Source organism: Streptomyces sp. NPDC030165 (assembly GCF_055573595.1).
This window is the reverse complement of record NZ_JBVIBD010000006.1, coordinates 309,556-424,496: the sequence shown is the minus strand read 5'-3', so window position 1 is coordinate 424,496 and position 114,941 is coordinate 309,556. Positions and strand designations below refer to the sequence as shown.

Annotated in this window: 94 protein-coding genes, 1 tRNA gene, 1 other RNA gene and 1 riboswitch (1 of these 97 running past the window's edge); of the genes, 61 read left to right on the top strand and 35 right to left on the bottom strand. The window is 72.8% G+C overall.

Annotated features, from left to right (window positions below; all coding sequences use genetic code 11):
- A protein-coding gene (locus tag ACZ4Z1_RS14985) for an NAD-glutamate dehydrogenase (protein ID WP_468486992.1) crosses the window boundary here: on the top strand, positions 1-1,390 show its 3' portion. 3,584 nt of this gene lie to the left of the window's left edge; 1,390 of the gene's 4,974 nt are visible here — the last part of the coding sequence; its start codon lies beyond the left edge, outside the window; the stop codon is at positions 1,388-1,390.
- A 102-nt stretch (positions 1,391-1,492) separates the two neighbouring features.
- Here ACZ4Z1_RS14985 and ACZ4Z1_RS14980 read toward each other — a convergent pair whose 3' ends face one another.
- Both ACZ4Z1_RS14980 and ACZ4Z1_RS14975 read right to left on the bottom strand, forming a co-directional pair.
- Positions 1,493-2,311, bottom strand: a complete 819-nt coding sequence (locus ACZ4Z1_RS14980; RefSeq protein ID WP_468486991.1) for an ABC transporter ATP-binding protein — start codon at positions 2,309-2,311, stop codon at positions 1,493-1,495.
- Complete coding sequence (locus ACZ4Z1_RS14975; RefSeq protein WP_468486990.1) at positions 2,304-3,239, bottom strand: ABC transporter permease; 936 nt, start codon at positions 3,237-3,239, stop codon at positions 2,304-2,306. The genes ACZ4Z1_RS14980 and ACZ4Z1_RS14975 overlap by 8 nt, the downstream gene beginning before the upstream one ends.
- A gap of 284 nt (positions 3,240-3,523) precedes the next feature.
- Between ACZ4Z1_RS14975 and ACZ4Z1_RS14970 the strand changes: the two genes are divergently transcribed.
- Together ACZ4Z1_RS14970 and ACZ4Z1_RS14965 are read left to right on the top strand one after the other, a co-directional pair.
- Positions 3,524-4,156, top strand: a complete 633-nt coding sequence (locus ACZ4Z1_RS14970; RefSeq protein WP_468486989.1) for a TetR/AcrR family transcriptional regulator — start codon at positions 3,524-3,526, stop codon at positions 4,154-4,156.
- A 289-nt stretch (positions 4,157-4,445) separates the two neighbouring features.
- Positions 4,446-6,680 carry a PIG-L family deacetylase gene (locus ACZ4Z1_RS14965; protein ID WP_468486988.1) on the top strand — a complete coding sequence of 745 codons (2,235 nt, stop codon included), beginning with the start codon at positions 4,446-4,448 and terminating at the stop codon, positions 6,678-6,680.
- Here ACZ4Z1_RS14965 and ACZ4Z1_RS14960 read toward each other — a convergent pair.
- The 3 genes from ACZ4Z1_RS14960 to ACZ4Z1_RS14950 form a co-directional block, all read right to left on the bottom strand.
- Positions 6,650-7,207, bottom strand: coding sequence for a GtrA family protein (locus ACZ4Z1_RS14960; RefSeq protein ID WP_468486987.1), 558 nt, complete (start codon positions 7,205-7,207; stop codon positions 6,650-6,652). The genes ACZ4Z1_RS14965 and ACZ4Z1_RS14960 overlap by 31 nt on opposite strands.
- A complete protein-coding gene (locus tag ACZ4Z1_RS14955; protein WP_468486986.1) occupies positions 7,204-8,175 on the bottom strand; it encodes a glycosyltransferase family 2 protein in 972 nt (323 codons plus the stop codon). Before ACZ4Z1_RS14955 ends, ACZ4Z1_RS14960 begins: the two co-directional genes overlap by 4 nt.
- A gap of 78 nt (positions 8,176-8,253) precedes the next feature.
- The gene (locus ACZ4Z1_RS14950) at positions 8,254-11,052 is read right to left on the bottom strand and encodes a YfhO family protein (RefSeq protein ID WP_468486985.1); all 2,799 of its coding nucleotides are present in this window, start codon (positions 11,050-11,052) and stop codon (positions 8,254-8,256) included.
- 208 nt (positions 11,053-11,260) lie between these two features.
- Here ACZ4Z1_RS14950 and ACZ4Z1_RS14945 point away from each other — a divergent pair, with 208 nt between their 5' ends.
- The 3 genes from ACZ4Z1_RS14945 to ACZ4Z1_RS14935 all read left to right on the top strand — a co-directional run bounded on the left by ACZ4Z1_RS14945 (position 11,261) and on the right by ACZ4Z1_RS14935 (position 16,662).
- Positions 11,261-14,236: a bifunctional glycosyltransferase/CDP-glycerol:glycerophosphate glycerophosphotransferase gene (locus ACZ4Z1_RS14945; protein ID WP_468486984.1), complete on the top strand. Its 2,976-nt coding sequence runs from the start codon at positions 11,261-11,263 to the stop codon at positions 14,234-14,236.
- Complete coding sequence (locus tag ACZ4Z1_RS14940; protein WP_468486983.1) at positions 14,223-15,377, top strand: glycosyltransferase; 1,155 nt, start codon at positions 14,223-14,225, stop codon at positions 15,375-15,377. The genes ACZ4Z1_RS14945 and ACZ4Z1_RS14940 overlap by 14 nt, the downstream gene beginning before the upstream one ends.
- Positions 15,378-15,441: 64 nt before the next feature.
- A complete protein-coding gene (locus tag ACZ4Z1_RS14935) occupies positions 15,442-16,662 on the top strand; it encodes a glycosyltransferase family 2 protein (RefSeq protein ID WP_468486982.1) in 1,221 nt (406 codons plus the stop codon).
- A gap of 50 nt (positions 16,663-16,712) precedes the next feature.
- Here the strand turns inward: ACZ4Z1_RS14935 and galE are convergent, their stop codons facing one another.
- A complete protein-coding gene (gene galE / locus ACZ4Z1_RS14930) occupies positions 16,713-17,690 on the bottom strand; it encodes a UDP-glucose 4-epimerase GalE (RefSeq protein WP_468486981.1) in 978 nt (325 codons plus the stop codon).
- Positions 17,691-17,855: 165 nt separating this feature from the next.
- Entirely contained in the window at positions 17,856-19,505 is a 1,650-nt protein-coding gene (locus ACZ4Z1_RS14925; protein ID WP_468486980.1) for a glycosyltransferase family 2 protein, read from the bottom strand.
- 325 nt (positions 19,506-19,830) lie between these two features.
- On the opposite strand from ACZ4Z1_RS14925, the gene ACZ4Z1_RS14920 reads away from it, so the two are divergent.
- Positions 19,831-22,179, top strand: coding sequence for a bifunctional glycosyltransferase/CDP-glycerol:glycerophosphate glycerophosphotransferase (locus ACZ4Z1_RS14920; RefSeq protein WP_468486979.1), 2,349 nt, complete (start codon positions 19,831-19,833; stop codon positions 22,177-22,179).
- 18 nt (positions 22,180-22,197) lie between these two features.
- On the opposite strand, the gene ACZ4Z1_RS14915 is transcribed toward ACZ4Z1_RS14920, so the two are convergent.
- From ACZ4Z1_RS14915 to ACZ4Z1_RS14895, 5 genes are all read right to left on the bottom strand, one after another.
- Positions 22,198-23,181 (bottom strand): class I SAM-dependent methyltransferase, encoded by a 984-nt coding sequence (locus tag ACZ4Z1_RS14915; RefSeq protein WP_468486978.1) that lies wholly within the window; start codon positions 23,179-23,181, stop codon positions 22,198-22,200.
- A 192-nt stretch (positions 23,182-23,373) separates the two neighbouring features.
- Positions 23,374-24,255, bottom strand: coding sequence for a carbohydrate ABC transporter permease (locus ACZ4Z1_RS14910; RefSeq protein ID WP_468486977.1), 882 nt, complete (start codon positions 24,253-24,255; stop codon positions 23,374-23,376).
- Positions 24,252-25,604 carry a carbohydrate ABC transporter permease gene (locus ACZ4Z1_RS14905; RefSeq protein ID WP_468486976.1) on the bottom strand — a complete coding sequence of 451 codons (1,353 nt, stop codon included), beginning with the start codon at positions 25,602-25,604 and terminating at the stop codon, positions 24,252-24,254. The genes ACZ4Z1_RS14910 and ACZ4Z1_RS14905 overlap by 4 nt, the downstream gene beginning before the upstream one ends.
- A gap of 103 nt (positions 25,605-25,707) precedes the next feature.
- Positions 25,708-27,147, bottom strand: coding sequence for an ABC transporter substrate-binding protein (locus ACZ4Z1_RS14900; RefSeq protein WP_468486975.1), 1,440 nt, complete (start codon positions 27,145-27,147; stop codon positions 25,708-25,710).
- A 210-nt stretch (positions 27,148-27,357) separates the two neighbouring features.
- Positions 27,358-30,753 (bottom strand): FtsK/SpoIIIE domain-containing protein, encoded by a 3,396-nt coding sequence (locus tag ACZ4Z1_RS14895; RefSeq protein WP_468486974.1) that lies wholly within the window; start codon positions 30,751-30,753, stop codon positions 27,358-27,360.
- A gap of 477 nt (positions 30,754-31,230) precedes the next feature.
- Here ACZ4Z1_RS14895 and ACZ4Z1_RS14890 point away from each other — a divergent pair, with 477 nt between their 5' ends.
- The 4 genes from ACZ4Z1_RS14890 (at position 31,231) to ACZ4Z1_RS14875 (ending at position 37,018) form a co-directional block, all read left to right on the top strand.
- Complete coding sequence (locus tag ACZ4Z1_RS14890; protein ID WP_468486973.1) at positions 31,231-32,955, top strand: serine/threonine-protein kinase; 1,725 nt, start codon at positions 31,231-31,233, stop codon at positions 32,953-32,955.
- A 209-nt stretch (positions 32,956-33,164) separates the two neighbouring features.
- Entirely contained in the window at positions 33,165-34,478 is a 1,314-nt protein-coding gene (locus ACZ4Z1_RS14885) for a serine/threonine-protein kinase (protein WP_468486972.1), read from the top strand.
- 161 nt (positions 34,479-34,639) lie between these two features.
- Complete coding sequence (prfB, locus tag ACZ4Z1_RS14880) at positions 34,640-35,752, top strand: peptide chain release factor 2 (protein ID WP_468486971.1); 1,113 nt, start codon at positions 34,640-34,642, stop codon at positions 35,750-35,752.
- 354 nt (positions 35,753-36,106) lie between these two features.
- A complete protein-coding gene (locus ACZ4Z1_RS14875) occupies positions 36,107-37,018 on the top strand; it encodes a hypothetical protein (protein ID WP_468486970.1) in 912 nt (303 codons plus the stop codon).
- A 202-nt stretch (positions 37,019-37,220) separates the two neighbouring features.
- On the opposite strand, the gene ACZ4Z1_RS14870 is transcribed toward ACZ4Z1_RS14875, so the two are convergent.
- Positions 37,221-37,409, bottom strand: coding sequence for a hypothetical protein (locus tag ACZ4Z1_RS14870; RefSeq protein WP_468486969.1), 189 nt, complete (start codon positions 37,407-37,409; stop codon positions 37,221-37,223).
- 295 nt (positions 37,410-37,704) lie between these two features.
- Between ACZ4Z1_RS14870 and ftsE the strand changes: the two genes are divergently transcribed.
- The 5 genes from ftsE (at position 37,705) to ssrA (ending at position 41,611) form a co-directional block, all read left to right on the top strand.
- Positions 37,705-38,394 (top strand): cell division ATP-binding protein FtsE, encoded by a 690-nt coding sequence (gene ftsE / locus ACZ4Z1_RS14865; RefSeq protein WP_030025118.1) that lies wholly within the window; start codon positions 37,705-37,707, stop codon positions 38,392-38,394.
- 32 nt (positions 38,395-38,426) lie between these two features.
- Positions 38,427-39,338: a permease-like cell division protein FtsX gene (gene ftsX / locus ACZ4Z1_RS14860; protein ID WP_468486968.1), complete on the top strand. Its 912-nt coding sequence runs from the start codon at positions 38,427-38,429 to the stop codon at positions 39,336-39,338.
- 67 nt (positions 39,339-39,405) lie between these two features.
- The gene (locus ACZ4Z1_RS14855; RefSeq protein ID WP_468486967.1) at positions 39,406-40,590 is read left to right on the top strand and encodes a S41 family peptidase; all 1,185 of its coding nucleotides are present in this window, start codon (positions 39,406-39,408) and stop codon (positions 40,588-40,590) included.
- Between the two features lie 18 nt (positions 40,591-40,608).
- Complete coding sequence (gene smpB, locus ACZ4Z1_RS14850; RefSeq protein ID WP_468486966.1) at positions 40,609-41,127, top strand: SsrA-binding protein SmpB; 519 nt, start codon at positions 40,609-40,611, stop codon at positions 41,125-41,127.
- Positions 41,128-41,241: 114 nt separating this feature from the next.
- Positions 41,242-41,611: a transfer-messenger RNA gene (gene ssrA / locus ACZ4Z1_RS14845) on the top strand.
- Between the two features lie 104 nt (positions 41,612-41,715).
- Here ssrA and ACZ4Z1_RS14840 read toward each other — a convergent pair.
- Positions 41,716-43,011 (bottom strand): MFS transporter, encoded by a 1,296-nt coding sequence (locus ACZ4Z1_RS14840; protein WP_468486965.1) that lies wholly within the window; start codon positions 43,009-43,011, stop codon positions 41,716-41,718.
- Positions 43,012-43,192: 181 nt separating this feature from the next.
- Here ACZ4Z1_RS14840 and ACZ4Z1_RS14835 point away from each other — a divergent pair, with 181 nt between their 5' ends.
- Positions 43,193-44,158, top strand: coding sequence for a LysR family transcriptional regulator (locus tag ACZ4Z1_RS14835; RefSeq protein ID WP_468486964.1), 966 nt, complete (start codon positions 43,193-43,195; stop codon positions 44,156-44,158).
- A gap of 127 nt (positions 44,159-44,285) precedes the next feature.
- The gene (locus tag ACZ4Z1_RS14830; RefSeq protein WP_468486963.1) at positions 44,286-44,807 is read left to right on the top strand and encodes a DUF4232 domain-containing protein; all 522 of its coding nucleotides are present in this window, start codon (positions 44,286-44,288) and stop codon (positions 44,805-44,807) included.
- Positions 44,808-44,889: 82 nt separating this feature from the next.
- Here ACZ4Z1_RS14830 and ACZ4Z1_RS14825 read toward each other — a convergent pair whose 3' ends face one another.
- From ACZ4Z1_RS14825 to ACZ4Z1_RS14810, 4 genes are all read right to left on the bottom strand, one after another.
- A complete protein-coding gene (locus ACZ4Z1_RS14825) occupies positions 44,890-45,300 on the bottom strand; it encodes a lasso peptide biosynthesis B2 protein (RefSeq protein WP_468486962.1) in 411 nt (136 codons plus the stop codon).
- The gene (locus tag ACZ4Z1_RS14820; protein ID WP_468486961.1) at positions 45,297-45,554 is read right to left on the bottom strand and encodes a lasso peptide biosynthesis PqqD family chaperone; all 258 of its coding nucleotides are present in this window, start codon (positions 45,552-45,554) and stop codon (positions 45,297-45,299) included. Before ACZ4Z1_RS14820 ends, ACZ4Z1_RS14825 begins: the two co-directional genes overlap by 4 nt.
- Before the next feature lie 5 nt (positions 45,555-45,559).
- Positions 45,560-47,437: an asparagine synthase-related protein gene (locus tag ACZ4Z1_RS14815; protein WP_468486960.1), complete on the bottom strand. Its 1,878-nt coding sequence runs from the start codon at positions 47,435-47,437 to the stop codon at positions 45,560-45,562.
- 211 nt (positions 47,438-47,648) lie between these two features.
- Positions 47,649-47,792: a lasso RiPP family leader peptide-containing protein gene (locus ACZ4Z1_RS14810; protein ID WP_468486959.1), complete on the bottom strand. Its 144-nt coding sequence runs from the start codon at positions 47,790-47,792 to the stop codon at positions 47,649-47,651.
- Positions 47,793-48,104: 312 nt separating this feature from the next.
- Between ACZ4Z1_RS14810 and ACZ4Z1_RS14805 the strand changes: the two genes are divergently transcribed.
- Together ACZ4Z1_RS14805 and ACZ4Z1_RS14800 are read left to right on the top strand one after the other, a co-directional pair.
- Positions 48,105-49,505: a nitrate/nitrite transporter gene (locus ACZ4Z1_RS14805; RefSeq protein WP_468486958.1), complete on the top strand. Its 1,401-nt coding sequence runs from the start codon at positions 48,105-48,107 to the stop codon at positions 49,503-49,505.
- Positions 49,506-49,644: 139 nt separating this feature from the next.
- Positions 49,645-50,898, top strand: a complete 1,254-nt coding sequence (locus ACZ4Z1_RS14800) for a uroporphyrinogen-III synthase (RefSeq protein ID WP_468486957.1) — start codon at positions 49,645-49,647, stop codon at positions 50,896-50,898.
- Between the two features lie 45 nt (positions 50,899-50,943).
- Here ACZ4Z1_RS14800 and ACZ4Z1_RS14795 read toward each other — a convergent pair whose 3' ends face one another.
- Positions 50,944-51,720: a class I SAM-dependent methyltransferase gene (locus ACZ4Z1_RS14795; RefSeq protein WP_468486956.1), complete on the bottom strand. Its 777-nt coding sequence runs from the start codon at positions 51,718-51,720 to the stop codon at positions 50,944-50,946.
- Between the two features lie 141 nt (positions 51,721-51,861).
- Between ACZ4Z1_RS14795 and ACZ4Z1_RS14790 the strand changes: the two genes are divergently transcribed.
- A complete protein-coding gene (locus ACZ4Z1_RS14790; protein ID WP_468486955.1) occupies positions 51,862-52,500 on the top strand; it encodes a CGNR zinc finger domain-containing protein in 639 nt (212 codons plus the stop codon).
- Here the strand turns inward: ACZ4Z1_RS14790 and ACZ4Z1_RS14785 are convergent.
- Positions 52,461-53,465: a CHRD domain-containing protein gene (locus ACZ4Z1_RS14785; RefSeq protein WP_468486954.1), complete on the bottom strand. Its 1,005-nt coding sequence runs from the start codon at positions 53,463-53,465 to the stop codon at positions 52,461-52,463. The two genes, ACZ4Z1_RS14790 and ACZ4Z1_RS14785, sit on opposite strands and share 40 nt — an antisense overlap.
- 416 nt (positions 53,466-53,881) lie before the next feature.
- Between ACZ4Z1_RS14785 and ACZ4Z1_RS14780 the strand changes: the two genes are divergently transcribed.
- The 5 genes from ACZ4Z1_RS14780 (at position 53,882) to ACZ4Z1_RS14760 (ending at position 60,359) form a co-directional block, all read left to right on the top strand.
- Positions 53,882-54,472, top strand: a complete 591-nt coding sequence (locus tag ACZ4Z1_RS14780; RefSeq protein WP_468486953.1) for a sigma-70 family RNA polymerase sigma factor — start codon at positions 53,882-53,884, stop codon at positions 54,470-54,472.
- Positions 54,469-55,209 carry an anti-sigma factor family protein gene (locus tag ACZ4Z1_RS14775; RefSeq protein ID WP_468486952.1) on the top strand — a complete coding sequence of 247 codons (741 nt, stop codon included), beginning with the start codon at positions 54,469-54,471 and terminating at the stop codon, positions 55,207-55,209. Before ACZ4Z1_RS14780 ends, ACZ4Z1_RS14775 begins: the two co-directional genes overlap by 4 nt.
- Positions 55,210-55,458: 249 nt before the next feature.
- Positions 55,459-57,882, top strand: a complete 2,424-nt coding sequence (locus ACZ4Z1_RS14770; protein ID WP_468486951.1) for a HelD family protein — start codon at positions 55,459-55,461, stop codon at positions 57,880-57,882.
- A 456-nt stretch (positions 57,883-58,338) separates the two neighbouring features.
- Positions 58,339-59,772, top strand: a complete 1,434-nt coding sequence (locus ACZ4Z1_RS14765) for an NAD-dependent malic enzyme (protein ID WP_468486950.1) — start codon at positions 58,339-58,341, stop codon at positions 59,770-59,772.
- Between the two features lie 305 nt (positions 59,773-60,077).
- Positions 60,078-60,359, top strand: coding sequence for an HU family DNA-binding protein (locus ACZ4Z1_RS14760; protein WP_004571953.1), 282 nt, complete (start codon positions 60,078-60,080; stop codon positions 60,357-60,359).
- 515 nt (positions 60,360-60,874) lie between these two features.
- Here ACZ4Z1_RS14760 and murA read toward each other — a convergent pair.
- Positions 60,875-62,221 (bottom strand): UDP-N-acetylglucosamine 1-carboxyvinyltransferase, encoded by a 1,347-nt coding sequence (gene murA / locus ACZ4Z1_RS14755; RefSeq protein ID WP_360136259.1) that lies wholly within the window; start codon positions 62,219-62,221, stop codon positions 60,875-60,877.
- 298 nt (positions 62,222-62,519) lie between these two features.
- On the opposite strand from murA, the gene ACZ4Z1_RS14750 reads away from it, so the two are divergent.
- Entirely contained in the window at positions 62,520-63,110 is a 591-nt protein-coding gene (locus ACZ4Z1_RS14750; protein ID WP_206507758.1) for a YqgE/AlgH family protein, read from the top strand.
- Positions 63,111-63,311: 201 nt separating this feature from the next.
- On the opposite strand, the gene ACZ4Z1_RS14745 is transcribed toward ACZ4Z1_RS14750, so the two are convergent.
- Complete coding sequence (locus tag ACZ4Z1_RS14745) at positions 63,312-64,265, bottom strand: LysR family transcriptional regulator (RefSeq protein ID WP_468486949.1); 954 nt, start codon at positions 64,263-64,265, stop codon at positions 63,312-63,314.
- 365 nt (positions 64,266-64,630) lie between these two features.
- Between ACZ4Z1_RS14745 and ACZ4Z1_RS14740 the strand changes: the two genes are divergently transcribed.
- The gene (locus tag ACZ4Z1_RS14740; RefSeq protein WP_468486948.1) at positions 64,631-65,812 is read left to right on the top strand and encodes an MFS transporter; all 1,182 of its coding nucleotides are present in this window, start codon (positions 64,631-64,633) and stop codon (positions 65,810-65,812) included.
- Positions 65,799-66,092, top strand: coding sequence for a DUF3039 domain-containing protein (locus ACZ4Z1_RS14735; RefSeq protein ID WP_031007434.1), 294 nt, complete (start codon positions 65,799-65,801; stop codon positions 66,090-66,092). Before ACZ4Z1_RS14740 ends, ACZ4Z1_RS14735 begins: the two co-directional genes overlap by 14 nt.
- A 198-nt stretch (positions 66,093-66,290) precedes the next feature.
- Here the strand turns inward: ACZ4Z1_RS14735 and ACZ4Z1_RS14730 are convergent, their stop codons facing one another.
- Positions 66,291-66,716 (bottom strand): SSI family serine proteinase inhibitor, encoded by a 426-nt coding sequence (locus tag ACZ4Z1_RS14730; RefSeq protein WP_468486947.1) that lies wholly within the window; start codon positions 66,714-66,716, stop codon positions 66,291-66,293.
- A 300-nt stretch (positions 66,717-67,016) separates the two neighbouring features.
- On the opposite strand from ACZ4Z1_RS14730, the gene ACZ4Z1_RS14725 reads away from it, so the two are divergent.
- The 7 genes from ACZ4Z1_RS14725 (at position 67,017) to ACZ4Z1_RS14695 (ending at position 77,931) form a co-directional block, all read left to right on the top strand.
- Positions 67,017-68,315, top strand: coding sequence for an extracellular solute-binding protein (locus ACZ4Z1_RS14725; RefSeq protein ID WP_468486946.1), 1,299 nt, complete (start codon positions 67,017-67,019; stop codon positions 68,313-68,315).
- A complete protein-coding gene (locus tag ACZ4Z1_RS14720) occupies positions 68,312-69,271 on the top strand; it encodes a carbohydrate ABC transporter permease (RefSeq protein ID WP_468486945.1) in 960 nt (319 codons plus the stop codon). Before ACZ4Z1_RS14725 ends, ACZ4Z1_RS14720 begins: the two co-directional genes overlap by 4 nt.
- A gap of 11 nt (positions 69,272-69,282) precedes the next feature.
- Positions 69,283-70,158, top strand: coding sequence for a carbohydrate ABC transporter permease (locus ACZ4Z1_RS14715; protein WP_468487026.1), 876 nt, complete (start codon positions 69,283-69,285; stop codon positions 70,156-70,158).
- A gap of 74 nt (positions 70,159-70,232) precedes the next feature.
- Entirely contained in the window at positions 70,233-71,963 is a 1,731-nt protein-coding gene (locus ACZ4Z1_RS14710; RefSeq protein ID WP_468486944.1) for a beta-N-acetylhexosaminidase, read from the top strand.
- A gap of 402 nt (positions 71,964-72,365) precedes the next feature.
- The gene (locus tag ACZ4Z1_RS14705) at positions 72,366-73,262 is read left to right on the top strand and encodes an FAD binding domain-containing protein (RefSeq protein WP_468486943.1); all 897 of its coding nucleotides are present in this window, start codon (positions 72,366-72,368) and stop codon (positions 73,260-73,262) included.
- On the top strand, positions 73,259-75,604 hold the full coding sequence (locus tag ACZ4Z1_RS14700; protein ID WP_468486942.1) for a 2Fe-2S iron-sulfur cluster-binding protein: 2,346 nt from the start codon (positions 73,259-73,261) through the stop codon (positions 75,602-75,604). The genes ACZ4Z1_RS14705 and ACZ4Z1_RS14700 overlap by 4 nt, the downstream gene beginning before the upstream one ends.
- Positions 75,601-77,931, top strand: coding sequence for a xanthine dehydrogenase family protein molybdopterin-binding subunit (locus ACZ4Z1_RS14695; RefSeq protein ID WP_468486941.1), 2,331 nt, complete (start codon positions 75,601-75,603; stop codon positions 77,929-77,931). The genes ACZ4Z1_RS14700 and ACZ4Z1_RS14695 overlap by 4 nt, the downstream gene beginning before the upstream one ends.
- Before the next feature lie 208 nt (positions 77,932-78,139).
- Here the strand turns inward: ACZ4Z1_RS14695 and ACZ4Z1_RS14690 are convergent.
- Positions 78,140-78,211: transfer RNA gene (locus tag ACZ4Z1_RS14690), tRNA-Cys, on the bottom strand.
- A gap of 134 nt (positions 78,212-78,345) precedes the next feature.
- Complete coding sequence (locus ACZ4Z1_RS14685) at positions 78,346-79,209, bottom strand: alpha/beta fold hydrolase (RefSeq protein WP_468486940.1); 864 nt, start codon at positions 79,207-79,209, stop codon at positions 78,346-78,348.
- 132 nt (positions 79,210-79,341) lie between these two features.
- On the opposite strand from ACZ4Z1_RS14685, the gene ACZ4Z1_RS14680 reads away from it, so the two are divergent.
- The 4 genes from ACZ4Z1_RS14680 (at position 79,342) to ACZ4Z1_RS14665 (ending at position 84,587) form a co-directional block, all read left to right on the top strand.
- Positions 79,342-80,874: an MFS transporter gene (locus tag ACZ4Z1_RS14680; RefSeq protein ID WP_468486939.1), complete on the top strand. Its 1,533-nt coding sequence runs from the start codon at positions 79,342-79,344 to the stop codon at positions 80,872-80,874.
- 42 nt (positions 80,875-80,916) lie between these two features.
- On the top strand, positions 80,917-82,713 hold the full coding sequence (locus ACZ4Z1_RS14675; RefSeq protein WP_468486938.1) for a DEAD/DEAH box helicase: 1,797 nt from the start codon (positions 80,917-80,919) through the stop codon (positions 82,711-82,713).
- A 387-nt stretch (positions 82,714-83,100) separates the two neighbouring features.
- On the top strand, positions 83,101-83,742 hold the full coding sequence (locus ACZ4Z1_RS14670) for an IclR family transcriptional regulator (RefSeq protein WP_468486937.1): 642 nt from the start codon (positions 83,101-83,103) through the stop codon (positions 83,740-83,742).
- A gap of 65 nt (positions 83,743-83,807) precedes the next feature.
- Positions 83,808-84,587, top strand: a complete 780-nt coding sequence (locus ACZ4Z1_RS14665) for a S16 family serine protease (RefSeq protein ID WP_468486936.1) — start codon at positions 83,808-83,810, stop codon at positions 84,585-84,587.
- Between the two features lie 88 nt (positions 84,588-84,675).
- Here the strand turns inward: ACZ4Z1_RS14665 and ACZ4Z1_RS14660 are convergent, their stop codons facing one another.
- The 5 genes from ACZ4Z1_RS14660 to ACZ4Z1_RS14640 are packed head-to-tail and all read right to left on the bottom strand — an operon-like array spanning position 84,676 to position 88,946.
- Complete coding sequence (locus ACZ4Z1_RS14660) at positions 84,676-85,677, bottom strand: glycine betaine ABC transporter substrate-binding protein (RefSeq protein ID WP_468486935.1); 1,002 nt, start codon at positions 85,675-85,677, stop codon at positions 84,676-84,678.
- Positions 85,677-86,573 carry an ABC transporter permease gene (locus ACZ4Z1_RS14655; protein ID WP_468486934.1) on the bottom strand — a complete coding sequence of 299 codons (897 nt, stop codon included), beginning with the start codon at positions 86,571-86,573 and terminating at the stop codon, positions 85,677-85,679. Before ACZ4Z1_RS14655 ends, ACZ4Z1_RS14660 begins: the two co-directional genes overlap by 1 nt.
- Positions 86,570-87,823, bottom strand: coding sequence for a betaine/proline/choline family ABC transporter ATP-binding protein (locus ACZ4Z1_RS14650; RefSeq protein ID WP_468486933.1), 1,254 nt, complete (start codon positions 87,821-87,823; stop codon positions 86,570-86,572). Before ACZ4Z1_RS14650 ends, ACZ4Z1_RS14655 begins: the two co-directional genes overlap by 4 nt.
- Positions 87,816-88,463 (bottom strand): ABC transporter permease, encoded by a 648-nt coding sequence (locus ACZ4Z1_RS14645; RefSeq protein WP_468486932.1) that lies wholly within the window; start codon positions 88,461-88,463, stop codon positions 87,816-87,818. The genes ACZ4Z1_RS14650 and ACZ4Z1_RS14645 overlap by 8 nt, the downstream gene beginning before the upstream one ends.
- A gap of 15 nt (positions 88,464-88,478) precedes the next feature.
- Complete coding sequence (locus ACZ4Z1_RS14640; RefSeq protein ID WP_073761201.1) at positions 88,479-88,946, bottom strand: Lrp/AsnC family transcriptional regulator; 468 nt, start codon at positions 88,944-88,946, stop codon at positions 88,479-88,481.
- Between the two features lie 129 nt (positions 88,947-89,075).
- Between ACZ4Z1_RS14640 and hppD the strand changes: the two genes are divergently transcribed.
- The 5 genes from hppD (at position 89,076) to ACZ4Z1_RS14615 (ending at position 94,329) form a co-directional block, all read left to right on the top strand.
- Complete coding sequence (gene hppD / locus ACZ4Z1_RS14635; protein WP_468486931.1) at positions 89,076-90,221, top strand: 4-hydroxyphenylpyruvate dioxygenase; 1,146 nt, start codon at positions 89,076-89,078, stop codon at positions 90,219-90,221.
- A 179-nt stretch (positions 90,222-90,400) separates the two neighbouring features.
- On the top strand, positions 90,401-91,765 hold the full coding sequence (locus ACZ4Z1_RS14630) for an FAD-binding oxidoreductase (RefSeq protein ID WP_468486930.1): 1,365 nt from the start codon (positions 90,401-90,403) through the stop codon (positions 91,763-91,765).
- Positions 91,766-91,824: 59 nt separating this feature from the next.
- Positions 91,825-92,118: a ribosomal protein L7/L12 gene (locus ACZ4Z1_RS14625; RefSeq protein ID WP_468486929.1), complete on the top strand. Its 294-nt coding sequence runs from the start codon at positions 91,825-91,827 to the stop codon at positions 92,116-92,118.
- A 161-nt stretch (positions 92,119-92,279) separates the two neighbouring features.
- The gene (locus ACZ4Z1_RS14620; RefSeq protein ID WP_468486928.1) at positions 92,280-93,749 is read left to right on the top strand and encodes a dihydrolipoyl dehydrogenase family protein; all 1,470 of its coding nucleotides are present in this window, start codon (positions 92,280-92,282) and stop codon (positions 93,747-93,749) included.
- A 169-nt stretch (positions 93,750-93,918) separates the two neighbouring features.
- A complete protein-coding gene (locus ACZ4Z1_RS14615; protein ID WP_468486927.1) occupies positions 93,919-94,329 on the top strand; it encodes a VOC family protein in 411 nt (136 codons plus the stop codon).
- Between the two features lie 81 nt (positions 94,330-94,410).
- Here ACZ4Z1_RS14615 and ACZ4Z1_RS14610 read toward each other — a convergent pair whose 3' ends face one another.
- Positions 94,411-94,887, bottom strand: a complete 477-nt coding sequence (locus ACZ4Z1_RS14610; protein ID WP_468486926.1) for an SsgA family sporulation/cell division regulator — start codon at positions 94,885-94,887, stop codon at positions 94,411-94,413.
- A 248-nt stretch (positions 94,888-95,135) separates the two neighbouring features.
- On the opposite strand from ACZ4Z1_RS14610, the gene ACZ4Z1_RS14605 reads away from it, so the two are divergent.
- Positions 95,136-96,758, top strand: coding sequence for an RDD family protein (locus ACZ4Z1_RS14605; protein ID WP_468486925.1), 1,623 nt, complete (start codon positions 95,136-95,138; stop codon positions 96,756-96,758).
- A gap of 123 nt (positions 96,759-96,881) precedes the next feature.
- Positions 96,882-97,679, top strand: coding sequence for an RDD family protein (locus ACZ4Z1_RS14600; protein ID WP_468486924.1), 798 nt, complete (start codon positions 96,882-96,884; stop codon positions 97,677-97,679).
- A gap of 169 nt (positions 97,680-97,848) precedes the next feature.
- Here ACZ4Z1_RS14600 and ACZ4Z1_RS14595 read toward each other — a convergent pair whose 3' ends face one another.
- Positions 97,849-98,166: a hypothetical protein gene (locus ACZ4Z1_RS14595; RefSeq protein WP_468486923.1), complete on the bottom strand. Its 318-nt coding sequence runs from the start codon at positions 98,164-98,166 to the stop codon at positions 97,849-97,851.
- Between the two features lie 399 nt (positions 98,167-98,565).
- Between ACZ4Z1_RS14595 and ACZ4Z1_RS14590 the strand changes: the two genes are divergently transcribed.
- Together ACZ4Z1_RS14590 and ACZ4Z1_RS14585 are read left to right on the top strand one after the other, a co-directional pair.
- On the top strand, positions 98,566-100,965 hold the full coding sequence (locus ACZ4Z1_RS14590; RefSeq protein WP_468486922.1) for an immune inhibitor A domain-containing protein: 2,400 nt from the start codon (positions 98,566-98,568) through the stop codon (positions 100,963-100,965).
- A gap of 116 nt (positions 100,966-101,081) precedes the next feature.
- Positions 101,082-101,393 (top strand): hypothetical protein, encoded by a 312-nt coding sequence (locus tag ACZ4Z1_RS14585; protein WP_468486921.1) that lies wholly within the window; start codon positions 101,082-101,084, stop codon positions 101,391-101,393.
- Positions 101,394-102,140: 747 nt separating this feature from the next.
- On the opposite strand, the gene ACZ4Z1_RS14580 is transcribed toward ACZ4Z1_RS14585, so the two are convergent.
- A complete protein-coding gene (locus ACZ4Z1_RS14580; protein ID WP_468486920.1) occupies positions 102,141-102,737 on the bottom strand; it encodes an isochorismatase family protein in 597 nt (198 codons plus the stop codon).
- A 112-nt stretch (positions 102,738-102,849) separates the two neighbouring features.
- Positions 102,850-104,178: a nicotinate phosphoribosyltransferase gene (locus tag ACZ4Z1_RS14575; RefSeq protein WP_468486919.1), complete on the bottom strand. Its 1,329-nt coding sequence runs from the start codon at positions 104,176-104,178 to the stop codon at positions 102,850-102,852.
- An 81-nt stretch (positions 104,179-104,259) separates the two neighbouring features.
- Here ACZ4Z1_RS14575 and clpS point away from each other — a divergent pair, with 81 nt between their 5' ends.
- The 11 genes from clpS to ACZ4Z1_RS14520 all read left to right on the top strand — a co-directional run bounded on the left by clpS (position 104,260) and on the right by ACZ4Z1_RS14520 (position 113,100).
- Complete coding sequence (gene clpS / locus ACZ4Z1_RS14570) at positions 104,260-104,619, top strand: ATP-dependent Clp protease adapter ClpS (RefSeq protein WP_361144836.1); 360 nt, start codon at positions 104,260-104,262, stop codon at positions 104,617-104,619.
- Positions 104,619-105,239 (top strand): DUF2017 domain-containing protein, encoded by a 621-nt coding sequence (locus ACZ4Z1_RS14565; RefSeq protein WP_468486918.1) that lies wholly within the window; start codon positions 104,619-104,621, stop codon positions 105,237-105,239. Before clpS ends, ACZ4Z1_RS14565 begins: the two co-directional genes overlap by 1 nt.
- A 332-nt stretch (positions 105,240-105,571) precedes the next feature.
- Positions 105,572-107,044, top strand: a complete 1,473-nt coding sequence (locus tag ACZ4Z1_RS14560) for an amino acid permease (protein WP_468486917.1) — start codon at positions 105,572-105,574, stop codon at positions 107,042-107,044.
- 91 nt (positions 107,045-107,135) lie between these two features.
- On the top strand, positions 107,136-107,558 hold the full coding sequence (locus tag ACZ4Z1_RS14555) for a M67 family metallopeptidase (protein ID WP_468486916.1): 423 nt from the start codon (positions 107,136-107,138) through the stop codon (positions 107,556-107,558).
- A gap of 71 nt (positions 107,559-107,629) precedes the next feature.
- Positions 107,630-107,743: riboswitch (cobalamin riboswitch) on the top strand.
- 35 nt (positions 107,744-107,778) lie between these two features.
- Positions 107,779-108,783, top strand: a complete 1,005-nt coding sequence (locus ACZ4Z1_RS14550) for an ABC transporter substrate-binding protein (RefSeq protein WP_468486915.1) — start codon at positions 107,779-107,781, stop codon at positions 108,781-108,783.
- 6 nt (positions 108,784-108,789) lie between these two features.
- A complete protein-coding gene (locus ACZ4Z1_RS14545) occupies positions 108,790-109,836 on the top strand; it encodes a FecCD family ABC transporter permease (RefSeq protein WP_468486914.1) in 1,047 nt (348 codons plus the stop codon).
- Positions 109,833-110,687: an ABC transporter ATP-binding protein gene (locus ACZ4Z1_RS14540; protein ID WP_468486913.1), complete on the top strand. Its 855-nt coding sequence runs from the start codon at positions 109,833-109,835 to the stop codon at positions 110,685-110,687. Before ACZ4Z1_RS14545 ends, ACZ4Z1_RS14540 begins: the two co-directional genes overlap by 4 nt.
- Positions 110,684-111,472, top strand: a complete 789-nt coding sequence (locus tag ACZ4Z1_RS14535) for a (2Fe-2S)-binding protein (protein ID WP_468486912.1) — start codon at positions 110,684-110,686, stop codon at positions 111,470-111,472. The genes ACZ4Z1_RS14540 and ACZ4Z1_RS14535 overlap by 4 nt, the downstream gene beginning before the upstream one ends.
- Before the next feature lie 100 nt (positions 111,473-111,572).
- Positions 111,573-111,686: a putative leader peptide gene (locus ACZ4Z1_RS14530; protein ID WP_468486911.1), complete on the top strand. Its 114-nt coding sequence runs from the start codon at positions 111,573-111,575 to the stop codon at positions 111,684-111,686.
- A 158-nt stretch (positions 111,687-111,844) separates the two neighbouring features.
- The gene (locus tag ACZ4Z1_RS14525) at positions 111,845-112,150 is read left to right on the top strand and encodes a MoaD/ThiS family protein (RefSeq protein ID WP_468486910.1); all 306 of its coding nucleotides are present in this window, start codon (positions 111,845-111,847) and stop codon (positions 112,148-112,150) included.
- Positions 112,150-113,100 carry a PLP-dependent cysteine synthase family protein gene (locus ACZ4Z1_RS14520; protein ID WP_468486909.1) on the top strand — a complete coding sequence of 317 codons (951 nt, stop codon included), beginning with the start codon at positions 112,150-112,152 and terminating at the stop codon, positions 113,098-113,100. The genes ACZ4Z1_RS14525 and ACZ4Z1_RS14520 overlap by 1 nt, the downstream gene beginning before the upstream one ends.
- Before the next feature lie 75 nt (positions 113,101-113,175).
- On the opposite strand, the gene ACZ4Z1_RS14515 is transcribed toward ACZ4Z1_RS14520, so the two are convergent.
- Entirely contained in the window at positions 113,176-113,697 is a 522-nt protein-coding gene (locus tag ACZ4Z1_RS14515; protein WP_468486908.1) for a type II toxin-antitoxin system PemK/MazF family toxin, read from the bottom strand.
- A 350-nt stretch (positions 113,698-114,047) separates the two neighbouring features.
- Between ACZ4Z1_RS14515 and ACZ4Z1_RS14510 the strand changes: the two genes are divergently transcribed.
- On the top strand, positions 114,048-114,800 hold the full coding sequence (locus ACZ4Z1_RS14510) for an MBL fold metallo-hydrolase (RefSeq protein WP_468486907.1): 753 nt from the start codon (positions 114,048-114,050) through the stop codon (positions 114,798-114,800).
- Positions 114,801-114,941: the final 141 nt, after the last annotated feature.

Genomic DNA, 114,941 nt, shown 5'->3' with positions numbered 1-114,941 from the left:
CGCCCAGAACGGCGGCAAGATCAATACCGATGCGATCGACAACAGCGCCGGTGTGGACACCTCCGACCACGAGGTGAATATCAAGATCCTGCTCAACTCCGTCGTCGGCGACGGTGACATGACGGTCAAGCAGCGCAACAAGCTGCTGGCCGAGATGACCGACGAGGTCGGCGCGCTGGTGCTGCGCAACAACTACGCGCAGAACACCGCGCTCGCGCTGGCCCAGGCCCAGTCCGCGAGCATGCTCCCCGCCCAGCAGCGCTTCATCCGCCGTCTGGAGCGCGACGGGCACCTGGACCGGGCGCTGGAGTTCATGCCCAGCGACCGCCAGATCAAGGAACGGCTGAACGCCGGCCGCGGCCTGACCCAGCCCGAGACCGCCGTGCTCCTCGCCTACACGAAGATCACGGTCGCCGACGCGCTGATCCAGACCGGGCTGCCGGACGACCCGTACTTCCAGCGCCTGCTGCACGCGTACTTCCCCAGCGCGCTGCGGGAGAAGTTCGCCGACCAGGTCGACGCGCACGCGCTGCGCCGCGAGATCGTCACGACGGTCCTGGTCAACGACACCGTCAACTCCGGCGGTACGAGCTTCCTGCACCGTATGCGGGAGGAGACCGGCGCCTCGCTCGAAGAGGTCGTACGGGCGCACACCGCGGCCCGCGCGATCTTCGGGCTCGGGACGGTCTGGGACGACGTCGAGGCCCTGGACAACACCGTCGCCGCCGACGTGCAGACCCGCATCCGGCTGCACACCCGGCGCCTGGTGGAGCGCGGCACCCGCTGGCTCCTCAACAACCGCCCGCAGCCGCTGGAACTCTCCGAGACCATCGGCTTCTTCACGGAGCGGGTCGCCGGGGTCTGGGCCGAACTGCCCAAGCTGCTGTGCGGCAGCGACCTGGAGTGGCACCAGCGCATCCTGGACGAGCTGACCGGGGCCGGGGTGCCGGCGCAGCTGGCCACCCGGGTGGCCGGGTTCTCCTCGGTCTTCCCCGCGCTGGACATCGTGGCCATCGCGGACCGCACCGGCAAGGAGCCGCTGGACGTCGCCGAGGTCTACTACGACCTGGGCGACCGGCTGCGGATCAACCAGCTCCTGGACCGCATCCTGGAACTGCCGCGCAACGACCGGTGGCAGTCGATGGCCCGCGCCTCCATCCGCGAGGACCTGTTCGCCGCGCACGCCGCGCTGACCAGCGACGTCCTGTCGGTGGGCAGCGACTCCGCGACGCCGGAGGAGCGGTTCAAGGCGTGGGAGGAGAAGAACGCGGCGATCCTCGGCCGCGCGCGCACCACGCTGGAGGAGATCCACGGGTCGGAGGGCTTCGACCTGGCGAACCTGTCGGTCGCCATGCGGACGATGCGGACGCTGCTGCGTACGCACAGCTGACGCTCACCACGTCGTGAAGCGGCGCGGTCCGGCACTGCCGGGCCGCGCCGCGGTCGTCACGGCGGCGCCCGCCGGGGCGGGGCGGCCGCCGCTGACGCGAGGTCAGGGGCGGGCGCCCTTCTCGTACGCCGTGACGACCTCCTCCGTGGGGCCGTCCATGACCAGTTCGCCCTTCTCCAGCCACAGGACGCGGTCGCAGGTGTCGCGGATGGCCTTGTTGTTGTGGCTGACGAGGAAGACCGTGCCCGCCTCCTCGCGGAGTTCGCGGATGCGGGCCTCGGAGCGCTTCTGGAAGGCGCGGTCGCCGGTGGCCAGTGCCTCGTCGATCATCAGTACGTCGTGGCTCTTCGCCGCGGCGATGGAGAAGCGCAGCCGGGCCGCCATGCCGGAGGAGTACGTCCGCATCGGCAGCGAGATGAAGTTGCCCTTGTCGTTGATGCCGGAGAAGTCCACGATGCCCGGGTAGCGGTCGCGGATCTCCTCGCGGGACATGCCCATGGCGAGGCCGCCCAGTACGACGTTGCGCTCGCCGGTCAGGTCGTTCATCAGGGCCGCGTTCACCCCCAGAAGGGACGGCTGGCCATGGGTGTAGACGCGGCCGGCGGCGGGCGGGAGCAGACCGGCGACGGCCCGCAGCAGCGTGGACTTCCCCGAGCCGTTGGAGCCGATCAGACCGATCGCCTCACCCTTACGGGCGACGAAGGTGACGCCTTTGACGGCGTGCACCTCCCGTACCCCGGCCGCGGGCCCGCGGCGCACCAGCCGCTGGAGGGCGGCGGTCGCGCTGCCCTTGCCCGCGCTGCCGCCGTACACCTTGTAGACGATGTGGACGTTGTCGCAGATGACGGTGGGGGCGCGGTCGCCGGGAGCGGGGGTGCCGTCCGGTGCCACGGGGGTGCGTTCGATGGTGGTCTCAGCCACGGCCGTATTCCTCCTCGGCCTTCCAGAAGAAGACGTATCCGGCGACACCGGCCAGCAGGGCCCAGCCCAGGGCCAGCGGCCACACGTGCGGCGGCAGGTCCTGTGCGCGCACCGTGTCGATCAGGGCGTACCGCATCAGGTCGATGTAGATCAGGGCGGGATTGCAGTTCAGGGCCACCGAGACGGCGTGCGGCGCGGTGCCGGTGAACGCGGAGAGGTTGTAGAAGACGCCGGAGACGTACATCCAGGTGCGCAGCACGAACGGCATCAGCTGCGCGGTGTCCGTGGTCTTCGCGCCGATACGGGCCATGACCAGGGCGAGACCGGTGTTGAAGACCGACTGGAGCAGCAGCGCGGGGACCATCAGCAGCCAGTGCCACGTCACCGGCACGCCGCAGATCAGCACGATGGCCGCCAGCACCCCCATGGAACAGATGAGCTGCTGGAGCTGGATGAGGGTGTGCGCCACCGGCAGCGCGGCGCGCGGGAAGTGCAGGGCGCGGACCAGGCCGATGCTGCCGGAGACGGCGCGGGTGCCGGCCAGGACCGTGGACTGGGTGAACGTGAAGACGAAGATGCCCGTGCACAGAAATGGGATGAAGTTCGGGATGCCGCGGCTGGTGTGCAACAGCACGCCGAAGATCAAGTAGTAGACGCCCGCGTTGAGCAGCGGGGTCATCACCTGCCAGAGCTGGCCCAGGCGCGCCGTGGTGTACATGGCGGTCAGCCGGGCGGTGGCGAAGGACGCGATGAAGTGGCGGCGCGCCCACAGGCGGCGGGTGTACTCGCGCAGGGGCGGGCGGGCGCCGCTGACGGTCAGGCCGTACTGCTCCGCCAGTGCCCGCAGGTCCGGGTCGGGCGGGGCGGCTGCCGGGACCACGGGCGACGCATCGGCGGCGCGGGCCGGTGGGGCGAGGGTCTGGGACATGAGGGCGGTCGCCTCCGGTCGGGTGAGGGAGGGGCGGGGCGTGGGCGTGGGGCGGCGGCACGTGGCGTGGGGTGGGTGGGGTGTGGACGGGTGCGGTTCGGTGCCGTGCCGTGCGGGCCCCGTGCCGCGCCGTGCGTGCCGCCGTCGGGCTGGGCGGCGGACGCGGCGGCGCTCCGGCTCGCCCGTTCGACGTCAGAACGCTCCCGTATCGTCGTAACGGTGCCGAGCGTACGACCGTGCGACGTCGAAACGCAACCGTTCCGTCGCGACGCTACGATCAAGGCATGGCAAAGGACGGCAGTGAAGTGACCAGGGCGCCGGGCGTGCCGGGCGGGCGGCGGGCACCGGCCGGGGCCGCCGTACTGCGCGAGGAGAAGACCGAGGCGATCCGCGCCGCGGTCTTCGCGGAACTCGCGGCGGTGGGGTTCGCGCGGATGTCCATCGAAGGCATCGCCCGGCGGGCGGGCGTCGGCAAGACCGCCGTCTACCGGCGGTGGCGCTCCAAGCTCCACCTCGTGCTGGACGTGGTCTCGGCGGTGGCCGCCGAGGGCCTGCCCGCACCGGACACCGGGTCGCTGCGCGGCGACGTACGGATGCTGCTGGAGGTCGCCGCCCGCGCGCTGCGGCACCCGATGGCATCGCAGATCATCCCGGACCTGCTGGCCGAGGCAGCCCGCAGCCCGGAGATCGCCGAAGCGCTGCGCACCGCCCTGCTCGACAGCCAGCAGGGCGTCGCGGCGGCGATGGTGGCCCGCGCGGTCGAACGCGGCGAGCTGCGCCCGGACGCCGACGCGCGCCTGGCGCTGGACCTGATGACCGGACCGCTCTACTGGCGCCTGATGGTCGTACGCGACGAACTCCCGAAGAGCTACCTGGACGAACTGGCCCTCGCGGTGGCATCGGCACTGGAGGCGTAGGACAGCCGCCCGGCCCGGCCCCGGCGCCACCCCTGCCCGTCCCCGACACGGCCCCACTCCGCCCCGCTCCGGCCCGGCCCCACCTCAGCCCGGCCCCACCTCAGCCCGGCCCCACCTCAGTCCGGCCCCACCTCGGCCCAGCCCTGCCCCCGACCTCGGGCTAATCAGGCGAGCGCCGCGCACCCCGCGCCCGAATACTGAAGAGGTGCAGTGCGCGAGGTGGCTCATCCCGGTGTGAGCCGGACGGTTACGAGTGGGGCGTTGCCGGGCGCCGCGGAGGGCCTGACCTGTGCCGACGCACCCGTCCCGGCTGTCCCGACGGCGTCTGCTCCAGGTCGCCGGGGGCGGCGCGGCCGCTGTCACGGTCGGCGCCGGGGGCTGGGCCTGGTTCGGGCCGGGGGCGCCGCTGTCGCAGATCGCCGACCCGGCGCTGGAACGGGAGGCCGCCGCGTCCGGTGCGGAGCAGGCGTTCCTGCACGTCATCGCGCACGCCGACGACTCCCTGTACTTCATGAACCCGGCGCTGGAGCAGTCGGTGCGCAGCGGCGCCCGCTCGGTGACGGTGTGCCTGACCGGCGGTGAGTCGGACGGCCGCAACACCGCCGGGCACGGGCGCGGGGACCGGGTGCCGCCGCGCGACCGCCCGGCGTTCGCGCGGGCCCGCACCAACGGGCTGCGGGCCGCGCACGCGGTGATGGCAACCGGCGACCCGCTCAGCCCCTGGGACATGGAGGCCATCTCCCTGCTGCCCGGTTTCCAGGCCGAGATCCAGACGCTGCGCGCCGCGCCGCACAACCAGCTGGTCTTCCTGGAGCTGGTGGAGGCGCGGACCGTCTCCGAGCCGCGTGCGCGGAGCCTGCGCGGCCTGTGGCTCGGCGCCGTCGACGTGCTGCCCACGCTGCGGTCGGAGGGCACTCCCGTACAGCGCACGTTCGAGTACACCCGTGGGGAGCTCGTCGCGTCGCTGGTCGCACTGCTGGAGCGGGTGCGGCCGACCGTGGTGCGCACCCTCGACCCGAACGCGGTGCACGCCCCGCACCGGCCGCCGTCCGCCGGCGACCGCAAGCTGCGCGGGCTCCTGTACCACGACCATCAGGACCACATCGCCTCGGCGTACTTCATGCAGGCGGCGCTGGCGGACTACTGGGGCCGTGGGCACGATCGCCCCACCGTCGTGGAGAACTACATCGGGTACGAGGCGGGCGTGCTGCCCAACAACGTCGACCTGCCGACCGCCCGGCGCAAGGCCGAGCTGCTGTCCGTCTACGGCTGGGCCGACGGCCGCGACTGCGGTGACCGGGCGGGCTGCGGCGACCGCAAGGTCGGCGGCTCGGCGCTGGACGGCTGGTCACGCAACTGGACACGCAGCACCCGGCTGCGCGCCCCCGGTTCGAACAGCTGGCTGCGGCCCCTGAAGGACGGCCGGCTCGCCGCCTTCGCCGTCCTGGACGGCACCGCCGTGTGCTGGGCCGAGACCGCGTCGGGCAACGGCACCTTCAGCGGCCCGCACCGGCTCGGCGGCGGCCTCCTCCAGGGCCAGATCCACGCCGTGAGCCATCCCGGGGGCGCGCTCCGGCTCTTCGCCTCCCGTACGGTGCTGCCCGCCCGCAACCACGCGCACCGCCGCGAGCTGCTGACCGCCCTGCAGAACGGCACCGCGCGGGACGGCGTACCGACCTTCGGCCCGTGGGAGTCGCTGGGTACCCCGGACGCCGCCCCGGTCATGTCCCTGGAGACGGGCTTCCCGGCGGCGGCCGTGGGCCAGGACGGCACGGTGCACGTCTTCGCCCGCGACTGGCGCGGCGGTATCGCCTACCGGAGCGGCCCCCAGGGCGGGGACTGGTCGCTGTGGCGGCACCTGGAAGCGCCGACGGCTCCCGCGGGCGGGCCCGGCCGGGTGCCGCGCCTCGTCGACGGGCTGGACGCGTGCGTCGACTCCGAGGGGCTGGTGCACGTCGTGGCGCCCAGCGACCGGGCCGTGCACCACTGGGTGTCGAAGGAGCCGGGGCAGATACCCGAGCCCACCGGGGACACCGGTCTGCCCGAGCCCGGAGGCCCGCTGAGCCTGGTGCCGCTGGGCGACGGGGAGGTGCGTCTCGCGTACCGGCAGAGCACCACGGCGCAGGTGCTGCTGGCCGAGCGGCGGCCGCGGCCCGGGTCCTGGCGGCCGGCGGCGCGGTACGAGCCGGTCGGCGGGTACGGGCGGGTGGCCGCGGCGGCCGTCGGCAAGCCCGCGCGGACCGTCGTGCTCGCGGGCCGGGACCACGCGGGCCTGCTGCGGTACGCGCTCAGTGGTCCGGACCGGGACGCGCCGGGCCGCTGGCTGACGGGGAAGGTGCCGCACTCGGGCGCGGCGGCTGTCGGGCAGGACACCGACGGGCGCGCGGTGCTGGCCGTCCTCGGCAACGACGGGCGGCTGCACGTGGTGCGGCAGCGGGACGCGGGGGCGGACGGCGCGTTCCAGGAGTGGACGGCCCAGCCGGTCCCGCGGGGTCAGACCGGCCCGGCGAAGCGCACCGGCTGAGCCTCGTCACCCGTACGGCCGTCCCCTTCGCCGTCCGGAGCGGTCTCCCCGGTCCCGCAGGTCTCCCCGGTCCCACAGGTCTCCTGTGTGTCCGGTACGGGCACGGTCCGCTCCCGAGCGGACCGCCCCGGCACCAGAATGCGTGTGGACACCAGATAGGTGAACGGGATCGCGATCACCGCGGCGACCAGCGGCGCGATACGGGTGCCGAGCCCGCACCAGTTCACCAGCACCACCAGGCCCGCGCTCTGCACCACGTAGTTGGTGACCTGGGTCAGCGGGAAGAGCAGGAACTTCTTCCGGCTGGGCCGGGTGCGGTAGGTGAAGTAGGTGTTCAGGAAGAACGAGCCCACCATGCTGAGCAGGAACGCGATCGTGTAGGCGGCGAAGTACGGCAGCCAGGGGTGCAGCGCCAGGTAGCACCCGTAGAACGTGAGGGTGTTGACGCCGCCGACGACGGCGAAGCGCAACAGCCGGCCCAGCCGCGGGCGCCGCAGGGGGAACCGGCCGTCCTTCCGACGCCTCATCGGCGCGTCCGCCCGGCGACCCGGGCCGTCGGGGTGTGCGTGGGCGTCGTCCCGTTGGTCTCCTTGATCAGGAAGTGCGGGCGGCGCTTGGTCTCGTAGTAGATGCGGCCGATGTACTCGCCGATCAGGCCGAGCATTACCATCTGCAGGCCGCCCAGGCCCACGATGATCGCCACCAGCGTCACATAGCCGGGGGCGGTGATGCCGCCGGCGACCGCGGCGCCGACGATCCACAGGGCGTACGCGGCGGCCAGCGCGGCCAGGCTCAGGCCCGCGTAGATCGCCACCCGCAGCGGGCGGCAGTTGAAGGAGATCATCCCGTCGATGCCGTAGTTGACCAGGGAGCCGAAGCACCACTTGGTCTCGCCGTTCTCGCGCCGGGCGTTGCGGTAGTCGAAGGTGACGGTGTCGAAGCCTATCCAGGAGAACAGGCCCTTGGAGAAGCGGTTGTACTCGGGCAGCGAGACCAGCGCGTCCACGGCGGTGCGCGACAGCAGCCGGAAGTCGCCGACGCCGTCGGCCAGTTCCACGTCGACCCACTTGTTGACGGCGCGGTAGTACAGCCGGCTGCACACGCTGCGCAGGGGTTTGTCGCCGTCCCGGCTGCGCTTGGCGATGACCTGGTCGTGGCCGAGCTGGTAGAGGTCGAGCATCTTCTCGATGAGCCGGGGCGGGTGCTGGAGGTCGGCGTCCATGAGGATCACGGCGTCGCCGGTGGCCTCCTTCAGGCCCGCGAGCATCGCGGACTCCTTGCCGAAGTTGCGGCTGAAGGAGAGGTAGCGGGTGGTGGGGCGGTGCTGCTGGGCGAGGGTGCGTATCCGGTGCAGCGTGCCGTCGGTGCTGCCGTCGTCGACATAGCACAGCTCGTACTCGACGGCGAGTGCGCCGAGCACCTCGCGGATCTCCTCGTCGAAGCGCCCGATGACTTCCTCTTCGTCGTAACAGGGGACAACGACCGAGAGCTTCATGTAGGGGCCCTTTCGCCGGGGCGGAGCGCGGCGGGAGCCGCCACGTCCCAGGCGCAATTCTACTAATCAGGCGAAATGTCACGATTCGAGCGGAGGGGGTGGGCGGTGTACTCCGCCCCGGCGCCGCCGCACACCGCAGACGGCCGCAACGGCGGCCAGCACCCCCAGCGCGGCCCCGCTCACCGCCAGGCCCGGCAGCAGCCCGGGCGGGCGGTACGAGCAGTCCAGCCGCGACGCGCCCGCTCCGAGCGGTACGGCGATCAGACCGCCGAACGAGTGCGGGGCGCGCGAGGCGCCGCCGTCCACCCGGCAGCCCCAGCCGGTGACGGCGGGGACCGCGAGGACGGCCGTGCCGGTGCTGTGCGCGGGCAGTTCGGCGGACAGCCCGTGGCCGCCCGACGTGAGCCGTACCGGAGCCTGTTTGCGCAGGCCGGCGACGGCGGCGGTGAGCTTCGCGCGGCTCAGGCAGCCGAGCGGGTGCTCGGGGACGCGCTGGGCCTTCGGGTTGCTGAAGGACACCGTCAGGTGCCCGTCGGCCGGGACCGTGCCCAGGCCCCTGACCGGGTTCGCGGTCGTCTCCCGGATGCCGAACCCCGGGGAGGTATGGCCGAAGGCCCGTACCTTGCCCTGGTACCAGGGCGCGTACCAGAAGACCTCGGAGCCCGGCGCGCACCGCCCCGTGAAGACGGCCGCCCCGCCCCGGCGGGTGGCCGGCAGCCGCCACTCGCCGTCCACCAGGCGCGGAACCGGCCGCACGGACCCGCCCGAAGGCCCGGGTACGGCAGGGCCGGCTCCGAGGACCCCTGACCCCGAAGGCCCCGCCACGGAATGGCTCCCCGCTGCCGGGCCCCCAGCGCCGCCGCTGCCCCCGCCCGCCAGGCGCAGCGCGGGCACCTCGTACACCCGCGCCCCCAGCAGCCGTTCCTGGCGGGCGAAGACCGAACCGCCGCCGACCCGCGGATCGTGGCGTACGTCGATGCCGCGCGCGGCGGCCCCGCGCCGCCGCTGGTCCAGGCCGTCCACCGGCAGGCCGGGCCGTACGGTCAGCAGGGGCGCGGCGGCGGCCCGTCCCACGTCGACCGGGCCGGCCTGCGGACCGGTCCGGAAGGTGCTCACGCCCAGGACCGCGCGGCTGACGGGGTCCTCGACGCTGCGCGTGTGGCGTCCGTGGATGAACCAGCCGCCGCCCATCTCGCGCAGTGCGCGGGCGGTCCGTTCCGGTACATAGCTGCTGTAGTACGAGCCGCCCTCGCCGCCCAGCAGCAGGGGGTCGTTGTTGGCGAACTCGTGCGGGCCGGGGTCGGTGCGCGAGCGTGGCCAGTCCGCGCGCCTCTTGATCTCGCGGTGGACGGCGAGGGCCCGGTCATTGAGCGTGATCTTCGGCCGCCACCATTCGAGCTGGTCCCTGACGGCCGTCACGGAGAACGCCGCGTAGGCCGAGCCGAGGAAGACCGCGCAGGTCAGCGCGGCGGCGACGGCGACACGTACGGCCCGGCGCGCGGGGTGCCGGGCCGGCGCGACCAGCGCCGCGAGCACCACCGTGCCGCAGCCCAGCACCAGGATCCAGGTGGCCGGGCCGACCGCGCTGCGGCCGTGGCACAGTGCGGCGAGCACGGCGACCAGCACGCCGCCGGCCGCCAGCTCGCGCGGGCGCGGCCGGCGCGCCGCCGCCAGCCAGGCGATGATCACCAGAAGCGCGCTGAGTACGAAGGAGGCGCGGTACGGGCTGCCGTTGGGGACCGCCAGGCCGTGCCAGACCAGCAGTGTCGGCTTCCACACGAAGGAGACGGCGACGCAGGCGGCCAGCCCGTACCAGGCGACGCGGGCACGGACCGGAACGGCGCGGACGAACGGGAAGGCCGCCACCAGCAGCAGGCCCAGCATCCCGATGAACAGGTGCGGCGAGGGCACCGAGCCGCGCCCGCCGGGCAGCAGTTCCGCGAGGAAGTCCAGCGTCGGCGGCCGGCCCCGGTAGACCGCCTCCGGGGCGGGCCGGGACGCCTTGCTGGCCTTGAGGGTGACGATGATCACGGGGGATGCCAGCAGGATGCCGGTCAGCGCCATGGCGGCGGCGCGGGCCGCCGCGCGCAGCCGGTGCCGTACGGAAAGGTCCGTGGCGAGCAGCAGGCGTACGGCGAACACCAGGGCCGTGGCGAGGGTGGCCATCGCCGCCGTGTAGAAGTTCCCGGCCCAGGACGCGCCGACGAGCAGGGTGCCGGCCACCCAGCGGCGCCGGCGCAGGCACCAGTCGGCGGCGATGCCGGTCAGCGGCAGCGAGACCAGGCCCCACATCCACATGGGGTCGGCGGTGCCGTCGCTCACCACCCAGGCGCAGGTGCCGTAGCCCACCGCGAGCAGCGCGCGCAGCCAGGGCGAGCCGGGGTGCACCCGTCCGAGGAAGACGGTCATCAGCGCGGCGCCCAGGCCGATGCAGCCCAGCGTGACGAGGAACACCGGCAGCTCGACCAGGTCGCGGGGGAACAGGCCGACAAGCCAGGAGAACGGATTCATCAGATAGGTGAGGAAGTCGGCGAGAAAGGGCACGCCGTAACCGCTGTTCCAGTTGAGGGCCAGGTCGCCGGTGGCGCTGCCGTGCAGCAGGTCCCACAGATGGGCGTGGAACGGTACGAACTGATTTCCGAGGTCATTCACGGCACGTGAGCGGGTACCGAACGGATAGCTGCCGAGCATCGTCATACCGAGGCAATAGGCGCCCATGGCCAGCAATGCCGCGAAATACGGCGCGAACCGTGGCGTCGCCAGGCGTTCCGCCGGCGCGGTCAGCATTTTGATCGTCACATTCACGGGGCGCCGCGCTTCCCTGCTCAGCTGCGTCTTGAGCGAGTAGATGCCGCTTTTGGGTGATCCGCTTTTCATGTACGGCATGTCGGGACCCGGTTCTCGATGCGGGTGATCGTCCCCGGGTCGAGAGTCCTACGGTAAGCCAAATGTCCGCAATAATGCGGTTTGACAAGAGCAAGGTGCGGCGACGAACGTGCGCTCGTACGCCGGTCGACGGCGTGCCGGGCCGGTCGCTGGCCAAGGTAGCTTTGGGATCCCGCAGCGCTATGAAAAGAGGATTGGGGTGCCCGTGCCTGACGTCTCCGTAGTCGTGATCGTCTATAACGACGCCGACCGGCTGCCGACGGCCGTCCGGTCCGTCCTGGACCAGACGCTCCACGGAGTCGAAGTTCTGATCGTCGACGACTGCAGCACGGACAGATCCTTCGAGGTGGCCCAGCAGCTCGCCGCCGCCCACCCGGACCGGGTGCGGGCGCTGCAGCTGCCGGAGAACAGCGGCGGCTGCGGAGCGCCCCGCAACCACGGCGTCCAGCACGCCACCGGCGCGTACGTGATGTTCCTGGACAGCGACGACGTCCTGGAGTCGAACGCCTGCCGCAACATGCTGGAGGCGGCCGAGCGCACCGGCGCCGACCTGGTCTCCGGTATGTGCGTCCGGGTCAACGTCGATTCCCGTCACAAGAAGCAGACCGAGTGGTATCCGTGGCTGTACTCCCGGACCCGGACCATCGAATCCGTTTCCGAATTGCCCGACCTGCTGGTCTTCGACACGCTGTCGACCAACAAGTGCTATCGGCGTGAATTCCTCCTGGAGGCCGGGCTCGTCTTTCCCGTCGGCATCCACTACGAGGACCTGCTCTTCTCGGCCCAGGCGTACGTGGCGGCCAAGCGGATCACGCTGATCCCCAACCACGTCTACTTCTGGAACGTCTTCGAGAAGGCCGCCACGAAGTCGATCAGCAACCGGCGCCACGAGATCGCCAACTTCGCGCACCGCATGGAGATCCACCGCCGGGTGGACGAGCTGCTGGAGCGCGAGGGCCTGGACGACCTCAAATTCCACAAGGACGTCAAGTTCCTCAAGCACGACCTCGTGCTGCATCTGCGTGATCTTCCGCTGCTGGACGAGGAGTACCGCCGCGAGTTCGCCCGGATGGCCAACGGCTATCTCGCCGGTATCGCCCCCGAGGCGTACGAGCGGGTCCAGCGCATTCAGGCGATCTGCGCCTACCTCCTGGCCAAGGAGGACTGGCGGAATTTGATGCCCGCGGTGGACACCCTCATCAACCGCGACAAACTCTCCGCACCGCTGGCCGAACGCGACGGCCGTATCTACTGGTGCGCCGAACACCTCGACGACCCCGAGGGCCGCCGCGTCCTGGACGTCACCGACGCCGGCTACCACACCCGCTCGGTCGGCAAGCTGTTCCTGCGCAACCAGCTCACCGCCTACGAGGACGACGGGCGCGGCACGGTCCGGCTGGTCGGCACGGTCGTCAACCCGCTCGGCAAGATCGCCCCCGGCACCCCGCTGCGCGGCCGGCTCGAGCTCAGGGCCCGCCGCAAGAGCCTGCAGACGTTCTCCTTCCCGCTGACCTCGCTGCGCATCGCCGCGGACGGCCTGCACTGGGACGCCGAACTGGACCTCGCCCGCCGGCTGCGCCCGCTCGGCGTGATCGACGCCGTCTGGGACGTCCGGCTGATCCTGGACGCGGACGGCGTCACCACCCGCACCCGCCTGACCGTCGGCGGCGTCGACCTGGACAGCGCCCACGCGCTGCGGGTCCGCCCCCGGCTCACCCGGCTGGTCTTCGACCGCGTCGAGCCCGCCACCTCCAAGCGCGGCCACCTCACCTTCGTCCTGGACGCCCGGGGCAAGGCGGCCCGGCGCACCAACGAGGTGCTGCGGCAGGCGCTGCGCAGCCCCGCCGCCGACCTCGCCAAGACCGGTGTGCGCAAGGCCCGCAAGGCCCAGCGCGATCTGAACTCCGGCGAGACCAAACTGCGCGTCTACCACGAGGTGTTCAGCAAGCTGCCCGTCCGCAAGGGCCTGGTCGTCTTCGAGAGCCACCTCGGCAAGCAGTACAGCGACAGCCCCCGCGCCATCTACGAGGAGATGCGCCGCCAGGGCGTCGACTTCGAGGCCGTGTGGGCCTACGACGGCCGCAAGCCGGAGGGTTTCCCCAAGGACGCCACCCTCGTCAAGCGCTGGAGCTGGCAGTACCTGCGTGCCCTCGCCCAGGCCGAGTTCTGGATCGACAACCAGGGCTTCCCGCTGCGCCTGGTCAAGCGCCCGGAGACCACCTACATCCAGACCTGGCACGGCTCCGCCCTCAAGCGCATGGGCTTCGACGAGCCGCGCATGAAGCTCAAGACGCGGGCCGCCAAGGAGGACTTCCAGAAGGTCCTGGACCGCTTCGACCACTTCCTGGTCCGCTCCGAGCATGACGTACGGACCCTGGCCAACGCCTTCCGGCTGCGCGACGAGGTGCTGCTGCGCAGCGGCTACCCGCGCAACGACGCGCTGGTCGCCACCCGCCGCGCCGAGGAGGCGAGCGGTGTGCGCGAGCGCGGCCCGCTCGCCGAGGAACTGGGCATCCCCGCCGACAAGACGGTGCTGCTGTACGCGCCGACCTTCCGCGCCAATCCCAACGGTTCGGTGCGCGGCTTCGAACTCCCCTTCGACGTGGACGAGTTCGCCGAGCGCTTCGGTGACCGCTTCGTGCTGCTGATGCGTTCGCACTACCTGAACAACGTGGTGCTGCCGCCGTCCGTACGCGGCAAGGTCATCGACGTCACCGGGCACCACGACATCACCCCGCTGCTCCAGCTCGCCGACGGCATGATCACGGACTATTCCTCGGTGATGTTCGACTACGCCCTGCTCGACCGGCCGATGCTGTTCTTCGCGTACGACTACGAGGAGTACGCCAACGAGGCGCGCGGCACCTACTTCGACCTCAAGGAGAAGGCGCCGGGGCCGGTCCTGGGCACCGCCGAGGAACTCTTCGAGGCGATCGAGAACCTGAAGGCGGCGGATGACGGGCAGCGCGCGGCGCGGCGCCGCTTCACCGCCGAGTTCGGCGAGTACGACCAGGGCGACGCGGCCCGCCGGATCGTCGACCGGTTCTTCGGCGGCGCCGGCCATACCGTGGACAGCGGCCCGGCACCCGGCGACGCGCTGCCCGGCCCCACCGTCATCACCGGCGCCGCGCACAGCGGTTCTTCCGTGAAGGGGGAAGCCCATGACCGGGCGTGACATCTTCATCGTCAACAACAACGTCGACGAGATGGGCGGTGTGACCACCTGGTCCCACCAGATGGCCCGGCTCTTCACCGAGAGCGGCCACCGGGTGCACGTCGTCGGCGTCGTACCGGCCCCCGAGGAGCTGCGCGCCGGCCTCGGCGACGACCTGCCGTACGCGACGACGACCCTGTACGACGTGCACCCGCCCAAGGCCGTGCCGGCCGCCCGCGGCATCAAGGGCCGCCTGAACATCGCCGAGCAGCGGCGGCGCGCCGCCCGCCGGGCCGGAATGCAGGAGCAGGCGGACAAGCTCAGCGCACTGTTCCGCGGCGCCCGGCCGGACGGCGTGGTCATCGTGACGCAGGTGTGGGCCATGGAGTGGGTGGCGCTCGCCGACACCGCGGGTCTGCCGGTCGTCGGCATGACCCACGAGTCCTTCGACGCCTGCCGCAAGTCCTCGCGCTTCGGGCGGGTCAAGAAGTACTACAAGGGCGTGGACCGGCTGCTCGCCCTCACCCGCGAGGACGCCGACCTGTGGATCCGCCAGGGCATGGACAATGCGGACTTCATGCCCAACCCGCTGCCGGTGACGCCCGAGGTGCCCTCCGACCGCACCGCGAAGGTCGTCGCCAGCATCGGCCGGCTCTCCGACGAGAAGGGCGTCGACCTGCTCCTCGACACCTGGGCCATGGTCGCGCCGGACCACCCGGACTGGACCCTGCGCATCTACGGCTCCGGTGACGACGAGGACCTGCTGAAGAAGCAGGCCGCCACGCTCGGGCTGGACGGCTCCGTGGAGTTCATGGGCCGTACCGACGACGTGGCCGGCGCGCTGCGCGGCGCGTCCGTCTTCGCCCAGGCCTCCCGCGCCGAGGGCTTCCCGCTCTCCCTCATGGAGGCGATGGCCAGCGGCGTGCCGTGCGCGGCGTTCGACTGTGCGCCCGGCGTCCACGAGATCGTGCGGGACGGTGAGGACGGCCTGCTGGCCGTGGTCGGCAACACCACCGAACTGGCCCGGCACATCGACGCGCTGATCTCCGACAAGGAGCTGCGCGACCGGCTCGGCACGGCGGCGCGGGAGAACGTCCAGCGCTACTCGACCGACCGGATCACCCAGCGCTGGGAGGATCTTTTCGCCCTGCTGGAGCGTTGAGATCTGTGGTCCGGCCCCGCGCGCCGCGGGGCCGGACCGTACCGGACGACGGAAGGGGCACCTCGTGGCAGCAGACCGTCCGCCCGCCCCCGGCGGCCGGGGTCCGGACCCGGTCGTGTCGGTCGTCGTGCCGGTGCACAACACCCTGCGCTACCTCGGACCGTGCCTGGGCTCGGTCTTCGCGCAGAGCCTCGGCCCGGACGCCGTCGAGCTGATCGCCGTGGACGACGGCTCCGACGACGGCAGCGGCACCTGGCTGGACGAACAGGCCCGTACGCACCCGAACCTGACGGTGCTCCACCAGCCGCCGTCGGGCGGCGCCGGTCGGCCACGCAACGTCGGCATGGACCACGCCCGCGGCCGGTACCTCTTCTTCCTCGACTCCGACGACCACCTCGGCACCGAGGCCCTGGAGCGGCTGACCGCGATGGCCGACACGTACGGCTCGGACATCGTGTACGGGCGGATAGCCGGCGTCGGCGGGCGCCCGGCCCCCGTCGACCTGCACACCACCAGCCCCCGCGTCACGCCCTACGACTCGCCCGTCTACTGGACGCTGGCCGCCTACAAACTCTTCCGCCGCTCCTACGTCCAGGAGCGCGGCCTGCGCTTCGTCGAGGGCCGGCTGCTCGCCGAGGACCTGCCCTTCGGCATCCGCGCCCTGCTCGGCGCGGACACCGTCTCCGTCCTCGGCGACTACGACTGCTACTACCTCCAGGGCCGCGACGACGACAGCAACGCCAGCCGCCAGGACCTCGACTGGCCCGAGCACCTGGGGTACATCGCCACCGTGCTCGCCCAGGTCGCGGAGCTGGTGCCGCCGGGCCCGGAGCGTGACACGCTCATGGTCCGGCACTTCCACGGCGAGATCCTCGCCCAGTTCGCCGCGCCGTACCTCGCCCGTGACGCCGCGGGCCGCCGCGCCATGGCCAAGGCCGCCCGCCCGCTGGTCGAGGCCTACCTCACCGACCGGGTGCTGGCCGCCCTCCCGCCGCGGCTGCGGCTGCGCGCGCACTGCCTGCGCGAGGGGATGGTGGGGGAGCTGAGCGAGATCGTACGGGCGGACACGGAGCGGGAGCCGGGGCCGCCGGTGACCGGTGCGGACGGCCGGGAGTACGCCGCGTACCCGTACTTCCGCGACCCGGAGCGCGGCATTCCGGACGCCTGCTACGAACTGCGGCCCGGACGGCCGGCGGAGGGCCGCACGCCTGAGGAGGGCGACGAGCCGGCGGAGGCAGAGGAGCCGGCGGAGGCCGACGGGCCCTCCGAGGACGGCCGGGCCTGAAAAGCCGTCCGCCCCCGGCACGGCCGGGGGCGGACGCGAGAGTGCTCGGATCAGGCGCCGGCGCGGTGGTGCTGCCAGCCCTCCCAGGCAGAGGTGATCATGTCGCGTACGTCGTGGCGGGCCTTCCAGCCCAGCTGACCGGCGATGCGGTCGGCGGCGGCGACGACCCGGGCCGGGTCGCCGGGGCGGCGCGGGGTGACCTCGGCGACGGCGTCGGTGTGGCCGGTGATCTCGGTGATCAGGTCGACCATCTCCTTGACGGAGACGCCCTCACCGCGGCCGATGTTCAGCGTCAGGTCGCGCACCGGGCCGGGCTCGGCCAGCTTGCGGGCGGCGGCCAGGTGGGCGTCCGCGAGGTCCGCGACGTGGATGTAGTCGCGGATGCAGGTGCCGTCCGGGGTCGGGTAGTCATCACCGAAGATCCGCGGCGACTCGCCGTCGGTGAGCTTCTCGAAGACCATCGGGACGATGTTGAAGACGCCCATGTCGGCCAGCTCGGGGGTGGCGGTGCCGGCCACGTTGAAGTAGCGCAGGCAGGCGGTGTTGATGCCGTGCGCCTTGCCCGCCGCGCGCGCCATCCACTCGCCGACGAGCTTGGTCTCGCCGTACGGGTTGATCGGCGCGCAGGGAGTGTCCTCGGTGACCAGGTCCACGTCCGGCATGCCGTAGACGGCGGCGGAGGAGGAGAAGACGAACTGGCCGACGCCGCCCGCCGCCATGGCCTCCAGCAGCGTCTGGAGGCCGTGCACGTTCTCGCGGTAGTAGTGCAGCGGCATCTCGACGGACTCGCCGACCTGCTTCTTCGCGGCGAGGTGCACGACACCGGTGATGCCGTGCTCGGAGATGGTCCGGTCCAGCAGCTCGCGGTCCAGGGTGGAGCCGACCACCATCGGCACGCCCTCGGGGACCCGGGCGGCCACGCCCGTGGAGAGGTCGTCGAGCACCACGACCCGCTCGCCCGCCTGTGTCATGGCCCGTACGACGTGGGCGCCGATGTAGCCGGCGCCGCCCGTGATCAAGTAAGACATCTCGCCATCCTAAAGTGGTCGTTGCTCGTCGGGTGGTGCAGGTGCGGACGCCGGCGGGCAGCGCCCGGGGGGCCGTACGGCCGTGTCCGGCGCGCTGACCGGGGCCGTCGCGCGGCCTCCGCCGTGCCGGGCCCGGCCGCCGCCGGCCGGGCCGCTGTGACGTGACTAACGAGCGCGCCCGCCGCCGCGGCGCAGCTTGCGGGCCGCGATCTGCCACGCGGTACGCATACCGGACGCCACCCGCAGCGCCAGCGCGCCGCCGGTGGTCGCGTACGGCTGGGCCAGCAGCAGGCCGTGCCGGGCGCTGGGCAGTGCGTGGCGTCGCAGTCCGGGGCCGGTCGCCCGCAGCGCTGCGTGCAGGACCGAGCCGTCGGCGCAGCGCACCTGAGCGGTCAGGTCCCACGGGACGGGGGCCCCGGAACCGTGGCCGCCACGGGGGATCAGGGCGCCGAGGTCGAGGGTCGTCTCGGCTGTCCAGCTCTCCCCTGACGGGTCCGGGGTGAGCGTGGCGGTGTGCACGGGCCCGCGGTGGCCGTCCGCCCGGCGGCGCAGCTCCACGTCGATGCCGGCCGGCTTCGCGGCAGCCACCCGCCCGTACAGGTCGTGCAGGCGCAGCCGCAGCACGGAGCGGGTGCCGAGGACGGGCTCGGCGTCGACGGTCACCGGCAGGTCGTCGGCGTGCAGCGCGTCCAGGCCGTCCAGTTCGACCTCGGGCAGGTCGCGCGACCACACGGGCCGCCCGCCGTCGCGCTCGTACGGCGGCAGCAGCCGTCCGGGGCGGGCGGCGAGCTGGGTGAGCCGGTCGCAGACCAGCGGCGCCTCGGAGGCGAGCAGCACCCGGGCGAGCCAGCGGGCCGGGGCGGTGGCGGCGAGCAGTTCGCTCTCCTCGAAGCCGGCCAGGTAGTCGCGGGTCAGCCGCCACCACTGCTGCCGGTAGTCCGTGCCGCGGGTGTGCAGCTCCCGGACGTACATCCGCAGGTCGTGGTCGAGGAACTTGGTGCGCGCGGCGTGCGCGAGGCCCTTGTGCCCGGCGTCGGCGAGGATCCGCACGCTGGTGCGGTGCGCCTCGATGCGGGACTCCCAGTTGGCGACGTCCTTGCGGTCCAGCGAGATCGACTGCTTCTCGGCGCTGCGCCGCACGTGCCAGACGTAGACCTCGTCGGGGACGACCGCGAGGCGCGGGGCGGCGGCCAGCACCCGGGAGGTGAAGACGAAGTCCTCGTAGGTGAAGCGGCCGTCGGGGAAGAGGATGCCGTGGTCGAGCAGGAAGGCCCGGTCGTAGAGCTTGTTGACGCACAGGGTGTCGCCGACCAGCTCGGGGTGGGCGGTGACGGGATCGTGCAGCGCGGGCGCGCGGTAGAGGTCCGGCTGCCAGGGCACCTCGCGCGGCCCCGGCAGCTCGCGGCGCACGCACAGGCCCGCCGTCACCGGGGTGTCGTGGCGCAGCGCCGCCTCCAGGAGGGCGTCGACGGCGCCCTCGGGCAGTACGTCGTCGCTGTCCAGGAACATCACGAAACGGCCCGTGGCGGCCCGCAGTCCGTCGTTGCGGGGCGTGCCGCAGCCGCCGCTGTTGTCCTCGCGGTGGATCACCCGCAGCCGCCCGTGCTCACGCGCGAGGCCGTCCAGAACCTGGCCCGTGCGGTCGGTCGAGGCGTCGTCGACCGCGATCACCTCGGCGATCGCGTCCCCCTGCGCCAGGGCGGAGCGCACCGCCTCGCCGACCAGCGTGGCGTCGTTGTAGGCGATGACGACGATGCTGACCTGCGCGGACGGTGTGATGGCAGGCCCCGGCCGCGGCTCTGGGGCTTCATTCACAGTCACTACATCTACATTTCGTGTCGGTGTGGTCGGCGCCGGAGGCCCCCGTGGCTCGCGCCCTTGTGCACAGTGGCCGCAAGCCGGCACACGGTTGCGTGCGCGCCCCTGCTCCGGGCCATCTTGCCGTCTCGCGCCCCGAGGCCGGGCGCGGGCCCCCGGCTGCCCGCCTTCCGCGGCGCGCGGACCGGCCCCGCCCGGGCGGTGGCGGGGCACCGGCCGTGGGCCGAACGGGTGACAGGCGCGATCGACAGCCCGTAGCGGGGTGGTTACGCTCTGCGTCCATTCGTGTACGCGCGCCGCGCGCCCCGACCTTGGGATGGCCATGCCCCGGTTCAGCGTCATCGTTCCCGCCCGCAGCGTCCAGGGTTTCCTGCGCGCCTGCCTGGACTCCGTACTGGAGCAGTCCCACCGGGACGTGGAGCTGATCGCCGTCGACGACTGCTCGGCGGACGCCACCGGCACGATCATCGACGAGTACGCGCGCCGCGACCCGCGCCTGACCGCCCTGCACCTGCGCCGCCCGAGCGGCGCCGGCCCGTCCCGCAACGCCGGTGCCGCGCTGGCCGGCGGCGACTACCTGCTCTTCCTCGACGGCGACGACACACTGGCCCCCGGCGCGCTGGCCGCTGTCGACGCGCGCCTGCGGGCGTGCGGGGAGCCCGACGTCCTGCTGTGGGACCACGAACGGATGGACGTCTGGGAGCGGCGGCGGCCCAGCGGTGACGGCGCCCTCCTGGCGGCGGCGGGCGACGCGGTCTTCGACGCGGCCCAGCGCCCCGACGTACTCGGCGTCGAGCCCGCCGCGTGGAACCGCGCGGTGCGCCGCGAGCACTGGACCGGCCGGGGGCTCGCCTTCGCCGACGGCCCGTACGAGGACGTCCCGTACGCGTACGAGAGCCTGCTGACCGCCGGGCGCGTCGCGGCGCTGGACCGGGTCTGCGTCACCTGGCGCGAGCGGCGGCGGGGCAGCGCCGTCACCACGCCCGGACACCACCACTTCGTCGCCGTCGAGCGCTACGAGGAGCTGTTCGAACGGCTCGACGGGCTGCTGCCGGGCGACGGGGGCGGCACCGGGGAGGCGGTCGCGGCACAAGACGGCCGGCTGCCGCTGCTGACCGTCCTGCACGCCCGGATGACCGGCCGGCTGCTGGCGATCCTCGACGACCCCGACCGCATCGTGCCCGCCGACCGCGCCGCCTTCTTCCGCGCCGCCAGCCGCTGCATCCGCCGGCACCGCCCGGACGGCGCGCCGCTGCCGGCCGCGCTGCGCTCGTACCGCGCGTACCGGTCGCTGCACGGCGCCCAGGTGCTGCGGCGCGAGGTGGCCAGGGAGCTGCGCGACCGCGGCGAGGCCGCCGCCCGCACGGCCTTCCGGCGCTACTACGGCCTGCGGCTGCACGCCCCGCTCGACGCCGACCTGGTGCTCTACGGCACCCGAGGCAACCGCGCGGTGACCGGCAACCCGTACGCCGTCCACCGCAAGGCCCGCGAGATCGCATCCCAGCTGCACGGCGTCTGGGCCGTCCACGAGGACGCGGTGGACGCCGTCCCGGCGGGTGCCGACCATGTCACCGTCGGCTCCCGCCGCTACTGGGAGCTGCTGGCCCGCGCCACCTACCTGGTCACCGACGGCGACTTCCCCGGCGCGGCCGGGCGGCCGGGGCAGATCTGCCTCCAGACCCACCAGGGCACCCCGCTGGAGGCCACGGGCCTGGACATGCGCCGCCACCCGGGCGCCCCGGCAGGGCCGGGCTCCGGCCGGGCCCTGGAACACGCCGACCAGTGGGACTACTGCCTCTCCGCCAACCAGCACTCCAGCGAGATCTGGGAGCGCGCCTACCCCAGCTCGTACGAGACGCTGGCCACCGGCTTCCCCCGCAACGACCGGTACGCCACCGCCACCGCGGCCGACGTGCGCGCGGTGCGGGCCGCGCTCGGCGTCCGGCCCGGCGCGACCGCCGTCCTGTACGCGCCCGCCCACCGCGGCCTCCCGGCCGGCGCCGCCCCGCCGCTGGACGTGGCCCGCCTGGCCGCCGCGCTCGGCCCGCGCTTCCAGCTCCTGGTCCGCGCCCACCCGTACGGCGGCCAGCCGTACAGCGACCGCCCGCACGGCGACCGTCCGCACCCGAGTGCGCCGGACCCGCGGACGGCCGCCCTCCAGGAGGACGGCACGGTCCTGGACGTCTCCGGACACCCGCACATCGAGGACCTGTGCCTGGCCGCCGACGCGCTGCTGTGCGACTTCTCCTCCGTGCTGTTCGACTTCGCGAACCTGGACCGGCCGATCGTCGTGCACACCGCCGGCTGGGACGCCTTCCGGCTCACCCGCGGCGTCTACGTCGACCTGCTGTCCGGGCGGCCCGGCGACACCCCGGGCGTCCTCGCGCTGGACGAGGCGGCCATCGCCGGGGCCTTCCACTCGGGGCGCTGGGACGGTCCGGCGGCGGCGTCGCTGCGGGCCGCCTTCCGGGACCGTTTCTGCCAGTACGACGACGGGGTGGCCGCGGAGCGGGTGGTGCGCCGGGTCCTCCTCGGCGAGGACGACCTGCTGCCCCTGCTGCCGTCCGCGGAACGCCGCACCGCGCCCTCACCCCGGGCCGCCGAACGGGCCGTGGCCCGGCAGGAGGGCGCCACGCGCACCCTCACGGGCCCCGGCGCGGTCGTCGGGTGACAGGCGGGCCGGCGGCCCTCAGCGGCCCGCCGAGCGGCGGCGGGCGGCGACGACGGCCTTGGTGATGAACGGCGGCAGGACGTTCACCGCGAGGCGGCGCGCCGGGCTGCGGCGCGGGCGGGCGGCCGCCGGACGGGACGCGGCGGCGCGGGCGGGAGCCTGCGGCCCGGAGGAGGCGGAGGCCGTGGCAGCGGTGGCAGCCGGGGTGCCGTTCCGCGCTGCTTCCGTACGGTGCCGGGAGACCGGGTGCGCGGGCTCCTCGGCACCCTTGGCGCTCAGCCGTATCAGCGGTGCCCCGTTGACCTCCTGCACCTCGTGCCACATGCCCTCGCGGCCGGTCAGCCAGGCCAGCAGCGCGGCCTGTACGGGCGCGGGGTCGCCCCACGTGCCGTAGAACTTGGTCGGCGTGATGCAGACCGGGCGCAGTGCCTGGCCGGTGACCGCCTGCCAGGTGGCGGCGGCCACCCCGGGGCAGTGCTCGGCGCGGAAGTCGTCGAGGACGACGATGCCCTGGGGCGTGAGCAGGTCGCGCACCGTGACGATGTCGCCGTGCACGTGCTCGTACAGGTGCGAGGCGTCGATGTGCGCGAAGCGGCAGCTGCCCGGCTCGACGTGGTGCGCGACGCTGGAGCTGAGGCCCTGCACGATCTCGGGCAGCTCGTCGTGGAAGGAGAGGTAGTTCGCCTCGAAGGCGCGGCGGGTCAGCGTGGCGTAGGACTTGGCCATCTCCTGGGAGTTGGAGGCGTCCTCGGCGGGCGAGTCGAACAGGTCGCAGACCGTGAAGCGGTCCCCGGGGCGCAGCCGGGCGCCCATGAAGATGGCGCTCTTGCCCAGGTACGCGCCGAGTTCGAGGAGGTCGCCCGGCTCGGCCCGCTCCTGCTGGCGGGCCAGGAACCAGTCGAAGAGCAGCTGGTCGGCGGTGAAGAACCAGCCCTTGACGTCGGACAGCCGCCCGGGGCGCGGGAGTTGTCCGTCACTGAGGTCTGCGGTGCGGGCAGTCATGTGCGGTCCGTCTCCAGACGGTCGAGGGGGCGGGGCCCGGTCGCGGGCAGCGGAGGGCCCGTGCGGCGGCCTGCGTCGTGCCCGTCATCGTGGGGCAGCGACGTGAACGGAAAGTGGCGTACGGCACAGCGTTCCCTTACGTCACCGCGCCCGTTCCCGTACCCCCTGCGCACCCGTCGGGCGCCGCGGTGCTCACTTCACCGCGCCCGCCATCACGCCGGAGACGAACTGCCGCTGGAAGGCGAAGAAGACGGCCAGCGGGACCACCATCGACAGGAACGCGCCGGGCGCCAGCACGTCGATGTTGTTGCCGAACTGCCGCACCTCCTGCTGGAGCGCGACCGTGATCGGCGGGTTGCCGCTGTCCGCGAAGATCAGCGCGACCAGCAGGTCGTTCCACACCCACAGGAACTGGAAGATGCCCAGTGAGGCGATGGCGGGCCCGCCCAGCGGCAGTACCACCCGGGTGAACAGGCGTATCTCGTTGGCGCCGTCCAGCCGGGCCGCCTCCAGCAGTTCGCGCGGGATCTCGGCGAAGAAGTTGCGCAGCAGGAACACCGCGAAGGGCAGGCCGAAAGCGGTGTGGAAGAGGATCACGCCGGGCGTCGTCTCGAACAGTCCGACCGCGCCGAACAGCTTGGCCACCGGGATGAGCGCGACCTGCACGGGGACCACCAGCAGGCCGACGACGACCATGAACCACGCGTCGCGGCCGGGGAAGTCCATCCAGGCGAACGCGTACCCGGCCAGCGCCCCGATGATCACCACCAGCACCGTCGCCGGCACCGTGATCAGCGCGGTGGTCAGCAGTGAGTCCATCACCTTGTCGTTCTCCAGGAGATGGCCGTAACTGGACCAGGTCAGCTCCGCCGGCTCGGCGAAGACCTGCCACCAGCCGGACTCGGCGATGTCCTGCGGCGAGCGCAGCGAGGACACCAGCAGGCCGATCGTCGGCATCAGCCAGAACAGCCCGGTCAGGATCAGTACGACCCGCAGGACGCCGCCGCCCGTGCGGGCCGCGATCCGGGCGGGCAGGGACTGCTTGGCCCGTACGGCACCGTCGGCGGTCGTCATCGCCCGCGCTCCTTCCGTAGGCGCCGGAGATTGACGTACATCACCGGCAGTACGAGCAGCAGCAGGAACACCGCGATGGCGCTGCCGATGCCCTGGTCCACATCCGTGCCGAAGGACGACTGGAAGAGCTGGAGCGCGAGCACGTTGGCGTCCTTGAGACTGGAGCCCGGCGCGATGATGTAGACCAAGTCGAAGATCTTCAGCACGTTGATCATGAGCGTGACCAGCACGACGATCAGGACGGGCGCCAGCAGCGGCACCGTCACCCGGCGGAAGACCTGCCACTCGTTGGCGCCGTCCACCCGCGCCGCCTCCAGCAGTTCGCGCGGCATCCCGGCCAGGCCCGCCGCGATCAGCACCATCGCGAACCCGGCCCACATCCACACGTACGCGCCGATGATGGCCGGGGTGACCAGGGCCGGGCCGAGCCAGTTCACGCCGTTGTACGCCTCGGCGAAGTTCGCCGCCGGCAGCCGCAGCAGGGCGCCGTCCGCCGCGGCGGGCAGCGTGAACCGCCCGTCAGGGCCGGTGGTGGTGCTCGCCACGGTCCGGCCGTTCCTGACCGCCTCGACCGTCAGGCCGGGCAGGCCCTTCTCGGAGCGGTCGACGATGTTCGGAGTGCCGCCGCCACCGCGGGTGAAGTCCAGCCAGACGGTGCCGGTGACCTTGCCCGGCTCCGGGCGCGCGGCGGTCGCCGGGCGGGCGCCGCCCAGGTCGCCGGGCTGTACGGCCACCAGGGGCAGGTTCGCCGGGTCGCCCGCCCGCGCCGGCTTCGCGGTGGTGTACGCGCCGCCGGACGCCGTCAGTCCGGCGCTGGGCCGCGGCTTGGCGCCCGGGTACGGCGCGGGCTCCGCGAAGGTGTCATGGACGCCCACCCACACGGCGTTGGCGACGCCGCGCTCCGGGTCCTGGTCGTACACCAGCCGGAAGATGATGCCCGCGGCCAGCATCGAGATCGCCATCGGCATGAAGACGACCAGCTTGAAGGCGGTGCCCCAGCGGACCCGTTCGGTCAGCACCGCGAAGATCAGGCCGAGGGCGGTGGCCACGGTCGGGGCCACCACGACCCAGATGACGTTGTTCTTCAGCGCGATGCGGATGCGCTCGTCGGTGAAGAGCTCGCCGTAGTTGCCCAGGCCCACGAACCCGTCACCGGACGCGTCGAACAGGCTCCGGTAGACCGAGAAGCCGATGGGGTAGACGACCAGCGCCCCGAGCAGGACGAAGGCGGGCAGCAGGAAGACGGCGGCGACCCAGGGGCGGGTGCCCGCCACACTCTTGACCCGGCGCAGCGTGCCGGTGCGCGGACGGACCGGGCCGGCCGGCCCGCCCGCGGTCGCAGCGTTCATGGTGGTGTCCCCCGGTCGATGCGGTCGGCGGCGGTGCGCACGGTGGGTGCGCTGCGCGGCGGCGGGCCGGCGCGGCCCACCGCCGTACGGAAGGCTCCGGGTCTCAGCTGCCGAACGCCTTGGCGGCGTCCTGCTCCAGCTTCTTCTGGGTGCCCGCGATGTCCTTGGGGTTCTTCAGGAAGTCCTGGAGGTCCTTCCACTCGCCCTGGCCCGGCTTGCCGCCGAAGCTCGCCGGCGCCTGGTCGGACATGTCGAAGCGGAAGTCGTCGCCCGCCTTGATCAGCGCCTGGGCGATCTCGCGCATCGTGTCGTTGACGTACGCGGCCTGGTCCAGCTCCTTGTTGGGGGAGACGAAGCCGCCGGCCTGCGCCCAGATCTTCGCGGCGTCCGTGGAGGCGAGGAAGGTGAGCAGCGCCTGCGCGCCCTTGGTGTCCTTCAGGGCCACCGCCGCGTCACCGCCGGTCACCACCGGCGACTTGGCGCCGACCGCGGGGAACGGGAAGACCTTGGCGTCCGTGCCGACCTTGGACTTGGTCTGCGCGATGTTGGTGGCGGCGTAGTCCGCGGAGGAGACCATGGCGGCCTTCGGCTGGTCGCCGCTGAAGGTCTGGGTGACCGACGTGGGGAACTGGGTCTGCAGCGCGCCGCCGGCGCCGCCGGACAGCAGGCCCGGCTTGCCGAAGAGCTGACCGAGTGCGCTCAGCGCGTTCTTGACGGACGGATCGGTCCACTTGATCTTGTGCTGGGCCAGCTGGTCGTACTTCTCCGGGCCGGCCTGGGAGAGGTAGACGTTCTCGAACCAGTCGGTCAGCGTCCAGCCGTCCGCGCCGCCCACCGACACCGGCTCCACCCCGGAGTCGGAGATGGTCTGCGCGGTCTTCAGGAAGTCCGCCCAGGTCTTCGGCTCGCCCACCCCGGCGTTCTCGAACGCCTTGGTGTTGTACCAGATCAGCGACTTGTTGCTGGCCTTGTAGTACACGCCGTACTCGGTGCCGTCGTACGCGCCCAGTTTCCGCCAGCCCGGCGAGAAGTTCTTGGCCAGCTGCCCCTTGGCCTCGGGCCCCAGCGGCTTGAGCCAGCCCTTGCGGGCGAACTCCCGCAACACGCCGACCTGCGGCGGGAACGCCACGTCCGGCTGCCCGCCGCCGGCGATCTTCGAGCCGATGAAGCCGGCCATGTCGTCGCCGCTGGGGATGTAGTCGACGGTCGCGCCGGTGCGCCGCTCGAACTCCTCCAGCACCTTCAGGAAGCTCGCCCGCTCCGGGCCGGTCCACACCGCCGCGACCTGGAGCTTCTGGCCGGTCAGCTGGGGGAGCTGGACGGAGACGCCGCCGCTGCCCTTGCCGCCGCCCTCGCCCTTGTCCCCGCCGCCGTTGCCGCCGTTGCCGCTGCAGGCGGTCAGCGTCAGGGCGCCCGCTGCGGCAAGTGCCAGGGCGGCGCGGGCCGTTGCCGTGGTGCGGGTGCGGGCGGCCGCCGTGCTGCCCGCCGTGCGGCCGGTGGTCGCGGTGCGCGCGCCGGCGCGCCGTGTGCGTGAAGTGCCCATCCCCGTAAGCCCCTCCCGTCGGTGCACTGAGCGCCGTGCGGCGGTCCGCGCCGTGCGACGGTCCGCCGGGCACAGTCCTACGCCCGGATCACCGGCCCCGCAATACCGCCTCCCGCCCCAACTGGCCTTTCGTGACCGGCCCGTTACCCCTCGCGTACACCTCACGATCGCGCCACGCGCGACCCGTCACCGGGGCCCGGGCACCGGTTCTCAGAGCAGCGGCGGGGCGGCGGGCGCGCCGGCGGACTGGGCGGCCCGCTGCAAGGCGCTGGCCAGCAGGGCCAGGTCGGTCGGCCCGTTGCCCAGCTCGCGCAGCGGGCGGCGGGCCGGCGGATCGCCCATCCGCTCCCATTCCAGCGGGACGACCGTGGGGCGGAGCGTGGACGTACGGGGTATCCGCCCGGTCACCCGGCCGGCCTGGAACGGCGTGACGGAGGCGTCCGCCGTACGGTGCAGCCGTCCGCGCCCCGGCGGCACCGGCTCGGCCGCGTCCGCCACCGGGCCCAGCTCCACGCGCAGTCCGGCCGCGCGGTCCGTGGCCGTCTCGGCCGTACGGTCCGGGTGGCCGGTGGCCGCTATCAGATGCACACCGAGCGCCGCGCCGTCCCGCGCCACCGCCTCCAGCGCGCGCACCACCGAACCGGCCGCCGGGCGGCCCGTACTGCCCAGGGCCGGGGAGACCAACGCGTCGAAGTCGTCGACCAGCACGAACAGCCGGGACATCGGCTCTGCCTGCGGCGCCCGCCCCTCGGGGCCGGGCCCGGGAGCGCTGCGCGCCCGCAGCCGCAAGGTGCCCGTCGAGGTGGTGTCCGGCTCGGCGGCGGAGGAGCCGGACGGGCCCTCGGACGGGCGCCGGGGTGCCGGGGTACGCGGCGCCGGGAGGTGCTCGGCCCGCCACTCGGCGAAGTCCGCGCCGGCCAGCGTCTCGGCGCGCCGCTTCAGCTCGGAGCTGAGCGCCTGCGCGAACTGCCGCATCCGCACCGGGTCGGAGGCCGTCAGATGGGTGGTCACGTGCGGCAGTTCCGTGCACGCCCGCAGGCCCTCGCCGCGCTCCGGGCCCGCGCCGTCCACCAGGACCAGGGAGAGCAGGTCCGGGCGGTCGGCGGCGGCGAGCGAGGCGGCCAGCGAGCGCAGCAGCTCCGTCTTGCCGCTGCCCGGGCCGCCGGTCACCAGCAGGTGGCAGGCGTCGGCCGCCGGGTCGGCGCAGAGCGGACCGTGCGGGCCCGCGCCCAGCACGGCGGCGGCGCCCGCCCGGCCGGGGTCCGCGGCGGCGGCCCAGCGGACCAGCAGCGACGCCGGGGTGGCCCGCGCCAGGCCCAGCTCGTCCAGCAGCCGGGAGGTGTCCGGCAGCGGTACGGCCGCACTGCGTGCCGGGCGCCCGCCGAGGCCGGCGCCCGTGTCGGCCTCGCGCAGCGGCGCGAGGGCGCGCGCGAACCGCTCGGCCCAGGCGCCGGAGACCGCGTCGACCGCGGCGACCGTGCCGTTCGGACCCGTGCCGGGCTGCACGACGCGCAGCGCTGTGGCGACGTCACCGCTCAGCACGGCGACCGCGCCGCACTCGCCGAACGCGGGCGACGCCGTACGCGCGGCCTCGTACGTCGAGGCCAGCGGGAAGGCCGGGGTGGCGGCGGGCGTCTCGGCCAGGCACAGCACATGGATGCCGGCCGCCGGGCCGCTCGCCGCGAGCCGGGCCGTCGTCTCGCGCAGCGCGGAAGAGCCGGGGTCGCCGTCCACGATCAGGAGGGTGTACGGGCCGTTGTAGCGCGCGGCGGCGGAGGCGACGGCGGAGCGGTCGGCACCGGCCCAGTGCGGGCCCAGCGGTCCGTCGTCCAGGCGGCGCGCCAGCTCCGCCGTACGGGCCGTCGCCTGCTCCTTCTCGTACGCGAGCAGCAGCCGGCAGTCCTGGGCGTGGGCCGGGCGCACCTGCGGGAGCCAGCCGAGCCAGGACCAGTCGGCCAGCCGGTCCTCCAGGGAGCGCGCCCGGTCCGTGCTGATCAGCACGATCTCCAGGATGGCGGGGGAGTGCAGGGCGGCGAGCTGCGCGACGGTGGCGCGGGCGAGGCCGCCGAGCCGGGCGCGCGGCCCGGCGAGCCCCAGGGCGCCCGCCTTGCGCAGCTCGACCGTCACCGGCGCGGCGGACCGGCCGCCGTCCTGCGCTACCGTGCCGAGCCGGACGGTGAGCGCGTCCGGGTGGTCGGGGCCGCGCTCCCAGAGCCGGGGCCCGGGGCCGAGCGCGGTCAGGAGCACCGTCGCCGGGTCGGGCCACCGCTCGTCGGCCGCCTCGGGGCTCAGCCGCTCGCCGATGGGCTCGTACGCCTGGTCCGCCGCTCCGAAGGCCACGGCCTGCGACTGCCGCTGCTGCTCCTGCCACACGGTCGGCGCGGGGGCGGGGCCGGTCCCGGAGCGCTCGGCGGCGGGCCGGGCGCCGGTCAGCCGGCGGGCCCAGGCCCCGATGCCGCCCCGGCGCGCGGCCTTGGCGGCCGCCTCTTCCCGGCGCGGGTCGTGGTCCCCGGCAGGGGCGAGGTCCTGCCCGCCTCCGTGGGTCTGATCCGAGCCGGCGGCGTCCGGGTCGTACGGCTCGTAGCGCTCCTGCGGGCTGCCGGGGTACGGGGTGCCGCGCAGCGGGGTGCCGCGGCGCGCCGGGCTGTCGTACCCGGCGGGCAGCTCCTCCTGCGGCCGGGGGGCGTCGTACGGGGAAGGGGAGCGGTACGCGGACGCGTCGCCGTACGGGGACGGGGTGTACGGGCCGGTGGCGTGCGCCGTGACGCCCTGGGCGGCCGGGGGAACGGCGGGGGAGGCCTGGTGCGGCACCGCGGGACGGCGGGCGTCCCGGTCGTGCGCGGCGGACCGCGCGCCGGGGACGGTGGGCGCTCCGGGACGCTCGCCTCCCGGGGCCGCGTCCTGCTGGGAGACGCGCAGCCGGCCCTCGCCGTCGGGGGCGCACACCAGGGCCGGGTCGGGCTCGGCGGGTGCGGCCTGGAGGCGCAGCGCGGACTCGCCGATGCGCAGCAGCGCGCCGGGCGGCAGCGGCACCGGCCGCTCGCCGACCTCGGCGCCGCCGACGGCCGTCCCGTTGGTCGAGCGGAGGTCGGCGACCAGCACCGAGCCGTCCGGCTCGACCGTCACCGCGCAGTGCAGCCGGGAGACGTCCGGGTCGTCGAGGGGCACGTCCGCCTCGGCGGAGCGGCCGACGCGGATGGCGCCGCCCTGGCCGCCGTGCAGCAGGTGGACCCCGCCGGCGTCGGGCCCGGAGACGACCCGCAGCCGGGGCGCGCCGTGCGGCAGGCCGTGCGCCGGGGCGGGGCCGGGGGCGCCGAGGGAGAGCACCGCGCCGTCGATCAGCGGGGGCTCGCCGACGGCCGCGCGCTGCGGATCCAGCCGCTCGCCGCCCGCGTACAGCACGACGGGGCCGCCGGCGCCGGACGCGCCGGCACCGCCCTTGCCGCTGCCGCTGCTGCCGATGTCCGCGCCGGACCCGGCCACGGCGGCCGCGAGGCCGCTCGCGACCGTGGCGAGCGCCGTCCCGGCGGGGGCCGTGACGAGGACGTCGCAGGCCCGCGTGGGGTGGCCGCTGCGCGGCCCGAGGACGGTCAGCCGGATCTGCATCGCCGTCAGCGGTCCCTTCCGCCCGGACGGTTCGGCGGGGGCCCCGTGACCTCCCCCGCCGCGCCCGGGCACTCGGCACGTACAAGTCCCAAGGCGCGAGGATCGTGCTCCCGCGCCGCACGCGCGCGACGGAGACCCCGTACCCCCACCGCTTCCGTGCTGGGTGCATCCTCGCACCTGCCACTGACAACACGCCCGCCGACCATCACCCAGTGATCTTGATTGATCATCCCCGGGCGGAAAACCGCCTGACCGGGTACAGGGAACGGCCTGTTTTCGATCATCGGCGTTCGCTGTTCGGCCTGACGTGGACACCGATCCCGGTCCGCCCGCAACCATCCGTCCACAATGCGCGTCTTTCCCCCAAGCCCCGCCCGATCGTCCCGCCGTACGGCCCGTACGGCGGCACTACAGTGGGGCGACGGGCCGCTGCGACCCACCGGCCCGGCAAGGATCGATCACGACCAGGGAGCGCACGTGCGGCCGGTAGGCAGCAAGTACCTGCTTGAGGAGCCGCTGGGACGCGGCGCCACGGGCACCGTCTGGCGTGCCCGTCAGAGGGAGACGGCGGGCGCCGAGGCCTCGGTGGCCGGGGAGCCGGGCGAGACGGTTGCGATCAAGGTCCTCAAGGAGGAGCTGGCGCACGACGCGGACGTCGTGATGCGCTTCCTGCGGGAGCGGTCCGTCCTGCTGCGGCTGACCCACCCGAACATCGTGCGCACCCGCGACCTGGTCGTCGAGGGTGATCTGCTCGCCCTGGTCATGGACCTCGTCGACGGCCCCGACCTGCACCGCTACCTCCGCGACAACGGCCCCTTCAGCCCTGTCGCCGCGTCCCTGCTGACCGCCCAGATCGCCGACGCGCTGGCCGCCAGCCACGCCGACGGCGTGGTGCACCGTGACCTGAAGCCCGCCAACGTCCTGCTCCAGGGGACCGGCGAGGGCGACACCGCCGAGCTGCACCCGATGCTCACCGACTTCGGCATCGCGCGCCTCGCGGACTCGCCCGGACTGACCCGCACCCACGAGTTCGTCGGGACCCCCGCCTACGTGGCGCCGGAGTCCGCCGAGGGCCGCCCGCAGACCTCCGCCGTGGACATCTACGGCGCCGGCATCCTGCTGTACGAGCTGGTCACCGGCCGCCCGCCGTTCGGCGGCGCCAGCGCCCTCGAAGTGCTGCACCGTCACCTCAGCGAGGAGCCGCGCCGTCCCTCCACCGTCCCCGAGCCGCTGTGGACGGTCATAGAGCGCTGTCTGAGCAAGGAGCCCGGCGAGCGGCCCAGCGCCGAGAACCTGGCCCGCGCGCTGCGCACGGTCGCCGCCGGCGTCGGCGTGCACGCGACCCCGGCGCAGGCCGAGGCCGCGCTCGGCGTCGCCGCGCTGCTCGCGCCGGACCCGTCCCCCGCCACGGTGCCCGGCACAGGCACCGGCGGTTCGGGCGACGCCGACCCCACCCAGGTGCTGCCGTCGACCGGCGGCTCGTACGATCCGGCCGCGGCGACCAGCGTGCTGCCGTCCACCAACGGCCAGGGCGGCCAGGGCGGGCCGGGCGGCCCGGACGCCGACCCCACCCAGGTGCTCGCCTCCGGCCCCGGCGGCCAGGGACAGGACGGCCAGGGGTACGGGCAGGGCGGCGCCGACCCGACCCGTGCGCTGCCCCCCGTACCGCCCGGCGGTCAGCCCGAGGGGCCGCACCCGTGGGAGTCCCAGATGCGGGCCGCCCGGGACCGCAACGAGCAGACGCAGTACCTGGACCCCGGCCAGGACCCGCTGCGCCGCCGCCCGCAGCGGCAGCCCGCTCAGCCGCAGCAGCCCCCGCAGCGTCCTCAGCAGCCGCCGCAGTACCAGCAGCAGGCCCCCGCTCCCTACCAGCCGCCGCAGCGCCGGCCCCAGCAGGCGCCGCGCCGGCAGCAGCCGCCGCCCCAGCGCTACGAGCCCGAGCGGCCGCCGGAGCGGGAGCCCCGGCCGCGCCGCGAGCCCCGGCAGCGCAGCGCCAACCCGATGCGCATCCCGGGCCTGGGCTGTCTGAAGGGCTGCCTGTTCGTGCTGGTGATCCTCTTCGTCGGCGGCTGGGCGGTCTGGGAGTTCTCCCCGCTCCAGGAGTGGATCGGTACGACCAAGGGCTACTTCGAACAGATCGGCGACGTCATCGGCAGTGTCCGGGACTTCTTCAAGGACGTCGGCACCTGGTTCAACAAGTGACGCCCGGTCGCTGCGGCGTCGTGTGACGTCCGGCCCGTGGCGTCCGGCACGGTGACTGAGGGGATTTGTCGACTTCCAGCGGGCGATTTCCCCCACAGAAGTGACAGCCGTGCCCATCCTGGGCACGGAACCCCCCGGCACCCGCGTAGCTTTGACGCCACCTTCAGCCCCCTGAGGACGCTCAGCGGGCCCGACACGTCGGAGCAGTCTTGGCACGGAAGATCGGCAGCCGGTACACCGCCCACCAGATCCTTGGCCGCGGCAGTGCCGGCACGGTATGGCTCGGCGACGGACCCGAGGGGGCCGTCGCCATCAAGCTGCTGCGCGAGGACCTCGCCGCCGACCAGGAACTGGTCGGCCGCTTCGTCCAGGAGCGCGCGGCGCTGCTCGGCCTGGACCACCCGCACGTCGTCGGCGTGCGCGACCTGGTGGTCGACGGCAACGACCTCGCCCTGGTCATGGACCTCGTACGCGGCACGGACCTGCGCACCCGCCTGGAGCGGGAGCGCCGGCTCGCCCCGGAGGCCGCCGTCGCCATCGCCGCCGACGTGGCCGACGGCCTCGCCGTCGCGCACAAGGCCGGCGTCGTGCACCGCGACGTCAAGCCCGAGAACGTCCTGCTGGACATGCAGGGACCGCTCGGGCCCGGCGGCGCGCACCCCGCGCTGCTCACCGACTTCGGCATCGCCCGCCTCGTCGACACGCCCCGGCACACCCGGGCCACCAAGGTGATCGGCACACCCGACTACCTCGCGCCCGAGATCATCGAGGGCCTGCCGCCGCGCGCGTCCGTCGACGTGTACGCGCTCGCCACGGTGCTGTACGAGATGCTCGCCGGCTTCACCCCCTTCGGCGGCGGCCACCCCGGCGCGGTGCTGCGCCGCCACGTCACCGAGGCCGTCGCGCCGCTGCCCGGCATCCCCGACGAGCTGTGGCAGCTGCTCCTGCAGTGCCTGGCCAAGGCACCCGCCTCCCGGCTGCGCGCCCCCGAACTGGCCGCCCGGCTGCGCGAGATCCTGCCGGGCCTGGCGGGCCACCCGCCGCTGGACATCGACGAGCCCGACGGCGACCAGTCCGCCGAGGAGTCCGAGGAGAGCGCCACCGGCCCGTACGCGTCCGGTGCCGCCGCCTCAGGGCCGGGCCCGTACGACGAGGCCCTCTACCCGCCGGTCGCGCCGGGCGGCTCCCGGCCGCGCGGCGCCGTGCCGCTCGTCCACGGCTCGGCCGCCCCCGACTCCAACCGCGAGACGCACACGAGCATGCGCGTCCCGGGCCCGGACGAGCTGGCGGGCGGCGCGCACGGCACGGCCCGCGCCCCGCGCGCCGCCGGCGAGCCCCGGGCGGGCTCGGCCCGGCACCGCGAGGCGGTGCGCCGCCGCCGGGTGAAGCTGGGCCTGGCCGCAGCGGCGGTGGTCGCCGCCGCCGGCCTCGGCGGCTGGTTCGCCTCTCAGCACGGCGACTCCGGGGACGCCAGGCCGGGCGTCCAGCACTCCGACGCGACGACCCCGCGGCCCGCGCCCTGACCCCCGGCCGCCCCGGCCCCCCCCGCCGGCCGGGGCGGAGCCCGCACCACCGGTCCCGGACGCCGCCCCGCACCGCGCCTCGCATGCCTCCGCGCGCCGCCGCCCAGGGAGCGGCGCGAGGCTCGGGGCACGCAGACGGCGGCAGCCGTTAGGCTGGGTGCGTGGCAGTCGTCGATGTATCCGAAGAGCTGAAGTCCCTCTCCTCGACCATGGGGTCGATCGAGGCCGTCCTGGACCTCGACAAGATGAGGGCCGATATCGCCGCGCTTGAGGAGCAGGCCGCGGCGCCGTCCCTCTGGGACGACCCGGAGAGCGCGCAGAAGATCACCAGCCGGCTGTCCTATCTCCAGGGCCAGCTGCGCCGGGCCGAGGAGCTGCGCGGCCGGGTCGACGACGTCGGTGTGCTCTTCGAGCTCGCCGAGGCCGAGGGGGACGACGAGACCCGCGCCGAGGCCGAGAGCGAGCTGGCCGACGTCCGCAAGGCCGTCGACGAGCTGGAGGTGCGCACCCTCCTGTCGGGCGAGTACGACTCCCGCGAGGCCGTCGTCAACATCCGTGCCGAGGCCGGCGGCGTGGACGCCGCCGACTTCGCCGAGAAGCTCCAGCGCATGTACCTGCGCTGGGCCGAGCGGCACGGCTACAAGACCGAGCTGTACGAGACCTCGTACGCCGAAGAGGCCGGCATCAAGTCGACCACCTTCGCCGTCCAGGTGCCGTACGCCTACGGCACGCTCTCCGTCGAGCAGGGCACCCACCGCCTGGTGCGTATCTCGCCCTTCGACAACCAGGGCCGCCGCCAGACGTCCTTCGCGGGCGTCGAGGTGCTGCCGGTGGTCGAGCAGACCGACCACATCGAGATCGACGAGTCCGAGCTGCGCGTGGACGTGTACCGCTCCTCCGGCCCCGGCGGCCAGGGCGTCAACACGACCGACTCCGCGGTGCGCCTGACGCACATCCCGACCGGCATCGTCGTCTCCTGCCAGAACGAGCGCTCGCAGATCCAGAACAAGGCGACCGCGATGAACGTCCTCCAGGCGAAGCTGCTCGAACGCCGCCGCCAGGAGGAGCAGGCCAAGATGGACGCGCTCAAGGGCGACGGCGGCAATTCCTGGGGCAACCAGATGCGGTCGTACGTGCTGCACCCTTACCAGATGGTCAAGGACCTGCGCACCGAGTTCGAGGTCGGCAACCCGCAGTCCGTGCTCGACGGTGACATCGACGGCTTCCTGGAGGCGGGCATCCGCTGGCGCAAGCAGCAGGAGCAGGGGAAGTAAGCCGCGGCAAAAGGCCGTATGGATTTTCTCTGGATTTTCTGTGAAACAACTGCCGCTTTTTGAGCGGCAGTTGTTTTTTGCTGCCGTCCGGCCATGTGGCAATTTGGTCACAGTCATACGTCCATGGACCCCGCAACTCCTCTCAATTCGGTCATCGCGCCTTTATTTGACCTTGACGATGATGTGAGAACTGGGAAGGGTGGTACGCGGCATGCGTATGTCTGGGGCGTGCGTGTGAACGGGGATCTGAGTGCAACGGCCGCAGGGCGGTACCGCGACTCGCCTACCCGGGTCGGCCGCTGCCCCGAACAGCGATGCTCCCATGACGAGTAGAGCTACTGGGGGTAGCAGTACATGACGAAGAAGACGCGGCTGCGCGTAGCGCGCATTGCGGCCGGTGCGGTGATCGCGGCCGGTGCGTCGCTCACCGCCGCCGGCGCCGCCTCGGCGGTCGGCACCGAGCAGACGGTCGGTGCTCCGGACGAGGGCGGTTTCCTCGGCGGGATTTTCGGCGGCCTGACCTCCGGTGGCAGTGACACCGGCGGCAGCGAGATCGGTGGCAGTGAGACCGGTGGCAGCGAGACCGGCGGTCAGTCGGGCAGCCAGACCGGTGGCAACGAGACCGGCGGTAACGAGACCGGTGGCCAGTCGGGCAGCCAGACCGGTGGCAACGAGACCGGTGGCAGCCAGAGCGGTGGCCAGTCGGGCAGCCAGACCGGCGGTAACGAGACCGGTGGCCAGTCGGGCAGCCAGACCGGTGGCAACGAGACCGGTGGCAGCCAGAGCGGCGGTCAGTCGGGCAGCCAGACCGGCGGTAACGAGACCGGTGGCCAGTCCGGCAGCCAGACCGGTGGCAACGAGACCGGTGGCAGCCAGAGCGGCGGTCAGTCGGGCAGCCAGACCGGCGGCAGCCAGAACGGCGGCCAGAGCGGCAGCCAGACCGGCGGCAGTGACTCCGGCGGCTCGGACGACACCAGCGGCAGCACCTCGAACGGCAGCACCTCCGGTGGCAGCGACGACGGCACCGGTACCGGCACCGACAACGAGGGCAGCAAGCCGATCGAGCAGCCCGGCGAGGGCAACGAGCAGATCGTGAACACCCCGGGCCAGCCGCAGCAGCAGGCCAAGGGCGGCGAGCTCGCGGAGACCGGTGCCTCCGGCACCACCTTCCTGCTCGTCGGCGCGGCGACGATGATCGCCGGTGGCATCGGCTTCCGCCTGATGCCGCGCCTGATCAACAAGAACGGCGGCGCGGCCGCGGCCTGACACCAGGCCCCGCCCCGCACCCGGGGCAGCGCATGACGAAGGGCCCGGAGCGCGAGCAGCGCTCCGGGCCCTTCGGTGTTCTCTTCTGCCTTCGGTGCGCCGAACGCCACGTCACCGTGCGCCGCGTGCTCGTACGGCACCAGGTGAACGGTGACCCTCCGTACCCGGAGCGTCACGCCGGCCCCGGCTCTCCGGGGCCGTCTCAGGCGGCCTGGTGTATCAGCATCGCCAGCGCTACCAGCGCCACCAGCAGTGCCACCACGGCCGCGGGCGTCACCTGGCCGAACGGCCCGTTCTCCTGCAGCCGTTCCCTGCTGGCCCGGCACACGGGGCAGCGGCCCTCGTTCACAGGGGCCGCGCAGTTGGCGCACACCAGCCGGTCGTACGTCATGCGACCTCCTCCTCAACCGCTGCAACGCGCAAGGGACCACGTTGGTTCCCTCTACCACTGTGCCAGCTCGTCGGCGGAACGGCGCGCCCCGGTCGGCTTCCGGCCTTTTCGGCGGCACCGCCCGGGTCCACGGGCCGGAATGTGTTCGTTTTGTCCCCGTAGATGCCGTGAATAAACGCACCAACCCCGAACGGCGACTGCGCCTTCGCGCGAGACTCGCGTATGGTCACGCTCACCGACGGGAGCCGCGACAGGGGCATCCCGTGCCGCTACCCAGGTCGACCGTGGTGCATCAGTGATCCGATTCGACAACGTCTCCAAGACCTACCCGAAGCAGAACCGCCCCGCCCTCAGGGATGTTTCCCTGGAGATCGAGCGCGGCGAGTTCGTCTTCCTGGTGGGCTCCTCGGGCTCCGGTAAGTCCACCTTCCTGCGACTGCTCCTGCGGGAGGAGCGCGCCAGCCATGGCGCCGTGCACGTACTGGGCAAGGACCTCGCGAAGCTGTCCAACTGGAAGGTGCCGCAGATGCGGCGCCAGGTGGGCACCGTCTTCCAGGACTTCCGGCTGCTCCCCAACAAGACGGTGGGACAGAACGTCGCCTTCGCCCTCGAAGTCATCGGCAAGCCGCGCGGCCAGATCCGCAAGACGGTCCCCGAGGTGCTCGACCTCGTCGGCCTCGGCGGCAAGGACGACCGGATGCCGGGCGAACTGTCCGGTGGTGAGCAGCAGCGCGTCGCCATCGCGCGGGCGTTCGTCAACCGCCCCCTGCTGCTCATCGCGGACGAGCCCACCGGCAACCTCGACCCGCAGACCTCGGTCGGCATCATGAAGCTGCTGGACCGGATCAACCGGACCGGTACGACGGTGGTCATGGCCACCCACGACCAGCAGATCGTCGACCAGATGCGCAAGCGCGTCATGGAACTAGAAAAGGGCCGGCTCGTGCGTGACCAGTCGCGCGGCGTGTACGGCTACCAGCACTAAGCGTGTACGGCCCCCAGCACTGAAAGGACGCCATGCGCGCCCAGTTCGTCCTGTCGGAGATCGGCGTCGGTCTCCGCCGGAATCTCACGATGACCTTCGCGGTCATCGTCTCCGTCGCCCTCTCCCTCGGCCTGTTCGGCGCCTCGCTGCTGATGCGCGACCAGGTCAGCACGATGAAGGGCTACTGGTACGACAAGGTCAACGTCTCCATCTTCTTCTGCAACAAGAACGACGCCGAGACGGGGGCCAACTGCGCCAAGGGCGCGGCCACCGAGCAGCAGAAGAACGACATCAAGGCCGAGCTGGACCGGCTGCCGATCGTGCAGAACGTGCAGTACGAGTCCAGCGACCAGGCGTACAAGCACTACAAGGAGCAGTTCGGCGACACGCCCGTGGCGGGCCTGGTCACCCCCGACCAGCTGCCGGAGTCCTTCCGGGTCAAGCTCAAGGACCCCACCAAGTACGAAGTGATCAAGTCGGCGTTCTCCGAGCGGCCGGGCGTCCAGGAGGTGCAGGACCAGCGCGACACCATCGAGCCGCTGTTCAACCTCCTCAACGGCATGAACATCGCCGCGCTGGTGGTGATGGCGCTGATGCTGGTGGTGGCGCTGATGCTGATCGTCAACACCGTGCGGGTGTCGGCGTTCAGCCGGCGGCGGGAAACCGGGATCATGCGCCTGGTGGGCGCGTCCAGTTTCTACATCCAGATGCCGTTCATCCTGGAGGCGGCCATCGCGGGCCTGCTGGGAGCGGTGTTCGCGTGTGTGCTGATCGTCGGCGGCAAGTGGGTGCTGATCAACAACTGGCTGGCCACGAAGATCCTGGTCATCAAGTTCATTGGCTGGGATTCGGTCGTGGCGGTGCTGCCGCTGGTGCTGCTGATCGGCCTGTTGATGCCGGCGCTCGCCGCGTTCTTCGCGCTCCGTAAGTACCTCAAGGTGTGACGTATGCCAAGGGCGCCGTACGGTCAACTCCCCGTACGGCGCTTCTTTCTGTCCTACACTCACCGGCATGACGGGCCCGTGTTTGTTCGTCCGGCCCCGCCGCAGCCGCCGCGGGGCGGCCCTGACGTTGGTCTTCGTGAGCGTGCTGGCGACCGGCGCGGCGGCGGGCACCTGGAAGGAGACCGGGCACCCGGCGGGCGACGGGCAGGCGTCCGGACGTACGGCCGCCGCGGCGGGCCACGTCCACCGGCCGGCGCGTGCGGGGTCGTACCCGGCCGGCTCCGGCGCGGCGGACGACGTCGTCAGCCGCAGCGGTGACCGCTGGTCCACGGCCTTCTCGGCCCGCGAGTACGAGGACTTCCAGCGCGAGCTGGACGGCGAGTACGTCGGCGTGGGCCTGTGGCTGCGGCAGGCGGCGGACGGCCGCGTCCTGGTCTCCCGGGTACGGCCCGGCAGCCCCGCGGCGGAGGCCGGCCTGCGCCCCGGCGACGACCTGCGCGCGGTGGACGGCGTGGCCTCACGGGGCAGCCAGGTCACCGAAGTCGTGGCGCGGCTGCGCGGCGACACCGGAGCGGCCGCCGACAGCCCGGAGCCGGGTGCCGGCAGCAGCGTCGCCCTGGAGGTGCGGCGCGGCACGCGGCAGTGGACCGAGACCCTGCGCCGCGCCCGCCTGCGGGACCAGAACGTGACCACCGACCGCCCCGACGGCCCGGACGGGCCCACCCGCATCCGGGTCGGCGCCTTCAGCAGCGGTACGGGCGAGGAGATCCGCCGGGCGGTGCGCGCCGCCTCCCCGCGCGGCGGCGTGCTGCTCGACCTGCGGGGCAACACCGGTGGCCTGGTGAGCGAGGCGGTCACCGCCGCCTCCGCCTTCCTGGACGGCGGCCTGGTCGCCACGTACGACGTCCGCGGCAGCCAGCGCGCCCTGTACGCGAAGGACGGCGGCAACACGCAGATCCCCCTCGCGGTGCTCGTGGACGGCGGCACGATGAGCGCCGGAGAGCTGCTGGCCGGGGCGCTCCAGGACCGTGGCCGCGCGGTCCTCGTCGGCACGCCGACCTTCGGCAAGGGCTCGGTCCAGCTGCCCAGCGAGCAGCCGGACGGCTCGGTGGCCGAGCTGACCGTCGGCCACTACCGCACACCGTCGGGCCGCACGGTCGACGACCGCGGCATCACCCCGGACCTGGTCGCCGAGGACGACGCCCCGGCCCGTGCCCGCACGGTATTGAGTGGCCTCGGGGGCGGGGCGTAGTGCGAAAATGGCTTCACTATGACCAAGACGTCTAAGGCGAACAAGAAGAACAACAAGAAGGACGACGGTACCGGCCGCAAGCTCATCGCCCAGCACAAGAAGGCGCGGCACGACTACCTCATCCTGGACACGTACGAGTGCGGGCTGGTGCTGACCGGCACGGAGGTCAAGTCGCTGCGCCAGGGGCGGGCGTCCCTGGTGGACGGCTTCGTGCAGATCGACCGCGGCGAGGCGTGGCTGCACAACGTGCACATCCCGGAGTACGCCCAGGGCACGTGGACCAACCACAGCGCGCGCCGCAAGCGCAAGCTGCTGCTGCACCGCCTGGAGATCGACAAGCTGGAGTCGAAGTCCCAGGAGACCAGCCACACGATCGTGCCGCTGTCGCTGTACTTCAAGAACGGCCGCGCGAAGGTCGAGATCGCGCTCGCCAAGGGCAAGAAGGAGTACGACAAGCGGCAGACGCTGCGCGAGCAGCAGGACCGCCGCGAGGCGCACCGGGCGATCTCGGCGGCCAAGCGGCGCGAGCGGGCCTGAGCAACGGGCCGGTCCGCCGTCCGGGCGGAATACGCTGGCATCGTCGCGCGTTGGTCACGTACGATGGGCTACGCACCGCACGCCGGTGCAGGCACCACCTTGATAAAACAACATGGGGATGATCGGTTTCGACAGCGGATGTCGAAGCAGGGGAAGCGAGCCGAGGAAGCGGCAATGATCTCGTAAACCATATGTCGCAAAAAATAATCGCCAACACCAAGCGCGATTCCTTCGCCCTCGCTGCCTAAGTAGCGACCTGCGAAGTGTCAGCCCGGGGGTGTTCCCGACCCGGATCCTGGCATCAGCTAGGGAACTAAACTTCTAGGTCCGGTCACGGGGCCTAGGAGGAAATCACACAGTGACTGAGCCCGTCGGAGACTTGTCCGCGAGATCTCCGGGGCCGAGAAAATCGCAGCGGACTGCGCTCGGAGAAGCCCTGTTTCCGCACCGTTGGACGCGGGTTCGATTCCCGCCATCTCCACTCGACGGAGAACCGGAGGCCCCGGCCCCCGGACCCGTCACCCCATGTGAGGCGAAGGCCCCGCTGCTCAGGCAGCGGGGCCTTCGTCGTGCTGCCGCCGCCCCTGGTCACGCCGGCCGCCGGGCGGCCCGTACGGCGTACGCGGTGACGGCCGCGGCCAGGGCCAGGGCGGCCGCCGTGGCGGGCACGGTGTAGCCCGCGGCGGTTCCCTCCGGCAGGTGCTGCACGGCCCGGCCGCCGCCCGCCGAGCCCGCCGCGATGCCGGTCAGCAGCGCGGTGACGGCCAGGGTCATGCCCTCGTTCAGACGGCCCGCCGGGACCCGCGACTGGATCAGGCCCATGCCGGTGACCATGGTCGGCGCCGTGGCCATCCCCGCGAGCAGCAGCGCCGCCGCCAGGAGGAGCCCGCCGCCCGCGCTCACGGCCGTGAACGGCAGCCACATCAGCGCGGCCATGGCGGCGACACACCGTACGAAGCGGCGGTCCGCCGGTCCGTCCGGGCGCAGCACCCCGTACAGCAGGCCCGCCGCACAGGAACCGGCCGCCTGGAGGGCGAGCAGCGCGCCCGCCACGGCGCGCTGCCCGTGCGCGTCCGTGAAGCCGATCGTGACGACCTCCAGCGAGCCGAAGACCGCGCCGGTGGCGAGGAAGGTCAGCAGCAGGGGCAGGAGCGAGAACACGAGCCGCCCGGCGCCGCGGCGGGCGGTCGCGGGGGCGGCCGGCGGCTCGGTGCGCCGCTGGGCGGCGAACAGCAGCACACCGGTCAGCAGCAGGACCGCGCCGGTCAGCGTGCCCGCCTCCGGGAAGAGCCCGGTGCACAGGAAGGCCGCCAGCACCGGCCCGAGCATGAAGCACACCTCGTCGGCCGCCTGCTCGAAGGAGTTGGCGGTGTGCAGCGCGCCCGGGTCGTCCCGCAGGAGGTGGGCCCAGCGGGCGCGTGCCATGCCGCCGGTGTTCGGCGTGGTCGCGGTGCAGGTGTACGCGGCGAACAGCGTCCAGGCCGGTGCGTCCAGGTGGACGCAGAGGGCCAGGGCCAGCGAGCCGAGGGCGGCCAGTGCCGTCGCGGGGACGGCGACCCTGGCCTGCCCGTACCGGTCGACCAGCCGCGCCGTCCACGGCCCGGCGACCGCCGTCGCCGCCAGCCCGGTCGCGGTGACCGCGCCGGCCAGCGCGTACGAGCCGCGCGATCCGGCGATCATCAGGATCGCGCTGACGCTGAACATGCCCATGGGCAGCCGGGCGAGGAGGTTGGCGGCGGTGAACGCGCGGGCGCCGGGGAGGGCGAAGATCCGTCCGTACGGTCCGAGTACGCGGCGGAGCGTGGCGGGGGGCCGGCGGCGGACGGGTGGGGCGGGTCGGACGGGCGGGGCGGTCACGGGGCGGGAGGCGAGAAAGAGGATCACGTAACTACGGTCGCGGTGCGGGGTGTTCCGCGTCCAACACCGGAATCGCGCGCATTCACGCGTTCTTGTTGTGAATGCGGTCGGCGCGTCCGGGGGCCGTGCGCGCCGGTGCCGCGGTGTGCCGGTGCCCTGGGAACGCCGGCGCGTTCGGGCCCGCGCGCGCCGGTGGCACGATGTGCGCGTGTCCCGAGATCTTGACCCGCGCCTGCTCCGCGCCTTCACCGCCGTCGCCGACGAGCTGCACTTCACCCGCGCCGCGGCCCGGCTCTACGTCGCCCAGCAGGCGCTCAGCCGCGACATCCGGCGGCTGGAACGGGAGGTGGGCGCGGACCTCTTCGACCGTACGACGCGCCGGGTCGGCCTCACGGAGGCCGGCGCCCGGCTGCTCCCGTACGCGCGTCGCGTGCTGGCCGCCCACGACGACCTGGCCGCCGCCTTCCTCGCCGCCGACGACCGGCCTCTTCTGGTCGATGTCGGTGTTCCCATCGGCACGGCGCACACCGTCCTGGAGGAGGCCCGCCGCCTCGCCCCCGCGTGCGAACTCGTCGCGCGCTACCACAGCGGTCTGACCGGCGCGGCGGCCGAACTCGCCGCCGGGCGGCTGGACGTGTCCTTCGGGCGCGTCGCCGGCCTGCCCCCGGCCGTCCGGGCCCGCCTGGAACACCTGCCCGTACGGTACGAGCCGATGGCCGTCCTGCTGGACGCGGCCCACCCCCTGGCGGCCCGTCGCGTCGTGCCCCTGGCCGCCCTCGCGGGCGAGACCCTCTACGCCGGGGCCGGGAACGAGCACACCGCCGAGTGGACCGACCTCGCCGCCCGCCTCTTCGCCGGGCGGGGCATCGCGATGGCGGCGCCGTTTCCGGAGATAGAGGGGTCGGCGGAGTTCATGCGCGTGGTGCGCAAGCAGGGCTGGTCGGTGCTGGCCGGCGTCGAGTTCATCGACGTGCCGGGGATGGTGCTGCGGCCGGTCGTCGATCCGGTGCCGCTCTCGCCGATATCCATGGTGTGGCGGCGTGGGCTGCGCCATGCAGGACTGGACGCGTTGCGGGCGGCGTGCCAGGGGCTGGCGGCGGAGCGTGAGTGGCTGCGGTGGCCGGAGGGCGCGGTGTGGTTGCCGGAGGTGGACATGGCGTTGATGGGGCGTTGACGGGGGACGGGTGAGGGCGGGGGCGCATGATGAGCGGCGGCCGAATTTCTGCCGTATAAGCAACCTATAAGCGTTGGAATCCCTCCCTATGGGCGGCAAGAACCGTAGCCGGACAATAGGGGGTCCCGTGCGCAAGCGCCCGCTGACCGTGGCGGCCCTGGCCGTGCTCGCCCTGAGCGGTGGCCTGGTCGCCTGTGACGAACCGCGTGTCGACGCGCTGCACGCGAGCTGTACGACCAAGGACCTGACGTGGAAGGTCACGGTGCTGAAGAAGAAGCCGCGCAGTACGCACCGGGAGGGGCGGCTGTCGGCGGTCAACACCGGGGCGCGCGAGTGCGTCTTCCGGGGATTTCCGGGATTCTCGGTGCACGTCGGGAAGGGGCCGGAGGCGGGTGGCGTGGGGCACGGCCGTGCTCGCGCGGTGAACTTGCCCAACGGTACGGGGGTGGTGGTCGACCTGCGCTACCGGGACGCGTCGCGTGGGCATCCCGCCCCGGGGGACTGCCTGGTGACTGACGGGGTTGCCGAGGTCATGGCGCCGCGGGACACCAAGGGGACGCGGGTGCGGGTATGGGACGAGAGCGGGCGGCGGGCACGGTTGGACGTGTGCGACAGCGCTATACGGATGGGGCCGCCGCGTAAAGCTTGACCGGTGCGCCTCTGGTCCGGTGGGCGGGGAGGCTGCTTCCCCGCCGTCGCGGCGGGAATTTTGACCGCTTCGGTGTCCGGCCTCAGCGGGGAACCGACAACAGCGGGTGATACAGCCGTGTGTCGTCCGGCTCGCCCACGGGCCGGCCATCGACCGCCACCCAGGCGTGGGCGCGGAACGGCTCCGTGCGGACGCCGGTGCACCACTGGGGCCAGCGGCCGCGCAGGCGGCACAACAGGGCGGTGGCCACGGAGCGTTGCAGGCAGCCGTTGCCGGCGCAGCGCATGCTCACGGTGACGACGGCGTGCCGCGCGCGGGCGGCCTCCGGTTCGGTGGCCGGGTGGGCGCCTCGCCGTACGGTTTCCAGCGCGCGGCAGAGTGTGCGCGGGGAGCGGCGCGTCAAAAGGCGCGCCACGGCGACGCAGGTCAGGGCGGCACAGCGCTCTGTGAAGGGCAGGCGTGTGCGGGCGCCGACGGAGACGGGGACGCTCACGAGGTCACCAGTTTCGCCGACTTGAGAGATTCCAGCAGGGCGATGGCGTCCGCGCCCACCCGGTCCGCTGCCGAGGGGTGGCGGTTGCGCAGTTCGTCGGCGGCCGATGCGCAGGTGCCGCCTGCCAAGAGGTGTTCCAGGACGAACGCGCCGGTGTTGTTCATCTGCCAGTAGCGGCCCGTACGGGCGTTGAGCAGCACCATGCCTCCAGGGGTGCGCACGCTGCTGACATGGGGGGCGAGGGCGAACGCCATCGGGTTCAGGCTCCTTCCGCGGCGGGAACGGTGGGGCGGGCGGGGGTGGGGGCGTGCGTCTCCTGGAGGGAGCGCAGCCAGTACTCGGCCGCCAGGGTGGGGTCGAGGGGTTGCAGGGTGTGCGCGAGGGGCTGGAGTGAGGTCAGGGCCGTGCGCAGTGCTTCGGGGCGGATCAGGCCCAGTCCGGCCAAGCGCGAGTCGTCGCAGAGCGCGGTCAGGGACCGGCGGTGGCGGCGCAGGCCCGCGTAGACCTCGGCGCTGTGTTCGCCCTTGGTGCCGCGGGCCCGTACCGCGTCCGGCAGGATGCCGCGCATGGCCGCGCTGAGCAGGGGTTTGTACGAGCCGACCGCGACCTGGTCGACGAGCCGTACGGTCAGTGCGGCCTCGATGACGTTGTCGTCGAGGAACGGGGCCTCGAAGGTGACACCGTGGTGTGCGGTCAGGGCGGCCGCGCCGCGCACGATCTCCCCGGCGCGGGCGGCGGCCCGCAGCGTCTCGTGCTGGCAGCGCAGCGGCGCGAAGGGCTCGGGCTCAGCGGCGGCGGCGTCCCGGACCAGGCGGCGGACGGTGGACACCGCGTCCGGGTGCGCCCACGGCGGCATGGCCGGTACGACCTCCCAGTCGGCGCCGCTGTCGCCGTACCGTACGCCGGGCGTGATGCGGTCGGCGCAGGACTCCAGCCACTGCGGGTACGGGGCGCCGCCGAACAGGGTGCGCAGGGTGTCGACCAGCGTCCAGCGGCCCAGGCGGCGGGCCGCGCACGCGCGCCGGGCGGCGGAGCGGAAGTCCGTACGGGCGAGGGAGTTGAGCGCCACCGGGCGGGGGGAGAACAGTTCGTCGCCGCCGACGCCGACCAGGTGGGCGCGGGAGCCGTGGGCGGCGACGATTCCGGCCTGGTGGGTGAGGCGGGCGCTCTCCCGGATCACGGCGAGCGGGCCTGCCGGGTCGGTGTGGGCGGGCGGCAGGGGGGTGTACCAGGTGGGCGCGTCGGTGTACGGGAGCGGCAGGTGCTCGGCGGTGCGCAGCAGGGCCGCGCCGTGGTCGCTCCACACGTTGTCGTCGTTGGCCTCGTCCCGGCAGACCCAGGCCGTGGTGATCAGCCGGGTGTCTTCGCGGGCGGCGAGGAAGCACAGGCTGGTGGAGTCCATGCCGCCGGAGAGGTCGGCGCTGAGGGCCGGGCGGCGGGTGCGTACCCGTACGGCCTCGGTCAGCGCGTCGCGTACGGATTCGGCGGCGTCCTCCAGCCAGAGGTCGGGCTGCGGGGGCCGCCACCAGCGCGCTGTGCTGTGGCTCCCGTCGGCGCCCAGGGTCAGGTAGCGGCCTGGCGGTACGGCGTCCACCGCCCGCCAGGCCGGGCGCTGGGCGAGCGGGTACGGCGCGAACGGGGTGAGCAGCCGGAGGGCCAGGCTCTCCTCGTCGACCGAGCCGAGGCCGGGCGCACCGGTGGGAAGTCCGACGGCGGCCGCCTCGCGGGCCAGCGCCGCCAGGTCCTGCGGGCGGCTGCCCGCTACGGTGATGCCGTTGATGACCGCGTGGTGGACCTGCCGGACCGTCGACAGGCTGCCCTGGCACCGGACGCGGGAGTCCATCGCGGCCAGGAGGAAGAAGCTGCCGGGCAGTTCGCGGACCCGGCTGTCCAGGTCGTCCAGGCGGCGCAGGCGGCGCAGCATCCGGTCCAGGGTCCCAGTGTCGGCCGAGGCCGTGCCGAGCAGCAGCAGCCGGTCCGGCCCCGGGCCGGTCGCCACGGCTTCGTCATCGGTCCAGTGCCCCATGATCCAGGGGCGCCCGGAGGCGTGGCGCACCGTGCGCACGGTGGGGTCGCGCCGCAGGTTCAGACACAGCGGGCCGGTCGCGGGATGGTCGGGGAAGACGACGAAATCCACGATGACTTACCACCCCTGGCGTGCGATGCGGGCGTGAGGCTCATGGTCGGTTCCGGTCGGGCGGGGAGGGACGGGTGGTGGGGGCGGCCCCTGCCGGGGCGGGCGGTGCGCGTCCGGGCGGGGGCCGCCGGCCTGGGGGCGGCACGCGACGCCCCCGGTCCGGAGGTGCGGGGAGGGTGGGCGGAAGGCGTCGGCGGGCTGCGTCCCGGGGTCACCAGAAGGTGCTGTGGAGGCCGCCCCAGCTGTCGGCCAGTTCCCCGGTGAAGCCGAGCGTCCGCTCGGCGAAGTCGCCGGCCTCGGCCAGCTGCGGTGGTTCGTACTCGACCGTCTCGTTCGGTTCCGGTGCTTCGCGCATCGGTCGTCCCTTCTCGTGGCTGTGCGCACGAAGTGGGTACGGAGGGTGTTCAGGTGATTACCCAGAGCTTGCGAGGAAGATGCTGCCAGCGTCCACGGCCGCTGCCATTGCCCCTAACGAGTGATGCAGGGGGCGCACGGGGTGCACTGGCGTAACCTCCGGCGGTTGTGCGCCGCCGGCGCGTGCTCCGCTCACCGCACGCTCCGGGGCGTGGTGAGCGCAAGGTTTCGCGGTGGTCACGCACCGCCACAGAGGGGAAACGCGCCCTTCCTAGCGTCGCGGTACGGCGGCAACCGGCAGCTGGGAGGCGCGATGACAGACACGGCGACGGCCACGTGCGAGGCGGCGGCCCGTACCCCCGCGCGGGGGGCGGGCCGCTGGATCGAACGGTGGGACCCGGAGGACGAGACCTTCTGGCGCGACCACGGGCGGCGGATCGCCCGGCGCAACCTCGCGCTCTCCGTCCTCTGCGAGCACATCGGGTTCTCCGTGTGGAGCCTGTGGTCGGTCATGGTGCTGTTCATGGGGCCCGAGTACGGGATCGACGCGGCCGGGAAGTTCTTCCTGGTGGCGGTACCGACGCTGGTGGGGGCGGTGCTGCGGGTGCCGTACACCTTCGCGGTGGCGCGGTTCGGCGGGCGGAACTGGACGGTGTTCAGCGTGGCGCTGCTGCTCGTCCCCACCGCCGCCGCGGCGTTCGCGCTGCGCCCGGGCACCTCGTACACCGTCTTCCTGCTGGTCGCGGCGCTGGCGGGGGTCGGCGGCGGGAACTTCGCCTCGTCCATGACGAACATCAACTCCTTCTACCCGCTGCGGAAGAAGGGCTGGGCGCTCGGCCTGAACGCGGGCGGCGGCAACATCGGCGTCCCCGTCGTCCAGCTCCTCGGGCTGCTCGTCATCGCCACGGCCGGCGCGGGACACCCGCGGCTCGTGCTCGCGGTCTACCTCCCGCTGATCGTGGCTGCCGCCGTACTGGCGGCCCTGTTCATGGACAACCTGCGCCCGGTGCGCAACGACACCGGGGCGGCCGGGGACGCGGCCCGCGACCCGCACACCTGGATCGTCTCGCTCCTGTACGTCGGCACGTTCGGGTCCTTCATCGGCTACAGCTTCGCCTTCGGCCTGGTTCTGCAGGCCCAGTTCGCGCGCACGCCCCTCCAGGCGGCGTCACTGACCTTCCTCGGGCCGCTGCTCGGCTCCCTGGTGCGGCCGGTGGGCGGCCGGCTGGCGGACCGGTACGGCGGCGCCCGCATCACCCTGGCCAACTTCGCGGCGATGGCCCTGGCCACGGGCGTGGTGATCGTGGCGTCGGCGCGGCACTCGCTGGACGCCTTCCTCGTCGGCTTCGTCGCCCTGTTCGTGCTCACCGGGCTCGGCAACGGCTCCACGTACAAGATGATCCCCGGCATCTTCCAGGCCAAGGCGCTGGCGAAGGGCCTGACGGGCGAGGCGGCCGCGGCCCACGGGCGGCGGCTGTCCGGCGCGGCCATGGGGCTGATCGGCGCCGTCGGCGCGCTCGGCGGGCTCGGCATCAACCTCGCCTTCCGCCAGTCGTTCCAGTCGGTGGGCACCGGCACGCCGGCGTTCGTGGCCTTCCTCGGCTGTTACGCGCTGTGCTCCGCGGTGACCTGGGCCGTATACCTGAGGCGTACGGCGGCCACCGTGGCCGTACGGGAGCAGGAGACGCCCGCGCCCGCGCTCGCGGAAGTGTGACGCACGGCGCGCCGGGCGGCCGCGGCGGTCCGTAACAGCTGGGAAATACTGCGGGAGCGAGCCTGTCACCAGCGGTTGGCAGGCTCGGACCTTCACGGTGCCCGGCGGCACCGGAGCCGGGACAAGCCAGGGACGGACCATGCACGAGGGCGAGTACGACGAGCGTCGGGACGACGGCGCAGAGGAGGGCGCGGGGCGGCCCGGCGGCCCGGCGCGGGCCGCCGCGGCGGACTCCGCGGACGTGCGGCCCCCGGACGGCTCGGCGGACGTACGGCCCCTGGAGGGCTTCACGGTCGGGGTGACCGCCGCCCGTCGCGCCGAGGAGCTGGGCGCCCTGCTCGAACGGCGCGGCGCCCAGGTCCTGCACGCCCCCGCGCTGCGCATCGTGCCGCTGCCCGACGACGCGGAACTGCTCGCCGCCACCAAGGACCTGATCGACCGGGCACCGGACGTGGTGATCGCGACCACCGCCATCGGCTTCCGCGGCTGGATCGAAGCCGCCGAAGGATGGGGGCTCGGCGAGGCGCTGCTCGCCCGGCTCGGCGCCGTCGAACTGCTGGCCCGCGGCCCGAAGGTCAAGGGAGCCATCCGCGCGGCGGGGCTGACGGAGACGTGGTCGCCGCAGTCCGAGTCGCTGGCGGAGGTGCTGGACCGGCTGCTGGAGGAGGGCGTACGGGGGCGTCGCGTCGCCATCCAGCTGCACGGCGAACCGCTGCCGGGGTTCGTGGAGTCGCTGCGGGCGGGCGGCGCCGAGGTGGTCGGCGTACCGGTCTACCGCTGGATGCCGCCCGCCGACATCGGGCCCGTCGACCGGCTGCTGGACGCGGCGGTCACCCGCGGACTGGACGCGGTCACCTTCACCAGCGCCCCGGCCGCCGCCTCGCTGCTGCGCCGCGCCGAGGAGCGCGGTGTGCTCGACGGGCTGCTGCGCGCGCTGCGGCACGACGTGCTGCCCGCCTGCGTCGGGCCGGTCACCGCGCTGCCGCTCGAAGCGCACGAGGTGACCACGTACCAGCCCGAACGTTTCCGTCTCGGCCCGCTGGTCCAGCTGCTCTGCCGGGAACTGCCGGGCCGGGTCCGTCCGTTGACGGTCGCCGGGCGGCGGGTGGAGATCCGCGGGCACGCCGTCCTGATCGACGGCGTACTGCGGCCCGTACCCCCGGCGGGGATGGCGCTGCTGCGCGCGCTGGCACGGCGCCCCGGCTGGGTCGTCTCCCGCGCCGATCTGCTGCGCGCGCTGCCGGGCACGGGCCGCGACGAGCACGCCGTGGAGACGGCGATGGCCCGGCTGCGGGGGGCGCTGGGCGCGCCCAAGCTGATCCAGACGGTGGTCAAGCGGGGCTACCGGCTGTCGCTCGACCCGCAGGTGGGGGCCAAGTACGGCGACGTGTGAGGCGCCCCGCCGTACGGCCGTGCCCGCGGGTCCCGCGGGCCACCGTCACGCGGGATTCGTCACCCGGATCTTGGACTGTCCGTGCGGGCGGGTCTCCCAGTCCGCCATGAACCGGGCCTCCAGCCCGTGCTTGCGGGCCAGCGCCAGCAGCGTCTCGGTGCGGTAGTAGAAGTCCTCGCGCAGCACCTGGTGCTCGGTTCCTTCGGTGCGGTCGAAGGTGAAGTCGAAGAATCCGCCGGGCGCCAGGATGCGGCCGACGTGCCGGAAGCATTCGTCGATCACGGACAGCGGCGAGTGCGAGAAGACGCTGTGCGCGTGCACCACGTCGAAGTGCCGGTCCGGCAGGAAGTCGAAGGTCAGGTCCTGGGTGATCGTCAGGTGCGGTAGTTTTTCCTGGAGTTCGTAGGTGGCCAGCGTCTTCTTGGCGGAGATCAGGATGTCCGGGGAGATGTCGATGCCGTAGTAGTGGCCGGTGTCGAGGTGGGCGATGAAGCGCCAGCCGGCCCGCAGGTTGCCGCAGCCGATGTCCAGCATCCGCATGTCGGGCCGCAGCCCGTGCTCCGTCAGATAGGTGAACTGCATCTCGCCCAGCGCCAGCCACCGTTCGTGGCTGCGGCTGCCGACCGCGGCCTCCGGGTTGCGGCCGGCGTCGGAGGCCATCACGGCGCGGTAGTACGCGACGTGGTCGGGGTGCTTGAGGCGGAGCCAGGTGTCCCGGGCGGTGCGCCGGAGATACGGCGCGATCCGCGCGGGGTTGCTGACCGCGTAACGGACCTTGTGCGTCAGGCTGGAGCGGTTCTTGAGCAGGGTCTTGGCCGACATGACGCGGACTATACATCCCTGGTATACATGCGATGTATAGGTGGGGTGCCGCCCGGTACGCGGCGGTGCCGAGGGTTACGGCCGGGGGCCGCGCCGGGCACTCTGATAGGGCAGAGGTTGTCTCCCAAGGAGTACGGGCACATGGCGGCGCCTTTTGGCCTGCGCTTCGACTGCGGGCGGATCTGCCTGGACCTGATGGCCACGACCGGCCGGTCCGCCGAACGCCTGGCCGGCCCCGAACAGTTGGCGGCCTGGCTGGTGGGCGCGGGCGTCGTCCCCGGCAGCGCCCAGCTCGGTGACGTGGACCGCGGCTGGGTCGTCCGCTTCCGGGTGCTGCGCGAACTGCTGCGCCGCGTGGTCCACGACGAACTGCGCGGCCGGGCCGCCGACGGCGACCTGCGCCTGCTCAACGCGACGGCCGCCGCCCCCGTGCCGCCCGCCCGCGCCGTACGCGCCGACGACGGCGGCCTGGTCCGGGCGCTCACCGGACCGCCCGACTGCGCCGGCCTGCTGGCGGCGGTGGCGCGGGACGCCATAGGGATGCTGACCGACGCGGTGACACGCGGCCAGCTGCGGCAGTGCGAGGGCGAGAGCTGCGCGCTGGTGTACCTGGACACCTCGCGCGGGCGGCGGCGCCGGTGGTGCTCCAGCGAGGTGTGCGGGAACCGCGAGCGGGTGGCACGGCACCGCCGTCGGGCGGTGAGCCGCGCGGGTCAGCAGCCCGCCGTGAGCGCCCAGGTTCAGCTCCCCGCCGTACGTACGGTGCCCACGAACACGTAATCGGCCCGGTACGGCACGGCCACCTCCGGGCGCGCGGCCGGGTCGCAGGTCCCGGTGGGGGCGACACCGCCCGCCGTGTTCAGCCGGAGGATCTCGCCGGTGCTGCCGAGCCGCCCGCCCGGGCGCCCCGCCTGGCGGGCGTCCAGGACGAGTTCGGGAATATTGCCCGCGCCGTTCGGTGTCCTGGAGCGCACTGTGCCGGTGACGGCGGAGCGGTCCGGTGCCACCCACGCGGGCGGGCCCTTGGGGCCGGGCGCGGCGAAGAAGTGCGCGATGCCGCCTTCGAGGAGGGCCCGTACGTTCCGCTGGGTGAACGCGTGACTGCCGTCGCTCTGCCGCGTACAGGCGTAGATCTGCGCGCCGCGGAGCACCGGCGCCTGCACGCTGTGCCGCAGGGCCCGGTCCGCGTCGAGCGGGCGGGCCAATGGGTGCAGCTGTCCGCGTACCGCGCCGTGCGGGAATGGCGCCGTACGCAGATTGAAAGAGAAACCATTCGGCTGTTTCCGCAGCGCATCCCGGACGCGCCGGTCGGAAATCCTGACCGTGCCGCGCACCGTGCTGCTCTCGGCACCCCTCTCCGCGTCCCTCCCCGTGTGACTCTCCGCCGTCTTCCCGGCGGAAAGCCGGCGCGTGAACAGGGGAATGCGTACGGGCCCTTCGGCGCCTTTCCGTGCCTCCTGGAGGACGGCCGCGGTGGGCGTGGCGACACCCCGGTACGACAGCGCGAAGGAGAGCCGGTCGCCCTGGAGGCGGAGGAACGCCAGTCCCCGCCCGTCCCGGTCACCCGGCGCGGCCACCTCGTTCTCCCCGTTCAGGCTGCTCACGAAGGAGGCGGCAGCGGCGTCGTCGGCCCGCGCCGCCTTCCTGGCCTGCGCCGACTCGGCGGCCTGCGCGGGCGGCGCCACGAGCGCCGCCGCGACGACGGCCGCAGCCCCGGCAGCGGCGGCGGTCCTGCCACGGTTCACGGTGTACCTCCCTGCTGCCGGTGCCCGGGCTGCGCGCCGGGCTCGTCGGGCTTCTGTACGGGACGCCCGCCGCGCCCGTTCACCGGGAAAGGAGGACAGCGCCACGGCGGCCGGACCGGACGCGCGGAAGGAGAAAACCGTGACGCCCGCGCGGGCGCACGAGAGGGCCCGCACAAGAGTGCGCGGGAATCGCCCGCCCGCCTGTGTGCGTAACTCCTTCACCCTCACGGGAATTACCCCCGCGGGCACTGAGTCCCCGCCCGCCCGGACCCGTACTGCTGGCTGAAGGGCCGTATCGGGCCCGGAATGCGAGACGAGGGGGCGGACATGCGCGAGCCCGGCCGCGGACGGCAGATCGAGGTGACCGGCGGTGCAGACGGTGACGGCAGTGACACCGGCGACGCGCGCGAGCGCTGATGACCGTGCGCAGCGAATGTCCGATCCGCGCTATCGACCCGGGAGTTGGCGTGCGCAAGGATGCCGTCGTGGCAGACAGTACGGCGCCGGACGAGGAGCTGATGCGGGCCCTCTACGAGGAGCACGCGGGCCCGCTGCTCGCCTTCGTGCTGCGCCTGGTCGCCGGGGACCGGCACCGGGCGGAGGACGTGGTGCAGGAGACCCTGCTGCGGGCCTGGCGCAACGCCGACCAGCTGCAGCGCGCGACCGGTTCCGTCCGCCCCTGGCTGGTGACCGTCGCCCGGCGCATCGTCATCGACAGCCACCGCAGCCGTCAGGCGCGCCCCCAGGAGGTCGACGCCGCGCCCCTGGAATCGATGCCGGCCGCCGACGAGATCGACCGGGCCCTGCGCCTGATGACGATCACCGAAGCGCTGGGCGACCTCAGTGCGGCCCACCGGGAGGCGTTGATAGAGACCTACTTCAGGGGGCGTACGGTCAGTGAGGCGGCCGAAGTGCTCCGGGTGCCGGCCGGGACCGTCCGGTCCCGGGTCTTCTACGCCCTGCGCTCCCTGAAGCTCTCGCTCGAAGAACGAGGAGTGACGGCGTGAAGCGGCCCACTGAGCCCGTAGCACACACCGACGTCGGCGCCTACGCGCTGGGCGTCCTGGACGCCACCGAGGCGGCGCGCTTCGAGGAGCACCTCGCCGACTGCGACCGGTGCGCCGCCGAACTCGACGGCCTGATGGGCCTGCCGCCCCTGCTCGCCGACGCCAGGGAGGCGGCGCCGGACCCGGAGGCGGTCACCCCGGTGCCCGGGCCGGGCCTGCTGGACGGGCTGCTGTCCGAGGTCGGCGCGGTGCGCCGCACCCGCCGCCGGCGCCGTCTGTACCTGGTGGGCGCCGCTGCCGTACTGGTCGTCGGCGGCCCGCTGACCACGTACGCGCTGACCGGCGGGGACGCCGACGAGACCCCGAAACACCTGACGAGCTACGCCCGCACGATGTACGAGCACGGCGAGAAGGTCGGCACGGTCGACCCGGTGACCAAGGTCGCCGCCAGCGTCTCCCTGGAGCGCAAGCCCTGGGGCACCCATGTCGCCCTCAAACTGGGCAACGTCAAGGGCCCGCTCACCTGCGACCTGGTCGCGGTCGGCAAGAGCGGCGCGGAGCAGACCGTGACGACCTGGGCGGTGCCCCCGGGCGGCTACGGCCTCAAGGACGGCGCCGCCAAGTGGAACAAGGAGCCGCTCTACACCCACGGCGGCTCGGCGATGAACCGCTCCAACATCGACCGCTTCGAGGTCCGCACGCTCGACGGCAGGCGGCTGGCGGAGATCAAGGTCTGAGGGGACGGGCCGGAGCGCCGGCCCCGGGACGGCGGCCCGACGGCGTCCCTGACGGCGGTCCGGCCGCGCCGCCCGGCGGCGCCACGCCGCCCCCGCCGAAAGGGAACCGCTGATTCCGCACCACCCGCCCACCCGTGGTGCCCGGTTTGCTCCCACCCGGTGGTGATTTCGTCCTTTGGGTCAGGTGCGCCCGGTGCCCGGTTCGCGTACGGTTGACGGCTGCCCTACGCACAGAAGAAGGGGGCCTGGGTGGCCGCGCAGAATGCCACGCACGCGCCGGACTCCGTCGACGACGCACAGCCGGACAGCACACGCGAACGCGAGATCGCCTCGGAACAGGAGCATCTCGACCGTGTCTACCAGCGTCTCGAGGAGAAGATCCACGAAGCCGAGTTCCTCATGGACGACGCCGCCAAACGCGGCCAGGTCGGCACGCCCGGCGCCCTCGCCGAGCGGGACGCCCAGGTCTTCCAGGCCGGCGCCCACCTGAACCGGCTCAACTCCGAGTACGAGGACTTCCTCTTCGGCCGGATCGACCTGCTCCTGGGCAAGGACGGCAAGAAGGGCCCGGACGGCGCGTACACCTCCGTCGAGCCCGCCGACGGCGCGATCGCCGACGGCCGCGCCGAGATCGCCGAGACCCTGCACATCGGCCGCCTGGGCGTGCTGGACGCCGATTACAGCCCGCTGGTCATCGACTGGCGCGCGCCCGCCGCCGCCCCCTTCTACCGGGCCACCCCGGTCGCGCCCGGCCGCGTCGTACGCCGCCGGGTCATCCGCTCCAAGGGCCGCCGCGTCCTGGGTGTCGAGGACGACCTGATGCGCCCGGAGATCACCGCCACGCTCGACGGCGCGGAACTGCCCGCGGTCGGCGACGGCGCGCTGATGGCCGCCCTGGGCCGGGCCCGCAGCCACTCGATGCGCGACATCGTCGCCTCCATCCAGGCCGAGCAGGACATGGTCATCCGGGCCCCCGCCGCCTCCGTCACGGAGGTCGAGGGCGGCCCCGGCACCGGCAAGACCGCGGTGGCGCTGCACCGCGCCGCCTACCTCCTCTACCAGGACCGGCGCCGCTACGCGGGCGGCATCCTCATCGTCTCCCCGACACCGCTGCTCGTCGCCTACACCGAAGGCGTCCTGCCGTCCCTCGGGGAGGAGGGCCAGGTCGCCATCCGCGCGCTGGGGTCCCTCGTGGACGGTGCCGAGGCCACCGCGTACGACTCCCCGGCCGTCGCCCGCATCAAGGGCTCCAGCCGGATGCAGAAACTGCTGCGCAAGGCGGCCCGCGGGGCCCTGGAAATGGCGGGGACGGCGTCCGCGGGGGCCGCCGCCAAGCCCGCCGAAGGCCAGCTCGCCTTCGGCGAGGACGACGACGAGTCCGCGGAGGCCCCCGCAGGCCCGCCGGACCGGCTGCGCGTCGTCGTCTTCGGCGCCCGCGTCGAACTGGACGCACGCGACCTGCACCGCATCCGGCAGTCCGCCCTCGGCGGCACCGCGCCGGTCAACCTGCTGCGCCCGCGCGCCCGCCGCCTCATCCTGGACGCCCTCTGGTCCCGGTCCGGCGCCGCCAAGCGCTACACGGACCCGGAACTGGCCGCCGAGGCGCGCCAGGCGTTCGACGAGGACATCACCACCGAGCAGGACTTCCAGGACTTCCTCGACGCCTGGTGGCCGGAGCTGACCCCGCGCGGCGTGCTGGCCGCCATGGCCGACGAGCGCCGCCTGGGCCGCTGGGCGCGCCGGGTGCTCAACCAGCGCGAGGTGCGCAAGCTGGCGCGTTCGCTGAGCCGTCTGGACGACAAGGGGCAGGGCCCGCTGTCCGTCCACGACGTGGCCCTCCTGGACGAGCTCCAGCTCATCCTCGGCGCGCCGCCCCGGCCCGCCAGGCCCCGCGAGGCCGACCCGCTGGACCAGCTCACCGGTCTGGAGGAGCTGAGTACGTACGGCGAGCGGATGTCCGGCGGGGGCCGCGGCCGGCGCGAGCGGCTGGAGGAGGAGCGTACGGACTACGCCCACGTCATCGTCGACGAGGCGCAGGACCTGACGCCCATGCAGTGGCGGATGGTCGGCCGCCGTGGCCGGCACGCGACGTGGACGGTGGTCGGCGACCCGGCGCAGTCGTCCTGGTCCGACCCGGACGAGGCGGCCGCCGCCCGCGACGAGGCGCTGGGCACCCGCCCGCGCCGCCGCTTCACCCTCACCGTGAACTACCGCAACCCGGCGGAGATCGCGGAACTGGCGGCACGGGTGCTGGCGCTGGCCATGCCGGGCATGCAGGCGCCGAAGGCGGTCCGCTCCACGGGCCTGACGCCGCGTTTCGTGGTCGCCGACGAGGACGACCTGGCCGGTTCCGTGCGGGTCGCGGCCCGGCGGCTGCTGTCCGAGGTGGACGGCACGGTCGGCGTCGTGGTGGCGATGGACCGCCGTACGGAGGCCCGGCGCTGGCTGGCGGACCTGGGCGACCGGGTGGTCGCGCTGGGGTCGCTGGAGGCCAAGGGCCTGGAGTACGACGCGACGCTGGTGGTCTCGCCCGCCGAGATCGCGGACGAGTCGCCGGCCGGGCTGCGGGTGCTGTACGTGGCGCTGACCCGGGCAACCCAGCAGCTGACCGTCCTGTCCGGGGCGCGCGACGAGCCGGACGCGAACGGGGTTCCGGACCTGCTCAGGGACTGATCCGTACGGGCGTCCGGGGGCGGGTTCCGGAAGGAGCGCGCGTCCCGGGAAAAGAAGGTCCGGGACGGGATTCGCTTCGAGGGATGGTTTGTTAGCCTTGGTGGTGGCACCGGCCCGATCCAAGCCCCCGGGCCCAACCATAGTCGCTACGAGCGACCACTTGCCGCGAGGCGAGCATGGCGGGTCGGTGTCACTGAACCACACGACGGGCGCCTTCCGGAGCAATCCGGGAGGCGCCCGTCGCCGTTCGCGCACTGTTCATCCGTGGTTGCCGGTCAGGTCTTCCGTTCGGCCGCGCCCTCTCGTATGGTGGAAAAGCCTTTCCGGAATGAGTGGCTGGTTACCGTGTACCGGCTGGTAGGTGGGACGATCGGTCTTCGCACTCCGGCCTGGCCCCTCCCGCGGACCCCGGAGCGGCGCGCAGAGAGAAACAAGGGAAAGCAGAGGAAGTCGGCCATGGCAACGGCGCCCAGCGTCTCGTATTCGATGACGGTGCGGCTGGAGGTTCCCGCGAGCGGTACGGCGGTCAGCCAGCTCACCACGGCCGTGGAGTCCTCCGGCGGCTCCGTCACCGGCCTCGATGTGACCGCCTCCGGCCACGAAAAGCTCCGCATCGACGTCACCATCGCCGCGACCTCCACCGCCCACGCGGACGAGATCGTCGAGAAGCTCCGCGGCATCGAGGGCGTCTCGCTCGGCAAGGTCTCCGACCGTACGTTCCTGATGCACCTCGGCGGCAAGATCGAGATGCAGTCCAAGCACCCCATCCGCAGCCGCGACGACCTGTCGATGGTCTACACCCCCGGCGTCGCCCGGGTCTGCCAGGCCATCGCCAACAACCCCGACGACGCCCGCCGCCTGACCATCAAGCGCAACAGCGTCGCGGTCGTCACCGACGGCTCCGCCGTGCTGGGCCTGGGCAACATCGGCCCCAAGGCCGCGCTGCCCGTCATGGAGGGCAAGGCGGCCCTCTTCAAGCGCTTCGCCGGCATCGACGCCTGGCCGCTGTGCCTGGACACCCAGGACACCGACGCCATCGTGGAGATCGTCAAGGCCATCGCCCCCGGCTTCGCGGGCATCAACCTGGAGGACATCTCCGCGCCCCGCTGCTTCGAGATCGAGGCACGGCTGCGCGAGGCCCTGGACATCCCGGTCTTCCACGACGACCAGCACGGCACCGCCATCGTGGTGCTCGCCGCGCTGACCAACGCGCTGCGCGTGGTCGACAAGAAGTTCGAGGACGTCCGCGTGGTGATGTCCGGCGCCGGCGCCGCCGGTACGGCCATCCTCAAGCTGCTGATGGCGGCCGGCGTCCGGCACGCCGTCGTCGCCGACATCAACGGCGTGGTGCACGCGGACCGCAAGGACCTGGTCGACGCCGACCCCGACTCGCCGCTGCGCTGGATCGCCGACAACACCAACCCGGAGGGCGAGACCGGCACCCTCAAGGAGGCCGTCGTCGGCGCCGACGTGTTCATCGGCGTCTCCGCCCCGAACGTCCTGGACGGCGACGACGTCGCCCAGATGGCCAAGGGCGCCATCGTGTTCGCACTCGCCAACCCCGACCCCGAGGTGGACCCCGCCATCGCGCGGCAGACCGCCTCCGTCGTGGCCACCGGCCGCTCCGACTTCCCGAACCAGATCAACAACGTGCTGGTCTTCCCGGGCGTCTTCCGCGGCCTGCTGGACGCCCAGTCCCGTACGGTGAACACGGACATGATGCTGGCCGCGGCCGGCGCCCTGGCGAACGTCGTCCTCGACGACGAGCGCAACGCGAACTACATCATCCCGAGCGTCTTCAACGACAAGGTCGCGGGCGCGGTGGCCGACGCGGTGAAGGAAGCCGCGAAGGCCGCGGGAGAGGCTGTGACGGCCGCCACGACGGCCTGACGCCCGGCGCGTCGCGTGGCACGGGGCCCGCGGCGCCCCCATAGGGTGGCGGGCAGCAACGGCCGCCGCCCTGCGGGGCCGGCCCGGTGAGGCACGGTGCGGGACGTCACCACTATGAGGCAGTGGCGCTTTTCGTGTGACCCTCCTGGGTGCCGGATTGGCTTTACCGCCGCAGGTGGGGGCAGGATGCGTACCCGGGCGCGAGGGTCTGTCAGCAGACCCGGGTCCGGGCACCGTCCAAGGGCCCTGGCAGCATCGGCTTCGATCTCACGCCTCATTGGCAAGAAGAACACGGGAGTACAAACATGAACCGCAGTGAGCTGGTGGCCGCTCTGGCCGACCGCGCCGAGGTGACCCGCAAGGACGCCGACGCCGTTCTGGCCGCGCTCGCCGAGACCGTCGGCGAGGTCGTCGCCAAGGGCGACGAGAAGGTCACCATCCCCGGCTTCCTGACCTTCGAGCGCACCCACCGTGCCGCTCGCACCGCGCGCAACCCGCAGACCGGCGACCCGATCCAGATCCCGGCCGGCTACAGCGTGAAGGTCTCCGCGGGCTCCAAGCTCAAGGAAGCCGCCAAGGGCAAGTAACCCGCCGGGGGCCTGACCGGCCCCGGTGACAAAGGCGTGAGGGCGGCCGTCCCCGAGGGGGCGGCCGCCCTTTGTGCGCGCCAGGGGCCTGGAGGGGGCCCAGAAGGCCCGCGGACGGGGCCCGTGGGACTCTTGTGCCTTCTGTTGCTCCTGTTGCTCTACAGGGGCGTAGAGGCCGCTCAGTGGCCGTCGGGGATGTACGGAGTGGCTGCCCTGTCGATGAGCCCCGCCCGCAGCGCACCGGGCGGCCTCGTACGGACGAGCCGCCGCCCCTGTCGCCCCGTACCGCCCCTCGTCCCGTCGCACCCGCAATCCCCGAGGGTCCGGTCTGCGGGCGGCTCCTGGCCCGTAGGCCCGAATTCATTCACTTGCGCAAGCAAATAGCGGGCCCTGCTCGGTGCATGCCGGAGGGGCGGCCACCCACCCGGATGGCCGCCCCTCTGCGTGAATACGCGGACCGGAAGCCCGCCGCGCCCGTCAGGCGCCCACTGCCCTGCCGGGCGCTGAGCGCCCCGTCAGGCGCTGAGCGCCCCGTTCGGCAGCTCCACGTGCGCCCCCAGGCTCACGAGCTTCTCCATGAAGTTCTCGTAACCCCGGTTGATCAGGTCGATGCCGTGCACACGCGAGGTGCCCTGCGCCGCCAGCGCGGCGATCAGGTACGAGAAGCCGCCGCGCAGGTCCGGGATGACCAGGTCGGCGCCCTGCAGCTTGGTCGGCCCCGACACCACCGCCGAGTGCAGGAAGTTGCGCTGCCCGAAGCGGCAGGCGCTGCCGCCCAGGCACTCGCGGTAGAGCTGGATGTGCGCGCCCATCTGGTTGAGCGCCGACGTGAAGCCGAGCCGGGACTCGTACACCGTCTCGTGGACGATGGACAGGCCGGACGCCTGCGTCAGGGCCACGACCAGCGGCTGCTGCCAGTCGGTCTGGAAACCGGGGTGCACGTCGGTCTCCAGGGCGATCGCGTCCAGCGAGCCGCCCGGGTGCCAGAAGCGGATGCCCTCGTCGTCGATCTCGAAGGCGCCGCCGACCTTGCGGTAGGTGTTCAGGAAGGTCATCATCGAGCGCTGCTGCGCGCCGCGCACGTAGATGTTGCCCTCGGTGGCGAGCGCCGCGGACGCCCAGGAGGCCGCTTCCAGGCGGTCCGGGAGGGCGCGGTGGTTGTAGCCGCCGAGCTTGTCGACACCGGTGATCCGGATGGTCCGGTCGGTGTCCATGGAGATGATCGCGCCCATCTTCTGCAGTACGCAGATCAGGTCCTCGATCTCCGGCTCCACGGCCGCGTTCGACAGCTCGGTGACGCCCTCCGCCAGGACGGCGGTCAGCAGCACCTGCTCGGTCGAGCCGACGGACGGGTACGGCAGGCGGATCTTGCAGCCGCGCAGCCGCTGCGGGGCCTCCAGGTACTGGCCGTCCGCCCGCTTCTCGATGGTCGCGCCGAACTGGCGCAGCACGTCGAAGTGGAAGTCGACCGGCCGGCCGCCGATGTCGCAGCCGCCCAGGCCCGGGATGAAGGCGTGGCCGAGGCGGTGCAGCAGCGGGCCGCAGAAGAGGATCGGAATGCGCGAGGAGCCGGCGTGCGCGTCGATGTCGGCGACGTTGGCGCTCTCCACGTGCGACGGGTCGAGGATGAGCTCGCCCGCCTCGTCGCCGGGGCGCACCGTGACGCCGTGCAGTTGCAGCAGACCGCGTACGACGCGTACGTCGCGGATGTCGGGCACATTGCGCAGTCTGCTCGGGCTGCTGCCGAGCAGCGCGGCGACCATGGCCTTGGGCACGAGGTTCTTCGCGCCGCGAACCCGGATCTCGCCCTCCAGCGGGGTGCCGCCGTGGACAAGCAGTACGTCGTCGGTAGAGACGGTCATGGATCTCGCGTTCCTGGAGACGGACAGGGGGCCAAGGGGAAATGGTAAGGGCGGTGGAGGGGTTGCCCGTAGGCCGGAGCGGGTCAGGGGCGTGTAATGGCTTTGTCACAACACCCTCCGCTACGGTCCGCCTTTGATCTGTAATCGACATTCGATACGGTGCGTACGGCTATGCCCCGTTATGCCGCCTCCTTGGCCGGCCTGCGCGCCGGGGCTGCCGTCGTACGCCCTGCGCTGCTCTCGCCCGGGTACCGCAGTTGACTCCCCGCCGCGGTCCGAAGTGCGGGATCATGTCCCCATGACCGAGGTGTCCTCGCTCACCGGCCGGCTGCTCGTCGCCACACCGGCGCTCGCCGACCCGAACTTCGACCGCGCGGTGGTGCTCCTGCTCGACCATGACGAGGAGGGGTCCCTCGGCGTGGTCCTCAACCGCCCGACACCCGTGGGCGTCGGCGACATCCTGCAACCGTGGGCGCCGCTGGCCGGCGAGCCGGGCGTGGTCTTCCAGGGCGGCCCGGTCTCGCTGGACTCGGCCCTGGGCGTCGCCGTGGTGCCGGGCGGCCCCGAGACACCGGAGAGCGCGCTGGTCGGCGACGGCCCCCTGGGCTGGCGCCGGGTGCACGGCGCGATAGGGCTGGTGGACCTGGAAGCCCCGCCGGAACTGCTCTCCACGGTCCTCGGCAGCCTGCGGATCTTCGCCGGTTACGCGGGCTGGGGCCCCGGCCAGCTGGAGGACGAACTGGTCGAGGGCGCCTGGTACGTCGTCGAATCCGAACCGGGCGACGTGTCCTCCCCGGACCCGGAACAACTCTGGCGAGCGGTGCTGCGCCGCCAGCGCAACGAACTGGCCATGGTGGCCACGTACCCGGACGACCCGTCCCTCAACTGAGGGGCATGAGGCCGGGGTTCCGCCCCACGTCCCCCGGGTAAGCTCCCACTGGGGGAACGCAAGCGTTCGATTTCACCTGTAGGGCGCCCCACTTCCTGCCCGGCGGCCGCCTGCACCCCGGGGCCCGCGCCTTGCCCGCGCCCCGCGCCTCACCGAGCCGTGCGCTTCGTCCGCGTCCCGTCCGGCACCGTGCCTTCCCGCTCAGCCCCCTCCCGCCTCGCCCTCCCCACCCACCCCACTCGACCCCTCCACCCCACCCATCCCGAAGAACCGTTCCGCCAGCGGATGGGCGCCGCGGGTGGGCAGGGCGAGGCGGACGGGCACCGGCGGGGCGTTCTTCAGGCGTACGAAGCGGATGCCCGGGTGGGTGTGCCGGGTGGCGACCTCCTGCGGCGCCACGCCCACTCCGTGCCCGGCGGCCACGGCCTCCAGCCATTCGTCGAAGTTGTCCGCCGTGCAGGCCAGACGGGGGCGCCGGTTCTCGGGCCACAGTCCGGGGCGGGTGCTGCCGGTGACGGTGTTCACCACGAGCGGGTGGTCGGCCAGCTCGGCCCAGTCCAGCGCGCGGCGGCGCGCGAGGGGTGCGGCCGCGCCGCACCGGCCGACGGCGGCGACCCGTGGCTCGTGCAGCAGCACCCGGGTACGGACATCCGCGTCCGGCGGCGCGTCCCCGCGCAGCACGGCGACGTCCGACTCGCCGGTGTCCAGCCCCGCCAGCGGCGTGTCCCGCCGCACCAGCCGTACTCCGGCCCCGGTCGCCGCCTCGAACCGGGCGTTCAGCTCCGTACAGGCGCCGGGCAGCAGCGAAGTGAAACCGAGCCGCAGTACAGGCTGCCCGCCGGGGGCCCGGAGGGCGGCCGCCAGCCGGGGGAGGAGCGGCGCGAGTTCGGCGTAGAGGCGGCGGCCGTCGTCGGTCAGCTCGACGCGCCGGGTGGTGCGGTCCAGCAACCGGGTGGCGAGCGTCTCCTCCAGGGCCCGGACGGTCCTGGTCAGTGCGGGCTGCCCGACCCGGAGGCGGTCGGCGGCGTACGTGAAACTGCGCTCCTCGGCCACGGCCATGAAGGCACGCAGATGCCGCAGCTCGACACCGTCGAGCCCGTCGGCGCCGCGTGGTCCGGCCGCCGGGCCCGGCTCCGCCCCCACCGTCTCGTTCACGACGTCTTGCCACCCTTCGCTGGAACGGTTCCGCACTCACCCGCACGCGCTGCGTGCGGGCACCTCCCCGAACACCCGGAGAGCGGCTGCGCTTCCCTGGCCGGTTCGCGACGAACCGGCTCTTCTGCTCGCGGGAGGTCTGCGGCATGCCGGCACCTCAGGACTTCGCCGACGAGGCGGGCTTTCGCGCGCGCTACGCGAATCCGGGGGCCCGCACTCATTCCTCACTATGCGGATCCGGGGCCCCGCATCCATTCCTCCCAGACATCAATTCCCCCTCCCAGGCATTTCCCCCACCATCCGGAGCCCGCCTACGTTTCCCCGGTCGATGCACACGAGCAGGCGGGACAGGGGAGTTGGCGACGGTGCGCAAGGTCTGGTTGCTGGCGTTGGGGGCGTTCGGCCTCGGGTTGGACGCGTATGTGACGGCGGGGCTGTTGCCCGTGGTCGCGCGGGATCTCGGTACGACGGTGTCACTGGCCGGGCAGATGGTGACGGTATTCACGCTGGCGTACGCGGTGGCCGCGCCACTGGTCGCGGGGGTGCTGGCGGGTGTGCGGCCGCGGCTGGTCATTCTGGTGGCGCTCTCGGTGTTCACGATCGGGAATGGTGCTACGGCGCTCGCGCCCGCGCTCGGTGTGCTGCTGGGCGCCCGGGTCGTCGCGGGCGCCGGGGCCGGGGTCTACGCGGCGCTGTCGACGGCTGCCGCTTCGGCGCTGGTGCCGGCCGAGCGGCGGGGGCGGGCGCTGGCATTGGTGATGGGTGGCATGAGTACCGGGACGGTGCTCGGGGTGCCGGTGGGGGTGCTGCTGGCCGAGCAGGCGGGGTGGCGGGCGACGATGTGGCTGGTCACGGGGTTGGGAGCGGTTGCCCTGGTGGGGCTGGCCGGGCTGTTGCCGTCCGTGCCGGCCGATCCGCCGGTACCGGTGCGGGCGCGGCTGGCCGCTGTCGCGGACCGGGAGGTGGCGCCGGTCGTCGGTGTGTCGTTCCTGGCTGCCGTGGCGAGTCTGGGGCTCTATACGTATCTCGCGCCGGTGCTGGCTTCCGCGGGCGGGGTGGACGAGGTCGCGCCGTACCTGTGGGCTTGGGGGATCGGCGGGGTGCTGGGGAGTCTGGTGGCCGGGCCGCTGGTGGACCGTACGGGGAAGGTCGCGGGCCTGGTCGGCGGGGTGCTGGTGACGGTGGCCGCGGCCCAGGCGCTGCTGCCGCTGCTGGCCTCCGCCGCGCTGCCGGGCGCGGCCGCGGTCCTGGTGCTCTGGGGTGCGGCGGGCTGGGCGCTGCAGGTGCCGCAGCAGCACCGGCTGCTCGCGCTGCGCGACGACCGGGGCACGGTCGCGCTCGCCCTGAACAATTCGGCGCTCTACCTGGGCAGCGCGGTGGGCTCCGCGCTGGGCGGGCTGGCCCTCGCGGCGGGGGCCGAGGCGTACGTGCTGCCGTGGGCGGCGGCCGGTGTCGCGGCCCTCGGGCTGGCCCTTCATCTGTGGGCGGGCCGCCGCTCCCGGCACGCCGCGCGCGTCGGTACCCTTGGCGGTTATGAGCACTGTTGAGCCCGAGCGCGGGGCAGGTACGGGGACCCTCGTAGAGCCGACGCCGCAGACGTCGCACGGTGACGGCGATCACGAGCGCTACGCCCACTATGTCCAGAAGGACAAGATCATGGCGAGCGCGCTCGACGGAACTCCCGTCGTCGCTCTCTGCGGCAAGGTGTGGGTCCCGGGCCGTGACCCGAAGAAGTACCCGGTCTGCCCCATGTGCAAGGAGATCTACGAGTCCATGGGCGCCGGCGGCGACAAGGACAAGGGCGGCAAGGACGGCGGCAAGAAGTAGCCCGTCCGTCCGGAGCCGTCGCGCCGTCGCGCGGCTCCCTGCCCGTCTCGCGCCTATCCGGCCCGTTCCGTACGAGGAGCGGGCCGTACGCGTGCTGCGCGCCGCACCCGGAGGTGCGCCGGGGCGCACGTACCGGGGCGCACCGAGGCCCGGCCCCCGCGTGGGGGCCGGGCCTCTGGTGTCGGTGCGTCGTGGGTGTCAGTCGCGCCAGGGGGTGAGGTTGAAGATGTCGCCGCTCTCGGCGTTGGCGATGCACTGGTTCGGATAGGTCTTCTGGTAGGCGGTCGTCTTGCCGTGCCAGGTGCCGTGGGCCATGACCGTGACCGGCTGGTAGATCTTCGGGCAGGGACGGTGGTCTTTCGGGACGCGGGTGTAGTCGCCGTTGGCGATGGCCAGCTTGAGGCAGGAGCCCGCCGGGTCCGGGTGGCTGCCGCCGGTCGGGAAGCAGCGCAGGTAGGCGGCGGCGAGGATGGGCCCGGAGGGATCGGTGCCCTCGTGGATGGCGATGTGCTGGCGGCCGCCGGTCTCCGGCTTGGCCTCCGCGGTGGCGGGGGTGGCGGCGAAGGGCAGCAGGCCCAGGGTGGCGACGGCCAGCAGTGCGGTGCGTACGGGTCTTGCGCGCATGGGTTCGGTCGGTCCTTTGCGTGTCGTGCGGCTGGGAGCTGCTTCCAGGGGGTGCTGCCGGGGACCGGTCCGCGCGGACGGGGTCCGGGGCTGCTTCTGGGAGCCGAGGAGGGACATCTGATTCATAGATAGACGTACCGGGGCGTATTGGCGGCGATTGTGGGCCAGTGGTGGCGTGTCGCCCGTGCCGGTGGCTGATCGGCTCTTGTGGGGGAGCGTCGGCGCGCTTAGCCTCCTGAGGATTGTGCATGGCGAAACGCTCGTTGCGCATGCTGCAACGTTCCTTTCAGGGGGTCCCCAATGCAGCTCTCCGCCCGAACAGCCGCCCGCGCGGCCGCACTTGCCCTGGCCGTCGTCACCGCCGCCGGCTGCGCCCCGTCCACCTCGGGCGGCGGCGCCAAGGAGGACAGCAAGACCGGCACGCTGCGGGTCTGGCTCTTCCAGGAGGTCAACAACAAGCCCAAGGAAGAAGTCGTCCGCAAGGCGGTGGCCGGCTTCGAGGCCGCACACAAGGGCACGAAGGTCGACGTGGACTACATCCCGGTCGACACCCGTGCCCAGCGCATCAAGGCCGCCTTCAACGACCCGAAGAGCGCGCCCGACGTCATCGAGTACGGGAACACCGACACCGCCGGGTACGTGAAGGACGGCGGCCTGGCCGATGTGTCCCAGGAGTTCGGCGCCTGGCAGGACGCCAAGGACACCGACCCGACGGCCAGGGAGTCGGTGACCGTGGACGGCAAGGTCTACGGCGCGCCGCTGTTCGTCGGCGTCCGGGCGCTGTACTACCGCACCGACGTCTTCGAGGACCTGGGCATCCCCGTGCCCACCACCCAGGACGAGATCGCCACGGCCGCCCGCAAGATCCGCAAGGAGCGGCCGGAGCTGTACGGGATCGCCGTCGGCGGCGCGTACACGTACGGAGCGCTGCCCTTCCTGTGGGCGCACGGCGGCGAGCTGGCGACCGGCAAGGGCGAGTCGTACACCGCCGCCGTGGACAGCCCGAAGGCGCAGGCGGGCATCAAGGCGTACGCGGACCTCTTCGGCGACGCCAACTGCCCGGCCGCCAAATGCGCCGAGATGGGCGGCAACGACACCGTCGCCGCCTTCGCCGCCGGCAAGGCGGGCATGGCGATCGGCGGCGACTTCAGCCATCAGGCGATGGAGGACGGCAAGGTCAAGGGCAAGTACGCGGTCGTACCGCTGCCCGGCACCACGAAGGGATCGATCGCCCCCGCCTTCGCGGGTGGCAACAACATCGGCGTGCTGAAGAGCAGCGCGCACCGCACGCTGGCCGTGGACCTGATGAAGCAGCTGGCCGGCAAGGACACCCAGCGGCGGCTGTTCGACGCGATGGGCTTCCTGCCGACGTACGGCGACGTACGGGCCGAGGCGGCGAAGAAGCAGCCGTTCGTCCGGCCCTTCGTGCGGACGCTGGAGGCGGGCGCCAAGTTCGTGCCGGCGTCCCCGGCCTGGGGCACCATCGACTCCTCGCTGGTGCTGCCGACGATGTACCAGGAGATCGTCAGCGGCCGCAAGGACGTCGCCACGGCCTCCGGTGACGCGGCCGAGAAGATGGACGAGGCGTTCAAGAAGTGACGCTCACGGTCAAGGACGTACGTGCCGGGGGCGGCCGGACACCGTTCACCGGCCGCCGCCGCCCGCGGCCGCCGTCCCGGCACGGGAGCCGCTGGACCCCGTGGCTCTACCTCGCCCCCGCCCTGGTCGTCCTGGGCGGACTGCTGGTCTACCCGATCTACCAGCTCGGCCTGATCTCCTTCCTCGAATACACCCAGGCCCAGGTCAGCGGCGGCGAGCCGACCAGCTTCAAGGGGCTGGCGAACTACGCCGAACTGCTCGGCGACGGCCGGTTCTGGCAGGTACTGCTGGCGACCGTGGTGTTCGCCGCGGCCTGCGTCCTGTGCACCCTGGCCGTCGGCTGCTCGTTCGCCGTCCTGCTCACCCGGATACGGGCGGTGCCGCGGCTGGCCCTGATGCTCGCCGCACTCGGCGCCTGGGCCACCCCCGCCATCACCGGCTCCACCGTCTGGGTCTTCCTCTTCGACCCCGACTTCGGGCCGGTCAACCGGGTGCTGGGCCTCGGCGACTTCTCCTGGACCTACGGGCGCTACAGCGCCTTCGCGCTGGTCCTGCTGGAGGTCGTGTGGTGCTCGTTCCCGTTCGTGATGGTGACCGTCTACGCGGGCATCCGCGCCATCCCGGGCGAGGTGCTGGAGGCGGCCGCCATGGACGGCGCGTCGCAGTGGCGGATCTGGCGCTCGGTCATGGCGCCGATGCTGCGGCCGATCCTCGTCGTCGTCACCATCCAGTCCGTCATCTGGGACTTCAAGGTCTTCACTCAGATCTACGTCATGACCAACGGCGGTGGCATCGCCGGGCAGAACCTCGTACTGAACGTGTACGCCTACCAGAAGGCGTTCGCCTCGTCCCAGTACAGCCTGGGCTCGGCGATCGGCATCGTGATGCTGCTGATCCTGCTGGCCGTCACGCTCGTCCACCTGCGCCTGCTGCGCCGTCAGGGGGAGGAACTGTGAGTACGGTCCGTATGCCGAGCCGTACGCCGGTCCGTACGCCGCGGATCCGGCGGCCCGGACGACTGGCCGCCGAGGCGGGCGCGCTGCTGCTCGCCGCCCTCGTCGCCTTCCCCCTCTACTGGATGGTGCTGTCCGCCTTCAAACCGGCGGGCGAGATCCAGTCCACCGAGCCGCTGCCCTGGACCCTGCACCCCTCGCTGGACGCCTTCCGGAGGGTCTTCCAACAGCAGGACTTCGGGCGCTACTTCCTCAACAGCCTGTTCGTGGCGGGCGTCGTCGTCATCGTCTCCGCGCTGATCGCCTTCCTCGCGGCCACCGCCGTCACCCGCTTCCGCTTCCGGTTCCGTACGACGCTGCTGATCATGTTCCTGGTCGCGCAGATGGTGCCGGTCGAGGCGCTGACCATCCCGCTGTTCTTCCTGATGCGGGACGTCGGCGACACGGTGCCCGGCATCGGCCTGAACACCCTCGGCTCACTGATCCTGCCGCACCTCGCCTTCTCCCTGCCCTTCGCCATCTGGATGCTGCGCGGCTTCGTCCGGGCCGTGCCCGAGGCGCTGGAGGAGGCCGCCTGCCTGGACGGCGCGTCCCGCGCCCGCTTCCTGTGGCAGATCCTCTTCCCGCTCGTCTTCCCCGGCCTCGTCGCGACCAGCGTCTTCTCCTTCATCAGCACCTGGAACGACTTCCTCTTCGCCAAGTCCTTCATCATCAGCGCCACCGAGAACTCCACCCTCCCGATGGCCCTGCTGGTCTTCTTCAAGCCCGACGAGAACGACTGGGGCGGCATCATGGCGGCCTCGACCGTGATGACGGTGCCCGTCCTGGTGTTCTTCGTGCTCGTCCAGCGCAGGCTGGTGTCGGGCCTGGGCGGCGCGGTGAAGGACTGAGATGCCCGCGACCGGTGGTTCTGCCCGTTCCTCCTCCCACCCCCCCTTTAGCCCCTGAACGGAAGGGTCAGCACATGGACGACGCAGCGACGGCGGACGCCGCCGGTACGGAGACCGCCCGTACCGAGACCGCCCGTACCGAGACCGCCCGTACGGACACCGCCCGTACGGACACCGCCCTGATACCGCAGCCACGCGACATCCGCCCCGGGGACGGCGCGTTCCTCCTGGGCCCGGGGACCGTGCTGGACGCCGGACCCGGTACGGAAGCCACCGCGGCCTGGCTGCGCGGCACCGTCGGCGCCGCGACCGGCCTGCCGCTCCCACCCGGGACCGGGGACGGCGCCGACGGCGGCGTCGTCCGCCTGCGCGTCGACGCAAAGACCGCCGACGCGCTCGGCCCCGAGGGCTACCGGCTGTCGGCCGGCAGCGGCGGCGTCACCCTCCTCGGCGGCGGCGCGGCAGGCACCTTCTGGGGCGCGCAGACCCTGCGGCAGCTCCTCGGCCCCGACGCGCACCGCCGCGCGCCGCTGCGCCCCGGCCGGCGCTGGTCCGTACCGGCCGTACGCATCGAGGACGCGCCCCGCTTCGCCTGGCGCGGCATGATGCTCGACGTCGCCCGCCACTTCCTGCCCAAGGACGGCGTGCTGCGCTACCTCGACCTGCTCGCTGCGCACAAGCTCAACGTCCTGCACTTCCACCTCACCGACGACCAGGGCTGGCGGATCGAGATCGAACGCCACCCGCGGCTCACCGAGGCCGGCGCCTGGCGCGAGCGCACCAAGCTCGGCCACCGGGCCTCCCCTCTGTGGGACGACCGGCCGCACGGCGGCTACTACACCCAGGACGACATCCGCGAGATCGTGGCCTACGCCGCCGCGCGGCACATCACCGTCGTCCCGGAGATCGACATCCCGGGCCACTCGCAGGCCGCCATCGCCGCATACCCGGAACTGGGCAACACCGACGTCATCGACACCAACTCCCTCAAGCCGTGGGACACGTGGGGCATCAACCCGAACATACTGGCCCCCACTGACAACACCCTCCGCTTCTACGAAGGGGTGCTGGAGGAGGTCCTCGCCCTCTTCCCGTCCCGTTTCGTGCACATCGGCGGCGACGAGTGCCCCAAGGACCAGTGGCGCGCGTCCCCTTGCGCCCAGGCCCGTATCGAGGAACTGGGGCTGGCCGGCGAGGATGAGCTGCAGAGCTGGTTCATCCGGCACTTCGACCGCTGGCTCGCCGACCGCGGCCGCCGCCTGATCGGGTGGGACGAGATCCTGGAGGGCGGCCTCGCACCGGGCGCCGCGGTGTCCTCCTGGCGCGGCTACGCGGGCGGTGTCGCCGCCGCCCGCGCGGGCCACGACGTCGTCATGTGCCCGGAGCAGCAGGTCTACCTGGACCACCGGCAGGACGGCGGCCCCGACGAACCCGTGCCGATCGGCTACGTACGGACTCTGGAGGACGTCTACCGCTTCGAGCCGGTGCCGCCGCAGCTCACGCCGGAACAGGCCGCCCACGTCCTCGGTACCCAGGCCAACGTCTGGACCGAGGTGATGGAGAACCAGCAGCGCCTCGACTACCAGGTCTTCCCGCGGCTCGCCGCGTTCGCCGAGGTGGCCTGGTCGCAGCTGCCGCCCCCCGAGGAGCGCGACCACACCGGCTTCACCCGCCGGATGGACACCCATTACCACCGCCTGGACGCCCTCGGCGTCGACTACCGGCCGCCCGGTGGCCCCTTCCCGTGGCAACGGCGCCCCGGGTTGCTCGGACGCCCGATCGAGGGGGCGCCCCCAAACGTGTGAGCCGGGGCGGATGCGGGCGGCCGGAGCGGCCGGTTGCTGGGACGGTGGTTCCCGCGCAGCGCACTCGACCAGCCAAGGTGATGTATGTCCGGTAAGCCGCACCAGGTGTCCTCGGGAGCGCCCGCCCGCACGCCGCACGGCCCCAGGCCGCCGGCGCCCGCCCGCACGCCGCACGGCCGGGCGGCGGAGCCCCACTCCGGTTCGCGTCCGGAACATCCCGAACGCCCCGAACACCGGCCATGTCCCGTCCATCGGGCGCCCCCTGTCGCACGGGGGCGCCCAGAAGCCGGGCCCTAGCGCCGCGGGCCTGCAAAGATGTGCCAGAGTTGCCACGTCCGGACCGTGAGCACGTACCGTACGGCGGAGCGGAACAGCCGGGACACCGGGGAAGGGGCAGCTGGGTTGACCACGCACGCACCGCAGGCTTCGCAATCGGTGACGTTGCCGGCCTCGCTCGACGAGGCCGTGGCGGCGCTCGCCGCCATGCCCGCCGCCGTGCCCGTCGCGGGCGGTACGGACCTGATGGCCGCCGTCAACTCCGGGCTGCTGCGGCCCGCGGGACTGGTGGGCCTCGGCCGGATCAGCGAGATCCGCGGCTGGCAGTACCAGGACGGCCACGCCCTGCTCGGCGCGGGCCTGACCCTCGCCCGGATGGGCCGCCCCGACTTCGCCGCGCTCATCCCGGGCCTGGCCGCCGCCGCCCGCGCCGCCGGCCCCCCGCAGGTACGCAACGCCGGCACCCTCGGCGGCAACATCGTCACCTCCGCGCCCACCGGCGACACCCTGCCGGTGCTCGCCGCCCTCGAAGCCGACCTCGTCGTCGCCGGCCCCGGCGGCGCCCGCCGCGAGGTCCCCGTCAGCCACCTGCTGGCCGGGCGCGAGATGCTGCGCCCCGGCGAACTCGTCGGCTACGTACGGGTACCGCTGCTGCACGCCCCGCAGACCTTCCTCAAGGCCACCGGCCGCACCGGCCCCGGACGCGCCACCGCCTCGGTGGCCCTCGTCCTGGACCCGGCCCGGCGCGGCGTGCGCTGCGCGGTCGGCGCGGTGGCCGCCATGCCGCTGCGGCCTCTGGAGGCCGAGCAGTGGGTGGCCTCCATCATCGACTGGGACGGCGAACGCAAGCTGGTGCCCGAGGCGCTGGCCGCCTTCGGCGACTACGTGGCCGCCGCCTGCATCCCCGACCCGCCCCCGCCGCACGACGGCACGGAACCGCAGACCCTGCCGCCCGCCGCGCTGCACCTGCGCCGTACGGTGGCGGCCCTGGCCCGCCGAGCACTTGGGAGGGCGCTCTCGTGAGCGACGCCGACAGCCCCGACCGTCCCGACCGGCGCAACAGCCCCGAGGACACCCAGCCACTGCGTGTGGTGCGGCCGCAGGACCGCCAGCGGTGGGAGCCGCTGCCGCAGGGCAACGAGTACGAGTCGGAGGCCACCGCCTTCGTCCAGCTCCCGGACGGCTTCACCAGCGGCCCGTACCCGGGCGGTTACGGCTACCGGGCCTACCCGGACGCGCACGGCACCGGCGCGCCGGACGCCCACGGCGGCGTGCCCGGCACCGGCGAGCACGGCGGATACGCCGCCGACCCGCTCGCCGCACCCGGCCACGGCTACACCCCGCCGTCCTCCTTCGCGCCGCCCACCCCGGGGGCGACGACCGACCCGGCGGCCACCGGGCAGTGGACGATGCCGTTCGCGGACGCCCCGGCCACCGGCCTGCCCGCGCACGGCATGCCGGGCGACGGCGCGCACACCGGCGCACCGGGCGGCCACTACGGCGACGGCCAGGACGGCGCGTCGCACGGCCTCTGGCCCGCGGCGAGCAGCGACGGATCCAGCGGCACCACCGGCCAGTGGGCGATCCCGACCGCCCCGGACGAGGTGCTGGAGGAGTCCGGCGAGTACCTGCTCGGCGACGACCGTACGCACCCTGCCTCCGGGTACGGCAACGCGTACGGGCCCTTCGACCACGGACACGGCCACGGACACGGCCCGGACCCGGCGGCGACCGGGCAGTGGAACTTCACCACCGACCAGCACCCCGGCACCGGCCACCTGCCGTACGACCAGCAGGCGCACCGGCCCGCCGACCAGGTGACGCCCGGCTACGACCCCGGCCTCGGCATGCCCGCGGCCGGCGACACCGCGGGCGGCGGCGCGGGCAACTGGTCCCTGCCCGCCGACGCGCTGGCCCAGTGGCCGCCACGCTCCGAACCGCTCGACGAGCCCCGTACGGAGCCGGACGGCGAGACGGGCGCGGTACCGGCGCACGGCGAGGCGGCGCCACACGACGATGTGCGGCCGCATCAGGAGCCGGAGCCGACGCCGGAGGCCGGAAAGGACGCCGTCCAGGCCGCCCCGGAGCCCGCGTCCGGGCCGATCGCCCTCGGCCCGGCTGCCGCCGACACGGCCGGGACCGCGGAACCGGCCGTGGAGGGGACCGTGGACGGGGCCGAGCCGTCCGCCGCCGAGGCGCGTACGGAAGAGGCCGGGGCTGCCCCGGAAGCCGGCGGCCACGTCACCACGGACGCGCCTCCGGCTGCCGATGTCCGGCCCGCCGCTCCCGAGGCGGCCGGGCCGGAGGCCGCTGCCGATGGCGGGCCCGCCGAGGCCGCGGTGCCCGAGACCGGAGCCGATGCCGGAGCCGGTGACCAAGCCGCCCCCGACGCCCCAGCGGACGCCCCCGAGACCGCGGCGGACGCTTCCGGTCCCGCGGCCGCCCCCGAGGCCGCGACGGACGCTCCCGGGCACGCGGCCGCCCCCGCGGAGCCCGCCACGCCCGCGGAACCCGCAACCGTCCCGGACGGCGCCCCCGCGGAGCCCGTCGCCGCGGCCGAAGAGCCGCCCGCAGCACCGGAACCGGCACCCGAACCGGCCGCGGGCCCGGCGGAAACCCCCGCCCCCGGCCCCCTCGAAACCGGAACCGACGCCGCCCCCTCCACCACCGACCCCGAACTCACCGACCCCGACCCCGCCGACCCCCACGACGAACACCCCCACACCTCCTACGTCCTGACCGTCAACGGCACCGACCGTCCCGTCACCGACGCCTGGATCGGCGAGTCGCTGCTGTACGTGCTGCGCGAGCGCCTCGGCCTCGCCGGGGCCAAGGACGGCTGCTCGCAGGGCGAGTGCGGGGCCTGTTCCGTCCAGGTCGACGGGCGGCTCGTGGCGTCGTGCCTGGTGCCCGCCGCGACCACCGCGGGCAGTGAGATCCGTACGGTCGAGGGCCTGGCGCAGCACGGCGCGCCCTCCGACGTGCAGTGCGCCCTGGCCGAATCCGGCGCCGTACAGTGCGGTTTCTGCATCCCCGGCATGGCGATGACCGTCCACGACCTGCTGGAGGGCAACCACGCCCCCACCGAGCTGGAGACCCGCCAGGCCCTGTGCGGCAACCTGTGCCGCTGCTCGGGCTACCGGGGCGTGCTCGACGCGGTCAACGAGGTCGTACGGACCCGGGCCGAGGCCGCGGCGGCCGCCGAAGAGGCCGCTGCCGCCGCCCCCGAGGAGCCCGGCACCCCCCGCATCCCCCACCAGGCGGGCCCCGCCGACCCGCAGGGCCCCGCTTCCCACGGCCACCACCCCCACGGGCCGCACCCCCACGGCCCGGGCGCTGATCCGCAGTCCGGAGGCTCCGTATGACCGGCACATCCGAGGGCGCCGGCGCCGTCACCGCGACCCCCGCCGCGGGCATCCGTCCCGGTGGACCCGCCGACCCGCCGCCGCACGGCCTCGGCGTCTCCCTCCCGTCCGCTGACGCGCCCGCCAAGACCGAGGGCGTCTTCCCGTACGCCTCCGACCTGTGGGCCGAGGGCCTGCTGTGGGCCGCGATCCTGCGCTCCCCGTACCCCAGCGCCCGCATCCTCTCCGTCGACACCAAGCAGGCCGTGGAGATGCCGGGCGTACGGGCCGTCGTCACGCACGCCGACGTGCCGGGCGACGCCGGGCACGGCAGGGGCACGCCCGACCGCCCGGTCTTCGCCCACGACGTGGTCCGGTACCACGGCGAGCCGATCGCCGCCGTCGCCGCCGACCACCCCGACACGGCCCGGCTGGCCGCGGCCGCCATCGAGGTCGAGTACGAGATCCAGGAGCCGGTCACCGACCCGCAACTGGCCTTCGAGGCCGAGCCGCTGCACCCGGACGGCAACCTGATCCGGCACATCCCGCTGCACTTCGGCGACCCGGACGTGGTGGGCGAGACCATCGTCGAAGGCCTGTACCGCATCGGCCGCCAGGACCCGGCGCCGATCGGTGCCGAGGCCGGGCTCGCGGTGCCGCGCCCGGACGGCGGCGTGGAGATCTACACCGCCTCCACCGACCCGCACACCGACCGCGACCTGGCCGCCGCCTGCTTCGGGCTGGCGCCGGAACGGGTCCGTGTCGTCGTCACCGGCGTGCCCGGCGCCACCGCGGACCGTGAGGACCCGGGCATGCAGCTCTCCCTCGGGCTGCTGGCGCTGCGCACCGGCTGCCCGGTCAAACTGGCCGCCACCCGCGAGGAGTCCTTCCTCGGGCACGCCCACCGCCACCCCACCCTGCTGCGCTACCGCCACCACGCGGACGCCGAGGGCAAGCTGGTCAAGGTCGAGGCGCAGATCCTGATGGACGCGGGCGCGTACGCGGACACCTCCGCCGAAGCGCTGGCGGCCGCCGTGTCGTTCGCCTGCGGCCCGTACGTCGTGCCGCACGCCTTCATCGAGGGCTGGGCGGTGCGCACGAACAACCCGCCGTCCGGGCACCTGCGCGGCGAGGGCGCGATGCAGGTCTGCGCCGCGTACGAGGGCCAGATGGACAAGCTGGCCGCCAAGCTCGGCATGGACCCGGCCGAACTGCGGCTGCGCAACGTCATGGCCACCGGCGACCTGCTGCCCACCGGCCAGACCGTCACCTGCCCGGCGCCGGTCGCCGAACTGCTGCGCGCCGTCAAGGACGAGCCGCTGCCCGAACTCCCCAAGGACGCCCCGCAGGAGGACTGGCTGCTGCCCGGCGGCCTGGAGGGCGCGGGCGAGCCGTCCGCGGTGCGCCGCGGCGTCGGGTACGCGCTCGGCATGGTCCACATGCTCGGCGCGGAGGGCACCGACGAGGTGTCCACCGCCACGGTCAAGGTCAGCGGCTCGGTCGCCACCGTGCTGTGCGCCGCCGTGGAGACCGGCTCCGGCTTCTCGACCCTCGCGCGGCAGATCGTCCAGGAGACCCTGGGCATCGAAGAGGTGCACGTGGCGGGCGTCGACACCGACCAGCCGTCCGCCGGGCGCGCCTGCCACAGCCGCCACACCTGGGTGTCCGGCGGCGCGGTCGAACGCGCCGCCAAGATGGTCCGTACGCAGCTCCTCCAGCCCCTCGCCCACAAGTTCGGCATGTCCACCGAACTCCTCCAGATCAACGACGGCAAGATCACCTCGTACGACGGCGTCCTCAGCACCACCGTCGCCGAAGCCCTCGACGGCAAGGAACTCTGGGCCACCGCCCAGTGCCGCCCGCACCCCACCGAGCCTCTCGACGAGAGCGGCCAGGGCGACGCCTTCGTCGGGCTCGCCTTCTGCGCGATCCGCTGCGTCGCGGACGTCGACATCGAACTCGGCACCATCCGTGTCGTCGAGATGACCGTCGCCCAGGACGTCGGCCGCGTCCTGAACCCGCGCCAGCTCCGCGCCCGGATCGAGGCGGGCGTCACCCAGGGCCTCGGCACCGCCCTGATGGAGAACCTGCGCACCACCCGCGGCCGGATCCGCCACCCCGACCTCACCGGCTACCCCCTGCCCACGGCCCTCGACGCCCCCGACATCCGCATCGTCAAACTCGTCGAGGAACGCGACGTCGTCGCCCCCTTCGGCGCCAAACCCGCCAGCGCCGTCCCGGTCGTCACCTCCCCGGCCGCCGTGGCCTCCGCCGTCCGCGCCGCCACCGGCCGCCCGATAGGACGCCTGCCGATCCGGCCGCAGGCGGCGGTGGCACAGCAGCAGTAGGCGCCGTACGCGCGTGAAGGTGGCTCCCGCACTGGCCGGAATGGCCGCGTTTCCCAGCGATGTGAGTCCGCCGTGCAGGGGACCACGCTGCACGTGCAAGCCGGCGAACCGTCGGTGCTGGGCGCCCCCGGGGGGCCAGCAGCAGTAGTCGCCCGCGCACATTCGGGAGGGCGGCCCCGTCCGGGCGGGGCCGCCCTCTCGCTTTCCGAGGCCGTGACAGGATTCGAACCTGCGTAACCGGATTTGCAGTCCGGTCCCTGAACCGCTCGGGCACACGGCCGTGATGAGGCGATGCACCGAGGTTAGGCCGGGGGGCCGGGGGAGGGGCAAGGGTTTCGGGCGGGCTGCCATGAGGTTGCAATGCGGTGTTCACGCGTCCGGTTGGCCGGGGCCCCAGGGGTGTGCCGCCGTCGCTCAGGGCGCGTGCAGGAACTCCTCCACCGCTCGGCGGAACTGCTCGGGTTCGTCGATCCAGGGGTAGTGGCCCGCCTCGGGCAGGTGGTGTGTGCGTCCCTCAGGGAAGGACCCGGCGGCCAGTTCGCCCGCCCGTACGCCCGTCACCGCGTCGTGGCCGCCGGTCAGGACCAGCACCGGGCACGTCACCTCGCGCAGGCCCGTCAGCAGGGTCCGGCGGGCCGGTTCGTCCACGCCCTGCCAGAAGCCGGCTCGCGGCACCGGGTTCAACTGCTCGCCCTCCGCCGCTGCGTGGGCCTGCTGGGGTGCCTCCCAGCGCCCGTACGCGAGCGGGGCCGCAAGCGGCAGCAGGTCGCGTACCTCCGTCGTGTCGGACGTCCCTGCCAAGCGCTGTACCGCCGCCGACGCCTCGGGCCACCATGTCTCGTGCGAGCGCGAGGCGAAGATCTCCGGGGCGTCGTCGGGGAGTTCTCCCTGGACGCGCGAGCCGGGGCAGACCAGGACGAGCCGGGTGAGGCGGTCCGGGTACGCGGCCGCGTACGCCTGCGCGGTCGCCGCCCCGGCGTCGTGCGCGAGCAGCGCGAACCGCTCCAGGCCCAGGTGCGCGCGCAGTGCCTCCAGGTCCTCGGCCAGGTGCGGGAACGCGTATCGGGACGGGTCGGCGGCGGGCGGGGAGGCGCCGGTGCCCCGGCTGTCCGGGATGATCAACTGTCGCCGCTCCGCCAGGTTGCCCAGATCGCCCAGGTACGCGGCGTCCCGTGCCGGGCCGCCCGCCAGGCACACCAGGGGCGGCAGCCCGGAACCGTCCGGGCCGAGCACGCGGTAGTGCAGGTCGGCGTTGTCGTAGCTGGTGAAGTACGGCATGGGAACAGCTTGCCGTACGGGTGGGGACGGGGGCGGGGGCGGCCGCAGCCCGGCGTCCTAGTCCCGACGGACGACGAGATTCCCACCTTGCGACAGGGGCGCACCGCGCCGACGCCTCTTACGCTGACCTTCATGACTGCCGTGGACCCGCGTGACGCCGCCGAAGTGCCCCCCTCCGCAAGCTCCGTGGACGCGCCGCCCGCCGAAGGCGTCCTCGGCCGTACGTACCGGGCGCTCACCCTCGGCATCATCTCCGTCGTCTCGCTCATCGCCTTCGAGGCGAGTGCGGTGAACACCGCCATGCCTGCCGTCGGCCACGCCCTGGACGGCATCGAGCTGTACGCGTTCGCCTTCTCCGCGTACTTCACGGCGAGCTTGTTCGCGATGGCGTTGTCGGGGGAGTGGTGCGACCGGGGCGGGCTGCTGGCGCCGCTGTTCACCGGTATCGCCACCTTCGGTGCGGGGCTGGTGGTGGCGGGCTCGGCGCAGGAGATGTGGCTGTTCGTGGTGGGGCGCGGGGTGCAGGGGATTGGGGGCGGGCTGGTCATCGTGGCGTTGTACGTGGTGGTGGGGCGCGCTTACCCGGAGGCGTTGCGGCCTGCCGTGCTGGCGGCTTTCTCGGCGGCCTGGGTGCTGCCGGTGATCGTCGGGCCGCTCGTCGCCGGGACGGTCACCGAGCAGCTGGGCTGGCGCTGGGTGTTTCTGTCCATACCCGTCCTCGTCCTGCTGCCGCTGACCGTCATGCTGCCCGCGCTGCGCAAGCTGCCGCCCCGGAGGGGGGACGGGCGGATGGACCGGCGCCGCATCCTGCTCGCCCTGGCGGTGGCCGCGGGTGCCGGGCTTCTTCAGTACGCGGCCCAGCGGCGCGACTGGGGCGCCGTGCTGCCCGCGGCCGCCGGGCTCGCGCTGCTGGCGCCGGCTGTCGTCCGGCTGCTGCCCAGGGGGACGTTCCGGGCCGCCCGCGGTCTGCCGTCCGTCGTGCTGATTCGCGGTCTGGCAGCCGGTTCGCTGCTCGCCGCCGAGAGTTTCATCCCGCTGATGCTCGTCACCGAGCGCGGTCTGTCCACCACGCTGGCCGGGCTCTCGCTGACCGGCGGCGGCCTGACGTGGGCCCTGGGCTCGTACACCCAGAGCCGGCCGCGCCTGGAGCCGTACCGGGAGCGGATCATGGGGATCGGGCTGCTGCTGATGACGGCGGCGATCCTGGCCGTGCCGCTGGTGCTGATCGACGGCGTGCCGGTGTGGACCGTGGCGGTGGCGTGGGTGGTGGCCGGGTTCGGCATCGGGCTGAACATTTCGAGTGGCAGTGTGCTGCTGCTGAAGCTGTCCCGGCCGGAGGACGCGGGCAGCAATTCGGCCTCGCTCCAGGTCTCCGACGCCCTGGGCAACATCACCTTCGTCGGGCTCAGCGGTCTGCTGTTCAGTGCCTTCGGCGGCGCCGCGGTCGACGCGGGCGGCACGCCGGACGTGACCAACGCCGCATCCGGGCAGCCCGCCGCCTTCGCCGCGGTCTTCGTCGCCATGGCGGCGGTCGCCCTCACCGGATCGTGGGTGGCCACGCGGCTCAAGCCCGCCGACGGGGGCCTCGCGCCGGTCCCGTCCGGTGGCGGGAAGACGGCACCGGTGCCCGGCCCGCGAACGCCGTCCGCTCCCGCGGAGCGTTAGGCTGACGCGGTTGCCGATCGCCGAGCCAGCCCGACGGAGACCGTGACTACCACCGCCAGCGCCACCAACAACCACCACCTGTCCCCGGCCTTCCCCGGACGGGCCCCCTGGGGTACCGCGAACAAGCTGCGCGCCTGGCAGCAGTCCGCGATGGACAAGTACATCCAGACGCAGCCGCGCGACTTCCTCGCGGTCGCGACCCCCGGCGCGGGCAAGACCACCTTCGCGCTCACCCTCGCCTCCTGGATGCTGCACCACCACGTCGTGCAGCAGGTGACCGTGGTCGCCCCCACCGAGCACCTGAAGAAGCAGTGGGCGGAGGCCGCCGCCCGGATAGGCATCAAGCTGGACCCGGAGTACAGCGCGGGTCCGCTCGGCAAGGAGTACCACGGCATCGCGATCACGTACGCGGGTGTCGGCGTACGTCCGATGCTGCACCGCAACCGCATCGAGCAGCGCAAGACGCTGGTCATCCTCGACGAGATCCACCACGCCGGCGACTCCAAGTCGTGGGGCGAGGCGTGCCTGGAGGCGTTCGAGCCGGCCACCCGGCGGCTCGCGCTGACCGGTACGCCGTTCCGCTCCGACACCAACCCGATCCCCTTCGTGACGTACGAGGAGGGCAACGACGGCATCCGGCGCAGCGCCGCCGACTACACGTACGGCTACGGCAACGCGCTCGGCGACGGCGTCGTCCGGCCGGTGATCTTCCTGTCGTACAGCGGCAGCATGCGCTGGCGCACCAAGGCCGGTGACGAGATCGCCGCGCGGCTCGGCGAACCGATGACCAAGGACGCCGTCTCCCAGGCCTGGCGTACCGCGCTCGATCCGCGCGGCGACTGGATGCCCAAGGTCCTCAAGGCCGCCGACCAGCGGCTGACCGAGGTCCGCAAGGCGATACCGGACGCCGGCGCGCTGGTGATCGCCTCCGACCAGGAGCAGGCGCGCGCGTACGCCAAGCTGATCCGCGAGATCACCGGCGAGGGCGCGACCCTCGTGCTGTCCGACGACAGCGGCGCCTCGCAGCGCATCGACGACTTCGCGCACTCCGACGACCGGTGGATGGTCGCGGTCCGGATGGTGTCCGAGGGCGTCGACGTACCCCGCCTCGCGGTCGGCGTGTACGCGACGACGATCTCCACCCCGCTGTTCTTCGCGCAGGCGGTGGGCCGCTTCGTACGGTCCCGCAAGCGCGGCGAGACCGCGTCCGTCTTCCTGCCCACCGTGCCCTCGCTGCTGACCTTCGCCAACGAGATGGAGGTCGAGCGCGACCACGTCCTGGACAAGCCGAAGAAGGACGGCGACGAAGATCCGTACGCCGAGTCCGAGAAGGAGATGGACGAGGCCAACAAGCAGCAGGACGAGGACACGGGGGAGCAGGAGCAGTTCTCCTTCGAGGCGCTGGAGTCCGAGGCGGTCTTCGACCGGGTCCTCTACGACGGCGCCGAGTTCGGCATGCAGGCGCACGCGGGCAGCGATGAGGAGCAGGACTACCTCGGCATTCCCGGACTGCTGGAGCCCGATCAGGTGCAGATGCTGCTCCAGAAGCGCCAGGCCCGGCAGATAGCCCACAGCAAGAAGAAGCCGGACTCCGAGGCCGACCTGCTGGAGCTGCCCGCCGAGCGGCGCCCGGTCGTCACGCACAAGGAGCTGCTGGAGCTGCGCAAGCAGCTGAACACCCTGGTCGGGGCGTACGTCCACCAGAGCGGCAAGCCCCACGGCGTGATCCACACCGAGCTGCGCCGGGTGTGCGGCGGCCCGCCGAGCGCGGAGGCCACGGCCGGGCAGCTCAATGAGCGGATCAAGAAGGTACGGGAGTGGGCCACGCGCATGAAGTGATGTCCGCGTGACGGAAGTGACGGCCCGCGGCCCGGACGGTGTTCCGGGGTGCGGGCCGTGTGCGTGCCCCCGCCCGAGCCCGTGTGCGTGCGTACGTCTCCGTACGAGCCCGTGTTGTGACCCAGGCCGAAAGGCCGGAGTCCGCCGCCGACCGGTCACGACCTGCGGATGTTCAGGGACAAAGCGGTCACGGAAGACCGGATTCTGGACGGACTCTTCCGCTCACCGGACTGGCTCGCTACTGTCCCGGTCACGCACACGCCCCGTGGCAGCGCCGCCGCGGAGCGCAGCCGGTGCCATGCGGCCGGCGGCCTCTTTGCGCGCGCTGCCCCGGGACCGGCAGCGCACCCCGCGGACGAGCCGCCACTCACCCGAGGAGGGGGCGTCGTGACCGCGGAGACCTCCCAGACGCTCGACCGAGGACTGCGCGTCCTGAAACTGCTCGCCGACACCGACCACGGCCTGACCGTCACCGAGCTCTCCACCAAGCTGGGGGTCAACCGGACCGTGGTCTACCGCCTGCTCGCCACCCTGGAGCAGCACGCCCTGGTCCGCCGGGACATCGGCGGCCGGGCCCGGGTGGGCCTGGGCGTGCTGCGCCTGGGCCGCCAGGTGCACCCGCTGGTGCGCGAGGCGGCGCTGCCCGCCCTCCGCTCCCTGGCCGAGGACATCGGCGCCACCGCCCACCTGACGCTCGTGGACGGTACGGAAGCGCTGGCGGTGGCCGTCGTCGAGCCGTCCTGGACCGACTACCACGTCGCCTACCGCGCGGGCTTCCGGCATCCGCTGGACCGGGGCGCGGCCGGGCGGGCGATACTCAAGGCCCGCCAGGGGCGCATCGAGGACGCCGGACTGGCCCTGACACACGGCGAGTTGGAGGCGGGCGCGAGCGGCGCGGCGGCCCCGCTGCTCGGGGTGAGCGGCATCGAGGGCAGCGTCGGGGTCGTGATGCTCGCCGACACGGTGCCCGAGCGGGTCGGGCCCCGGGTGGTCGAGGCGGCCCGCGAGGTGTCCGAAGCGCTGCGGTGAGCCGGGCCCACCGGGTGCCGCCCCGTGGTGAGGGGCCGGGGGCGCTGGTCATCTAGGGTGGCGGGGTGTCTTCTCGCACTCGCGCCCTCGGGATCTGCGCCGCCCTGGTCATCGCGCTCCTCGCCACGGTGGCCTTCGCGCCCCTGCCGTTCTCGGTCGCCTTCCCCGGCGACACGGCGGACGTGCTCGGCAAGCACAAGGGCAAACAGGTGATCACGATCAGCGGCGCGCCGACCCGCGGGACCAGCGGCCAGCTGAGGATGGCGGCGATCGTGGCGACCGGCCCCGACGCGCCGGTCCGGCTGCCGGACATCGTCAAGGGCTGGTTCCGTACGGATCAGGCCGTGATGCCGGTCGAGTCGGTCTACCCGGTCGGCGACACGGCGGAGAAGGCCGTGGAGCACAACCTGAAGGACATGCGCTCCTCCCAGGACGTGGCCACCCGCGCCGCCCTGAACTACCTGCACAAGAGCGACAAGGACGTCCAGGTCAAGCTGGACCTGGGCACGATCGGCGGGCCCAGCGCCGGCCTGCTGTTTTCGCTGGGCATCATCGACAAGCTCGCCGGGGACGGCAGGGGCGGCGACCTGACCGGTGGGCGGAAAATCGCCGGTACCGGCACGATCACCGAGGACGGCAAGGTCGGCGCGGTCGGCGGCGTCTCCCTGAAGACGCAGGCCGCGGGACGGGACGGCGCCTCGGTCTTCCTCGTGCCCCAGTCGGAGTGCAAGGACGCGCAGGCAGAGCTGCCGGAGGGGATGCGGCTGATCCCGGTCACCACGCTGTCCGGCACGGTGGACGCGCTCAAGGCGCTGAAGTCCGGCGGCAAGGTCCCCAGCTGCTGAGAGGTCGTACGGAGGTGCCGGCCCCGGGGTCTCGGCAGCTGTCCGCGCCGGCGCGCCTCAGCCGTCGCACCCGAAGCCGGGCGGCCCCTCAGCCCCCGTCCTCGATGAAGCCCTTTTCGACCATCCACTCCTTGGCGACCTCGTGCGGGTCCTGCCCGTCCACGTCCACCTTCGCGTTCAGGCTCTGCGCGACGGCGTTGTCCAGGGCCGCGGTGACCGGGGCGAGAAGGTCCGCGATCTGCGGGTACTTCTTCATCGTCGCCGCGTTCATCTCGGGCGCGGCGTTGTAGTTCGGGAAGAAGTGCCGGTCGTCCTCGAGGGATTTCAGGCCCATCGCCTTGATCCGGCCGTCGGTCGTGTAGACCTCGCCGAAGATGCAGGCCCGGCCCTCCGCCACCTGGGTGTAGACCACGCCGCTGGTCATTTTCCTGATGTTGCCGGGCGGGATCCGCATGCCGTACGCCTTGGCCATGCCCGGCAGGCCGTCGTTACGGGCGGAGAACTCGGCCTCCGCGCACAGCGTGACCGCGCCCGGGTCCTTGCGGGACAGCTCGGCGACGTCCGACAGCGTCTCGACGCCCAGCCGCTCGTACTGCTCGGCGTTGAGCGCCAGCGCGTAGGTGTTGTTCAGCTTCGACTGCGGCAGCCACTCCAGGCCGTTGGCCCGGTCGCCGTCACGTACGGCTTCCCACTGCTTCTGCGGGTCGACGATGGGCTTCTCGTGGCCGAGGTGGGTGATCCAGCCGGTGCCGGTGTACTCGTACATCCCGTCCGCCGTACCGGACTTGACGGCCTCGCGGGCGCCGATCGTGCCCTGGATGTTGGTCTTGTCGACGACCGTGGCGCCGGCCGCCTTGAAGGCCAGGCCCATGATCTGGCCCAGGATGATGTTCTCGGTGAACTCCTTGGAGGTCACGGTCAGTTCGGCGCCCTTCAGGGGCTGCCCCCGGCCGATCGTGCCGGGCCGCACGTCGTCGCTCATCGGGCTGCCGCTGACCAGCCCGCAGCCGCTCAGTCCGGCCGCGCCCAGCAGCAGGCAGGCAGTGGCGGCCGGTACGGTCCGGCGGAGCCGGCGTGGTCCTGCGGTCATCATTCCCCCACCTCCAGCCCCCGCGGGCGCAGCAGCAGTTCCACGAGCGACGCCAGCCAGTCGACCAGCAGCGCCAGCACCACCGTCAGGACGGAACCGAGCACCAGCACCGGCATCCGCTGGGTGATGATGCCCGCCGAGATCAGGTCGCCGAGCCCGCCGCCACCGCCGAAGGTGGCCAGGGTGGCGGTGCCGACGTTCAGGACGAGCGCGTTGCGCACACCCGCCAGGATCAGCGGTACGGCCAGCGGCAGTTCGACCTTGCCCAGCACCCCGACGGCCGACATGCCGATGCCGCGGGCGGCCTCGGTCAGCGTCGGGTCGATGGCCTTCAGGCCCGCGATGGTGTTGGCCAGCACCGGCAGGACGGCGTAGATGACCATGCCGATGACAGCGGCCTCGGGGCCGATGCCGATCCAGGCGACCAGCAGCACCAGCAGGCCCAGGGCGGGTACCGCCTGCCCGAGGTTGGCCGCCGCCACGGCGAACGGCGAGGCCCGCCGCAGCCTGGCGCGGGTCAGCGCGATGCCCAGCGGCAGCGCGATGATCAGGACGAAGAAGGTCGAGACGGCGGTCAGCTGGAGGTGCTGGCGCAGTGCCAGCCACACCTTGCCGTCGTCCACCGCCTGGTGGGCGATCGAGTCCAGCCGGGCGCCCCGGAACCACAGCCACGTGGCGAGCAGCACCGCCGCCAGCATGACCGGCACCGCGACCGTCTTCCTCCAGGTGATCCGGCGCGGCGGCCGGGTGGCGGGCGCGGCGGGCGCCGGTTCCGCCGTCAGCACCGGCCTGCGCTCCGCGGCCGCCGCCTCGTCGCGGAACGGCACTCCGCGTACCTCGTGCTCGCCCGCCGGCCGCTCGCCCTTCGGCGGCCGGCGCCGGTCCCGGGGGCTCACGCCTTGACCCCGTGCGCGCCGCCCGCCGGATCCACGCCCTCCTGGGCCAGCCGCGTCTGGCGTGCGCGCTGCTCCTCCAGCTCGTGCCGGTGCTCGACGGCGTCCAGCCGGTCCGCCTCCAGCAGTTCGTGGACGTTGTTCATCAGCGTCTCCATGTCGACCACACCGATGTACTCGCCGCGCCGCCCGGTGACGGCGACCCGGCCCGCGTTGTCGGTGAGCACCGCCTCCAGCGCGTCGCGCAGTGTCGCGTCGCGGGTGACCGTGTCGTGTACGAGCGTGCCCGCGCGGGCCAGCGAGCCCTTGGCGCGCATCAGGTCGCCGCGCCGCAGCCACTTGTACGGGCGCCGGTGCCGGTCCAGCAGCAGGATCTCGTTGGTGGTGCCGGAGCGCAGCAGGTCGAAGATGGACTGCAGCGGGTCGTCCATGGACGCGGTGGGGAAGTCGACGACGCCGACGTCCCGTACGCGGGTGAGGTTGAGGCGCTTGAGGGCCGCGCCCGCCCCCACGAAGCCGGAGACGAAGTCGTCGGCGGGGTTGGTGAGGATGGCCTCGGGGGTGTCGAACTGCGCGATGTGCGATCTTTCGCGCAGCACCGCGATGCGGTCGCCCAGCTTGATCGCCTCGTCGAAGTCGTGGGTGACGAAGACGATCGTCTTGCGCAGTTCGTGCTGGAGCCGGATCAGCTCGTCCTGGAGGTGGTCGCGGGTGATCGGGTCGACCGCGCCGAACGGCTCGTCCATGAGCAGCACGGGCGGGTCGGCGGCCAGCGCCCGCGCCACGCCGACCCGCTGCTGCTGCCCGCCGGACAGCTGCCGCGGGTAGCGGCCGTGGAACTCGCGCGGGTCCAGGCCGACGAGGTCGAGCATCTCCTCGACGCGGCTGCTGACCTTCGCCTTCGGCCAGCCGGTCATCTTCGGGACCAGGGCGATGTTCTGGGCGACGGTCATGTGCGGGAACAGGCCGGACGACTGGATGGCGTAACCGACCTTGCGGCGCAGCCTGACCGGGTCGATGCCGGTGACGTCCTCGTCACCGATCATGATCCGCCCGGAGGTGGGCTCGATCAGCCGGTTGATCATCTTCAGGGTGGTGGACTTGCCGCACCCCGAGGGCCCGACGAGGATCACCGTCTCGCCCGGTTTGATGTCCATGCTGACGTCGTCGACCGCGGGCGTGGGGTTGCCCGGGTACCGCTTGGTCAGGTGCTCCAGCGCGATGCCGGCGCCGGATGCGGTGGTCTCAGGCACGGATCCCCCTGGGAATGGTCAGACGTCCGATCAGGACGTACGCGGCGTCGAAGAGCAGGGCGAGGACGACGATGCCGAGCGTTCCGGACAGCACCTGGTTGAGCGCGTTGGCGCTGCCCAGGGAGGCGATGCCGCGGAAGATCTCGTTGCCCAGGCCGGGCCCGGAGGCGTACGCGGCGATGGCCGCGATGCCCATCAGCATCTGGGTCGATACCCGGATGCCGGTCAGGATCGGCGGCCAGGCCAGCGGCAGTTCCACCCGCAGTAGCCGGGCCGTACGGGACATCCCGATGCCCTTGGCGGCGTCGATCAGCGAGGGGTCCACGCCGCGCAGGCCGACGACGGCGTTGCGGACGACCGGCAGCAGCCCGTACAGGGTCAGGGCGATGACGGTGGGCGCCACGCCGAGGCCGACGATCGGCACCAGCAGGCCGATCAGGGCCAGTGAGGGCACCGTCAGGATGGTCGCGGTCGTGGCGGTGGCCAGGTTCCCGGCCCACTCACTGCGGTACGTCGCGACGCCGAGCAGCACTCCGAGCACGGTGGCGAGCACCATGCACTGGAAGACGGCGCTGGCGTGCTGAAACGTATCCGTCAGCAGCTGGGTGTGCCGGTTGCCGACGTACTCCCAGAAGCTCACACGCGCTCTCCTCGGTCAGTCCCCCGAAGCTTGTTTGACCAGGGGGATGATGCGCAACGGAACGGGATTTTCCATGACAATCGCGGTGGAAGCCCGCATGATGCCATCGAAACCCACAACACGGTCGATCACCCGTTGCAGATCGGCGTTGGAACGGGCCACCAGTCTGCACAGCATGTCCCCATGTCCCGTCGTTGTATGCAGCTCCAGCACTTCCGGCACGGACGCCAAGTGGGCCCGTACGTCGGCCCCTTGGCCCTGTTTGATCTCCAATGTCGCGAACGCGGTGACCGGGTAGCCCAGCGCCGCGGGGTCCACGTCAGGACCGAACCCCCGGATCACTCCGTTCGACTGAAGCCGGTCCAGACGCGCCTGCGCCGTGCCGCGCGCCACCCCGAGCCGGCGCGACGCCTCCAGTACGCCGATGCGCGGTTCCTCGGCGAGCAGCTCCAAGAGCCTGCCGTCCAAATGATCGATCGCCACGGCCGTTGCCTCCGAAATTGATGGTCATCGTGTACGAATCGTCCGGTGAATTACGCGGTTCGCTGTACAGGATGCCCAGTGAACGCGCAAACTATTGCGCACCTTGTGCGCCAGGGGGAGTCTGCGGGCATGACACAGACCACGGACCACACCACCCCCACCAGTGCTCGGCAGGCCGATCCCTTCCCGGTCAAGGGGATGGACGCGGTCGTCTTCGCCGTCGGCAACGCCAAGCAGGCAGCGCACTACTACGCCACCGCCTTCGGCATGAAGCGCGTCGCCTACCGCGGACCGGAGAACGGCAGCCGCGAGACCGCCAGTTACGTGCTCGAATCCGGCGGCGCCCGTTTCGTGTTCACCTCCGTCATCAAGCCGGCCACCGACTGGGGCCGCTTCCTGGCCGACCACGTCGCCGCCCACGGCGACGGTGTCATCGACCTCGCCATAGAGGTGCCGGACGCGCGCGCCGCCTACGCGTACGCCCTGGAGCACGGCGCCACCGGCATCGAGGAGCCGTACGAGACCAAGGACGAGCACGGCGTCGTCGTCCGCGCCTCCATCGCCACGTACGGCAAGACCCGCCACACCCTGGTCGAGCGCACCGATTACGACGGCCCCTACCTGCCCGGCTATGTCGCCGCCGACCCCATCGTCGAGCCCGGAAAGCGCCGCTTCCAGGCCATCGACCACTGCGTCGGCAACGTCGAGCTCGGCAAGATGGACGAGTGGGTCTCCTTCTACAACAACGTCATGGGCTTCACGAACATGAAGGAGTTCGTCGGCTCGGACATCGCCACCGAGTACAGCGCCCTGATGTCGAAAGTGGTCGCGGACGGCACCCGCAAGGTGAAGTTCCCGCTCAACGAGCCGGCCATCGCCAAGAAGAAGTCGCAGATCGACGAGTACCTGGAGTTCTACGGCGGGCCCGGCTGCCAGCACATCGCGCTGGCCACCAACGACATCGTGGCGAGCGTACGGGCCATGCGCGCGGCGGGCGTCGAATTCCTCGACACGCCGGACTCTTACTACGACACCCTCGGCGAGTGGGCGGGCGAGACCCGCGTCCCGGTCGAGACGCTGCGCGAGCTGAAGATCCTCGTCGACCGCGACGAGGACGGCTACCTGCTACAGATCTTCACCAAGCCCGTCCAGGACCGCCCCACCGTCTTCTTCGAACTGATCGAGCGGCACGGCTCGCTGGGCTTCGGCAAGGGCAACTTCAAGGCCCTCTTCGAGGCCATCGAGCGGGAGCAGGAACGCCGCGGCAACCTCTGACATCCGGCCTCCGCCCGGGTGCCCCTCGGACGCCACCCCCCACCCCCGCGGCCCCGCCGGACCTGACCCGGCGGGGCCGTGGCCCTTCCCGCGGGGAGCGGCGCTCCCGCACCCGGGACCGCCACCCGGGTGCGGGAGAGGATCTTCCGTGTACGGCCCACGGATGGGAGGCTGACGGCATGGACCTCATCGCACGCCTGCGCGACGCCCTGCCCGCGGAAGCGATCCTCACCGACCCCGACGTCACCGGCGCCTACGCCCACGACATGGCGAGCTTCTGCGAGGCCGGCACGCCCGCCGTCGTCGTCCTGCCGCGTACGGCCGAGCAGGTCCAGCACGTGATGCGCACCGCCACCGCGCTGCGCGTACCGGTCGTCCCCCAGGGCGCCCGCACCGGCCTGTCGGGCGCCGCCAACGCCTGCGACGGCTGCATCGTGCTCTCCCTGGTCAAGATGGACCGGATCATCGAGATCAACCCCGTCGACCGGATCGCCGTCGTCGAGCCCGGCGTGGTCAACGCGGTCCTCTCCCGCGCCGTCAACGAGCACGGCCTCTACTACCCGCCGGACCCCTCCAGCTGGGAGGAGTGCTCCATCGGCGGCAACATCGGCACCGCCTCCGGCGGCCTGTGCTGCGTCAAGTACGGCGTCACCGCCGAGTACGTCCTCGGCCTGGACGTCGTCCTCGCCGACGGCCGGCTGCTCAAGACCGGCCGCCGCACCGCCAAGGGCGTCGCGGGCTACGACCTCACCCGCCTGTTCGTCGGCTCCGAGGGCAGCCTCGGCATCGTCGTACGCGCCGTTCTCGCCCTCAAGCCCGAGCCGCCCCAGCAGCTCGCCCTGGCCGCGGAGTTCCCCTCCACCGCAGCCGCCTGCGACGCCATCTGCGAGATCATGGCGCGCGGCCACTCCCCCTCGCTGCTCGAACTCATGGACCGTACGAGCATCCGCGCCGTCAACGCGATGGCGAACATGGGCCTGCCCGACAGCACCGAAGCGCTCCTCCTGGCCGCCTTCGACACCCCCGAACCGGCCGCCGACCTCGCCGCCGTCGGCGAACTGTGCAAGGCCGCCGGCGCCACCGAGGTCGTACCGGCCGACACTCCGGCCGAGTCCGACCTCCTCCTCCAGGCGCGGCGGCTGACCCTCACCGCCCTGGAACGCGTCAAGTCCGCCACGATGATCGACGACGTGTGCGTACCGCGCTCGAAGCTCGCCGCCATGCTCGACGGCACCGCCGCCATCGCCGAGAAGTACGGCCTGGTCATCGGCGTCTGCGCACACGCGGGCGACGGCAACACCCACCCCACCGTCTGCTTCGACGCCAACGACCCCGACGAGTCCCGGCGCGCCCGCGAATCCTTCGACGAGATCATGGCGCTCGGCCTGGAACTGGGCGGCACGATCACCGGCGAACACGGCGTCGGTGTCCTGAAGAAGGAGTGGCTGGCCCGCGAGCTGGGCCCGGTCGGCCTGGAGATGCACCGCGGCATCAAGGCCGTCTTCGACCCGCTGGGGCTGCTCAACCCCGGAAAGGTCTTCTGAGAGAGCCCGCGCCGGGGTACGGACCCGGGCTGTGACCGGCGTCTTCTAAGGTCAACGCCATGAACTCCGAACTCTGGACGGCCATCGCGGCCGCCGTCGTCGTCATCGTCGTGCTCACCTCCTCCGCGGACGTGCGCCACAAGAACCTCGACCGCCGGCTCCGGCGCATGGACCGCAAGCTGGACCTGATCATGGAACACCTCGGTATCGAGGAGACCGGCCCCGAGGGCATGGCCGAGATCGACGCGCTGCTGCACAAGGGCCGCAAGATCGAGGCGATCAAGCGCTACCGGGAACTGACCGGCGCCGACCTCAAGGAGGCCAAGGACGCCGTGGAACGCCGCGCGTCCTGAGAACCCGGCCCGTACGGCGAACCCGCGAACCGTACAGCCGGCCCGCGAACCGTACGGCTGCCGCGCCGGCCCGCGAATGCCCCGATACATGTGGCCGGGCCGGGCTCCCGCGACGAGGATGGAGCCGATTGCCGCGACGCCGACGCAGGGAGCGATGAGCGATGCCAGCCACCACAGGGGCCGAAGAGCCCGCGGGCCGGGACACGTACGACGTCGTCGTGCTGGGCGCCGGGCCCACCGGCGAGAACGTGGCCGACCGGGCCCACGCCCTCGGCCTGAGCGTGGTGATCGTGGAGAGTGAACTGGTCGGCGGCGAGTGCTCGTACTGGGCCTGCATGCCCAGCAAGGCGCTGCTGCGCCCGGTCACCGCCCGCGCCGACGCACGCCGCGTCCCCGGCCTGCACCAGGCGGCGTCCGCGCCGCTGGACACCAAGGCGGTGCTCGCCCACCGCGACGCGTTCGCGTCCCACTGGAAGGACGACGGCCAGGTCCGGTGGCTGGACTCGGCCGGCATCGACTTCGTCCGCGGCCGGGCCCGCCTCGACGGCCCCCGGCGGGTGGTGGTCGCCACCGGCACCGACGGCGGCGGGGAACGCGTCCTCACCGCCCGGCACGCCGTCGCCGTCTGCACCGGCAGCCGCGCCGTACTCCCGGACCTCCCCGGCCTGGCCGCCGCCCGCCCCTGGACCAGCCGCGAGGCGACCAGCGCGCAGTCCGTACCGCCGCGCCTGGTGGTGGTCGGCGGTGGAGTCGTCGGCGTCGAAATGGCCACCGCCTGGCAGGCGCTGGGCTCCGCCGTGACCCTCCTGGTGCGCGGCGGCGGGCTGCTGCCCAAGATGGAGCCGTTCGCGGGCGAACTGGTCGCCGAATCCCTGGCCGCGGCAGGCGCCACCGTGCGCACCGGAGTCTCGGTGAGCGCGGTGCGCCGGGAGATGCCCAACGGACCCGCCACCGTCGTGCTCGACAGCGACGAGGAGATCGTCGCCGACGAGGTCCTGTTCGCCACCGGACGCGCGCCGCGCACCGACGGCATCGGCCTGGAGACGGTCGGCCTGGAACCCGGCTCCTGGCTGGAGACCGACGACACCTGCCGGGTACGGGACGTGGCGGGCGGCTGGCTGTACGCCGTCGGCGACGTCAACCACCGCGCGCTCCTGACCCACCAGGGCAAGTACCAGGCCCGCATCGTCGGCGCCGCCATCGCCGCACAGGCCCGGGGCACCACGGACCTGGACACCGGCCGCTGGGGCGCACACGCCGCGACCGCCGACACCGCCGCCGTACCCCAGGTCGTGTTCACCGACCCCGAGGTGGCCTCCGTCGGCCTGACCGCCGCCGAGGCCGAACGCGCAGGCCACCGCACCCGCGTCGTCGACTTCGACCTCGGCTCGGTCGCGGGCGCCGGCCTGTACGCCGACGGCTACCGCGGCCGCGCCCGCATGATCGTCGACCTGGACCGCGAGACCCTCCTCGGCGTCACCTTCGCCGGCCCCGCGGTCGGCGAACTCCTCCACTCGGCGACCGTCGCGGTGGCCGGCGAAGTCCCCCTCGCCCGCCTGTGGCACGCGGTGCCCGCCTATCCGACGATCAGCGAGGTGTGGCTGCGGCTGCTGGAGACCTATCGGGGCTGAGGGCGTATCGGGACTGAGAACGTGCCGGGGACGAGGACGTCGGTCCGGGGATGCCCGGACCGGCGACGTAGGTCGGAATCCCGATACCCGGGCGCGGTGTGCCGCCGTACGGTCAGGAGTGCCCGGGCTCGACGGACCTGGACACCCCGACCTTCGCAGGAGGCACACCGTGTCCGTGCAACTCGACCACACCATCATCCACGCCACCGACAAGTTCGCCTCCGCACGCTTCCTCGCGGAGCTGGCCGGCCTGGAGGAGCCGACGGCGTTCGGTCCGTTCGCCGCCGTGCCGACCGCGAACGGCCTGACCATCGACTACGCCGAGCACGTCGTCGAGCCGGACGCGATCGTGCCGCAGCACCTCGCGTTCCGGGTCTCCGAGGAGGAGTTCGACGCGATCCTCGCCCGTATCCAGGAGCGCGAACTGCCGTACTGGGCGGACCCGTACCGCCGGCAGCCGCAGGAGATCAACCACCTGGCGGGCGGCCGCGGGGTCTACGTCAGCGACCCGGACGGCCACGCCATCGAGTTCCTCACCCGCAGCCACAGCCTGGCCGACCTCGGTACCGCCGCGTCCTGACCCTGGTAACAGGCCCTCCCGGCCCCGTACGCCCGGGGCCGGACCGGCCGGCCGCAACCGGTCCGTGCGCCGTCCCACCCGCTACGCCCCGGTCTCCGGCGACTCGTCCGACGGCCACGGGTCGGACAGCCACAGGTCGTCCCGCGGCGTCATCGCCAGCAGTGCGCTCAGCCCTTTGTCCAGCCCCAGATGCTCCTGCTCCGACCCCGGCGGCACGACGCGCAGCGTGCGCTCCAGCCACGCCGAGACCGCCGCGGCCGGCGCCTCCAGCAGCGCGTCGCCGTCCGGGGAACTGAGCGCCATGCAGACCAGGCTGCGCCCCTCCACCTTCGTGGGCCACACCCGCACGTCACCGTGACCGCACGGGCGGAACACCCCCTCGACGAGCAGTTCGCGGGCGAACGTCCAGTTGACGGGGGCGTCCGAGCCGACGTGGAAGGTGACGTGGACGGCGTACGGGTCGTCCGTGCGATAGGTCAGCCGGGCCGGGACGGGGATGCTGCGCTCCGGCGACAGGACCAGACCCAGCTCCAGCTCTCGTTCCACCACGGTGTGCATACGGTCCGCCTCTCTTTCGGTACCTCCTGCGGACCCCTGTGACCGGGCCCGCACCTCTTTAGAGGCCCCGGTGCCCGGACCATTACGCGACTTCGCACAACTTTTTTCGCGGGCCTCTTCCAGGTGGTCCCGCCCGGCCGGGACACCCGGCCCGACCCTCCGTCTGATAGATGTGGACGCTGCGTTGCGGCAGACTGCACATGCCCCACCCACCACACCAGGCCGAGAACAGATACGGGACTTCGGACATGAGCGCCCCTTCCTCAGGATCCGCCGGCGGCAGCCCCACGCCAGGCTTCTACCCGGACCCGTCCATCCCCGGCTACATCCGGTACTGGAACGGTGCCGCGTGGGTGCCGGGCACCAGCCGCCCCGCTCCCGCCGAAGGCGAGGCGCTGCCCGCGCCGCCGCCCGGCGCCGCCCGGACCCCCGCGCCCGCACCGGCCCCCACTCCCGCCGTGGAGGAGACCGGCCCGGTCTTCCTCGACGAGGAGGAGGAGCACGGCCGGCTGACCGACGCGGGCGGCCCCTCCGGTGCGGGCGCGCCCGCCTCCGCCTGGCAGGCCGACACCGCCCGGCAGAGCGGCTTCGGCGGCGAGCAGGACCGCCGGATCGCCTGGGGCTCACCCGAGGAGCAGCGGGCCGGCCTGCCGCAGCAGCGCGAGGAGGCCGCCCCTGCCGGTGCGCCGGCGACCGGCGATGAGCCCCCGCGGTCCGAAGGCACGGTCACCATCCGGGCCGTACGGGACGAAGGGGGCGCGCGCGGCGATCGCAGTACGACCACGATGCGCGCCGTACGCCCCGGCCAGAACCCGGGCGGCAACGCGGCCGGCAAGAGCGACACGATGGCGATCCGGGTGGCGCAGCAGGCCGGCGGCGCCCCGGCGTCGCCGCTGCCCGGCGCCACGGCCCCGCAGCCGCTGCCGTCCACCGGCGCGCAGCAGCCGGCGGCGGGCCCAGGCCCGCAGCAGGCCGCCGCGCAGCCCGGCCCCGGGGCCCAGGGGCCGACCGCCCAGGGACCGGCCCAGCAGGCCCCGCAGGGGCCCGTACAGCCGCAGCCCGGGCCGGGTCCCGTCGCGCCGCCGGTGCAGCACCAGCCGTTCCCGACACAGCAGCCCCAGGCGCCGCAGCAGTCTCCGGTGCCGCACGCTTCGGCTCCGCACGTTCCCGCCCACCAGGCTCCGCCCCAGCCCGCCCCGGGCCCCACCGCCGGACCGGTCCCCGCCCCCGCTCCCGGCCCGCAGGCACCCGCCCCGGCCCCCGCGCCCGGTCCCCAGCCCGCCCCCTTCTCCGGCTTCCCGCCGCAGCAGGACGGCGGCGCGGCCGAGGGCGTCGTCCCCTGGAAGCCGCCGACCTCCGACCCGTTCCTCGCCGCCGCGCAGGAACAGGGCCGTCCCGCCTCCCTGGGCCGCCGGTTCGCCGCGCGCCTGATCGACACGCTGGCCCTCGCCGTGATCACCGGCGCCGCCGCCGTACCGCTGTGGGGCCCGGCCGTCGACCACATCGACGCCAAGGTGGAGGCCGCCAAGCAGTCCGGGCGGGAGGTCACCGTCTACCTGCTGGACGGCACGACCGGCCCCTACCTGGCCATCGTGCTCGCCGTGCTGCTCATCGGCGGCGGCCTGTACGAGGTGCTGCCCACCGCCAAGTGGGGCCACACGCTCGGCAAGAAGCTGTGCGGCGTCAAGGTGCTGGACATCGAGAGCCACGACACCCCGCCGATGTCCGCCGTCGTCAAGCGGTGGCTGGTGTACGGCGTGCTCGGCGTCCTGGTGGTCGGCGTCGTCAACGCCGTGTGGTGCCTGTTCGACCGGCCGTGGCGGCAGTGCTGGCACGACAAGATCGCCCGTACTTTCGTCGCCGAGAAATAGACCGGGAAGCAGACCGGGAAGCGGGCCGGCAAGCAGACCGGGAAGCAGGGTGCCCGTCCGGCCGCGTCACCCGGCCGGACCTCGCCGGATGCGGCGGCGGGCGGCCCGGGTTCGACTCGGGCCATGAGCACCGACCAGCCCAGGCCCGGCTCCGGAGGCGAACCGCCGGAGGAAGACCCGTTCCTGAAGAAGCCGCAGGAACCGCCGTCGGGCGGCTCTCCGTACCGGAACGAGCCGGCCGGTGGCTCTCCGTACGGTTCCCCGCCGTCGGGCGGCTCCCCGTACGACCGGCCCGCCAACTCCACCCCGTACGGCGAACAGCCCCCCGGCGGGGACCCGTACGGCGGCGGTGCCCCGCCATCCGGCAGCGCCCCGCCGCCCGGCGGGATGCCGCCGCCTCCGTACGGCGGTGACCCGTACGGGGGCAATCCGTACGGCGGCCAGTACGGCGCCGCCGACCCGCTGGCCGGCATGCCGCCGCTGGCCGGCCGCGGCCGCCGCCTGGTCGCCCGCATCATCGACTGGATCATCATCTGCGTACCGGTCGGCCTGATCATGAGCGCCATCGTCGGCGGCTTCGACTACTGGACGACCGACGGCACCGACACCGGACGCCAGGCGTCCGTCTCCCTCGTGACGATGCTGGTCTACCTCGTCTACGAGGGCCTGATGCTCACCAGCCGCGGCCAGACCGTCGGCAAGATGGCGATGAAGATCCGGGTGGGAATGCTGGAGGACGGCTCGGTACCGGCCGGGCAGGCGGGCTGGGTGCGGGCGGCGGTCTACACGCTGCCGGAGATCGTGCCGTGCTGCGGCTTCATCTTCTGGCTCGTCAACGTGCTGTGGTGCACATGGGACAAGCCGTACCAGCAGTGCCTGCACGACAAGACGGCCAAGACGGTGGTGGTCTCCACGGCCTGACACCGGACGCCGAGGGCGCCCGCCCCCTAGAAGGGACCGCGCGCCCCGGCTCTTCCCGGCTCCTGGCGTCCCCTCCTGGCGGCTTCGGCGCGTCAACCGGCGGTCGGCGCACCCCTCTTCCGAGCGGTGCCCGGCCGCCTACGCGCGTCCACCAGCCACGGACGGGCGACTAACTGGAGTGCTCGCTGACGCGGGCCTCAGAGGAGACGCCCGCGGGGGTGCGTTGGCGCGGCAGGCGCGGGGCCGCCGGGCCGGTGGCGGCGGGCACCCGCGCGCCCGGGCGGCGGGCCGTTCGGCGGCGCGCCACATGAGAAACCCCCGGCAGCGGCGCCGTGAGGGCGACCAGCAGGCCGAGGGCCAGGGCTGCGACGGCGATGACCGCGATTCCGACCCCGGTCCGCGTCTGCGAGAGCAGTAACAGCGCGAGGGTCGAGAAGACGACGGTGGCCGATCCGTAGGCGAGCTGTGCGGCAGTCGGACGAGGCATGGCGGATCCGTCCTCGGGAGGTCGGCAGGGGTGTGGTCGACAGGGGCGCGCCGTCAAACGACTCTACGGTCCTTACTGCCCGAGCGGAACTGGCGGTAAGCGTGACCTAACCCACGGTTCCGAGGCATAGGGGGCGCACGGATTCATCCCGGGTTTGAACGGGCCCGTTCGAGGCGCCCGTTGGAGTGTGCGGAGCACGCTGCGGGGGAGCCGCCGGGGGAGTGCGCATACGTACAGGAACTACGCACCCTGACATGCCCGGCGCTGTCCGATACCCGCATTCCGAGGGTCGAAAACCGTACTTCTCTGTCGTGCCCAAGTCAAGATCTGTCTTTTCCCTCCCCCTTCCGGTCAAATGCTGGCATCCAGTGACTGTTTCCAAGGGGAGGAATGCGCCAAGTGAGAGCCAAGAGACGGGCGTTCAGACCGGCCGCCCTGGCCACGGCCGCCGCCGCGATCGGGGCGGCCACCCTGTCTTCCGGCGCGCCGGCGCAGGCCGACGACGGCCCCCGGCCGCTCGCCGTCCAGCGACAGGACCCGGGCGCCGCCGCCAAGCAGGCCGTCGACCACGACCTCAAGGGCCCGTTCAGCGACCAGCAGGCGGCGCAGCGCAAGGAAGCGCTCCAGCAGGTCATCTCCGGCGACGCCAAGCCCACCCGGCACGGCGCCTCCCAGATCGTCAAACTCGACCGCGGCAAGTACGTCGAACTCGCCCGCGAGAAGACCGACAAGATCTTCACCATCCTGGTCGAGTTCGGCGACAAGGTCGACGACACCACGATGTACGACCCCGACGGCGACGGCCCCAAGCCCCCGGTGAAGAAGTACGGCGGCAAGCCGGGCCCCGCGCACAACACCATCGCCCGGCCCGACCGCCGCAACGACAACTCCACCGCCTGGCAGAAGGACTACGACCGGCAGCACTTCCAGGACCTCTACTTCTCCCACGACAAGAAGAAGGAATCCCTGGCCAAGTACTACGAGAAGCAGTCCTCGGGCCGCTACTCCGTCGACGGCGAAGTCTCCGACTGGGTCAAGGTCGACTGGAACGAAGCCCGGTACGGCTCCAACTTCTGCGGCTCCACCAACTGCGCCAGCGCCTGGGACCTGATACGCGACGGCGTCAACCGCTGGGCCGAGGACCAGAAGGCCAAGGGCCGCACCGACGCCCAGATCAAGGCCGACCTCGCCAAGTACGACCAGTGGGACCGCTACGACCACGACGGCGACGGCAACTTCAACGAACCCGACGGCTACATCGACCACTTCCAGATCGTGCACGCCGGCGAGGACGAGTCCGCGGGCGGCGGCGCCCAGGGCACCGACGCCATCTGGGCGCACCGCTGGTACGCGTACGGCAGCGACTCCGGCCGCACCGGCCCGGCCGGCAACAAGGCCGGCGGCACCCAGATCGGCGGCACCGGCATCTGGGTCGGCGACTACACCATGCAGCCCGAGAACGGTGGCCTCGGCGTCTTCGCCCACGAGTACGGCCACGACCTCGGCCTGCCCGACGAGTACGACACCACCGGCACCGGCGAATCCTCCGTCGACTCCTGGTCGTTGATGTCCGGCGGCTCCTGGCTCGGCACCGGCAAGGACTCCATAGGCGACCTCCCCGGCGACATGAGCGCCTGGGACAAGCTCCAGCTCGGCTGGCTGAACTACGCCAAGGCCAAGGCGGCCACCAAATCCACCCACAAGCTGGGCGTGGCCGAGTACAACACCAAGAACAAGCAGGCCCTGGTCGTCGAACTGCCCGCCAAGACGGTCCGCACCGACATCGTCAAGCCCGCCGAAGGCGCCCAGCAGTGGTGGAGCGGCATGGGCAACGACCTGAAGAACACCCTGTCCCGCTCCGTGGACCTCACCGGCAAGAAGAAGGCCGCCCTGACCCTCAAGGGCTGGTGGGACATCGAGCAGAACTACGACTTCGCCTACGCCGAGGTCTCCACCGACGGCGGCGCCAACTACACGCCGCTGGAAGGCACCGCCGACGGCAAGCCGATCACCCGCGACGGCGGCGACAAGCCCGCCCTGACCGGCACGTCGGGCACCTACAAGGACCTGGTCTTCCCGCTCGACGCGTACGCCGGCAAGAAGATCGACCTGCGCTTCCGCTACCAGACCGACGGCGGCGCCGCCCAGAAGGGCTTCGCCGCGGACGCGATCTCGGTGACCGCCGACGGCAAGCCGCTGTTCACGGACGGCGCCGAGGCCGGTGACAACGGCTGGACCGCCAAGGGCTTCTCGCGCATCGGCGCGTCCTTCACCAAGGACTACCCGCGCTACTACATCGCGGAGAACCGCCAGTACGTCTCGTACGACAAGACCCTCAAGACCGGCCCGTACAACTTCGGCTGGGCCTCCACCCGCCCCCAGTGGGTCGAGCACTTCCCGTACCAGAACGGCGTCCTGATCTGGCTGTGGGACACCTCGCAGCCCGACAACAACGTCGGCCAGCACCCGGGCCACGGCCAGATCCTGCCGGTCGACGCCCACCCGAAGGCCGAGAAGTGGTCGGACGGCAAGCTGATGCGCAACCGCTTCCAGTCCTACGACTCGACCTTCACCCGGCACCGCACGGATGCGCTCACGCTGCACAAGGACGGCAAGATCACCAAGATCAAGTCGAAGCCCGGCGTGACCGTCTTCGACGACCGCAAGGGCGACTACTACGACGAGGCCAACCCGACCGGCGGCGTGATCGTTGCTGACACCAACACCCGGATCAAGATCCTCAACGAGTCCTGGAACGGCTCCACGGTGACCCTCCAGGTGGGACCCTCCACCAAGTAACCAGCAAAACCGCAGGTCACAGCCCAATCGGCCGCCGCCCCCTAGCGGGCGGCGGCCGATCGCGTTTAACTGCATCCTGCGAGTCCTTGTTGACGCCGAGTCTCACGGGGGAAACCGTGCCCACAACCGGAGGAGGGTTCATCAGGCTTCCCGGCGGAAGCGTGGTGGTAGCCCTCGCCCTGCCCAGACCGGGCGACAACGGACACCGCGTCCGCGTCCTGGTCCACGCCGTGAACCGCCAGCGAGCCCTGACCAGGCTCCGCAACCTCGGCCTCCGGGCGGTCTACCTCCGAGGCAACACGGAACCCCCCACTCCGGACGAGATCACGGCCGTCCTGCACCACCCCGACGGCCTGGTCTGGCGCGAGACACTGGAGGACGATACGGAGTCGTGGCATCCGATACGGGCGCTGTTGCGCTCTGCGTAGCCGCTGGCGCGGCGGGTGGGCCTGGTTTGTGGGTGCGCGCCGGTGGGTGGGCCTCTGCGCTTCGCGCGAGTTTTGCGCTGTCGCGCGGATCGCATTGGTTGGTTCTGGGGGGCGGGGGTGCGCAGGGGGCCAACTCTCCCCCAGCCTTCGGCCGGGGGGACCCCCACGGCACCGTTGAGCCCTGGTAGTGCGGATTCGGTGTCCGGGAACCCGGCTGCCTGCGGGGATGGCCCCCTACGCACCCCCTCGGGCCGGTTTGGCGAGTCCGGGACAGCTGGGGGGAGTCTGTCGATGACCCTGGTGCCCGCCCACCGAGGGGTGAGGTCCTTGGTGATGGGGCGGGAAGGCAGCCCGTTGCCCGGCAGTGGGACGCGCGCGCCGCCCCGGCGGTGGGCTGGCCGGGAGGACGTCGGCGAGCCTGAGGCGCGCTGGGCAGCCGGGTGCCCCTGGTCCGGCGGCCGCTGCTTCGCAGCACCCTCGCCGGGTAGGGCTTGGCTTGTGCGTGTCCCCAGCCCAGATGCTCGGAAAGCCGCAAATGGCGCGGGCTCGGGGACATACAGGGGTCTCCCCGCAGGCAGCCGGGTTCCCGGTCACCGAATCCGCATTAGAAGGGCTCAACGGTGCCGTGGGGGTCCCCCCGGCCGAAGGCTGGGGGAGAGTGACCCCTGTGTGGCCCCGAGCCCCCACCCACCGGACAGACAGCGCAAAACGCGCACCCCCACCAGGCAACCCCGCACGCTACGCGCGCTACGCCGCGATCACCACCGGCTTTCCGGTCAGTTCGATGCCCGCCGCACGCATCCGGCCCAACGCCCGCTCCGTCGTCCCCGCCGCCACCCCGGCCGTGAGGTCCAGCAGTACCCGGACCCGGAACCCTTCCCCCACCGCATCCAGCGCCGTGGCCCGCACGCAGTGGTCCGTGGCCAGCCCGACCACGTCCACCTCACTCACGCCGTGAGCGCGCAGCCACTCCGCCAGGGGGCGCCCGTTCTCGTCCACGCCTTCGAAGCCGCTGTAAGCGGCAGCGTGGGCGCCCTTGGAGAAGACCGCATCGACCGCCCCGGACGCGAGCGCCGGTGCGAAGTTCGGGTGGAAGCCGCTGCCCTCCGTGCCGGCGACGCAGTGCGGGGGCCAGGACGTCTCGTAGTCCGGGCGTACGGAGAAGTGGTCACCGGGGTCGATGTGGTGATCGCGGGTCGCCACGATGTGCCGGTAGCCGCTGCCCGCGGCGTCACCCACCAGATCGGTGATGGCGGCAGCCACATCCGCACCTCCTGCCACGGCAAGGCTGCCGCCCTCGCAGAAATCGTTCTGCACGTCAACGACGATCAATGCCCGGTGCATGGTGCGAGCCTTCCGGCTGGGAGCGGGGGAGTGGGCGCGGAGCGGTGTGACCGAGGGTAGCCACAAGCCCCGCCGAGCGGGAGTGCGCACAGGCGGTCCGGGGCGCGCCCCCTCAAACCTGCTCCGTAGGCAGCACCGCCTCGCCCCGGGACAGCTGCATCGCCGACATCGGCAGCCCGGCCCGCGCCGCGAGGTGCCGTTCCCGTGCCGCCTCCAGCGGCTCGCGCGCGACCACTTCCCCGCCGCGCACCAGCGGCACCGCGAGCTGCCGTCCGGCGAATTCATCCGGTACCGGTCCGGTTCCCACGACTTCCGCCTCCGCGACGCCGTGTTCGTCCAGCCGTCGCGCCGACCACTTGCGGCCGCCGAGTGACGCCTTGCCGCCCATGGACTTCTTGGCCACGGGCCGCAGTGGTGCGTCCGGTGCGTCGCTGTCGGCGCGGGCGACCAGTTTGTAGACCATGGAGGCGGTCGGGTGTCCGCTGCCGGTGACCAGCTGGGTGCCGACGCCGTACGCGTCCACCGGGGCCGCCGCGAGCGAGGCGATGGCGTATTCGTCCAGGTCGCTGGTGACGACGATCCGGGTGTCGTGGGCGCCCAGCTCGTCCAGCTGCTGGCGCACCCGGTGGGCGAGGAGCAGCAGGTCGCCGGAGTCGATGCGTACGGCGCCGAGGCCGGGCCCGGCCACCTCGACGGCCGTACGGACCGCCTCGGTGACGTCGAAGGTGTCCACGAGCAGGGTGGTGCCGCTGCCGAGCGAGTCGACCTGTGCCTGGAACGCGTCGCGCTCGCTGTCGTGCAGCAGGGTGAAGGAGTGGGCGCTGGTGCCGACGGTGGGGATGTTGTAGCGGAAGCCGGCCGCGAGGTCGGACGTGGAGTGGAAGCCGCCGACGTAGGCCGAACGGGCGGCGGCGACCGCGGCGAGTTCGTGGGTGCGGCGGGCGCCCATCTCGATGAGCGGGCGGTCGCCGGCGGCGACGGCCATGCGGGACGCGGCGGCGGCCACCGCGGAGTCGTGGTTGAGGATGGAGAGGATCGCCGTCTCCAGGAGGACGGCTTCGGCGAAGGTGCCTTCCACCCGCATGATCGGTGAGCCGGGGAAGTAGACCTCGCCTTCCGGGTAGCCCCAGATGTCGCCGCGGAAGCGGTAGTCGGCCAGCCAGTCCAGCGTGCGCGTGTCGAGGATGCCGCGCTCGCGCAGGAAGCCGAGAATCGTTTCGTCGAACCGGAAGTTCTCCACCGCGTCCAGGACCCGGCCCGTTCCGGCGACGACGCCGTAGCGGCGGCCTTCGGGCAGGCGCCGGGTGAAGACCTCGAAGACCGAGCGGCGGTCGGCGGTCCCGGACCGCAGCGCGGCCTGCAGCATGGTGAGTTCGTACTGGTCGGTGAAGAGCGCAGTCGACGGCACGGCCACCGGCAGCCCCAGGTCTGCTGTGTTCATGGTGAGGATGCTACCTCTCATACTCGTCACTCTGACGATTTCCCCGGGCTGTTTGTGCGATGCCCCACCACGGGTGGCAGCATGGAGACCGTGAGCGCCGACCCGTCTGCCACCATCGCCCTTCGATCGACGCGCTGCGCGCTCGGCGCCCCCGTGGAGATCGAACGACCCGAGTCCAGTGAGGCACCTTCCGAGGTGCCCGACCCGGACGTGCCCTGGGTCACTTTGGTGCACAACGATCCCGTCAACCTCATGAGCTACGTCGCGTACGTCTTCGAGACGTACTTCGGCTACTCCAAGGGCAAGGCCCGGCAGCTCATGCTCGACGTTCACCACAAGGGACGGGCGGTCGTCTCCAGCGGCAGCCGCGAGGAAATGGAGCGCGACGTGCAAGCGATGCACGGGTACGGCCTGTGGGCGACCCTTACGCAGGACCGCTGATGGCCGGCCACTTCGAGCCCCTGCCCGGCGGCGGCGCTGCCGCCCCCCTCGACGAGGTCGAGATCTCCATCCTGCGCAGCCTCGCCGTCCAGCTCATGGAGCTGATCGGCCCGGGCGAGGAGCCGGCCGAGGGCGACGACCCGCTCGCCGCGCTGTTCACGGAGGGTCCCAGTGAGCCCCCGTCCGACCCGGCGCTGGCCCGGCTCTTCCCGAACGCGTACGGCGGCCCGGACGAGGTGCCGGACGACGCCACGCACGCCGCGGCGGCCGAGTTCCGCCGCTACACGGAGAACGACCTGCGCACCCGTAAGCGCGAGGACGCGCTCGCGGTCGTACGGGCCCTGGACGCGCTCGGCCCGGTCGGCGGGGCGGGCGGTACGGGCGAGGAGGGTGGCATGGACGGCGCCGTGCTGCGCCTGAAGCCGGACGAGTCGCGGCAGTGGCTGGGGGCCCTGAACGACCTCCGGCTGGCCATCGGCACCCGTCTGGAAGTCACCGACGAGGACGAGAGTGGCGAGCTGCTGCGGCTGCCGGACAGTGACCCGCGCAAGCCGATGGTGATGGCCTACCTGTGGCTGGGCGGTCTTCAGGAGAGCCTGATCGAGACGCTGACGGCCTGAGCCCCTCGGGGCACCTGGGGTGACGGGTGGCGGCCCGCCGCCGCACCCCGCTCAGCGGACGCTCAAATCCGGATAACGATCGCGTCACCGGCCCTGATTACCCAGCAGGGCATTCCAGCATTTATCCTACTTTTCTTGTGCTCGGCCCCAAGACATCACTGGTAGATACCCAAGGGGCCGTGATACATGTTCACGACCTGCCGTGAGTGACGCCACCCCTGTCACTCCGGGAGCGCTTGGCCGGCCGACCGTCGGCGTGCAGGAACTCCATCCGGGGGGATCGGAACCCGATCCGGACAGACCGGGTCGGAATGGAGAAGGGCGCACCACACATGACCTCTGTGCAGGTCGAAAAGAAAGCCGGCGGCAGCGACGCCGCGGGGTCTGCCTCGGAAGAGGGTTACCAGCGGGGGCTGGGAAACCGGCAGATCCAGATGATCGCCATCGGTGGCGCCATCGGAACCGGTCTGTTCCTCGGAGCGGGCAAGGCGATCTCGAAAGCGGGACCCAGCATCATCCTGGCCTACGCCATCGTGGGCCTGGTCATCTTCTGCATCATGCGGGCCCTGGGCGAGCTGCTCATGTACCGCCCGGTGTCGGGCTCCTTCTCGGAGTACGCCCGCGAATTCCTCGGCCCGTTCATGGGATTCGTGACCGGCTGGACGTACTGGCTGTTCTGGGTGGTCACCGGCATCACGGAAGTGACTGCAGCTGCCACCTATGTGCAGTACTGGAACAAGGGAATACCCCAGTGGGCGTCCGCCCTGGTGTTCACGGTCGCCCTGTTCGGCATCAATCTGATCTCCGTGAAGCTCTTCGGTGAGCTGGAGTTCTGGTTCTCGATGGTCAAGGTCACCGCGATCATCGGCATGATCCTGATCGGTCTCGGCGTGATCACCATCGGTTTCTCCGACGCCGGTGACACCGCCTCCTTCACCCTCCTGTGGTCGGACGGCGGATTCTTCCCGAAGGGCATCGGCGGCACGCTGATGACCTTGCAGATCGTGATGTTCGCCTTCCTGGCGGTCGAACTCGTCGGCGTCACGGCGGGTGAGGCCACCGACCCGAAGAAGGTCCTGCCCAAGGCGATCAACACCGTGCCGTGGCGGATCGGCCTCTTCTACATCGGCGCGCTGATCATCATCCTGTCCGTCGTCAGCTGGACCGTCTTCAAGCCGGGCGTGAGCCCCTTCGTCGCGGCCTTCCAGCAGATCGGCCTGCCGGCCGGTGCGGCCATCGTCAACTTCGTGGTGCTGACCGCGGCGCTGTCCTCGGCCAACTCCGGGATGTACTCCACCGGCCGGATGCTGCGCGACCTCGCGCTCAACGGCCAGGGACCCAAGCTGTTCACCCGCCTCAGCAAGAACGGCCTGCCCACCTGGGGCACCGGCGTCTCCGTCGCGATGATGCTGTTCGGCGTGTGGATCAACTACCAGTGGCCGGGCAAGGCCTTCGACCTGGTCGTCTCCTTCGCGACGATCTCCGGCATGTGGGCCTGGATCATGATCCTGCTCTCGCAGCTGCGGTACCGGGCCAAGGCCGACCGCGGCGAGCTGCCGCAGTCCGAGTTCAAGGCGCCCGGCGCCCCGTACACCTCGGTCTTCGCGCTGGCCTTCATCGGCATGGTCATCGTGATGATGGGCGTGGACCCGGACGCCCGGGTGTCGCTGTACGCGGCACCGGTCTGGGCGCTGGTCCTGGGCGTCAGCTACCTGGTGCTCAAGTCCCGTAACCCCGACATGTTCGGCAAGGCCGGTGCGCCGGCCGTCGCCAAGGCCGCCTCGCCGGGCGGCAAGAAGGGCTGAGGGCGGCCTGCACAAGGCGGGCTGTCCGGCATGCGGGCCGGTTCGTACCAACCCTCGGTACGGTCCGGCCCGCCTGCTTATTCTGGGGCCCATGCTGACCCTTACCAAGGCCCTGTACGACCAGATCGTGGACCACGCCCGCAAGGACCACCCCGACGAGGCCTGCGGCATGGTCGCGGGCCCGGCCGGCAGCGGACGCGCCGAGCGGTTCATCCCGATGCTCAACGCCGCCCGCTCGCCCACCTTCTACGAGTTCGACTCCCAGGACCTGCTCAAGCTCTACCGCGAGCTGGACGACCGGGATGAGGAACCGGTGATCATCTACCACTCGCACACCGCGACCGAGGCGTACCCGTCCCGTACGGACATCTCGTACGCGAACGAGCCCGGCGCGCACTACGTCCTGGTCTCCACGGCCGACGCCGACGACGCCGGGCCGTTCCAGTTCCGCTCGTTCCGGATCGTGGACGGCCAGGTCACGGAGGAAGACGTCGAGGTCGTCGACGCGTACTGACCGTCGAGGCCGTGGCCGCGTACCGGCCACCGCGACGGCGGATGCCGTCGGCTCACCTGACACACTGTGCCGCATCACCTCGGGCGGCAGGACCCAGGAACCCGGTGCGAATCCGGGACGGTCCCGCCACTGTGACCAGGCCGCACGCCTGGAAGCCAGGAACTGACCTGCCGCCCTCACACCGACCAGGGGACGCGGATCCCCCGGAGGAGGCACGGCCATGTCCACAACCAGGTCCCGCGGCGCGCTGCGCGCGCTCGTATCGGCGGCGCTCCTGCTGCCGCTCGCCGCCTGCGGCACCGGCGGCGACAGCGACGCGAAAGCGTCCGGCGGGGCCGCGTCCGAGGCGGCCGGCTTCCCGTACACCGTCGAGAACTGCGGCGTACGCACCACCTTCAAGGCCCCGCCCGAGCGCGTGGTCACCATGAACCAGCACGCCACCGAGATCATGCTCGCCCTCGGCCTCAAGGACCGGCTGGCCGGCACCGCCTACCTCGACGACAAGGTGCTGCCGCAGTACGAGAAGGACTACAAGAGCGTCAAGGTCCTGGCCAAGGAGTACCCCTCCTACGAGACGCTGCTCGGCGCCAACCCCGACTTCGTCTACGGCGGCTACGCCAGCGCCTTCGACAAGGGCGAGGGCCGCGACCGGGCCACGCTGGAGAAGTCCGGCATCAGGACCCGCCTGAACATCGAGTACTGCACGCACGGGAAGACCGGCGTCCAGCAGCTCGCCCAGGAGATCCGCGAGGTCGGCGCCACCTTCGGCGTACGCGACCGCGCCGAGGCCCTCGTCAAGAAGGCCGACGCCACGATCGCCGCCACCAAGGACAAGCTCAAGGGCACCGCCCCGGCCTCCGTCTTCGTCTACGACAGCGGCGACAGCGCCGTGCACACCGCGGGCGGCAAGGGCATCGGCAACGAGATCATCTCCCTCGCCGGCGGCCGCAACGTCTTCGCGGACACCGCCAAGACCTGGACCGACGTCTCCTGGGAGCAGATCGTCGAGCGCAAGCCCGAGATCATCGCGATCTACGACTACGGCGGCACCCCCGTCGAGGCCAAGAAGAAGCGGCTGCTGGAGGACCCGGCGCTCCAGGACGTGCCGGCCGTCAGGAACAAGCGGTTCGCGGTACTGCCGCTGTCCAGCGCGGTGCTCGGCGTACGCGTACCGGAAGCCGTCCGGTCACTGGCCGGACAGCTGCACCCGGACGCCCTCAAGTAGCCCCCGGTGAGCTGCAAGACCGCGGCCGCACCGCGCCGGCTGCGCTACCCCCTCGTCCTGGCCGTCCTCCTCGCCGCCCTGCTCGCGGCGGGGCTGGCCGGCCTCGTCCTCGGCTCCGTCCGCATCCCGCCCGCGGACGTGCTGCGCATCCTGACCGGCGACGCGCCGGCCGGCCCGTTCCCGACCATCGTCCTCGACGTACGGCTGCCGCGCGTGCTGCTCGGCGCCGTCGTCGGCGCGGGGCTCGCCGTCATCGGCACCGTCCTGCAGGCACTGGTCCGCAACCCGCTCGCCGACCCGTTCCTGCTCGGCGTCTCCTCGGGCGCCTCGACCGGCGCCGTCATGGTGGTCGTCCTCGGCGTCGGCGGCAGTATGGCCAGTACCGTCTCGATGCCGCTGGCCGCCTTCGCCGGATCGCTGGGCGCCCTGGTCGCCGTGTACGCCCTGGCCCGGCGCGGCGGCACCATGACCACCGGGCGGCTGGTGCTGGCAGGCGTCGCCGTCCAGTACATCCTCTCCGCGCTGACCAGCCTCGTCCTGGTCACCTCGGCCAAGGCCGAACACCTGCGGTCCCTCATGTTCTGGACGCTCGGCGGCCTCGGCCAGGCCCGCTGGAACACCCTGTGGCTGCCCGCGATCGTCCTGCTCGCCGGCCTCGCGCTGCTGCTCACCCTCGCCCGGCCGCTGGATTTGCTGCTCGTCGGCGAGGAGGGCGCCACCGTCCTCGGCCTGGATACCGGCCGCTTCCGCGCCGCCGTCTTCGTCCTCGCGTCGCTGGTCACCGGCGTCCTCGTCGCGGCCAGCGGCTCGATCGGCTTCGTCGGGCTGATGGTGCCGCACGCCGTCCGCATGCTCGTCGGCGCCTCGTACCGGGCCCTGCTGCCGGTGGTCGCGCTGGCGGGCGCGGTCTTCGTCGTCCTCGCCGACCTGCTGGCCCGTACGGTCGCGGGCTCCCAGGAGATCCCCGTCGGGGTGGTCACCGCGCTGGCCGGCGGCCCGTTCTTCCTGTGGCTGCTGCGCCGCACCACCCGTACGGAAGGGATCACCGGATGAGCGGCCCGACCACGGTCACCGGCACGGACGCCGCCACCCCCGCCGAGCTGCGGGCCGAGGGCCTGTCGTACGGCGTCGACGGCCGCCACCTCGTCGACGGCGCCGACCTGTACGTCGCGCCCGGCGAGACGGTGGGCCTGGTCGGCCCCAACGGCAGCGGCAAGACCACCCTGCTGCGCTGCGTCTACGGCACCCTGGCCCCCACCCACGGCCGGCTCACGCTGGACGGCCGCGACCTGGCCGGATTCTCGGCCAGGGAGCGGGCCCGGCGCATCGCCACCGTGCCCCAGGACGGCAGCGGTACGTTCGAACTGACCGTGCGCGAGATCGTCGCCATGGGCCGCTCCCCGCACAAGCGTTTCTGGCAGACCGACACGGCGGACGACGCCGCCCGCACCGACCGGGCGCTGGAACGGGTCGGCGTCGCGGCGCTGCGCGACCGTTCCTTCGCCGCGCTGTCCGGCGGTGAACGGCAGCGCGTCCTGGTCGCGCGGGCCCTGGTGCAGCAGCCGTCGCTGCTCGTCCTCGACGAGCCGACCAACCACCTCGACATCCGCTACCAGCTCGACATCCTCTCCCTGGTGACCGCCCTCGGCACCAGCACCCTGCTCGCCCTGCACGACCTCAACCTCGCTGCGTACTACTGCGACCGCCTGTACGTGCTGCGCGAGGGACGCGTCGTCGCCCACGGCACACCGCGCGAGCTCCTCACCCCCGGCCTGCTCGCCGACGTGTACGGCGTCGCCGCCGAGGTCAGCACGCATCCGGTGACCGGGGCGCCGACGGTGGTGTACCTGCCGCCGGACGCGGCGGCGCGGGGCGGGACGACGACGGCGGCGGGTCAGCGATGAGCGCGTACGGAGGGACACCCGTCTCCGGCGGAACGGAAAGTCCGCTCGCCGCCCTCGCCGCGCACGGACCCCGCTACCGCCTCGGGCTCGGCGCCCCGCCGCCCGGCGAGCCCGGCTGGCTCGCCGCCGACCGGCTGCTCGACCCGTACGGCCCGGAACTGTCCCGCCTGCTGGACACCGAGTACCGGGGCAGCGGCCACCGCACCGCCCACGCCGCGGCCCTCACCCTCATCGCGGTCTACGCAGGCCGGGTCACCGCGCCCGCTGTCCTGCACTGGGCGCTGACCGGCCACGTCCTGGACGTACGGCCGGAGAACGTGCTCCTGCGCCCTGACCCCGGACACGGCATCGCGGAGGTCCGGCTGCGGACGTTCCGCATGCTGGACGCGCCGGAGGCGGACGCCCGGAGCGTGGGGGCGGTTCAACGCGCCGTCCTCACCGAGCACTTGCTTCCTCTGGCCGACGCCCTGCGGGACCGCACCCGTGCCGGGCTGCGGCAGTTGCGCGGGGGAGTGGCCCACGGCTGCGCCACCGCCCTCGGCGCTTCCCGCGCCGATCCGGCGCTGCTGGCCCGCCGCTGGGCCGCCTTCCTGGACGGCGCGCCCGGCGGCCTCGCCGCACTGGGTGATGTGGTCACTGTCACACGCCGGGACGGCTCCCCGCGCCTGGTCTACCTCCGCCGGACCTGCTGTCTCTTCTATACGAGCGCCGAAGCCGTGCGCTGCGTCAGCTGCTGTCTGACCAGCAGGGACGAGCGGATCGCGGCGTACGGCGCACGCTCCTGAGCCGTACCGCCGCCGACCGCGTCCCACCTGGTGTGCGCCGAACGTCCGCATCGCAAGACGAGGTTCCAGTCTCCGGACCGGGAATCGATACGATGACCGCATGGTTTTTGACGACGTGAGCGAGAAGACGCCGGGCATGTTGCTTGTGGCGCGGCTGCACGTCGACCTGTGCCGCCTTGCCAGCGCCATCTGTCCGATCAGCGCTGCCGCCTGACGCCGCCGGTACACCGGCCGCGCGGCGGCCCCAGCGCGCACCACGCCGTGCGCGCCCGGCAACGCGCCCTTCCGCCCAGCGCCTCCGCGGCGCACGCCCCGAGCCTGCGCCGCACGCACGCCCGCCCCGCACGTCACTGCCCTCCCACAGGAGCTCTCATGGCCATCGAGGTCCGTATCCCGACCATCCTCCGCACCTACACCGGCGGCCAGAAGGCCGTCGAAGGCAGTGGTGCGACCCTCGCCGACCTCATCGCCGACCTGGAGAGCCGCCACTCCGGCATCCGCGAGCGCCTCGTCGACGGCGAGGACCTGCGCCGCTTCGTGAACGTCTACCTCAACGACGAGGACGTGCGCTTCCTGCAGGGCATCTCCACCGAACTCAGCGACGGCGACAGCGTCACCATCCTCCCGGCCGTGGCCGGCGGCTCGGGCATGTCCGACGGCCCCCGGGAACAGTGCTGATGCGGTACGACTCCCCGCTGGCGGCGGTCGGCAACACCCCGCTGGTCCGCCTGCCGCGGCTGTCGCCCTCCGCGGACGTCCGCATCTGGGCCAAGCTGGAGGACCGCAACCCGACCGGCTCGGTCAAGGACCGCCCCGCGCTCCACATGATCGAGCAGGCGGAGAAGGACGGCCGGCTCACCCCCGGCTGCACGATCCTGGAGCCCACCTCGGGCAACACCGGCATCTCGCTGGCGATGGCGGCCAGGCTCAAGGGCTACCGCATCGTCTGCGTCATGCCGGAGAACACCTCCTCCGAACGGCGTGAACTCCTCGCCATGTGGGGCGCGGAGATCATCTCCTCGCCCGCGGCGGGCGGCTCCAACACGGCCGTACGCGTCGCCAAGGACCTGGCCGCCGAGCACCCCGACTGGGTGATGCTCTACCAGTACGGCAACCCCGACAACGCCGGCGCGCACTACGCCACCACCGGCCCGGAGATCCTCGCCGACCTGCCCTCCATCACCCACTTCGTGGCGGGCCTGGGCACCACCGGCACCCTCATGGGCGTCGGCCGCTACCTGCGCGAGCACGTCGACGGCGTACAGATCGTCGCCGCCGAGCCGCGCTACGACGACGTGGTCTACGGGCTGCGCAACCTCGACGAGGGCTTCGTGCCCGAGCTGTACGACGCGTCGGTGCTCACCACCCGCTTCTCCGTCGGCTCCGAGGACGCCGTCCGCCGCACCCGCGAACTCCTCGCCGAGGAAGGCATCTTCGCGGGCGTCTCGACGGGCGCCGCCCTGCACGCGGCGATCGGCGTGGCCAAGAAAGCGGTCAAGGCCGGACAGACCGCCGACATCGCCTTCGTCGTCGCCGACGGCGGCTGGAAGTACCTCTCCACCGGCGTCTACACCGCCGAAACCACCGAGGCCGCGATCGAGACGCTGCACGGTCAGCTCTGGGCGTGACGGGCACCGGGGCCCGGGCGGGGGCCGGACCGGTCCGCCCCCGGGCCGCGCGGCGCGTCCGTCCGTGCCGCGGTCTCAGTGCCCGGTGAGTCGGCGGACCCTCTTCCACAGGGCCGCGTCGACCGTTCCCGCGCGGCGGCGGAAATCCCGCAGCGGCACGTCGCGCAGTTCGTCGCTCTCCAGGAAGCTCGCCCGGTCCTGCCCGGCACCGACCGTGCCGGGCGGCAGCGGGAGGACGCCCGGGCGGTCCGTGTGGTGCCGGCTGGTGATCTTCACGACGCGCGCCGTACCGCCGCGTACCGACAGCACCGGGCACGGGCGGTCCTTCGCGCCCGGCCCGTCCTCGTACGGCACCAGCGCCCACCAGATCTCCCGCGCCCGCGGCGTGCGGGCGCCCGGTTCTGCAACCCGTGAAGGATGCCCACCGGGGCGCGTACGGTCGCGCGCCCGCGCTCTTGGCCTGAAACGCGCGCTCTGACGCCTCCGCGCGCCCCGCGCACGGGCCCGTCCGTCGACGAGCGCCGCCACCAGCGCCGGCGCGGCCACCACGGTCAGCGCCGGCCACCACCCCGAGAGGCCCGAACCCGTTCCCTCCAAGATCCCGGCCCGGCCCCGACCGCACCCGCCGGAGCGGCCGGACGGCACGGCCGTACGAGGACGGACGGCGCCGCCGTACGGGCGTCGTGTAGGCGCACGGCACCGGGGAACGACAGGGAGGGAACCCCCTCCTGTACACACCCACCCGGACTGGTGATTCCGCCCACAGCTCGCCCCGCCGGAGGAGCCACCAGCCCTTTCGCGCCTTACGCTCGTGGGCACCGCAATGACCGTTCAGGACCCGGCAAGGACGCCCGCCGGACGAGGACCGGCGAGGACCCGTGCACGCCCCCGCCGAAGCCCCGCATGGACCCGCCGCTCCGCCCCCAGCCACGGAGGTTCACGCCCGCATGAAGCTCACTGTCGTCGGTTGCTCGGGGTCGTTCCCTTCCACGGAATCGGCCTGTTCGAGCTACCTCTTGGAGGCCGACGGCTTCAGGCTGCTCATCGACATGGGCAACGGCGCCCTCGGCGAGTTGCAGCGCCACTGCGGTCTCTACGACCTCGACGCCGTGCTCCTGTCGCACCTGCACGCCGACCACTGCATCGACCTGTGCGGCTATTTCGTCGTCCGCTACTACCGGCCCGACGGCGGCCGGTGCGCGCCGATGCCCGTGTACGGCCCGGCCGGCACCGAACGCCGGCTGACCGCCGCGCACGCGGACCTGCCGACCGACCGGGCCATGAGCGAGGTCTTCGACTTCCGGACCCTGACCCCCGGCACGTTCACCGTCGGCCCCTTCACCATCCGTACGGATCTGGTCAGCCACCCCGTCGAAGCGTTCGGCTTCCGCATCGAACACGACGGCAAGTCGCTGACGTACTCCGGCGACACCGGGGTCTGCGACGCCCTGGACGGCCTCGCCGAGGGCACCGACTTCTTCCTGTGCGAGGCGTCCTTCACGCACGGCAAGGAGGACATCCCGGACCTCCACCTCAACGGCCGCGAGGCCGGCGCGCACGCCGCGCGCGCCCGCGCGGGACGGCTGGTCCTGACCCACATTCCGCCGTGGACCGACCCGGGCATCAACCTGCGCGACGCGCAGGAGGTCTTCGACGGGCCGGTCGAGGTCGCCAAGGCGGGCGCGGTGTACGAGATCTGAGGCGCGCGCCCGGTCCGCGTGCACGCAGCGGGCCCCGCGCGCCCGGCCCGTCCACGGGAGGGCCCCACAAGCAAGTTGTCGCAGGGGACTGCCGGATGAAGGGGAGGAGGAAGGGGGACAACTGGCCCCTACCCTCTCTAA

Excerpts from the sequence above, each read along its gene's own strand:
- ACZ4Z1_RS14530 (WP_468486911.1), top strand. The coding sequence starts at position 111,573 with ATGGTTTTTGACGACGTGAGCGAGAAGACGCCGGGCATGTTGCTTGTG.
- ACZ4Z1_RS14575 (WP_468486919.1), bottom strand. The coding sequence starts at position 104,178 with ATGAACACAGCAGACCTGGGGCTGCCGGTGGCCGTGCCGTCGACTGCG.
- ACZ4Z1_RS14600 (WP_468486924.1), top strand. The coding sequence starts at position 96,882 with ATGAGCACCGACCAGCCCAGGCCCGGCTCCGGAGGCGAACCGCCGGAG.
- ACZ4Z1_RS14810 (WP_468486959.1), bottom strand. The coding sequence starts at position 47,792 with ATGCGCGAAGCACCGGAACCGAACGAGACGGTCGAGTACGAACCACCG.
- ACZ4Z1_RS14555 (WP_468486916.1), top strand. The coding sequence starts at position 107,136 with ATGCTGACCCTTACCAAGGCCCTGTACGACCAGATCGTGGACCACGCC.
- ACZ4Z1_RS14625 (WP_468486929.1), top strand. The coding sequence starts at position 91,825 with ATGAACTCCGAACTCTGGACGGCCATCGCGGCCGCCGTCGTCGTCATC.
- ACZ4Z1_RS14960 (WP_468486987.1), bottom strand. The coding sequence starts at position 7,207 with ATGAGGCGTCGGAAGGACGGCCGGTTCCCCCTGCGGCGCCCGCGGCTG.
- ACZ4Z1_RS14510 (WP_468486907.1), top strand. The coding sequence starts at position 114,048 with ATGAAGCTCACTGTCGTCGGTTGCTCGGGGTCGTTCCCTTCCACGGAA.
- ACZ4Z1_RS14920 (WP_468486979.1), top strand. The coding sequence starts at position 19,831 with ATGCCCCGGTTCAGCGTCATCGTTCCCGCCCGCAGCGTCCAGGGTTTC.
- ACZ4Z1_RS14710 (WP_468486944.1), top strand. The coding sequence starts at position 70,233 with ATGGACGACGCAGCGACGGCGGACGCCGCCGGTACGGAGACCGCCCGT.
- ACZ4Z1_RS14765 (WP_468486950.1), top strand. The coding sequence starts at position 58,339 with ATGGCAACGGCGCCCAGCGTCTCGTATTCGATGACGGTGCGGCTGGAG.
- ACZ4Z1_RS14535 (WP_468486912.1), top strand. The coding sequence starts at position 110,684 with ATGAGCGCGTACGGAGGGACACCCGTCTCCGGCGGAACGGAAAGTCCG.
- ACZ4Z1_RS14805 (WP_468486958.1), top strand. The coding sequence starts at position 48,105 with ATGACAGACACGGCGACGGCCACGTGCGAGGCGGCGGCCCGTACCCCC.
- ACZ4Z1_RS14855 (WP_468486967.1), top strand. The coding sequence starts at position 39,406 with ATGACGGGCCCGTGTTTGTTCGTCCGGCCCCGCCGCAGCCGCCGCGGG.
- smpB (WP_468486966.1), top strand. The coding sequence starts at position 40,609 with ATGACCAAGACGTCTAAGGCGAACAAGAAGAACAACAAGAAGGACGAC.
- ACZ4Z1_RS14520 (WP_468486909.1), top strand. The coding sequence starts at position 112,150 with ATGCGGTACGACTCCCCGCTGGCGGCGGTCGGCAACACCCCGCTGGTC.
- ACZ4Z1_RS14525 (WP_468486910.1), top strand. The coding sequence starts at position 111,845 with ATGGCCATCGAGGTCCGTATCCCGACCATCCTCCGCACCTACACCGGC.
- ACZ4Z1_RS14610 (WP_468486926.1), bottom strand. The coding sequence starts at position 94,887 with ATGCACACCGTGGTGGAACGAGAGCTGGAGCTGGGTCTGGTCCTGTCG.
- ACZ4Z1_RS14695 (WP_468486941.1), top strand. The coding sequence starts at position 75,601 with ATGACCGGCACATCCGAGGGCGCCGGCGCCGTCACCGCGACCCCCGCC.
- ACZ4Z1_RS14975 (WP_468486990.1), bottom strand. The coding sequence starts at position 3,239 with ATGTCCCAGACCCTCGCCCCACCGGCCCGCGCCGCCGATGCGTCGCCC.
- ACZ4Z1_RS14685 (WP_468486940.1), bottom strand. The coding sequence starts at position 79,209 with ATGCCGTACTTCACCAGCTACGACAACGCCGACCTGCACTACCGCGTG.
- hppD (WP_468486931.1), top strand. The coding sequence starts at position 89,076 with ATGACACAGACCACGGACCACACCACCCCCACCAGTGCTCGGCAGGCC.
- ACZ4Z1_RS14870 (WP_468486969.1), bottom strand. The coding sequence starts at position 37,409 with ATGACGTACGACCGGCTGGTGTGCGCCAACTGCGCGGCCCCTGTGAAC.
- ACZ4Z1_RS14900 (WP_468486975.1), bottom strand. The coding sequence starts at position 27,147 with ATGGGCACTTCACGCACACGGCGCGCCGGCGCGCGCACCGCGACCACC.
- ACZ4Z1_RS14725 (WP_468486946.1), top strand. The coding sequence starts at position 67,017 with ATGCAGCTCTCCGCCCGAACAGCCGCCCGCGCGGCCGCACTTGCCCTG.
- ACZ4Z1_RS14820 (WP_468486961.1), bottom strand. The coding sequence starts at position 45,554 with ATGGCGTTCGCCCTCGCCCCCCATGTCAGCAGCGTGCGCACCCCTGGA.
- ACZ4Z1_RS14630 (WP_468486930.1), top strand. The coding sequence starts at position 90,401 with ATGGACCTCATCGCACGCCTGCGCGACGCCCTGCCCGCGGAAGCGATC.
- ACZ4Z1_RS14540 (WP_468486913.1), top strand. The coding sequence starts at position 109,833 with ATGAGCGGCCCGACCACGGTCACCGGCACGGACGCCGCCACCCCCGCC.
- ACZ4Z1_RS14750 (WP_206507758.1), top strand. The coding sequence starts at position 62,520 with ATGACCGAGGTGTCCTCGCTCACCGGCCGGCTGCTCGTCGCCACACCG.
- ACZ4Z1_RS14715 (WP_468487026.1), top strand. The coding sequence starts at position 69,283 with ATGCCGAGCCGTACGCCGGTCCGTACGCCGCGGATCCGGCGGCCCGGA.
- ACZ4Z1_RS14550 (WP_468486915.1), top strand. The coding sequence starts at position 107,779 with ATGTCCACAACCAGGTCCCGCGGCGCGCTGCGCGCGCTCGTATCGGCG.
- ACZ4Z1_RS14730 (WP_468486947.1), bottom strand. The coding sequence starts at position 66,716 with ATGCGCGCAAGACCCGTACGCACCGCACTGCTGGCCGTCGCCACCCTG.
- ACZ4Z1_RS14915 (WP_468486978.1), bottom strand. The coding sequence starts at position 23,181 with ATGACTGCCCGCACCGCAGACCTCAGTGACGGACAACTCCCGCGCCCC.
- ACZ4Z1_RS14680 (WP_468486939.1), top strand. The coding sequence starts at position 79,342 with ATGACTGCCGTGGACCCGCGTGACGCCGCCGAAGTGCCCCCCTCCGCA.
- ACZ4Z1_RS14565 (WP_468486918.1), top strand. The coding sequence starts at position 104,619 with ATGGCCGGCCACTTCGAGCCCCTGCCCGGCGGCGGCGCTGCCGCCCCC.
- ACZ4Z1_RS14760 (WP_004571953.1), top strand. The coding sequence starts at position 60,078 with ATGAACCGCAGTGAGCTGGTGGCCGCTCTGGCCGACCGCGCCGAGGTG.
- ACZ4Z1_RS14560 (WP_468486917.1), top strand. The coding sequence starts at position 105,572 with ATGACCTCTGTGCAGGTCGAAAAGAAAGCCGGCGGCAGCGACGCCGCG.
- ACZ4Z1_RS14955 (WP_468486986.1), bottom strand. The coding sequence starts at position 8,175 with ATGAAGCTCTCGGTCGTTGTCCCCTGTTACGACGAAGAGGAAGTCATC.
- ACZ4Z1_RS14910 (WP_468486977.1), bottom strand. The coding sequence starts at position 24,255 with ATGACGACCGCCGACGGTGCCGTACGGGCCAAGCAGTCCCTGCCCGCC.
- ACZ4Z1_RS14660 (WP_468486935.1), bottom strand. The coding sequence starts at position 85,677 with ATGACCGCAGGACCACGCCGGCTCCGCCGGACCGTACCGGCCGCCACT.
- ACZ4Z1_RS14620 (WP_468486928.1), top strand. The coding sequence starts at position 92,280 with ATGCCAGCCACCACAGGGGCCGAAGAGCCCGCGGGCCGGGACACGTAC.
- ACZ4Z1_RS14875 (WP_468486970.1), top strand. The coding sequence starts at position 36,107 with ATGACGAAGAAGACGCGGCTGCGCGTAGCGCGCATTGCGGCCGGTGCG.
- murA (WP_360136259.1), bottom strand. The coding sequence starts at position 62,221 with ATGACCGTCTCTACCGACGACGTACTGCTTGTCCACGGCGGCACCCCG.
- ACZ4Z1_RS14595 (WP_468486923.1), bottom strand. The coding sequence starts at position 98,166 with ATGCCTCGTCCGACTGCCGCACAGCTCGCCTACGGATCGGCCACCGTC.
- ACZ4Z1_RS14580 (WP_468486920.1), bottom strand. The coding sequence starts at position 102,737 with ATGCACCGGGCATTGATCGTCGTTGACGTGCAGAACGATTTCTGCGAG.
- ACZ4Z1_RS14800 (WP_468486957.1), top strand. The coding sequence starts at position 49,645 with ATGCACGAGGGCGAGTACGACGAGCGTCGGGACGACGGCGCAGAGGAG.
- ACZ4Z1_RS14790 (WP_468486955.1), top strand. The coding sequence starts at position 51,862 with ATGGCGGCGCCTTTTGGCCTGCGCTTCGACTGCGGGCGGATCTGCCTG.
- ACZ4Z1_RS14970 (WP_468486989.1), top strand. The coding sequence starts at position 3,524 with ATGGCAAAGGACGGCAGTGAAGTGACCAGGGCGCCGGGCGTGCCGGGC.
- ACZ4Z1_RS14735 (WP_031007434.1), top strand. The coding sequence starts at position 65,799 with ATGAGCACTGTTGAGCCCGAGCGCGGGGCAGGTACGGGGACCCTCGTA.
- ACZ4Z1_RS14795 (WP_468486956.1), bottom strand. The coding sequence starts at position 51,720 with ATGTCGGCCAAGACCCTGCTCAAGAACCGCTCCAGCCTGACGCACAAG.
- ACZ4Z1_RS14905 (WP_468486976.1), bottom strand. The coding sequence starts at position 25,604 with ATGAACGCTGCGACCGCGGGCGGGCCGGCCGGCCCGGTCCGTCCGCGC.
- ACZ4Z1_RS14780 (WP_468486953.1), top strand. The coding sequence starts at position 53,882 with ATGACCGTGCGCAGCGAATGTCCGATCCGCGCTATCGACCCGGGAGTT.
- ACZ4Z1_RS14940 (WP_468486983.1), top strand. The coding sequence starts at position 14,223 with ATGACCGGGCGTGACATCTTCATCGTCAACAACAACGTCGACGAGATG.
- ftsX (WP_468486968.1), top strand. The coding sequence starts at position 38,427 with ATGCGCGCCCAGTTCGTCCTGTCGGAGATCGGCGTCGGTCTCCGCCGG.
- galE (WP_468486981.1), bottom strand. The coding sequence starts at position 17,690 with ATGTCTTACTTGATCACGGGCGGCGCCGGCTACATCGGCGCCCACGTC.
- ACZ4Z1_RS14895 (WP_468486974.1), bottom strand. The coding sequence starts at position 30,753 with ATGCAGATCCGGCTGACCGTCCTCGGGCCGCGCAGCGGCCACCCCACG.
- ACZ4Z1_RS14605 (WP_468486925.1), top strand. The coding sequence starts at position 95,136 with ATGAGCGCCCCTTCCTCAGGATCCGCCGGCGGCAGCCCCACGCCAGGC.
- clpS (WP_361144836.1), top strand. The coding sequence starts at position 104,260 with ATGGAGACCGTGAGCGCCGACCCGTCTGCCACCATCGCCCTTCGATCG.
- ACZ4Z1_RS14950 (WP_468486985.1), bottom strand. The coding sequence starts at position 11,052 with ATGAAAAGCGGATCACCCAAAAGCGGCATCTACTCGCTCAAGACGCAG.